Origin of the sequence: Kitasatospora sp. NPDC052896 (genome assembly GCF_044547075.1) — a bacterium.
GTDB lineage: Bacteria > Actinomycetota > Actinomycetes > Streptomycetales > Streptomycetaceae > Kitasatospora.
The window spans coordinates 1-114,717 of sequence record NZ_JBITZU010000019.1; the positions used below are offsets into that span (position 1 = coordinate 1).

Annotated in this window: 96 protein-coding genes, 2 pseudogenes and 1 riboswitch (1 of these 99 only partly in view); of the genes and pseudogenes, 54 read left to right on the plus strand and 44 right to left on the minus strand. The window is 73.1% G+C overall.

The genetic code is table 11. The features are described from left to right. From ACIGXM_RS27850 to ACIGXM_RS27875, 6 genes are all read left to right on the plus strand, one after another. On the plus strand, positions 1–2,980 hold a 2,980-nt coding region (locus tag ACIGXM_RS27850; RefSeq protein WP_396565533.1), incomplete at its 5' end, for a type I polyketide synthase. A 49-nt stretch (positions 2,981–3,029) separates the two neighbouring features. Next, positions 3,030–9,167: a type I polyketide synthase gene (locus tag ACIGXM_RS27855; RefSeq protein WP_396565535.1), complete on the plus strand. Its 6,138-nt coding sequence runs from the start codon at positions 3,030–3,032 to the stop codon at positions 9,165–9,167. Next, the gene (locus tag ACIGXM_RS27860) at positions 9,164–10,036 is read left to right on the plus strand and encodes a 3-hydroxyacyl-CoA dehydrogenase family protein (RefSeq protein ID WP_396565537.1); all 873 of its coding nucleotides are present in this window, start codon (positions 9,164–9,166) and stop codon (positions 10,034–10,036) included. Before ACIGXM_RS27855 ends, ACIGXM_RS27860 begins: the two co-directional genes overlap by 4 nt. Continuing rightward, positions 10,033–10,335 (plus strand): acyl carrier protein, encoded by a 303-nt coding sequence (locus tag ACIGXM_RS27865; protein ID WP_396565539.1) that lies wholly within the window; start codon positions 10,033–10,035, stop codon positions 10,333–10,335. Before ACIGXM_RS27860 ends, ACIGXM_RS27865 begins: the two co-directional genes overlap by 4 nt. After that, complete coding sequence (locus ACIGXM_RS27870; protein WP_396565541.1) at positions 10,328–11,449, plus strand: acyl-CoA dehydrogenase family protein; 1,122 nt, start codon at positions 10,328–10,330, stop codon at positions 11,447–11,449. Before ACIGXM_RS27865 ends, ACIGXM_RS27870 begins: the two co-directional genes overlap by 8 nt. Further along, on the plus strand, positions 11,446–12,516 hold the full coding sequence (locus tag ACIGXM_RS27875; protein ID WP_396565543.1) for an HAD-IIIC family phosphatase: 1,071 nt from the start codon (positions 11,446–11,448) through the stop codon (positions 12,514–12,516). The genes ACIGXM_RS27870 and ACIGXM_RS27875 overlap by 4 nt, the downstream gene beginning before the upstream one ends. Before the next feature lie 51 nt (positions 12,517–12,567). Here ACIGXM_RS27875 and ACIGXM_RS27880 read toward each other — a convergent pair whose 3' ends face one another. Both ACIGXM_RS27880 and ACIGXM_RS27885 read right to left on the minus strand, forming a co-directional pair. Further along, the gene (locus tag ACIGXM_RS27880) at positions 12,568–13,233 is read right to left on the minus strand and encodes an O-methyltransferase (protein WP_396565545.1); all 666 of its coding nucleotides are present in this window, start codon (positions 13,231–13,233) and stop codon (positions 12,568–12,570) included. Between the two features lie 24 nt (positions 13,234–13,257). Further along, the gene (locus ACIGXM_RS27885) at positions 13,258–15,117 is read right to left on the minus strand and encodes a BTAD domain-containing putative transcriptional regulator (RefSeq protein ID WP_396565547.1); all 1,860 of its coding nucleotides are present in this window, start codon (positions 15,115–15,117) and stop codon (positions 13,258–13,260) included. 401 nt (positions 15,118–15,518) lie between these two features. Between ACIGXM_RS27885 and ACIGXM_RS27890 the strand changes: the two genes are divergently transcribed. After that, on the plus strand, positions 15,519–16,274 hold the full coding sequence (locus ACIGXM_RS27890; protein WP_396565549.1) for a thioesterase II family protein: 756 nt from the start codon (positions 15,519–15,521) through the stop codon (positions 16,272–16,274). An 11-nt stretch (positions 16,275–16,285) separates the two neighbouring features. Here the strand turns inward: ACIGXM_RS27890 and ACIGXM_RS27895 are convergent, their stop codons facing one another. The 6 genes from ACIGXM_RS27895 to ACIGXM_RS27920 all read right to left on the minus strand — a co-directional run bounded on the left by ACIGXM_RS27895 (position 16,286) and on the right by ACIGXM_RS27920 (position 23,660). Next, positions 16,286–17,704 (minus strand): aldehyde dehydrogenase family protein, encoded by a 1,419-nt coding sequence (locus ACIGXM_RS27895; protein ID WP_396565551.1) that lies wholly within the window; start codon positions 17,702–17,704, stop codon positions 16,286–16,288. 121 nt (positions 17,705–17,825) lie between these two features. Further along, positions 17,826–18,593, minus strand: a complete 768-nt coding sequence (locus ACIGXM_RS27900; RefSeq protein WP_396565553.1) for a 3-oxoacyl-ACP reductase — start codon at positions 18,591–18,593, stop codon at positions 17,826–17,828. A 3-nt stretch (positions 18,594–18,596) separates the two neighbouring features. Further along, on the minus strand, positions 18,597–19,988 hold the full coding sequence (locus tag ACIGXM_RS27905) for an aldehyde dehydrogenase family protein (protein WP_396565555.1): 1,392 nt from the start codon (positions 19,986–19,988) through the stop codon (positions 18,597–18,599). Then, the gene (locus tag ACIGXM_RS27910; protein ID WP_396565557.1) at positions 19,985–20,713 is read right to left on the minus strand and encodes a gamma-glutamyl-gamma-aminobutyrate hydrolase family protein; all 729 of its coding nucleotides are present in this window, start codon (positions 20,711–20,713) and stop codon (positions 19,985–19,987) included. Before ACIGXM_RS27910 ends, ACIGXM_RS27905 begins: the two co-directional genes overlap by 4 nt. Further along, positions 20,710–22,068, minus strand: coding sequence for a glutamine synthetase family protein (locus tag ACIGXM_RS27915; RefSeq protein ID WP_396565559.1), 1,359 nt, complete (start codon positions 22,066–22,068; stop codon positions 20,710–20,712). The genes ACIGXM_RS27910 and ACIGXM_RS27915 overlap by 4 nt, the downstream gene beginning before the upstream one ends. Continuing rightward, complete coding sequence (locus ACIGXM_RS27920) at positions 22,068–23,660, minus strand: amino acid permease (RefSeq protein ID WP_396565561.1); 1,593 nt, start codon at positions 23,658–23,660, stop codon at positions 22,068–22,070. The genes ACIGXM_RS27915 and ACIGXM_RS27920 overlap by 1 nt, the downstream gene beginning before the upstream one ends. A gap of 221 nt (positions 23,661–23,881) precedes the next feature. On the opposite strand from ACIGXM_RS27920, the gene ACIGXM_RS27925 reads away from it, so the two are divergent. The 4 genes from ACIGXM_RS27925 to ACIGXM_RS27940 all read left to right on the plus strand — a co-directional run bounded on the left by ACIGXM_RS27925 (position 23,882) and on the right by ACIGXM_RS27940 (position 27,546). Beyond that, positions 23,882–24,628, plus strand: a complete 747-nt coding sequence (locus ACIGXM_RS27925) for a FadR/GntR family transcriptional regulator (RefSeq protein WP_396565563.1) — start codon at positions 23,882–23,884, stop codon at positions 24,626–24,628. A 166-nt stretch (positions 24,629–24,794) separates the two neighbouring features. Beyond that, positions 24,795–25,304 (plus strand): DUF4232 domain-containing protein, encoded by a 510-nt coding sequence (locus tag ACIGXM_RS27930; RefSeq protein WP_396565565.1) that lies wholly within the window; start codon positions 24,795–24,797, stop codon positions 25,302–25,304. Positions 25,305–25,306: 2 nt separating this feature from the next. Next, positions 25,307–26,263: an NAD(P)-dependent alcohol dehydrogenase gene (locus ACIGXM_RS27935; protein ID WP_396565567.1), complete on the plus strand. Its 957-nt coding sequence runs from the start codon at positions 25,307–25,309 to the stop codon at positions 26,261–26,263. A gap of 176 nt (positions 26,264–26,439) precedes the next feature. Beyond that, positions 26,440–27,546: an NAD(P)-dependent oxidoreductase gene (locus tag ACIGXM_RS27940; protein WP_396565569.1), complete on the plus strand. Its 1,107-nt coding sequence runs from the start codon at positions 26,440–26,442 to the stop codon at positions 27,544–27,546. Here ACIGXM_RS27940 and ACIGXM_RS27945 read toward each other — a convergent pair. Further along, a complete protein-coding gene (locus ACIGXM_RS27945; protein WP_396565571.1) occupies positions 27,512–30,055 on the minus strand; it encodes a glycoside hydrolase family 2 protein in 2,544 nt (847 codons plus the stop codon). The two genes, ACIGXM_RS27940 and ACIGXM_RS27945, sit on opposite strands and share 35 nt — an antisense overlap. Positions 30,056–30,182: 127 nt before the next feature. Next, positions 30,183–31,079 (minus strand): LysR family transcriptional regulator, encoded by an 897-nt coding sequence (locus ACIGXM_RS27950; RefSeq protein ID WP_396565573.1) that lies wholly within the window; start codon positions 31,077–31,079, stop codon positions 30,183–30,185. A 134-nt stretch (positions 31,080–31,213) separates the two neighbouring features. On the opposite strand from ACIGXM_RS27950, the gene ACIGXM_RS27955 reads away from it, so the two are divergent. The 6 genes from ACIGXM_RS27955 (at position 31,214) to ACIGXM_RS27980 (ending at position 36,740) form a co-directional block, all read left to right on the plus strand. Further along, the gene (locus ACIGXM_RS27955; RefSeq protein WP_396565575.1) at positions 31,214–33,256 is read left to right on the plus strand and encodes an FAD-dependent oxidoreductase; all 2,043 of its coding nucleotides are present in this window, start codon (positions 31,214–31,216) and stop codon (positions 33,254–33,256) included. 148 nt (positions 33,257–33,404) lie between these two features. Then, positions 33,405–33,935 carry a PadR family transcriptional regulator gene (locus ACIGXM_RS27960; RefSeq protein WP_396565577.1) on the plus strand — a complete coding sequence of 177 codons (531 nt, stop codon included), beginning with the start codon at positions 33,405–33,407 and terminating at the stop codon, positions 33,933–33,935. Between the two features lie 55 nt (positions 33,936–33,990). Further along, positions 33,991–34,167: riboswitch (M-box (ykoK) riboswitch) on the plus strand. A gap of 270 nt (positions 34,168–34,437) precedes the next feature. Continuing rightward, the gene (locus tag ACIGXM_RS27965; protein WP_396565579.1) at positions 34,438–34,854 is read left to right on the plus strand and encodes a hypothetical protein; all 417 of its coding nucleotides are present in this window, start codon (positions 34,438–34,440) and stop codon (positions 34,852–34,854) included. A 462-nt stretch (positions 34,855–35,316) separates the two neighbouring features. Continuing rightward, entirely contained in the window at positions 35,317–35,586 is a 270-nt protein-coding gene (locus ACIGXM_RS27970; RefSeq protein ID WP_396565581.1) for a hypothetical protein, read from the plus strand. Positions 35,587–35,632: 46 nt separating this feature from the next. Continuing rightward, the gene (locus ACIGXM_RS27975) at positions 35,633–36,082 is read left to right on the plus strand and encodes a winged helix-turn-helix domain-containing protein (RefSeq protein WP_396565583.1); all 450 of its coding nucleotides are present in this window, start codon (positions 35,633–35,635) and stop codon (positions 36,080–36,082) included. Between the two features lie 109 nt (positions 36,083–36,191). Next, positions 36,192–36,740, plus strand: coding sequence for a hypothetical protein (locus tag ACIGXM_RS27980; RefSeq protein ID WP_396565584.1), 549 nt, complete (start codon positions 36,192–36,194; stop codon positions 36,738–36,740). Here the strand turns inward: ACIGXM_RS27980 and ACIGXM_RS27985 are convergent. After that, positions 36,661–37,896, minus strand: a complete 1,236-nt coding sequence (locus ACIGXM_RS27985) for a saccharopine dehydrogenase family protein (protein ID WP_396565586.1) — start codon at positions 37,894–37,896, stop codon at positions 36,661–36,663. The genes ACIGXM_RS27980 and ACIGXM_RS27985 overlap by 80 nt on opposite strands. 156 nt (positions 37,897–38,052) lie before the next feature. Between ACIGXM_RS27985 and ACIGXM_RS27990 the strand changes: the two genes are divergently transcribed. Beyond that, positions 38,053–39,633, plus strand: a complete 1,581-nt coding sequence (locus ACIGXM_RS27990; RefSeq protein WP_396565587.1) for a serine/threonine-protein kinase — start codon at positions 38,053–38,055, stop codon at positions 39,631–39,633. A gap of 178 nt (positions 39,634–39,811) precedes the next feature. Here the strand turns inward: ACIGXM_RS27990 and ACIGXM_RS27995 are convergent, their stop codons facing one another. Continuing rightward, positions 39,812–41,206: a DHA2 family efflux MFS transporter permease subunit gene (locus ACIGXM_RS27995; RefSeq protein WP_396565589.1), complete on the minus strand. Its 1,395-nt coding sequence runs from the start codon at positions 41,204–41,206 to the stop codon at positions 39,812–39,814. A 174-nt stretch (positions 41,207–41,380) separates the two neighbouring features. Next, complete coding sequence (locus ACIGXM_RS28000) at positions 41,381–42,427, minus strand: PHP domain-containing protein (RefSeq protein ID WP_396565591.1); 1,047 nt, start codon at positions 42,425–42,427, stop codon at positions 41,381–41,383. Between the two features lie 162 nt (positions 42,428–42,589). Here ACIGXM_RS28000 and ligD (ACIGXM_RS28005) point away from each other — a divergent pair, with 162 nt between their 5' ends. Both ligD (ACIGXM_RS28005) and ACIGXM_RS28010 read left to right on the plus strand, forming a co-directional pair. Beyond that, positions 42,590–43,492: a non-homologous end-joining DNA ligase gene (gene ligD, locus ACIGXM_RS28005; RefSeq protein ID WP_396565592.1), complete on the plus strand. Its 903-nt coding sequence runs from the start codon at positions 42,590–42,592 to the stop codon at positions 43,490–43,492. 123 nt (positions 43,493–43,615) lie between these two features. Beyond that, on the plus strand, positions 43,616–43,837 hold the full coding sequence (locus tag ACIGXM_RS28010; protein ID WP_396565594.1) for a hypothetical protein: 222 nt from the start codon (positions 43,616–43,618) through the stop codon (positions 43,835–43,837). Positions 43,838–43,847: 10 nt separating this feature from the next. On the opposite strand, the gene ACIGXM_RS28015 is transcribed toward ACIGXM_RS28010, so the two are convergent. After that, on the minus strand, positions 43,848–44,918 hold the full coding sequence (locus tag ACIGXM_RS28015; RefSeq protein ID WP_396565596.1) for a Ku protein: 1,071 nt from the start codon (positions 44,916–44,918) through the stop codon (positions 43,848–43,850). 239 nt (positions 44,919–45,157) lie between these two features. On the opposite strand from ACIGXM_RS28015, the gene ligD (ACIGXM_RS28020) reads away from it, so the two are divergent. Next, complete coding sequence (gene ligD, locus ACIGXM_RS28020) at positions 45,158–46,138, plus strand: non-homologous end-joining DNA ligase (RefSeq protein ID WP_396565598.1); 981 nt, start codon at positions 45,158–45,160, stop codon at positions 46,136–46,138. 136 nt (positions 46,139–46,274) lie between these two features. On the opposite strand, the gene ACIGXM_RS28025 is transcribed toward ligD (ACIGXM_RS28020), so the two are convergent. Beyond that, a complete protein-coding gene (locus ACIGXM_RS28025) occupies positions 46,275–47,111 on the minus strand; it encodes a (2Fe-2S)-binding protein (RefSeq protein ID WP_396565600.1) in 837 nt (278 codons plus the stop codon). 290 nt (positions 47,112–47,401) lie between these two features. Here ACIGXM_RS28025 and ACIGXM_RS28030 point away from each other — a divergent pair, with 290 nt between their 5' ends. From ACIGXM_RS28030 to ACIGXM_RS28050, 5 genes are all read left to right on the plus strand, one after another. Next, positions 47,402–48,640, plus strand: a complete 1,239-nt coding sequence (locus ACIGXM_RS28030; RefSeq protein ID WP_396565602.1) for an acetyl-CoA carboxylase biotin carboxylase subunit family protein — start codon at positions 47,402–47,404, stop codon at positions 48,638–48,640. Continuing rightward, on the plus strand, positions 48,637–50,349 hold the full coding sequence (locus ACIGXM_RS28035) for an IucA/IucC family protein (RefSeq protein WP_396565604.1): 1,713 nt from the start codon (positions 48,637–48,639) through the stop codon (positions 50,347–50,349). The genes ACIGXM_RS28030 and ACIGXM_RS28035 overlap by 4 nt, the downstream gene beginning before the upstream one ends. A 70-nt stretch (positions 50,350–50,419) precedes the next feature. Beyond that, complete coding sequence (locus ACIGXM_RS28040) at positions 50,420–52,234, plus strand: IucA/IucC family protein (protein WP_396565606.1); 1,815 nt, start codon at positions 50,420–50,422, stop codon at positions 52,232–52,234. Further along, positions 52,231–53,457 carry an alanine racemase gene (locus tag ACIGXM_RS28045; RefSeq protein ID WP_396565608.1) on the plus strand — a complete coding sequence of 409 codons (1,227 nt, stop codon included), beginning with the start codon at positions 52,231–52,233 and terminating at the stop codon, positions 53,455–53,457. Before ACIGXM_RS28040 ends, ACIGXM_RS28045 begins: the two co-directional genes overlap by 4 nt. A gap of 79 nt (positions 53,458–53,536) precedes the next feature. Next, positions 53,537–53,887 carry a VOC family protein gene (locus tag ACIGXM_RS28050; RefSeq protein WP_396565610.1) on the plus strand — a complete coding sequence of 117 codons (351 nt, stop codon included), beginning with the start codon at positions 53,537–53,539 and terminating at the stop codon, positions 53,885–53,887. A 3-nt stretch (positions 53,888–53,890) separates the two neighbouring features. Here the strand turns inward: ACIGXM_RS28050 and ACIGXM_RS28055 are convergent, their stop codons facing one another. From ACIGXM_RS28055 to ACIGXM_RS28070, 4 genes are all read right to left on the minus strand, one after another. Next, a complete protein-coding gene (locus ACIGXM_RS28055; protein WP_396565612.1) occupies positions 53,891–55,150 on the minus strand; it encodes an acyl-CoA thioesterase/BAAT N-terminal domain-containing protein in 1,260 nt (419 codons plus the stop codon). A 151-nt stretch (positions 55,151–55,301) separates the two neighbouring features. Further along, entirely contained in the window at positions 55,302–56,570 is a 1,269-nt protein-coding gene (locus ACIGXM_RS28060) for a sugar ABC transporter permease (protein ID WP_396565751.1), read from the minus strand. 56 nt (positions 56,571–56,626) lie between these two features. Then, complete coding sequence (locus tag ACIGXM_RS28065; protein WP_396565614.1) at positions 56,627–57,415, minus strand: ATP-binding cassette domain-containing protein; 789 nt, start codon at positions 57,413–57,415, stop codon at positions 56,627–56,629. A 39-nt stretch (positions 57,416–57,454) separates the two neighbouring features. After that, positions 57,455–58,549, minus strand: a complete 1,095-nt coding sequence (locus ACIGXM_RS28070; protein ID WP_396565616.1) for a sugar ABC transporter substrate-binding protein — start codon at positions 58,547–58,549, stop codon at positions 57,455–57,457. Between the two features lie 231 nt (positions 58,550–58,780). Here ACIGXM_RS28070 and ACIGXM_RS28075 point away from each other — a divergent pair. Beyond that, positions 58,781–58,912 (plus strand): annotated as a pseudogene (locus ACIGXM_RS28075) (SpoIIE family protein phosphatase); the annotation flags it as partial. Positions 58,913–58,928: 16 nt separating this feature from the next. On the opposite strand, the gene ACIGXM_RS28080 reads toward ACIGXM_RS28075, so the two are convergent. Then, positions 58,929–59,444: a histidine kinase gene (locus ACIGXM_RS28080; protein WP_396565617.1), complete on the minus strand. Its 516-nt coding sequence runs from the start codon at positions 59,442–59,444 to the stop codon at positions 58,929–58,931. Positions 59,445–59,635: 191 nt separating this feature from the next. Here ACIGXM_RS28080 and ACIGXM_RS28085 point away from each other — a divergent pair, with 191 nt between their 5' ends. Further along, complete coding sequence (locus ACIGXM_RS28085; RefSeq protein WP_396565619.1) at positions 59,636–60,412, plus strand: class I SAM-dependent methyltransferase; 777 nt, start codon at positions 59,636–59,638, stop codon at positions 60,410–60,412. A 101-nt stretch (positions 60,413–60,513) separates the two neighbouring features. After that, complete coding sequence (gene lnt / locus ACIGXM_RS28090; RefSeq protein ID WP_396565621.1) at positions 60,514–62,076, plus strand: apolipoprotein N-acyltransferase; 1,563 nt, start codon at positions 60,514–60,516, stop codon at positions 62,074–62,076. 2 nt (positions 62,077–62,078) lie between these two features. Here lnt and ligD (ACIGXM_RS28095) read toward each other — a convergent pair whose 3' ends face one another. Continuing rightward, positions 62,079–63,086, minus strand: coding sequence for a non-homologous end-joining DNA ligase (gene ligD / locus ACIGXM_RS28095; protein ID WP_396565623.1), 1,008 nt, complete (start codon positions 63,084–63,086; stop codon positions 62,079–62,081). A 73-nt stretch (positions 63,087–63,159) separates the two neighbouring features. Between ligD (ACIGXM_RS28095) and ACIGXM_RS28100 the strand changes: the two genes are divergently transcribed. From ACIGXM_RS28100 to ACIGXM_RS28125, 6 genes are all read left to right on the plus strand, one after another. Beyond that, positions 63,160–64,239, plus strand: a complete 1,080-nt coding sequence (locus tag ACIGXM_RS28100) for an ATP-dependent DNA ligase (protein WP_396565625.1) — start codon at positions 63,160–63,162, stop codon at positions 64,237–64,239. Between the two features lie 98 nt (positions 64,240–64,337). Continuing rightward, the gene (locus tag ACIGXM_RS28105; protein WP_396565627.1) at positions 64,338–64,559 is read left to right on the plus strand and encodes a DUF3040 domain-containing protein; all 222 of its coding nucleotides are present in this window, start codon (positions 64,338–64,340) and stop codon (positions 64,557–64,559) included. A gap of 162 nt (positions 64,560–64,721) precedes the next feature. Next, positions 64,722–65,228 carry a hemerythrin domain-containing protein gene (locus ACIGXM_RS28110; RefSeq protein ID WP_396565629.1) on the plus strand — a complete coding sequence of 169 codons (507 nt, stop codon included), beginning with the start codon at positions 64,722–64,724 and terminating at the stop codon, positions 65,226–65,228. A 20-nt stretch (positions 65,229–65,248) separates the two neighbouring features. Then, on the plus strand, positions 65,249–65,548 hold the full coding sequence (locus ACIGXM_RS28115) for a DUF6158 family protein (protein WP_396565631.1): 300 nt from the start codon (positions 65,249–65,251) through the stop codon (positions 65,546–65,548). Positions 65,549–65,559: 11 nt separating this feature from the next. After that, entirely contained in the window at positions 65,560–66,183 is a 624-nt protein-coding gene (locus tag ACIGXM_RS28120; protein WP_396565633.1) for a TIGR03086 family metal-binding protein, read from the plus strand. 229 nt (positions 66,184–66,412) lie between these two features. After that, positions 66,413–67,297 (plus strand): hypothetical protein, encoded by an 885-nt coding sequence (locus ACIGXM_RS28125; RefSeq protein WP_396565635.1) that lies wholly within the window; start codon positions 66,413–66,415, stop codon positions 67,295–67,297. Positions 67,298–68,026: 729 nt separating this feature from the next. On the opposite strand, the gene ACIGXM_RS28130 is transcribed toward ACIGXM_RS28125, so the two are convergent. Both ACIGXM_RS28130 and ACIGXM_RS28135 read right to left on the minus strand, forming a co-directional pair. Beyond that, a complete protein-coding gene (locus ACIGXM_RS28130) occupies positions 68,027–68,362 on the minus strand; it encodes a hypothetical protein (RefSeq protein ID WP_396565637.1) in 336 nt (111 codons plus the stop codon). A 179-nt stretch (positions 68,363–68,541) separates the two neighbouring features. Next, complete coding sequence (locus ACIGXM_RS28135; protein ID WP_396565639.1) at positions 68,542–69,768, minus strand: helix-turn-helix domain-containing protein; 1,227 nt, start codon at positions 69,766–69,768, stop codon at positions 68,542–68,544. Between the two features lie 104 nt (positions 69,769–69,872). On the opposite strand from ACIGXM_RS28135, the pseudogene ACIGXM_RS28140 reads away from it, so the two are divergent. Beyond that, positions 69,873–70,442 (plus strand): annotated as a pseudogene (locus ACIGXM_RS28140) (site-specific integrase); the annotation flags it as partial. Positions 70,443–70,715: 273 nt separating this feature from the next. Here ACIGXM_RS28140 and ACIGXM_RS28145 read toward each other — a convergent pair. The 5 genes from ACIGXM_RS28145 to ACIGXM_RS28165 form a co-directional block, all read right to left on the minus strand. Beyond that, on the minus strand, positions 70,716–71,105 hold the full coding sequence (locus tag ACIGXM_RS28145; RefSeq protein WP_396565641.1) for a hypothetical protein: 390 nt from the start codon (positions 71,103–71,105) through the stop codon (positions 70,716–70,718). 5 nt (positions 71,106–71,110) lie between these two features. Beyond that, positions 71,111–71,419 (minus strand): hypothetical protein, encoded by a 309-nt coding sequence (locus ACIGXM_RS28150; RefSeq protein WP_396565643.1) that lies wholly within the window; start codon positions 71,417–71,419, stop codon positions 71,111–71,113. 196 nt (positions 71,420–71,615) lie between these two features. Further along, positions 71,616–71,867, minus strand: coding sequence for a hypothetical protein (locus ACIGXM_RS28155; RefSeq protein WP_396565644.1), 252 nt, complete (start codon positions 71,865–71,867; stop codon positions 71,616–71,618). Further along, positions 71,867–72,214, minus strand: coding sequence for a hypothetical protein (locus ACIGXM_RS28160; protein ID WP_396565646.1), 348 nt, complete (start codon positions 72,212–72,214; stop codon positions 71,867–71,869). The genes ACIGXM_RS28155 and ACIGXM_RS28160 overlap by 1 nt, the downstream gene beginning before the upstream one ends. Positions 72,215–72,408: 194 nt before the next feature. Continuing rightward, positions 72,409–73,656: a helix-turn-helix domain-containing protein gene (locus ACIGXM_RS28165; protein WP_396565648.1), complete on the minus strand. Its 1,248-nt coding sequence runs from the start codon at positions 73,654–73,656 to the stop codon at positions 72,409–72,411. A gap of 591 nt (positions 73,657–74,247) precedes the next feature. Here ACIGXM_RS28165 and ACIGXM_RS28170 point away from each other — a divergent pair. Next, positions 74,248–74,427 (plus strand): hypothetical protein, encoded by a 180-nt coding sequence (locus tag ACIGXM_RS28170; protein ID WP_396565650.1) that lies wholly within the window; start codon positions 74,248–74,250, stop codon positions 74,425–74,427. Between the two features lie 598 nt (positions 74,428–75,025). Here the strand turns inward: ACIGXM_RS28170 and ACIGXM_RS28175 are convergent. Next, a complete protein-coding gene (locus ACIGXM_RS28175; RefSeq protein ID WP_396565651.1) occupies positions 75,026–81,553 on the minus strand; it encodes a polymorphic toxin-type HINT domain-containing protein in 6,528 nt (2,175 codons plus the stop codon). Position 81,554: 1 nt separating this feature from the next. Between ACIGXM_RS28175 and ACIGXM_RS28180 the strand changes: the two genes are divergently transcribed. From ACIGXM_RS28180 to ACIGXM_RS28190, 3 genes are all read left to right on the plus strand, one after another. Next, positions 81,555–81,797 carry a hypothetical protein gene (locus tag ACIGXM_RS28180; protein ID WP_396565653.1) on the plus strand — a complete coding sequence of 81 codons (243 nt, stop codon included), beginning with the start codon at positions 81,555–81,557 and terminating at the stop codon, positions 81,795–81,797. Between the two features lie 398 nt (positions 81,798–82,195). Further along, positions 82,196–82,327, plus strand: coding sequence for a hypothetical protein (locus ACIGXM_RS28185; protein ID WP_396565655.1), 132 nt, complete (start codon positions 82,196–82,198; stop codon positions 82,325–82,327). Between the two features lie 196 nt (positions 82,328–82,523). Then, entirely contained in the window at positions 82,524–88,013 is a 5,490-nt protein-coding gene (locus ACIGXM_RS28190) for a LamG-like jellyroll fold domain-containing protein (RefSeq protein WP_396565657.1), read from the plus strand. A 125-nt stretch (positions 88,014–88,138) separates the two neighbouring features. On the opposite strand, the gene ACIGXM_RS28195 is transcribed toward ACIGXM_RS28190, so the two are convergent. Genes ACIGXM_RS28195 through ACIGXM_RS28210 form a run of 4 tightly spaced genes read right to left on the minus strand, consistent with a single transcriptional unit; the run spans position 88,139 to position 88,886 of the window. Next, entirely contained in the window at positions 88,139–88,363 is a 225-nt protein-coding gene (locus ACIGXM_RS28195) for a DUF2277 domain-containing protein (protein WP_396565659.1), read from the minus strand. Positions 88,364–88,392: 29 nt separating this feature from the next. Beyond that, complete coding sequence (locus tag ACIGXM_RS28200) at positions 88,393–88,497, minus strand: bifunctional ornithine acetyltransferase/N-acetylglutamate synthase (protein WP_396565660.1); 105 nt, start codon at positions 88,495–88,497, stop codon at positions 88,393–88,395. Further along, a complete protein-coding gene (locus ACIGXM_RS28205) occupies positions 88,491–88,697 on the minus strand; it encodes a hypothetical protein (protein ID WP_396565662.1) in 207 nt (68 codons plus the stop codon). The genes ACIGXM_RS28200 and ACIGXM_RS28205 overlap by 7 nt, the downstream gene beginning before the upstream one ends. Positions 88,698–88,709: 12 nt before the next feature. Continuing rightward, a complete protein-coding gene (locus ACIGXM_RS28210) occupies positions 88,710–88,886 on the minus strand; it encodes a hypothetical protein (protein WP_396565664.1) in 177 nt (58 codons plus the stop codon). A gap of 101 nt (positions 88,887–88,987) precedes the next feature. Here ACIGXM_RS28210 and ACIGXM_RS28215 point away from each other — a divergent pair, with 101 nt between their 5' ends. From ACIGXM_RS28215 to ACIGXM_RS28225, 3 genes are all read left to right on the plus strand, one after another. Continuing rightward, complete coding sequence (locus ACIGXM_RS28215; RefSeq protein ID WP_396565666.1) at positions 88,988–90,538, plus strand: ATP-dependent DNA ligase; 1,551 nt, start codon at positions 88,988–88,990, stop codon at positions 90,536–90,538. 53 nt (positions 90,539–90,591) lie between these two features. After that, positions 90,592–91,239 (plus strand): NAD(P)-dependent oxidoreductase, encoded by a 648-nt coding sequence (locus ACIGXM_RS28220; protein WP_396565668.1) that lies wholly within the window; start codon positions 90,592–90,594, stop codon positions 91,237–91,239. 116 nt (positions 91,240–91,355) lie between these two features. Continuing rightward, positions 91,356–91,934: a MarR family winged helix-turn-helix transcriptional regulator gene (locus ACIGXM_RS28225; protein WP_396565670.1), complete on the plus strand. Its 579-nt coding sequence runs from the start codon at positions 91,356–91,358 to the stop codon at positions 91,932–91,934. Between the two features lie 16 nt (positions 91,935–91,950). Here ACIGXM_RS28225 and ACIGXM_RS28230 read toward each other — a convergent pair whose 3' ends face one another. Then, positions 91,951–92,646 (minus strand): hypothetical protein, encoded by a 696-nt coding sequence (locus tag ACIGXM_RS28230; RefSeq protein WP_396565672.1) that lies wholly within the window; start codon positions 92,644–92,646, stop codon positions 91,951–91,953. Beyond that, positions 92,633–93,727 (minus strand): ArsR/SmtB family transcription factor, encoded by a 1,095-nt coding sequence (locus ACIGXM_RS28235; RefSeq protein WP_396565673.1) that lies wholly within the window; start codon positions 93,725–93,727, stop codon positions 92,633–92,635. The genes ACIGXM_RS28230 and ACIGXM_RS28235 overlap by 14 nt, the downstream gene beginning before the upstream one ends. Before the next feature lie 406 nt (positions 93,728–94,133). Here ACIGXM_RS28235 and ACIGXM_RS28240 point away from each other — a divergent pair, with 406 nt between their 5' ends. Next, positions 94,134–94,427 (plus strand): dsRBD fold-containing protein, encoded by a 294-nt coding sequence (locus tag ACIGXM_RS28240; protein WP_396565675.1) that lies wholly within the window; start codon positions 94,134–94,136, stop codon positions 94,425–94,427. Between the two features lie 14 nt (positions 94,428–94,441). Here the strand turns inward: ACIGXM_RS28240 and ACIGXM_RS28245 are convergent, their stop codons facing one another. Next, the gene (locus ACIGXM_RS28245) at positions 94,442–96,088 is read right to left on the minus strand and encodes a SpoIIE family protein phosphatase (RefSeq protein WP_396565677.1); all 1,647 of its coding nucleotides are present in this window, start codon (positions 96,086–96,088) and stop codon (positions 94,442–94,444) included. 229 nt (positions 96,089–96,317) lie between these two features. Between ACIGXM_RS28245 and ACIGXM_RS28250 the strand changes: the two genes are divergently transcribed. Further along, entirely contained in the window at positions 96,318–96,803 is a 486-nt protein-coding gene (locus ACIGXM_RS28250) for an NUDIX domain-containing protein (protein WP_396565679.1), read from the plus strand. 53 nt (positions 96,804–96,856) lie between these two features. Continuing rightward, on the plus strand, positions 96,857–98,380 hold the full coding sequence (locus ACIGXM_RS28255; protein ID WP_396565681.1) for an MFS transporter: 1,524 nt from the start codon (positions 96,857–96,859) through the stop codon (positions 98,378–98,380). Positions 98,381–98,390: 10 nt separating this feature from the next. On the opposite strand, the gene purB is transcribed toward ACIGXM_RS28255, so the two are convergent. The 4 genes from purB to ACIGXM_RS28275 all read right to left on the minus strand — a co-directional run bounded on the left by purB (position 98,391) and on the right by ACIGXM_RS28275 (position 101,570). Next, a complete protein-coding gene (purB, locus tag ACIGXM_RS28260; protein WP_396565683.1) occupies positions 98,391–99,821 on the minus strand; it encodes an adenylosuccinate lyase in 1,431 nt (476 codons plus the stop codon). A gap of 51 nt (positions 99,822–99,872) precedes the next feature. Next, positions 99,873–100,316, minus strand: coding sequence for a MarR family winged helix-turn-helix transcriptional regulator (locus tag ACIGXM_RS28265; RefSeq protein ID WP_396565685.1), 444 nt, complete (start codon positions 100,314–100,316; stop codon positions 99,873–99,875). Positions 100,317–100,404: 88 nt separating this feature from the next. Next, positions 100,405–100,788, minus strand: a complete 384-nt coding sequence (locus ACIGXM_RS28270) for a DUF3037 domain-containing protein (protein ID WP_396565687.1) — start codon at positions 100,786–100,788, stop codon at positions 100,405–100,407. Beyond that, complete coding sequence (locus ACIGXM_RS28275; protein ID WP_396565689.1) at positions 100,785–101,570, minus strand: HipA family kinase; 786 nt, start codon at positions 101,568–101,570, stop codon at positions 100,785–100,787. Before ACIGXM_RS28275 ends, ACIGXM_RS28270 begins: the two co-directional genes overlap by 4 nt. Positions 101,571–101,695: 125 nt before the next feature. On the opposite strand from ACIGXM_RS28275, the gene ACIGXM_RS28280 reads away from it, so the two are divergent. After that, complete coding sequence (locus ACIGXM_RS28280) at positions 101,696–103,057, plus strand: NAD(P)/FAD-dependent oxidoreductase (RefSeq protein WP_396565691.1); 1,362 nt, start codon at positions 101,696–101,698, stop codon at positions 103,055–103,057. A gap of 46 nt (positions 103,058–103,103) precedes the next feature. On the opposite strand, the gene ACIGXM_RS28285 is transcribed toward ACIGXM_RS28280, so the two are convergent. After that, positions 103,104–104,273, minus strand: a complete 1,170-nt coding sequence (locus tag ACIGXM_RS28285; protein WP_396565693.1) for a GDSL-type esterase/lipase family protein — start codon at positions 104,271–104,273, stop codon at positions 103,104–103,106. Positions 104,274–104,521: 248 nt separating this feature from the next. Then, positions 104,522–105,874 carry an aminotransferase class I/II-fold pyridoxal phosphate-dependent enzyme gene (locus ACIGXM_RS28290; protein WP_396565695.1) on the minus strand — a complete coding sequence of 451 codons (1,353 nt, stop codon included), beginning with the start codon at positions 105,872–105,874 and terminating at the stop codon, positions 104,522–104,524. Between the two features lie 35 nt (positions 105,875–105,909). Here ACIGXM_RS28290 and ACIGXM_RS28295 point away from each other — a divergent pair, with 35 nt between their 5' ends. The 6 genes from ACIGXM_RS28295 (at position 105,910) to ACIGXM_RS28320 (ending at position 111,757) form a co-directional block, all read left to right on the plus strand. Next, entirely contained in the window at positions 105,910–106,605 is a 696-nt protein-coding gene (locus ACIGXM_RS28295) for a pyridoxamine 5'-phosphate oxidase family protein (protein WP_396565697.1), read from the plus strand. Further along, positions 106,599–107,228 (plus strand): FMN-binding negative transcriptional regulator, encoded by a 630-nt coding sequence (locus ACIGXM_RS28300; protein WP_396565699.1) that lies wholly within the window; start codon positions 106,599–106,601, stop codon positions 107,226–107,228. The genes ACIGXM_RS28295 and ACIGXM_RS28300 overlap by 7 nt, the downstream gene beginning before the upstream one ends. 123 nt (positions 107,229–107,351) lie before the next feature. After that, positions 107,352–108,764 (plus strand): sugar porter family MFS transporter, encoded by a 1,413-nt coding sequence (locus ACIGXM_RS28305; protein ID WP_396565701.1) that lies wholly within the window; start codon positions 107,352–107,354, stop codon positions 108,762–108,764. A gap of 164 nt (positions 108,765–108,928) precedes the next feature. Further along, positions 108,929–109,645, plus strand: a complete 717-nt coding sequence (locus tag ACIGXM_RS28310; protein ID WP_396565703.1) for a dienelactone hydrolase family protein — start codon at positions 108,929–108,931, stop codon at positions 109,643–109,645. 73 nt (positions 109,646–109,718) lie between these two features. Then, positions 109,719–111,008, plus strand: coding sequence for an MFS transporter (locus tag ACIGXM_RS28315; RefSeq protein WP_396565705.1), 1,290 nt, complete (start codon positions 109,719–109,721; stop codon positions 111,006–111,008). A 137-nt stretch (positions 111,009–111,145) separates the two neighbouring features. After that, positions 111,146–111,757, plus strand: coding sequence for a DUF4190 domain-containing protein (locus tag ACIGXM_RS28320; protein ID WP_396565707.1), 612 nt, complete (start codon positions 111,146–111,148; stop codon positions 111,755–111,757). Between the two features lie 142 nt (positions 111,758–111,899). On the opposite strand, the gene ACIGXM_RS28325 is transcribed toward ACIGXM_RS28320, so the two are convergent. Beyond that, complete coding sequence (locus tag ACIGXM_RS28325; protein ID WP_396565753.1) at positions 111,900–112,598, minus strand: pyridoxamine 5'-phosphate oxidase family protein; 699 nt, start codon at positions 112,596–112,598, stop codon at positions 111,900–111,902. 149 nt (positions 112,599–112,747) lie between these two features. After that, entirely contained in the window at positions 112,748–113,914 is a 1,167-nt protein-coding gene (locus ACIGXM_RS28330) for a globin domain-containing protein (RefSeq protein WP_396565709.1), read from the minus strand. Positions 113,915–114,638: 724 nt separating this feature from the next. Between ACIGXM_RS28330 and ACIGXM_RS28335 the strand changes: the two genes are divergently transcribed. Then, positions 114,639–114,717: the 5' end (the start) of a ricin-type beta-trefoil lectin domain protein gene (locus ACIGXM_RS28335; protein WP_396565711.1), read on the plus strand. The gene runs 1,283 nt beyond the window's last position; only the first 79 of its 1,362 coding nucleotides appear in the window; the start codon lies at positions 114,639–114,641; its stop codon lies off the right edge, out of view.

A 114,717-nucleotide genomic window follows, 5' to 3' on the forward strand; every position in this document is an offset into this window, starting at 1 on the left:
CCCCACCCTCCGCCGCGACACCAACAACCACCACCGCTTCCTCCACTCCCTCGCCCACGCCTGGACCAACGGCCACCCCGTCAACTGGACCACCGTCCTCGGCGAAGGCCCCCGAGCCGCCACGCCCACCTACCCGTTCCAGCGACGCACCTACTGGGCGCAGCCGAGGCCGGCGACCGGCGGCGACGTGCGCACGGCGGGCCTGGAGAGCACCGGACACCCGCTGGTCGGCGCCGCCGTCCAGATCGCCGACACCGGCGAAACCCTCCTCAGCGGACGCATCTCCCTGCACACCCACCCCTGGCTCGCCGACCACACCATCACCGACACCCCCCTCCTCCCCGGCACCGCCTTCCTCGAACTCGCCCTCCGCGCAGCCGACGAAACCCACACCACCCACCTCGAAGAACTCACCCTCCACACCCCCCTCACCCTCCCCAACCCCACCCCCCACCACCTCCAAATCCGCATCACCACCCCCGACCCCACCCACCGCCGCACCCTCACCATCTCCTCCCGCCCCGAACACGCCACCCACGACCACACCGACGACTGGACCCTCCACGCCACCGGCGTCCTGGCCCCCGCGCCCGCCACCGGCGAGCCGGAGCCGGACCCGGAGGTCTGGCCGCCGGCCGGCGCGGTGCCGGTGCCGGTCGAGGGGCTGTACGAGCGCTTCGAGTCGTTCGGGTACGGGTACGGGCCGGCGTTCCGGGGGCTGACCGCGGCCTGGCGGCGCGGTGACGAGGTGTTCACCGAGGTCCGGCTGCCCCAGGACCAGCACGGCGCGGCGGCCGCGTTCGGCCTGCACCCGGCGCTGCTGGACGCCGCGCTGCACGGATTGTGGCTGGTGCCGAAGGACGGCGCCGACCAGCGGGAGGAGCCCGGCATGGCCCGGCTGCCGTTCTCCTGGAACGGCGTGCGGCTGCATGCGTCCGGCGCCACCGTGCTGCGGGTCCGGCTGAGTTACGACGCTACGGGATCGGTGGCGATCACGGTGGCGGATCCGACCGGTCGCCCGGTCGCCTCGGTGGAGTCCCTGGTGATCCGCCCGGTCGAGGTGGCCGCCCTGCGCGAGGCCCGCCCGGGGGCGACCGACTCGCTCTTCCAACTGGACTGGCAGGCTCTGCCCTTGGCACCGCGGGCCGAACCGGGCAAGCCCCTCCCGCCGACCGCACCCTGCTGGCCCACGATCGGACTGGGTGATCCGCTGCCCCCGGCCAGCGCCGCGCCCGCAGGCGTGCTCGTCCGCTGCGCACCCACCGGCTCCGCCCCGGGCGGTGTGCGGGCCGCGCTGGCCGACGCGCTGCGACTGCTCCAGGCGTGGCTGGCGGACGAGGACCGCACCGGCGCGACACTCGTCCTCGCCACCCACGCGGCCGTCGCGGTCGACGCGTCCGAAGGCGTCGCCGACCTCGCCGCCGCCGCCGTGCGCGGCCTGGTGCGTTCGGCGCAGTCCGAGCACCCCGACCGCTTCGTGCTGGTCGACACCGACGACCCGGCCGCCCTCCCCGCGCTGCTGCCGTCGCTCCTGCCGGTGGCGTGCGCCGCCCGCGAGCCCCAACTCGCCATCCGCCGCGGCACGGTACTCGTCGCCCGGCTCACCCGGGTACCGGCCGCCGAGGCAGGCCCGTTCACGCCCCCCGAGGGCGGCACCGTGCTGGTCACCGGTGCCGGCGGGGTGCTCGGTTCGCTGGTCGCCCGGCACCTGGTGACCGCGCACGGCGTGCGCCACCTCCTGCTGACCGGCCGGCGCGGCACCGAGGACCCGGCGGCGGTGGCACTGGCCGCCGAACTCTCCGAGCTGGGCGCCGAGGCCACCGTGGCCGCCTGCGACCTCGCCGACCGCACCGCGGTGGAGCGGCTGCTGGCCGGCGTCCCGGCCGAGCACCCACTGACCGCGGTCGTCCACTCGGCCGGCGTGCTGGACGACGGGATCGTCGAGTCGCTGACGCCGGAGCGACTCGACCCGGTGCTCCGACCGAAGGTGGACGCGGCGCTGCACCTGCACGAGTTGACGGAGCATCAGAATCTCACCGCCTTCGTGCTGTTCTCCTCGGCCTCCGGCACCGTCGGCAGTGCCGGCCAGGGCAGCTACGCGGCCGCCAACGCCTTCCTGGACGCCCTGGCCCAGCAGCGCCGCGCCGCCGGGCTGGCCGGCCAGTCGCTGGCCTGGGGGCTGTGGGAGCCGCGCAGCGCGCTGACCGGCCGGCTGGGCGCGACCGACCTGCGCCGGCTCGACCGGGGCGGTGTCGCGGCGATCTCCGCCGAGGAGGGGCTGGCCCTGTTCGACACCGCGCTGGCCTCACCGCGGGCGCTGCTGCTGCCGGTCAAGCTGGATCTGGCCAAGCTGCGGGCGGGGACCGGCGAGGCCGGCGTCCCGGCGCTCTTCCGCCGGTTGGTGCGCGCGTTGCCACGTCGGATCGCCGCCGGGGCCGAGGCCGCCGAGGCGGACTCCCTGCAGCGCCGGCTGGCCGCGCTGGGCGGCGAGGAGCGGCTGGCCGTGCTGGTCGAGCTGGTCCGGGCCAGGGTCGCCGAGGTGCTGGGCCACGACGGCCCGCAGGCGGTCGACCCGGAACGCGCCTTCAAGGAGGTCGGGTTCGACTCGTTGATGTCGGTCGAGCTGCGCAACCGGCTGACCGCGGCCTGCGGCCTGCGGCTACCCGCCACGCTGGTCTTCGACCACCCGAGCCCGGTCGCGGTGGCCGAGTACCTGGCCGATCGGCTGGTCCCCACCGGGTCGGCGCAGGTCACGCCGGGCACGCCGGCCACCCGCCCGGAGCCGGAGATCAGCCGGCTGCTGGCCACCATCCCGATCGAACGGCTGCGCTCCGCCGGCCTGTTGGACGGCCTGCTCGCCCTGGCCGACCCGACCGCGGTCCAGCAGCCGGTCACCGAGCACCCCGGCCAGGGCGCGGCGATCCGTGCCATGGGCGTCGAGGACCTGGTCCGGCTGGCCCTGGACGGCGACCATGCCTGACACCCGACCGACGGCCACCCCGCCCGAGCCCGAGAGGGGACGGAGCACCATGCACACCGACCAGGTGGTCGAGGCCCTGCGCACCTCGCTGCTGGCCAACGAGCGGCTGCGCGAGGAGAACCGGCGGCTGACCGAACGGTCCGGCGAGCCGATCGCGATCGTCGCGATGGCCTGCCGCTACCCGGGCGGGGTGCGCAGCCCCGAGGACCTGTGGGAGCTGTTGCTCGCCGAGCGGGACGCGGTCTCCGACTTCCCCACCGACCGCGGCTGGGACGTCGAGGGACTGTACGACCCCGACCCGGACGCGCCCGGCACCCTCTACACCCGTCAGGGCGGATTCCTGCACGACGCCGCCGAGTTCGACCCGGGCTTCTTCGGCATCTCGCCACGCGAGGCCCTCGCCATGGACCCGCAACAGCGGCTGCTCCTGGAGACCTCCTGGGAGGCGATCGAGCGGGCCGGCATCGACCCGGCCACGCTGCGCGGCAGCGCCACCGGCGTCTACGCGGGCGTGATGTACAACGAGTACGCGGCCCGGCTGAGCCGGATCCCGGCCGAGCTGGAGGGCTTCCTCGGCACCGGCAGCGTGCCGAGCATCGCCTCCGGGCGGGTGGCCTACACGCTGGGTCTGGAAGGCCCGGCGGTGACCCTGGACACCGCCTGCTCCTCCTCGCTGGTGGCGATCCACCTGGCCTGCCAGGCACTGCGGGCGGGCGAGATCGGCCTGGCGCTGGCGGGCGGGGTGACGGTGATGTCCACACCGGGCCTGTACGTCGGGTTCAGCCGCCAACGCGGACTGGCCCCGGACGGCCGTTGCAAGTCCTTCTCGGACGCGGCGGACGGCGCCGGGTTCGGCGAGGGCGTCGGGCTGCTGCTCCTGGAGCGACTGAGTGACGCCCGGCGGCACGGGCACCCGGTGCATGCCCTGGTCCGTGGCTCCGCCGTCAACCAGGACGGCGCCTCCAACGGCATCGCCGCGCCCAACGGCCCGGCCCAACAGCGGGTCATCCAGGCCGCGTTGGCCGACGCCGGGCTGAGCCCCGCCGAGGTGGACGCGGTCGAGGCGCACGGCACCGGCACCCGGCTCGGCGACCCGATCGAAGCCCAGGCACTGCTCGCGACCTACGGCCAGAACCGTGAACGTCCCCTGCTGTTGGGCTCGTTGAAGTCCAACCTGACCCACACCCAGGCCGCCGCCGGCGTCGGCGGGGTGATCAGGACGGTGCTGGCGATGGCGCACGGCCGGTTGCCGCGCAGCCTGCACCTGGACCACCCCTCCACCCAGGTCGACTGGACCGAGGGCGCGGTGGAGCTACTGACCGAGGCCCGTGACTGGCCGGAGACCGGCCGCCCGCGCCGCGCCGGCGTCTCGTCCTTCGGGGCCAGCGGCACCAACGCCCACCTGGTGCTGGAGGCGGTACCGGCGACGACCCACGAGCCGGAGTCCGAACCCGGCCCGACGAGTTGGCCGCTCTCCGCCAGGTCGCCCGCCGCTCTGCGCGCCCAGGCCGCCCGACTGCACGAACAGTTGGCCGGCGACGCCGTCGGCGGTCCCGGCCCACGTGCCGTCGCGCGGGCGCTGGCGCTGGGCCGCAGCGCCTTCGCCGAGCGGGCGGTGCTGGTCGGGGACGGCCGGGACGAGCTGCTGGGCGCCCTCGCCGCGCTCGCCGAGGACCGTCCCGACGTCCGGGTGATCCGGGGCAGCGCACCGCGGGGCGGCCGGCGGCCGGTCTTCGTCTTCCCCGGCCTGGGCGCCCAGTGGCCCGGCATGGCGGCCGAACTCCTCGACACCTCACCGGTGTTCGCCGAGCGGATGGCCGCCTGTGAGAAGGCACTGGCGGAGTACCTGGACTGGTCGCCGATCGACCTGCTGCGCAGTGGCGACCCGCTGGACCGGGTGGACGTGCTGCAACCGGTGCTCTTCTCGGTGATGGTCTCGCTGGCCGAGGTCTGGCTGGCGCACGGGGTGCGGCCGGCCGCGGTGATCGGCCACAGCCAGGGCGAGGTGGCGGCGGCCTGCGTGGCCGGTCTGCTGTCGCTGGCGGACGCGGCCAGGGTGGTGGCGCTGCGCAGTCGGGCGCTGGCCGGCACCAGCGGCGGCAGCGCGATGGCCACCGTGCTGCTCACCCCTGACGAGCTGGCCGAGCGGCTGGCCGGGCGGCACGGGTCGGTGTCGGTCGCCGCGGTCAACGGCCCGCGGGTGGCGGTGGTCGCCGGGGACGCTGCCGGGGTCGCCGCCCTGCTCGCCGAACTGGCCGAGGAGGGCGTGCTGGCCTGGCCGATGCCGGTCGAGTACGCCTCGCACTCGGCCGCCGTGGACGGCCTGCGCGGGGAACTGCGCGCCGCGCTGGCCGGCATCTCGCCCGGCGCGGGCACGATCCCGATGATCTCCACGGTGGGCGTCGGCCCGGTCGACGCGCGTGACCTGACACCCGACTACTGGTTCCGCAACCTGCGCGGGACCGTCCACTTCCACCCGGCGATCCAGCAGTTGCTGGCCGCCGGGCACCGGACCTTCCTGGAGGTCAGCCCGCACCCCACGCTCACCTTCGGGATCGAGGACACGGTTGCGGACGCCGGGGCCGGCGAGGCGGTGGTGCTCGGCACCCTGCGGCGCGAGGACGGCGGCGCCCGGCGGCTGCTGGTCGCGCTCGGCGAGGCACACGTCCACGGGCTGGCCGTGGACTGGCGGCCGCTGGTCGCCGACGCGCCCGCCGGGCCGGTCACCCTGCCGAGCTACCCGTTCCAGCGGCAGCGCTACTGGCTGGACGCGCCCCCGGCCGGTGGCGACGTCGCCTCCGCCGGGCAGACCGCGCTCGGGCACCCGCTGCTGACCGCGCTGGTCGAGCTGCCGGAGTCGGGCGGGCTGGTCTGCACCGGGCGGCTCTCGCTGGCCACCCACCCGTGGCTGGCCGATCACGCCGTCTCCGGGACCGTGCTGCTGCCCGGGGCGGCGTTCCTGGAGCTGGTGGCCACCGCCGGCGCCCGGGTCGGCAGTCCGCGGGTGGAGGAGCTGACCCTGGCCGCGCCGCTGCTGCTCGGACCGGACGACGGCGTGCAGCTGCGGCTCACCGTGCGCGGGCCGGACGAAGCCGGCCGGCGCGGTGTCGAGTTGCACTCCCGTGCGGAGGGCGGCGGCCCGTGGCGCGAGCACGCGAGCGGCCTGCTCGGCCCGGCCCCGGAGAGCACCTCGACCGGCCCCGCCGCGCCGGAGGCCTGGCCGCCCGCCGGCGCGGAGCCGGTCCCGGTCGCCGACTGCTACGCGGGCTTCGAGGCCCGCGGCATCGGCTACGGCCCGGCGTTCCGGGGCCTGCGGGCGGCCTGGCGGCGTGGCCCGGAGGTTTTCGCCGAGGTCGCGCTGCCCGACCAGGTCACCCCGGAGCCCGGCTTCACCCTCCACCCGGCGCTGCTGGACGCCGCGTTGCAGACCGTCGGACTGCGCATCCCGGACGGACGGACGGCGGCGGGCGGCGTGCCGCTGCCGTTCTGCTGGCAGCGGGTCACCCTCGGCCCGGCCACCGACTCCGTGCTACGTGTGCGGCTGCGTCAGGCCGGCCAGGACGGCGGGGACGGCGGGGACACGGTGACGGTCCGGATCACCGACCAGGCCGACCGCCCGGTGGCCGAGATCGGCGCACTGGCCATGCGCACCGCCGCGTTCGACTCGCTGCGCACGCCCGACCAGTCGCTCTTCGAGCTGAGCTGGACCCGGCTGCCCGCCCCGGCCGGCCCACCGCCCGGCACCGTGCCCGAGGTGCTGTCGCTGACCGACCCGCCACCGGACTCCGGCGCCGAACCCACCGCGCGCGTGCTCGCCACCGTCGGCGCGGTGCTGACCGCCCTCCAGGACCGGCTCGCCGACCCACGGACCGACCAGGCGCCGCTGGTGGTGGTCACCAGCGGCGCGGTCGACCTCGGCGACCAGCCGGTGGACCTGGCCGCCGCGGCCGTCTGGGGTCTGCTGCGCGCCGCCCAGCTGGAACACCCCGGCCGGTTCGTGCTCCTGGACACCGACGACCCCGCGGACAGCACCCTCGCGTCGTCCGCCCTGCTCACCGGGGAGCCCCAACTCGCGGTCCGCGAGGGCGTCCTGTACGCGCCACGGCTCACCAGGCCGACGGTCGACGGAAGTTCGATCCAGCCGGCCTTCGACCCCGAGGGCACCGTGCTGCTCACCGGCGGCGGTGGCACGTTGGCCGGGCTGGTGGCCCGCCATCTGGTCGCCCGGCACGGCGTGCGACACCTGCTGCTACTCGGCCGGCGCGGCCCGGACACCCCCGGGATCGCCGACCTGGTGGCCGAGCTCACCGCCGCCGGTGCCCAGCCGACCGTCGTCTCCGCCGACGTGACGGATCGTCGGCAGATCGCCCGGGTGCTGGCCGGGATCCCGGCTCGGCACCCGCTGCGTGCCGTACTGCACACCGCCGCCGTGCTGGACGACGGGGTGCTGGAGTCGCTCACCCCCGAGCGGCTGGCCACCGTGCTGCGTCCCAAGGTCGACGGCGGCTGGCTGCTGCACGAACTCACCGCGGACGCCGAGCTGACCGCCTTCGTGGTCTTCTCCTCGGCCGCCGGCGTCTTCGGCAGCCCGGGCCAGGGCTCCTACGCGGCGGCCAACGCCTGCCTGGACGCCCTGGTGGCGCTGCGCCGACGGGAGGGGCGGCCGGCCACCTCGCTGGCCTGGGGACTGTGGGAGCAGCGCAGCGAACTGACCGGCACGCTGGACGAGGCCGACCTGCGCCGGCTCGCCCGTGGCGGCGCGCGGGCACTCTCCACGGGCGAGGCGCTGGCCCTGTTCGACACCGCGCTCGGCTCGGACACCGGCGCCCTGGTCCCGATCCGGCTGGACCTGACCGCCCCGACCGGCGGGCCGGTGCCGCACCTGCTGCGCGCGCTGGTCCGCCCACCGTCCCGGCCGGCCGGGACACCTGCCGGGCGACCCGGCGACGACGCCGCCGGGCGCGAGGTGCTGCGGCGGCGCCTGGCCGCCGCCGCGGACCCGCGGCAACGGGCGGCCGTGCTGCTGGAGCTGGTCCGGCAGCAGGCGGCCCAGGTGCTCGGCCACCCCGACCCGACCGGTGTGCCGGCGGACACCGCCTTCCTGGCGCAGGGCTTCGACTCGCTGACCGCGGTCGAGCTGCGCAACCGGCTGGCCGCCGCCACCGGCCTGCGGCTGCGGCCGACGCTGGTCTTCGAGAGCGGCACCCCGGCCCGACTGGCGGACCGGCTGCTGACCGATCTGGTCGAACTCGCCGACGCCTCCCCCGAGTTCGCCGCGCCCAGCGGTGGCGCCGGCCCGGTCGGCACGCTGTTCCGGCAGGCCTGCGAACAGGGCCGGATCGACACCGGAATCCGGCTGCTCGGCCTGGCCGCCGCGCTGCGGCCGACGCTCGGTCCCGAACCGTCGGGCACCACGGCCGGCCCCGCGCTCCTCCACCTGGTCGAGCCCCCGGACGGCCGCGCCGACCGACCGCTGCTGGTCTGCTTCGGCTCGATCGTCGCCCTCGGCGGCGCCCACCAGTACGCCCGGTTCGGCGCGCTCTTCCACGGCCGCTACGGCGTCAGCGCCCTCGACGCGCCGGGCTTCGCACCCGGCGAGCCGCTGCCGGACCAACTGTCCACCCTGGTCGACCTGCAGGCCCGGACGGTCCGGGCCGGTGCCGGCGACCGGCCGCTGATCCTGCTCGGTTCCTCCTCCGGCGGCACCCTCGCGCACGCGGCCGCCGCCAGGCTGGAGCGGCTCGGCACCCCGGCGGCGGCCGTCGTGCTGCTGGACACCTACCTCTCGGGCGACCAGGCGATGACGCAGTTCGACGACGTCCTGGTGGGCGGGATGTTCGAGCGCGAGGACCGGGCCGCACCACTGGACGACACCCGGCTCACCGCGATGGGCCGCTACTTCCAGCTGCTGGACGACTGGCGGCCACCGTCCATCGCGGCCCCGGTGCTGCTGGTGCGGGCCTCCCGCCCGCTGGCCGAGCCGGCGCCTGACAGCACGGTCGACTGGCGGGCCTCCTGGCCCGGCGCGCACACCGTCGTCGACGTCCCCGGCGACCACTGGTCACTGATGGAGGAACACGTGGAGACCACCGGAGCGGCCGTGCGGGACTGGCTGACCGCCGTCCTGGGTGAGGCCGATCACGAGAACCCGCGCGACACCGGGCGGGAGAAGGGGAAGGGCGCATGAGCACCACAGCACGACCGGCCGAGCGGCTGGTCATCCTGGGGGCGGGGGTGATGGGCACCGGCATCGGCACCCTGGCGCTGGGCCACGGCGTCCCCGTCACGCTGGTCGACACCGACCCGGACCAGCTGGTCCGGGCCGAGGCCGGGATCGCCCAGGGCCTGCGGCTGGCCCAGCTGATGGGCCGGCTGCCGGCCGGCGTGGCGCCCGGAGAGCTGCACACCACGGGCTCGTCGGAAGCCCTGGCCGAAGCCCGGGCGGTGATCGAGGCGGTCACCGAGAACGCCACGCTGAAGACCGAGCTGCTGGCCGAGGTCTCGGCCGCGGTGCGCCCCGGAACGCCGCTGATCTCCAACACCTCGTCGATCCCGATCGACGAACTGGCCGACGCGGTCGCCCGCCCGGCCGACCTGCTCGGCACCCACTTCATGAACCCGCCGAGCCTGATCCGGACCGTGGAGGTGATCCGCGGTGCCCGGACCGGGGAGGCCACGATGACCGCCACCCGGAACCTGCTGGGCGAACTCGGCCGGCAGACCGTGGTGGTGGCCGACGCGCCGGGCTTCGTCACCAGCCGGGTGCTGCACCCGATGATCAACACCGCGGCCCGGGTGGTCCAGGCCGGCACCGCGAGCGTCGAGGCGGTGGACGAGCTGATGCAGGGCTGCCTGGGCCATCCCACCGGCCCGCTGCGCACCGCCGACCTGATCGGCATCGACAACCTGGTCGACTCGCTCCAGGTGCTCTGGGAGCGCACCGGGGACGAGAGTTGCCGCCCCTGCGACCTGCTGCTGGCGAAGGTCCGCGAGGGCAGGCTCGGCCGCAAGAGCGGCGCGGGCTTCTACAGCTACCACGAGGAGAGCAAGCGATGAGCACCACCCGCACCGAGGGAATCGCCCAGCCGGTCGACGGCACGCAGCACGTCCGCCAGGAGATCCTGCGCTTCCTGGAGGCCCGCACCCGGACCGCCTGGCTGCCCGACACCGACCTGTTCAAGGAGGGCGGCCAGTCCTCGCTCTTCGCCATGGAGCTGGTGGTGCACCTGGAGAAGTCGTTCGGGATCAGCATCCGCGGCACCGACCTGCGGATGGACAACTTCCGCACCGTCACCGTGATGACCGCCATGGTCGACCGGCTCCGGCAGCAGGCCGCCGGGGGTCAGGATGGCTGACCGCCTCGCGACCGCGCTGGCCACCGTCCGATCGGCGGTCGGTGACCAGGCCGAGCGCTGGGACCTGACCGGCCTGATCCCGCGGCCGCTGCTGCGCGAACTCGGCTCGGCCGGGTTGCTCTGCGGGCAGGTGGCCGAAACCCTCGGCGGGCTCGGCCTGAACAGCCTGGAGAACGGCGAACTCACCGCCGGAACAGGTGAGTTGTGCAGCTCGCTACGGAGCGTGCAGACCTCGCAGGGGATGGCCGCCTGGACGATCACCCGGTTCGGGCTGCCGGAGCAGCTGCGCGCCTGGCTGCCCCGGCTCACCGGCGGGGAGCTGGCGGCGGTCGGTTTCAGCGAGCCCGGCGCCGGCAGCGACCTGGCGGCGATGGTCACCACCATCCGGCGGGACGGCGACCAGCTGCTGGTGGACGGCCGGAAGAAGTGGATGACCGCCGCCCGCTACGCCGACCTGCTGGTGGTCTTCGGTCGCCACGAGGACGGCGCCGCGGCCGTGGTGGTCCCCGCCGACGCGCCGGGCGTCCGGATCCAGCCCATCAGCGATCCGCTGGGCTGCCGGGCCGCCGGCCACTGCGACGTCGAACTGGAGGCCGTGCGGCTGCCGGCCGGCAACCTGCTCGGCGGGGCGGCGCTGCCACTGCCGTTGCTGGTCACCACCGCGCTGGCGTACGGGCGGATGTCGGTGGCCTGGGGCTGCGTCGGCATCCTGCGGGCCTGCCTGACGGCCGCCACCCGGCACGCCGCGACCCGGCAGCAGTTCGGCGTACCGATCAGCCAACACCAGCTGACAGCTGGCCACTTGGCCGACCTGCTGGTGGCCGAGCAGCTCGCCACCCGGGTCTGCGAGCACGCCTCGCACTGCTGGGACGCCGGCTCGGCCGACCAGGTGATCGCCACCGTGCTGGCCAAGCAGGTCGGCGCGGAGCAGGCCGCCCGGGCCGCCGCGACCGCCGTCCAGGTGTTGGCCTCGGCGGGCGCCCAGGACGGCGCGGTGGTGGCGCGCGCCTACCGTGACGCCAAGCTGATGGAGATCATCGAGGGCAGCAGTGAGCTGTGCCGGCTGCTGCTGGCCGAGCACGCCCTGGCCACGCACGGGAGGGGGGAACGGTGACCGCGACGACCGTCAAGTGCCTGGTCTGGGACCTGGACGGGACGCTCTGGCAGGGCACCCTGCTGGAGGACGCCGAGGTGACACTGCCGGAGGAGATCCGCAAGGTCGTCATCGAGCTGGACGCCCGGGGCATCCTGCAGTCGGTGGCCAGCAAGAACGACCACGAGCCGGCCTGGGCGCGGCTGGAACAGCTCGGCATCGCCGAGTACTTCGTACTGCCGCGGATCGGCTGGGGCACCAAGTCGGAGTCGGTGCGGGCGATCGCCGAGCAGCTCAACTTCGCCCCGGGGACGATCGCGTTCATCGACGACCGGCCGGCCGAACGGGCCGAGGTGAACCACCACCTGCCCGATGTGCGCTGCTACCCGGCCGAGCAGGCCGCCGCACTGCCGGACCTGCCCGAGTTCACCCCGGCCACCCGCACCGCCGACTCCCGCCGGCGGCGCGAGATGTACCAGGCGGGCTTCCGGCGGGAGGCCGAACGGGCCGCGTCCACCGCCCCCGACGCGGACTTCCTGCGCTCGCTGGAGCTGGTGCTGCGGATCGACCGGGCCAGCCCGGAGGACATCTCGCGGGTGGAGGAACTCACCCTGCGGACCAGCCAGATGAACGCGACCGGCGTGCACTACTCGGACCGGCGGTTGCGCGAGCTGCGGGCCGACCCCGGGCACGAGGTGCTGGTGGCGAGCATGGCCGACCGGTTCGGGCCGCACGGTGCGGTGGGCGTGCTGCTGGTGGAACGGCGGACCGGCAGCTGGCACCTGAAGCTGCTCGCCACCTCCTGCCGGGTGGTCAGTTACGGCGCCGGGTCGACCATCCTGGACTGGCTGGTCGACCAGGCGGCCCGGGCCGGCGTCCATCTGACCGCCGACTTCCGGGCCACCGAGCGGAACCGGATGATGGAGATCGCCTACCGGTTCGCCGGGTTCGAGGAGTCGGCGTCGGCGGACTGCGGCTGCGCCGCGGCGCCGCCGGGGGACGTCCAGGTGCTGCACCTGGTGCCGGGCCGGCGGACACCGTCGCCCACGGTGCGACTGCTCGCGCCCGACCTCGCCACCCCGCCGTGACGGCCCCGGGCGGCAACCCGGTCGGGTTGCCGCCCGCCACCCGCCCGATCGCTACGGCCGCTTGCGGACCAAGGTGATCCCGTCGGCCATCGCCAGCAGCGAGATCTCCACCCGCTCGTCGGCGTGCAGCGCGGCGTTCAACTCCCGGACGCCCACCGTGTCGGGGTCCTGCCGGTCCGGATCGGCCACCCGCCCGAAGAACAGCGTGTTGTCCACCACGAGCAGCCCGCCCGGCCGCAGCAGGGCCAGCGAATCCTCGTAGTAGCGACGGTAGTTGGCCTTGTCCGCATCGATGAAGACGAAGTCGAAGGAGTCCGGTCCGCGTTCGGCGGCCAGCTTGCCGAGAGTCTCCACGGCATCCCCGATCCGCAGCTCGATCCGGTCCGCCACCCCGGCCCGCTCCCAGTAGCCGGCGCCGATGGCGGGCCACCGGTCGGTGATGTCACAGGTCACCAACTCACCGCCAGGGGGCAGGGATTGAGCCATACAGAGAGTGCTGTAGCCGGTGAAGGTGCCGATCTCCAGGATCGACCGGGCGCCGGTGAGCCGGACCAGCAGGGCCAGCAGCTGGCCCTCCTCGGCCATCACCTGCATCGCCTCGCCGGCCGGCAGCTCGGCGGTCTCCCGGCGCAGCTCGGCGAGCAGCGGTTCGTCCCGGAGCGAGACCTCCCGGATGTAGTCGAGCAGTTCCTCGGTGGCAACCACCTGCTGGGCCATGGGACTCCTCACCTATCGTCGTATTCATGCCAACTCTGGGACGGCGCTGGACGCCGGCGCGCCCTCGGCCCGCTCCACCAGCGCACGCAGTACCCGCTCCCGCTGCTCCGGCGGGTCCTCCACCTCGGCCCGCTCCCGCGCGTAGGCCCGGGAGAGGTGGTCGAGGTGGTAGCGCCCGTTCCCCCGGGCGTGCAGCAGGTGCGCGTCGGCGAGCGCCTCCAGCACGGCCTCGGCCTCCTCCACCGCGCAGTCCAGCAGCACCGCCAGCAGACCGGCGTCGACGTCCTCCGCGCCCACCACGCCGAGCAGCCGCAGCGCCGCCGCCGGGTCGGGCAGACCCGAGGCCAGGTGCGCGGCCTCCCGCAGGCCGCGGTAGCCGACCTCCAGGCTGCCGCGCACCCCCAGGTCGCCGATCCGCAGCTCGTCCAGCAGCCGCGGCGAGCCGGCCAGCCGCCGGGCCAGCCGCTCCAGGTTCCAGTGCGGGCGTCCCAGGTGCCGGGCCCCGACGATGCGCACCGCCAGCGGCAGGCCGGAGCAGCGCCGGACCACCGCCCGGGCCGCGCCCGGCTCGGCCGCCACCCGCTGACAGCCGACGATCGAGCCGAGCAGGTCCAGCGAGGCGGCCTCGTCCAGCGCGGCGAGCGTCACGGTGTGCGCGCCGTCCAGGTCGGCCAGCCGGTCCCGGCTGGTCACGATCAGCCGGCTGGCCCGGCAGCCGGGGACCAGCGGGCGGACCTGCGCCGCGTTGCGGGCGTCGTCCAGCACCACCAGGACCCGGCGGTCGGCGGTGAGCGAGCGGTAGAGCAGGGCGGCCTGCTCCTGGGTCGGCGGCACCTCGCCCTCGGGCACGCCGAGGTCCACCAGGAACCGGCCGAGCACCTCGACCGGCTCGACCGGGCGGTCCCGCCCACCCAGGTCGGCGTAGAGCTGCCCGTAGCCGAAGCGCTCCCGCACGGCGTGCGCGACGTGCAGCGCCAGCGCGCTCTTGCCGATGCCGCCGGCACCCGTGATCACCGTGGCCGCGGCGGCCCCACCCGGCAGCACCTCGGCCGTGAGCCGCTCGGTCAGCTCGGCCTCCTCGGCCGCCCGGCCGACCAACACCGGTATGCCAGCCGGGAGTTGGGCCGGACGATGCCAACGCCGCTCGGTGCGGGCCGACGGCCGGCCCGCCACCACGGCTCTCGGGCCGGCGGCCGGTGGGAGGTCGTCGGCGGCCAGGATCCGCCGCTGCATCTCGCGCAGCTCGCTGCCCGGTTCGGTTCCCAGCTGCTCGATCAGCGCGGCTCTGGTCGACTGGAACTGCGCCAGCGCCTCGGACTGCCGCCCGGCCCGGAACAGCGCGAGCATCAACCGGCTCACCAGCGCCTCGCGCAGTGGGCTCTCCCGGACCTCCCGCCAGAGCTCGGGCAGGATCTCGGCGTGCCGGCCCAGCGCGAGGTCGGCGTCCAGCCGCGACTCCAGCGTCCGCAACCGCAGTTCGTGCAGGTAGCGGCCCTCCACGTCGCGCAGGGTCCGGGACGGGATGTCCACCAGCGGGTCACCGCGCCACAGCGCCAGGGCGGCGGCGTACTCCGCCGAGGCCCGTTCCAGCTCGCCCGCCCGGACGTGGGCGCCGGCCCGGCCGCGGTGCGCGATGAACCGGCCGAGGTCGGTCTCGTCCTCCGCCAACTCGATGAGATAGCCGGGTGCTTGGGTCCGGATCCGGCCGCCGGCCTCCGCGCCGAGCACCTGTCGGAGCCTCATCACGTAGGTACGGACCGTGGCGGCGGCGCTCGGCGGCGAGCCACCGTCCCAGACCGCCGCCGCGATCCGGTCGATCGAGACCACCCGGGTGGCGTTGACCAACAGGAGCGCGAGGACCACCCGTTGACGCGGGGCGGACACCACACGCTCCCGCTCGTTGACCTGGACGGAGAGTGGACCGAGCATCCTGAATTGCACGAGCGGCCTCGATTCGTGGCGCGGGAGACGGCGCCGGCCAGAGACAGCGACGACCACGATCCCCCCGGGTCGCGCGTCGGTGTCGACGGCGGTAACAGATATGAATGTAGGGGTGACTCCTTCCGCATAACAACCGTTTCCCGATATGGCCGGAGACAGGTCGTCAAAACGAGCCATTTTTCACGAACCGTCAGAAGTGGGTTTGTGACACCCGGACAGTAGCCAAACCTGACAAGTCCCTCTCCTGCCCGTGACGACCACACCCCTTGCCCCGCGGGCCCGTTGAGCCGGCCGGTCGGCGGCCGGGGCCGCACCCTCCCCGACCCGAAGGGACCTTTTCCGCCATGACGATCTCCGCCGCCCACGACAGCCTCTGGTGCCGCCGCTTCGCGCCCTCCCCCGGCGCCGCCCGTCGCCTGGTCTGCTTCCCGCACGCCGGCGGGTCCGCGGTGTACTTCCGGCCGGTGGCCACCGCGTTGAGCCCACGGGTCGAGGTGATCGCCGTGCAGTATCCGGGCCGTCAGGACCGGCGCCTGGAACCCGGCATCGACGACATCGGGCGGCTGGCCGACCGCGTCGTTTCGGCGCTCGCCCCTTGGCGCGACACGCCGTTGGACCTCTTCGGCCACAGCATGGGCGCCCTGGTCGCGTTCGAGGTCGCGCTGCGCCTGGAACGCGACGGGCGCCCGCCCGCCCGGCTGTTCGTCAGCGGCCGCACCGCGCCGACCGCCCCCGCACGGCTCCCGGTCGACCCCACCGACGCCGAACTCATCGCCGACATAAGGTCGTTGAACGGCACCGGCGCCGAGATGCTGGCGGACGACGAGCTGCTGGAGATGATCCTCCCCGCCGTCCGCAACGACTACCGCGCGGTGACCAACTACCGCGGCAACCCCGGCGCCGTGCTGTCCTGCCCGATCACCGCCCTACTCGGCGACCGCGACCCCCGCGCGACCGTCGACGAGACCCGCGACTGGCAGGCCCACACCACCGCCGGCTTCGACCTCAGGCTCTTCCCCGGTGGCCACTTCTACCTCACCGACCGCGCTCCCGACGTGATCGCCCTGCTCCGCCACCGCCTCGCCACACCGCGTCCCTGAGGCCCGGCGGATCAGAACTGCAACGACTTCGGCTGCAGGTACTCGGCCAGGCCGTGCCGCCCGAGTTCACGGCCCACGCCCGAGGCCTTGTAGCCGCCGAACGGGGCCAGCGGGTTGTAGCGGCCGCCGTTGATGTCGACCTGGCCGGTGTCCATCCGGCGGGCGAAGGCGACGGCGGTCTCCCGGTCGGCCGCCCAGACCCCGCCGGCCAGGCCGTAGACCGTCCCGTTGGCGATCTCCAGGGCGTGCTCCTCGTCGTGGTAGGCGAGGATCGACAGCACCGGGCCGAAGATCTCCTCCTGGGCGACCGTCATCTCCGGGGTGACGTCGGCCAGCACGGTCGGCCGCACGTAGTAGCCGAGCGACCGCCCGGCCGGCGCCTCCGGGCCGCCCACGACGATCCGGGCGCCCTGCTCGACCGCCGAGCGCAGGTAGCCGCGCACCCGCTCGCGCTGCTTGGCGCTGACCACCGGGCCGAGCCGGGTCTGCGGGTCGGCCGGGTCGCCGGGCACGTACTTGTCGGCGGCCTCGACGGCCAGTCGCACGGCCTCCTGGTAGTCGTCCCGGTGGACCAGCAGCCGGGTCCAGGCGGAGCAGGTCTGGCCGGCGTTGGCCATCACGTTGGCCAGGTTGACGTTGACCGCGCGGGCCAGGTCCGCGCCGGGCAGCACCACGTTGGCGGACTTGCCGCCGAGTTCCAGGGCGACCCGCTTGATGCCGCGCCCGGCGGTCTCCGCGATCGCCCGGCCGACCGCGGTGGAGCCGGTGAAGGAGACCAGATCGACCTCCGGGTGCTCGGCGAGCGCCGCGCCGGCGACCTCGCCGACGCCGGTGACCAGGTTGAACACCCCCACCGGGAAGCCGGCCGTGTGCATCGCCCGGGCGAAGAGCCGGGCGGTCAGCGGGGTGTCCTCGGCCGGCTTCAGCACCACCGGGCAGCCGGCCGCCAGCGCCGGGACGACCTTGGCCACGATCTGGTGCAGCGGGTAGTTCCACGGCGTGATCGCACCGACCACGCCCGCCGGCTCGGCGAGCACGGTGGAGTTCTTGACCTGCTCGACGAACGGGTACTCGGCCAGGATCGGCAGGTAGGAGCGGGCGACGGTGATCGGCAGCCCGGCCTGCACGGTGGTGGCGAAGGAGATCGGGCTGCCCAGCTCGGCGCTGATGGTCCCGGCGATCTCGGTCCGCGCGGCCTCCAGTTCCTCGCAGAGCCGGGTCAGCAGGACGAGCCGCTGCTCGCGGGTGGTGGCGCCCCAGGCGCGGGCGGCGGCTCGGGCGGCCCGGACGGCGGCGTCGACGTCCGCGGCCGTACCGGCGGGGACGGTGGCGATCACCTCCTCGGTGGCCGGGTTGACCACCTCCAGCACGCCGTCGCCGAGCGAGGGACGCCAGGCGCCGTCGATGTACTGGTCCGCATGCTGCTGCACGAGCTGGTCCTCTCCTCGCGGTGCGGCGGCCGCCCGGACACCGTCGTCGGGGCCGGCCCGCCGGGGTCGACTACCGCCGCCAGTCAACTCCGGCGGGCGCCGGCCCCGCAACACCGACCCGCTACTGCGGGGTGACGTACGCCCCGGAGATCCCGCCGTCCACCAGGAAGGTGTTGGCGGTCATGAACGAGGAGTCGTCGCTGGCCAGGAACGCCACCGCGGCGGCGATCTCGGACGGCTCGGCGAACCGGCCGAGCGGGATGTGCACCAGCCGGCGGGCCGCCCGCTCCGGGTCCTTGGCGAACAGCTCCTGCAGCAGCGGGGTGTTGACCGGCCCCGGGCAGAGCGCGTTCACCCGGACGCCGTCCCGGGCGAACTGCACGCCCAGCTCGCGCGACATCGCCAGCACGCCGCCCTTGGAGGCGCTGTAGGAGATCTGCGAGGTGGCGGCGCCCATCACCGCGACGAACGAGGCGGTGTTGATGATCGAGCCCTTGCCCTGCCGCCGCATGTGCGGGATCGCGTACTTGCAGCAGAGGTAGACGCTGGTGAGGTTGACGTCCTGCACCCGCTTCCACGCCTCCAGCTCGGTGGTCAGGATGGAGTCGTCCTCGGGCGGCGAGATGCCGGCGTTGTTGAAGGCGATGTCGAGGCTGCCGTACTCGGCCACCGCGGTCTCGTACATGGCCTCCACCTGGTCCTTGTCGGTGACGTCGGCCTGCACGAAGAGGCCGCCGACCTCGTTCGCGGCCGCCTTGCCGGACCGCTCGTCGAGGTCGACGCAGACCACCTTGGCGCCCTCGGACGCGAAGCGCCGCGCGGTGGCCAGTCCGATGCCGCTGCCCGCGCCGGTGATGACGGCCACCCGGCCGTCGAGACGGTTGGTCATTGCTCAATCCTCCGTGGAGATGAAGACGTTCTTGGTTTCGGTGAAGGCGGCCAGCGCGTCCGGGCCGAGTTCGCGGCCCAGGCCGGACTGCTTGAACCCGCCGAACGGGGTCGAGTAGCGCACCGAGGAGTGCGAGTTGACGGACAGGTTGCCGGCCTCGACGCCGCGCGCCACCCGCAGCGCCCGGCCCACGTCGCGGGTCCAGATCGAGCCGGAGAGGCCGTACTCGGTGTGGTTGGCGATCCGCAGCGCGTCCTGCTCGTCGCCGAACGGCACCACGGTCACCACCGGGCCGAAGACCTCCTCGGTGAAGACCCGGGCACCCTGGTCGACCGGCGCCAGCACGGTCGGCGGGAACCAGAAGCCCTTTCCGCCAGGAGCCGTCCCCTGCACGGCTACTGACAGATCGTCGGTCAGGAACCCGGCCACCCGCTCGCGGTGCGCGGCCGAGATCAGCGGACCCATCTCGGTGCTCTCGTCCCACGGGTCGCCGACCCGCACACCGAGCACGGCCGGTTCCAGCAGCGCCATGAACTCGTCGTAGACCGACTCCTGGACCAGGATCCGGGAGCGGGCGCAGCAGTCCTGCCCGGCGTTGTCGAAGACCGCGTACGGCGCGGTGGCCGCCGCCCTGGCCAGGTCGGCGTCGGCGAAGACGATGTTGGCACTCTTGCCGCCGAGTTCCAGGGTGACCGGCTTGACCCGCTCGGCGCAGCCCGCCGCGATCTCCTTGCCGACCCGGGTCGAGCCGGTGAAGACCACCTTGCGCACGTCGGGGTGGGTGACCAGGCGCCGGCCGACCACCGGGCCGCGCCCGGGCAGCACCTGCAGCACGCCCTCGGGCAGGCCGGCGCGCAGCGCGAGCTCGGCCAGGCGCAACGCGGTGAGCGGGGTGTACTCGGCGGGCTTGACGATCACCGTGTTGCCGGCCGCGAGCGCCGGAGCCAGGCCCCAGGCCGCCACCGGCAGCGGGAAGTTCCACGGCACGATCACGCCGACCACGCCGAGTGGTTCCTGGAAGGTGACGTCCAGGCCGCCGGCCACCGGGATCTGCCGGCCGAACAGCCGCTCGGGGGCGGCCGCGTAGTACTCGACGACGTCCCGGGCGTTGCCCGCCTCCCATCGGGCGTTGCCGATGGTGTGGCCGGCGTTGGCGACCTCGAGGCCGGCCAGGTGCTCGCGGTCGGCGTCGATCTCGGCGGCGAAGGCGCGCAGCAGGCGGGCCCGGTCGGCGGGGGTGACCCGCCGCCACTGCTCGAAGGCGGCCTTGGCGCGGGCGATCGCGGCGTCGGTCTCGGCCGGGCCGGCCAGCGGCACGGTCTGCAGCACCTCCTCGGTGGCCGGGTTGACCACCTCGAAGAGTTCGGGCCCGGCATCAACCAGCTGGTCGGTCACTGGACTGGCTCCTTGACTGCCGCCGCTCGGGCGGCGGTGACGAAGGCTTCGAAGAGCCTGGGATCGGCGGAATCGGCCTCGGGGTGCCACTGCACGCCGAGGACGAAGCGGGCGTCGGGGAGTTCGACGGCCTCCACGGTGCCGTCGCCGGCACGGGCGGCGGGGCGCAGGCCGGTGCCGAGCCGGCCGATCGCCTGGTGGTGGTAACAGCGCACCTCGGCCGTCGTGCCGAGGATGCCGGCCAGCCGGGTGCCGGCCCGGACGGAGACCCGCTGGTCGAGGTACTGGGCCCGGCCCGCGCGGTGGGTGCGGCCCTCGCCGAGCAGGTCGGGCAGGTGCTGCACCAGGTCACCGCCGAGCGCGACGTTGAGCACCTGCATGCCGCGACAGACCCCGAGCAGTGGGAGGTCGCGGTCGAGCGCGCCCCGCAGCAGCTCGAACTCCCACGCGTCGCGCTTCCGTTGGGGCGCGTCGTTGCTGGGGTGCGGGCTGGCGCCGTAGCGGTCGGGGGCGATGTCGGCGCCGCCGGCGAGCAGCAGGCCGTCCAGCCGTTCCAGCAGCCCGCCGTTGACGGTGGTCTGCGGCGGCAGCAGCACGGGCACCCCGCCGGCCGCCTCGACCGCGGCGACGTAGCTCTGCGGAACCAGCGCGGCCGGTTGGCGCCAGACGCCCCAGGCGGCCTCGTCCAGGTAGCTGGTGATCCCCACCAGCGGTCCGGCGGTCACAGCCGCTCGAATCCGCGCCGGCGCTCCCAGTCGGTCACCGCCGCGTCGAAGGCGGCGAGTTCGACCCGTGCGGCGTGCGTGTAGTGGCGCACCACGTCCTTGCCGAAGGCGGTGGCGGCGGCCTCGCTGGCCTCGAAGGCGGTGGCGGCCTCGCGCAGTGTGGCGGGTACCCGAGGAGCGTCGGAGGTGTAGGCGTTCCCGGTCAACTCCGGTTCCAGTTCCAGCTCCTGCTCGATGCCGTGCAGTCCGGCGGCGATCAGCGCGGCGACCGCCAGGTACGGGTTGACGTCGCCGCCGGGCACCCGGTTCTCGAAGCGCAGCGAGGAGCCGTGGCCGACCACCCGCAGCGCGCAGGTGCGGTTGTCGCGTCCCCAGGCGATCGCGGTGGGCGCGAAGCTGCCGGCCTGGTAGCGCTTGTAGGAGTTCACCGTGGGGGCCAGCAGCAGCGCGAAGTCCGCCAGGCAGGCGAGTTGGCCGGCCAGGAAGTGCTCCATCACCCGGGAGAAGCCGTGCTCGCGGTCGCCGGCCATCACCGGGTCGCCGTCCGCGTCGCGCAGGCTCAGGTGGATGTGACAGGAGTTGCCCTCGCGCTCGTTGTACTTCGCCATGAAGGTGAGGCTGACCCCCTCCTGGGCGGCGATCTCCTTGGCGCCGGTCTTGTAGACCGTGTGGTCGTCGCAGGTCTCCAGCGCGGTGCGGTACTTGAAGGCGATCTCGTGCTGGCCGAGGTTGCACTCGCCCTTGGCGGACTCGACGGTGAGCCCGGCACCGGCCATCTCGTTGCGGATCCGGCGCAGCAGCGGCTCGATCCGCCCGGTGCCGAGGATCGAGTAGTCCACGTTGTACTGGTTGACCGGGGTGAGCCGCTGGTAGTCCTTGTCCCAGGCCTGCTCGTAGCTGTCCCGGAACACGATGAACTCCAACTCCGTTCCGGCGTAGGCCTGCCAGCCGTGTTCGGCGAGCCGTTCCAGCTGGCGACGGAGGATCTGCCGGGGCGAGACGGCGACCGGACTACCGTCCTGCCGGGTGAGGTCGCACTGGACCATGGCGGTGGCCGGGTGCCAGGGGACCAGCCGCAGCGTGTCCAGGTCAGGGCGGAACACCAGGTCGCCGTAGCCGCTGTCCCAGGAGGAGAGTTCGTAGCCGTCCACGGTGTTCATGTCGATGTCGACGGCGAGCAGGTAGTCGCAGCCCTCGGCGGCGTGTGGCACCACGTCGGTGAGGAAGTAGTCGGCGGCCAGCCGCTTGCCCTGCAACCGGCCCTGCATGTCGGTCATGGCGAGCACGACGGTGTCGATGCCGCCGTCGGCGACCCGGGCGCGCAGCTCGTCGAGGGTGAGCCGGGGGTTGCCCATCAGATCTGCACCTCACGTTCGTCGGCGGGGAGTTGGGTGAGCGTCCCGGTCGCGGCCGGCTCGTCGGCCGGCCCGGTCACCCGCGGTCCGGTGAACCAGCGCCGGGCTGAGAGCAGCCACCACAGACCGGCGAAGCCGAGCACCACGGCGACCGCGACGCTGGTGTAGTTGAAGCTCTTGACGGTGATCGGGCTGACCGTGGGCAGCATGAACAGGACGGTGATCAGCACGGTCCAGGCGACCGCGGCGATGCCGATCGGGCGGCTCCAGCGGCCCAGGTTCCACGGCCCGACCGGGAACGCCTCGCCCTGCCGCAGCCGGAGGAACACCGGGATCACGTAGGCGATGTAGAGGCCGATCACCGAGACCGAGGTGACGGCCGCGTAGGCGGTGGAGTTCCACAGTGCGGGCAGGCCGAGCAGGAAGGCACCGGCGGCGGCGAACCAGACCGCGTTGGTCGGGGTCTGGGTGCGCGGGTCGATCCGGTGCCAGAGCCGGGAGCCCGGCAGCGCGCCGTCCCGCGAAAAGGCGTAGATCATCCGTGAGTTGGCGGTGACCGAGGCCATCCCGCAGAAGAACTGGGCACCGATCACGATCAGCAGCAGCAGTTCGGCGCCACGGGTGCCGAGCGCGTCCAGGAAGATCTGCGCGGGCGGCACACCGGTCGAACTGTTCAGCGCGCCGTCGTAGTTCTGGATCGCGAAGGTGATGCCGAGCAGCAGGATCCAGCCGGCCACCAGCGAGACCAGGATCGAGTTGACGATGCCGCGCGGGCCGGAGCGGGCCGCGTCCTGGGTCTCCTCGGTCATGTGGGCCGAGGCGTCGTAGCCGGTCAGGGTGTACTGGGCGAGCAGCAGGCCGAGCAGCGCGACGTAGAACGAGCTGTGGAAGCCGGTGTCGTTGACGAAGTGGCCGAACACGAAGGCGGCGGAGGCGTGGTGGGACGGCACCAGGAGCAGCGCGCCGACGATGATCAGCACGCCGAAGACGTGCCACCAGACGCTGACGTTGTTGAGCACGGCCACCAGCCGCACGCCGCGGGTGTTCAGCAGCCCGTGGACCAGCAGCAGCACCGCGAATATCTCCACGGTGTGCGCGGGGGTGGCGGCGAAGCCGAACTGCATCTCCAGCAGCGCGTTGGCGAAGGTCGCGGCGCCGTAGTCGACGCCGGCGGTGACGGCGACCTGGCCGAGGAAGTTGAACCAACCGGTGAACCAGCTCCACGCCGGGCCACGGGAGGGGGCGAGCTTGGCCGCCCAGTAGTACAGGCCGCCCGCGGTCGGGTAGCTGGAGCAGATCTCGGCCATCGCGAGGCCGACGCAGAGCGTCATCAGGCCGACCACCGGCCAGCCCCAGGTGATCAGCGCCGGGCCACCGGTGCTCATGCCGAAGCCGTAGAGGGTGAGACAGCCGGAGAGGATCGAGACGATCGAGAAGGAGACGGCGAAGTTGGAGAAGCCCGACATCGAGCGGGCCAGTTCCTGGGTGTAGCCGAGTTCGCGCAGCCGTTGCTCGTCGGAGGAGAGCACCGGTGAATCCGAGACAGGAGCGGGTGGGTGGTCCGGCGGGAGTACCGGCTGTTCAGCAGACATGCGCACCCCTTGGGGGTTCGGTGGGGGATCCGAAACATGCGCCCACGACACTGTGGTTTCTCAATGGCCCAGAAGCAGACCTTTGACGTAGTGCGCATGTTTCCCCCTGCGCCGCCACCGCGTCAAGAAGGCCCGCCCGGCTTCCCGACCGCCTTGCCCCGATCGTGACCAAGCGGACCACGGACCGCGGCGAACGGTCCGCACCTGGGTACGATTCCGGGGTGGACCAGGCAGCGGAAAGCGATCTGCGGATGGACTGGCAGGGCGGCGCGATCTTCCGCCCCGTCCGGACCGGCAACGCCTTCGAGGAGACGGTCGAGCGGCTCCTGGAGGCCATCAAGCTCGGCGTCTTCGCCTACGGCGACCGGCTGCCGGCCGAGCGCGAGCTGGCCGCCCGGCTCAACATCAGCCGCGAGACGCTGCGCGAGGCGATCCGCTCGCTCCAGCAGGCCGGCTGCGTGGAGTCGCGGCGCGGTCGCTACGGCGGCACCTTCGTCACCTACCGGTTGCCACCGCCCGACCTCGGCGAGCTGCGCCGGGTGGTGGCCGACATGGGCCTGGAGCTGGAGGACGCGCTCACCTACCGGATGGTGCTGGAGACCGGCGCCTCCGAGCAGGCCGCCCGACGCGACCTGACGGAGGATCAGCGCGCCTATCTGGCCCGGCGGTTGTCCGACCTGGAGGACGCCACGCCGGAGCAGTACCGGCAGCTCGACTCGCGCTTCCACCTGGCGATCGCCGAGCTGACCGGCTCGCACTCGCTGGCGGCCGGGGTCGCCGAGTGCCGGATGCGGCTGAACGACCTGCTCAACGCGATCCCGATGCTGGAACGCAACATCGACCACGCCTCGGAGCAGCACCGCGCGATGGTGGAGGCGATCCTGACCGGCGACGTCGCCGCCGCCCGCCGCTCCACCGAGGAGCACCTGGCCGCCACCGCGGCCCTGCTGCGCGGCTTCCTCGGTTGACGCCCACCCACCACCCGGCCGAGCCACCGCACCACCCCGGCCCACCGGCGCCGGCGCGGCCGTCCCCAGCCACGCTGTCGACGCCCCGCAACCGCGCGGCCACGGCGCGCGTCCTCATCGGTACGACGATGTTCCACCGGCTCTCTTCGGCAAGGAGTAGCAGACCGTGACCATCTCCCTTCGGCGCACAGTCGCCCTCGGCGCGGCGGGCGTGTTCGCCCTCGCCGGCACCGCCATCACCGCGACCCAGGCCCAGGCCGCCCCGGCCGCACCGCGCACCTGCCAGGTCTCCGACCTGTACGTGTCCGCGGGGACCGCCAGCCCCGGCGCGGGACAGCTCTACGTCACCGTCGTGTTCACCAACACCAGCACCACCGCCTGCGCGCTGCGCGGCTACCCCGGTGCCTCGCTGGTCGGCGTCGACCACGCCGAGGTCGCACCGCCGGCCACCCGCACCGGCGAGCCGGTGAGCACCGTGACGATCAACCCCGGCTCCTCGGCCAGCGCGCTCCTGCACACCACCAACGGGCCGATCGGTGGCCCGTGCAGCGCCGCCAGCACGTACCTACGGATCTACCCGCCGGCCTCCTACCAGGCGGTCCTGATCCCCTACACCCTGGAGGCCTGCAGCAACGTGTTCACGGTCTCCCCGGTGCACGCCGGCACCCAGGGCTGAGCATGCGTGCGGCGCTGTACGACCGCTACGGCCCTCCGGAGGTGCTGTACCAGGGCACGGTACCGAAGCCGGTCGCCGGACCCGGCGAGGTGCTGGTCCGGGTCCACGCCGCCAGCGTGAACAGCGCCGAACTCGCCGGGCGGGCCGGGAGGCTGCGCCCGCTGACGGCCGCGGCCGGGTGGGGTTTCCCCAAGCGCGCGGGGATGGACTTCACCGGCGAGGTCGCCGCCCTCGGCTCCCCGCGGTCCGGCCTCAGGACCGGCGACCGGGTCTGGGGAGTGCTGCCGCGGACCTTCGGCAGCGCGGCCGAGTTCGTGGCCGTGCGGCCCCGGCAGCTGGCCTTCGCGCCGCCCGGACTGGATCCGGTCCGGGCGGCGGCGCTGCCCGGGGTCGGCACGACGGCGATCACCGCACTGCGGGACCAGGCCCGCCTCGCCGCGGGCGAACGGCTGCTGGTGCGCGGCGCGAGCGGCGGTGTCGGCAGCGTCGCCGTCCAGCTCGGACGGGCGTGCGGCGCCCGGGTCACCGCCCTCGCCGGGGCCGGCAACCTCGACCTGGTACGGGACCTCGGCGCCGACGAAGCCTTCGACTACGCGACCACCGGCGCGGCCGACCTCGGCCCGTTCGACGTCGTCCTCGACACGGTGGGCACCGACTTCGCCGCCTACCGCCGGCTGCTGGCGCCGGGCGGACGGATGGTGTCGATCACCTTCGACCACCGGCACCCGGTCGCCTCGCTCGGCTACCTGCTCGCGTCCGCCGCCTTCGGTCCGCGCCGGGTACGGTTCTTCAGCGGTCACCCCACCCACCAACTCCTGGTTGATCTGGCTCAGTTGGTGCAGGAAGGCGCGATCCGTCCGGTGGTCGACACGGTGTACCCGCTCGCCGACATCGCCCGGGCCCACCGTGCCCTGGAGGCCGGCGGGGTCCGTGGGAAGATCGTCGTCGCGGTCGGCTGAGCCCCGGCCCGCGAGCCCGTCGCGGGCCGCCAGCCGTGCGGTGACCGGCCCGCCCCACCCACCACCGACGGCCCACCCGGCGCGCACCCCGCCGACCGCCGCACCGCACACGCTGGCATGATCGACCCGACCGGCCCCGGGGACGCGCCCCGGGCGGGAGTGGACGGGGGACGACCGTGGCGGACGACGAGCGGCACCGGGTGCTGGTGATCGACGCGGCGCCGGACGAACTACTGCCGCTGGAGATCGACCGCCTGCTCGAACTCGGCCTCGACGTGACGCTCAACCTCTGGCGCGTGGCCGACCCCGCGGCGGCGCGCCGTCGCTACGCCGGCCGCCTCGGCTTCGTCGAGGTGGACGGCTTCGACCAGGCCGCCGTGGCCGAGGCGGTGGTAGCCGGCGGCGGGCACGACGCCGTGAAGACCCGGGTGAACGTGCCGCTGGGTGAACCGCTCTTCCGGGCCGGGACGGCCGCCGGGCTGGCCCGTCCGCTGCGGGTGGTGGCACAGGCCGGTGCCGGCACCAACCACGTCGACCTGGCGGCGGCCAGCCACTACGGGATCCGGGTGACCCACACCCCTGGCTCCAACGCCGACGCGGTGGCCGAGTTCGCGCTGGCCCAACTGCTCACGTTGAGCCGGAATCTGGCGGTTCACAACAGCCACTCGCACCGCGGGGTGTGGCGCGGGGCACCGGCCGGGCAGCCCCGGCAGCTGGCCGAACTGACGCTGGGGGTGGTGGGGTTCGGGCTGATCGGCCGGGCGCTGGCCCGGCGGGCCCGCGCGCTGGGCATGCCGGTGCTGGCGCACGGCCCCCGGCTGACCGAGCGGCAGGCCGCCGCGCACGACGTGCGTCGCGCCGCCTCCCTGCCCGAACTCCTCGCCGGCAGCGACGTGGTCTCGCTGCACACCCCGCTGACCGCGCGGACCCGAGGGCTGATCGGCGAGCGCGAACTCGCCCTGCTGCGCCCCGGCGCGCTGCTGCTGAACACCGCGCGCGGCGGGATCGTGGACGAGGCGGCACTGGCCCGGGCGCTGCGCGACCCCGACCACCCGCTGGCGGGTGCCGCGCTGGACACCTTCGCCGACGAGCACCACGCCTTCGCCTCACCGCTGTTCGGCATCGAGGCCGCACTGCTCACCCCGCACATCGCCGGCATGACCCGGCGGGCGATGACCGAGGCGGCCCTGCGCAGCGCGCAGTACCTCGCGGCCCTGCTGGCCGGCTCGGACCACGAGGTACCACTGGCTAACACACCGTCGAGCGCACCCGGTTCACGCTGAACAGCGCCGCCGCCAGCCGCTCGGGCGTGAGCGCGGCCCGTTCCGCGCGATCCAGGCCGCGGACCGTGAACACCGCGCTCTCGCCGGGCAACAGGGTCAGCAGCCCGCGGTCGACCACCGCCCGCGGGCCGAGCCGGTCGGCCTGCACCAGCAGGTCGCGGACCAGGGTCCGGGCGGTGAAGCGCAGTCGGACCTCACCCTCGGCCGTGGCGGGCAGCAGCGTGAGCTCGCCGCGACCCGGCGGGTAGCCGAACTCCCGGTCCGGGCAGCCGAGTCGGATGTCCCGCAGACCGTCCATGCCGTCCGTCTCCGTGTCGACGCAGAGCAGCTCCCCGGTCGGGTCGGCGAAGGCGGTCAGCCACTCGGGCAGCGGCAGCACGGCGACCGTGCGGGCCGGTGCGACGACGCTCAACAGCTCCTCGGCCACCATGCCGCCGTCCGCCCGCAACCGCCGCACCCGGGCGGCGCACGACCACGGCTCGGCCGACTGGTTGTCGATGGCCAACACGGTCAGCCCGTCCCGCTGTTGGAAGGTGAGCAGCCGGTCCGCGTAGAGCCGGCGCAGCTCGTGGAGGAGCGGCTTGGGGCGACCGTCACCGTCCACGGCGGCCCAGGAGGTCACCGGCCAGCAGTCGTTGAGCTGCCAGAGCACGGTGCCCGCGCAGCGCGGCCAGTGCGAGCGCCAGTGGGCGATCCCGGTGGCGACGGCGCGGGCCTGGTTGAGCTGGGTGAGGTAGTGCCATTCGTCGAAGGTGGCGGCTGGCGCGAAGTGCCGCTCCAGGCCGCGCGCCAGCTTGGCGTTGCCGTCGGTGGCCTTCTGGTGGTGCAGCATGCCGGGCGAGTCGGCGGCCGGCGGGTCATCGCTCAGGGCCCGCCGGAGGGTGGCGTACGCGGGCGGCGCCTGCCAGCCGAACTCGGCGACGAAGCGCGGCACTTGACCGAGGTAGTCGGTGTAGTCGCGACCGTTCCAGACCTCCCAGGAGTGATGGGTCCCGTGCGCCGGGTCGTTGGGGTGGTGCGCCCAGGAACCGGACCACGGACTGCCCGCCCAGTACGGCCGGGTCGGGTCGAGTTCCGCGGTGATCCGCGGCAGCAGACCGAGGTAGTAGCCCTCGCCCCAGCTGTCACCGGCCAGTCGGGGTTCCCACTGCCAGTCCCGGAAGCCCCAGAGGTTCTCGTTGTTGCCGTTCCAGAGCACCAGGCTCGGGTGCGGGGCGAGCCGGACCACGTTCTCCCGGGCCTCGGCCGCCACCTCGCCGCGCAGCGGCTGCTCCTCGGGGTAGGCGGCGCAGGCGAACGGGAAGTCCTGCCAGACCAGCAGGCCCAACTCGTCACAGGCGTCGTAGAACTCCTCGCTCTCGTAGATGCCGCCACCCCAGACCCGGACCAGGTTCACCCCCGCCTCGGCGGCCTGCCGCAGCCGGTGGCGGTAGCGCTCGCGGGTGACCCGGGAGGGGAAGACGTCGTCGGGGATCCAGTTGACCCCGCGGGCGAACAGCCGTTCGCCGTTGAGCAACAGGGTGAAGGCGGTGCCGTGCGGATCGGCGGAGGTGTCCAGCCGGACGGTCCGGAAGCCGATCCTGCGCCGCCAACTGTCCAGCGGGGTGGCGTCGACGGCGTCGGAGAGGACGATCTCGCAGTCGTACAGCGGCTGTTCGCCGTAGCCGCGCGGCCACCAGAGGTCGGGGCGCGGGACGGTCACGGCGACCGTGGTGGCGAGCGCGCCGGACGCGACGGCGGCCTCCTGGACCACCTCCTCCCGGGCCGTCCCGCCGACCCGGATCCGGACCGCCAGCGGCCGGGCGGCGCCGGCGGGGGTGCGTTCCAGGTCGAGGTGCAGCTCGACCCGGCCCGTGCCGTCGGCGTCGACGGTGACCAGCGGGCGGACCCGGGCCAGCCGCGCCGTGCTCCAGTGCTCCAGCCGGGCCGGGCGCCAGATCCCGGCGGTGACCAGGGTCGGCCCCCAGTCCCAGCCGAAGGCGCAGGCCATCTTGCGGATGTGGTTGAACGGCTCGGGGTAGGCGTTGGGGCGGTCGCCGAGCTGGGCGCGGACGGCTTCGGCCTCGGCGTGGGCGGAGCCGAGACGGACGGTGAGCGCGGCGGGGTCCGGCTCCCGGGCGGGTTCGGCGAGCAGGCCGGTCACGTCGAAGCGGTAGCCGCGGTGCATGTTGCGGGTGCTGCCGAGCCGCTGGCCGCGCAGGGTGATCTCGGCGACCGTGTCCAGGCCGTCGAAGACCAGGTCGGTGCGCTCGAACCCGACCGCAGGGGCGGGCAGCACGGTGTCGTAGCGCCAGTCGGCCCGGCCCACCCAGGCGACGTCGAGCTCGTTGCGGTCCAGGAAGGGATCGGGGATCAGACCGGCGGCGAGGAGATCCGTGTGCACGCACCCGGGCACCTCGGCGGGGACCAGCTGCCCGGCCCGCAGCCCGGGCGGAGCCTGCGCGGGGAGCCGATCCGCGGCGGCCGGGCCCAGCGTCCAGCCCTGGTCCAGCGGAGTGATCTGCTTCAACCCTGCCTCCCTCGAAGCGATTTGGCCCGCTCCCCCGCGCGCAGCGTACCGCTCCCCGGGCGGAGGCGCCCGGGGCCGGACGCGGGCGCGGACCCGGATGCCGGACGCCGGGGAGCGGAGCGAGGGGTCAGGCGGACACCTCCGGAAGGGCGGCCCGAGCGTGCGCCACCAGCGCGCGGGTCGCGGGGCCCGGGTGCCCGTCCGCCCGCCAGGCCAGGGCCAGCCGCCCGCGTAGTGACGCCCCCGCGACCTGGAGGACGCGCAGCTCCGGCTGGTAGGAGCGGGCCAGCAGCTCGGGCAGCACGGCGACCCCCAGACCTCGGCAGGCCAACCGGGCCAGCGCGTTCGGATCGGCGGCCTGGAACGCGATCCGCGGCCGGAACCCCGCCGCCGCGCAGGCCTCCTCCACCGTGGCGCGCAGCCCGGTGCCGTGCGGCAGGCTCATCAGCGGCCGGTCGGCCAGCTCGGCGAGCCGGACGGCGGCCCGGCCGGCCAGCGGATCGTCCGGACCGACACCCACGACGAGTGCCTCGTCGACCACCACCTGGTGGGCCAGGCCGGCCGGCGGTGCGGCGAGCGGAGCGACGATCGCCAGGTCGAGCGCGCCGACCGCCAGCGCCTGGAGCAGGCGTTCGGAGGTGTCCTCGGTCAGGCCGATCTCCACGGCCGGGTGGTCCAGGTGGAAGCCGGCCAGCAGTCCGGCCAGGTCGATGGACGGGCCGAACGAGGTCACCATGCCGACCGTGATCCGTCCGCGCACCAGCCCCGCGAACTCGTCGACCACCTGCCGCGCGCCGTCCACCGCGGCCAGCGCGGCCCGCGCGTACGGCAGGACGGCGGCGCCGACCTCGGTGGGCCGCACCGCGCGGCCCGACCGGTCCAACAGCTCCTGCCCCAACTCCCGTTCCAACAGCCGGATCTGCGCGCTCACCCCGGGCTGGGCGACATGCAGCCGGGCCGCGGCCCGGGTGAAGTTCGCCTCTTCGGCGACGGTGACGAAGTAGCGCAGCTGACGCAGTTCCATAACCAGCCATTCTAGAAGCACACCGATCCATCCAACGAGCGCATAGTTGCCCCGCCTGCCTTTATGCACCTAGTTGCACAATCCCCAGCACTGGTCTAGAAAGTCCTCGACGAGTCCGTGCGAGGAGGCCCTGGATGAGCGCGTACCCCCACCTGCTGAGCCCGTTGGACCTCGGCTTCACCACGCTGCCCAACCGGGTGGTGATGGGCTCGATGCACGTCGGGCTGGAGGAGGCCCCGGGCGGCTTCGAGCGACTGGCCGAGTTCTACGCCACCCGCGCCCGGGGCGGCGTCGGCCTGATGGTGACCGGCGGGATCTCGCCCAACGAGCAGGGTCGCCCGTGGGCCGGCGGCGCCAAGCTGACCACCGAGGCCGAGGCCGAGCAGCACCGCGTGGTGACCACCGCCGTGCACCGCGAGGGCAGCCGGATCGCCCTCCAACTGCTGCACTTCGGCCGCTACGCGCACCACCGCGACCTGGTCGCGCCGAGCCCGCTGCAGGCGCCGATCAGCCCGTTCACCCCGCGCGCGCTGGCCGACGAGGAGGTGGAACAGACCATCGAGGACTTCGTCCGGGCCGCCCGGCTGGCCCGCGCGGCCGGCTACGACGGCGTCGAGATCATGGGCTCCGAGGGCTACCTGATCAACGAGTTCATCGCCGCCGCCACCAACCACCGCGAGGACCGCTGGGGCGGCGAGTACCGCGACCGGATCCGGTTCCCGGTCGAGATCGTCCGCCGGGTGCGCGCCGCGCTCGGCCCGGAGTTCATCCTGATCTACCGGCTCTCCATGCTGGACCTGGTGCCCGGCGGCTCCTCGCTCACCGAAGTGGTCACCCTGGCCCGGGAGATCGAGGCGGCCGGCGCCACCGTCATCAACACCGGGATCGGCTGGCACGAAGCCCGGATCCCCACCATCGCCACCTCCGTGCCGCGCGGCGCCTTCGCCTGGGTGACCAAGCAGCTGATGGGCGCGGTCGGGATCCCGCTGATCACCAGCAACCGGATCAACACCCCCGAACTGGCCGAGCAGTTGCTCGCCGACGGTTGCGCGGACCTGGTCTCGCTGGCCCGCCCGCTGCTGGCCGACCCGGAGTTCGTCGCCAAGGCCCGCCACGGGAAGCCCGAGTCGATCAACACCTGCATCGGCTGCAACCAGGCCTGCCTGGACCACACCTTCAGCGGCCAGCTCACCTCCTGCCTGGTCAACCCGCGGGCCTGCCACGAGACCGAGTTGGTGCTCGCACCGACCAAGCGCCGCAAGCGGATCGGCGTGGTGGGCGCCGGCCCGGCCGGGCTCGCCTTCGCCACCGCGGCGGCCGAACGCGGGCACCGGGTCACGCTCTTCGACAGCGCCGAGCGGATCGGCGGGCAGCTCAACATCGCCCGACGGGTGCCCGGCAAGGAGGAGTTCGACGAGACAATCCGCTACTACCGCAACCAACTCGACACCCTCGGCGTCGAGTTGGAGCTCGGCTCGACGGTCACCGCCGACCGGCTCGCCGCGGCCGACTTCGACGAGATCGTGCTCGCCACCGGGGTCACCCCGCGTGTCCCCGAACTGCCGGGCGTCGACCACCCGAGCGTGCTTGGCTACCTCGACGTACTGCGGGACGGTGCGCCGGTCGGCGAGCGGGTGGCGATCATCGGCGCGGGCGGCATCGGCTTCGACGTCGCGGAGTTCCTCACCGACCAGACCGAGCAGACCGGCCAGCCGACCACCGCGGCCGACCGGGACCCACAGGCCTTCTACCGCCAGTGGGGCATCGACCCCGAGTACCGCGCGCCCGGCGGCCTGCGCCGGCCCGAGCGGCCCGCCCCGCCGCGCGCCGTCCACCTGCTGCAGCGCAAGGCCGGCAAGGTCGGTGCCGGTCTCGGCCGGACCACCGGCTGGATCCACCGCACCGAGCTCAAACACCGCGGGGTCACCATGATCGCCGGCGCCACCTACCACCGCGTCGACGACGAGGGCCTGCACCTGACCGTCGACGGCGAGCGTCGCACCCTCGCGGTGGACACCGTCGTGCTCTGCACCGGCCAGGAGCCACGGCGCGACCTGTACCAGGCGCTGCGCGCCCGGGGCCTCGATGCGCACCTGATCGGCGGCGCGGACGAGGCCGCCGAACTCGACGCCAAGCGGGCGATCCGCCAGGGCACCGAGCTGGCCGCCATCATCTGACCGGCCCGTCCCACCCGAGGCAGGCCCTAGGTGTTCTGAGCCGTGAGGGTCAGAACACCTAGGCTTCCCCCAGCACCCGCGCGCGGGACGGGCCGGCGGTCCGCTCCGCGCGCCCGCCGCCCGTACCGCACCGGAGGCTTGGCCGACCATGTCGCTACCGCACGCGATCCTCACCGCCCTGCTCGAAAAGCCGTCCTCCGGGCTGGAGTTGACCCGTCGGTTCGACAAGTCCATCGGGTTCTTCTGGTCCGCCACGCACCAGCAGATCTACCGCGAACTGGGCAAGCTGGAACAGGCCGGGCTGATCCGCGCGCTCCCGCAGACCACCCCCACCCGGGGGCAGCGGAAGGAGTACGAGGTGCTGCCGGCCGGCCGGGCCGAGCTGGCCACCTGGGTGGCCGAGCCCGCCGAGCCGAAGGAGATCCGCGACGCCCTGCTGGTCCGGCTGCGGGCGGCGGCGGTGGTCGGCACGGACGGCCTGGTCGACGAGCTGCGCCGGCACCTCGCCCTGCACCGAACGCGACTGGCCGAGTACGCGGAGATCGAGCGGCGCGACTTCCCGGCCGAGCGGTCGGCCGAGGAGAACCGGCTGCACCACCTGGTGCTGCGCGGCGGAATCCGGCTGGAGACCTTCTGGATCGACTGGCTCACCGAGGTGCTCGCCGAACTGGACACCTGACGCCCGACGGCTGACGCCGGTCGCCCGAAGGGTCTATAGTTGCCAACGTTTGCAGGAGGCACCTCGTTCGGTGAGGCGTCTTCACGGACACAGGCCACTGACCCGACGACGTCGAGAGACGCCCAGGTTCAGGACAGATCTTCCCGAATTAAGGGTTGATCCCAAGTGGCTTCCCACCTTCGGGAGGGATCACGCCGTGGAGTGCCAAAGCTCTGACGAGTTGGGGTGAACCAGCAGTTTCGTGCTGGTCCGCTCCTTGCCGCGTACGAGGCGAGAACCGCCCCGACCGGAAGGAGGCGAGCGTCATGGACAACGGTCCGAGTACTGGAAGTAGTCCGAGTAGTCCGGGCGCACCGGCCCCTCTCCGGTTCGGTGACCGCCCGTATCCGCCCGCCTCCGGCCCGCGCTGACCCGCTCCCGGCCTGCCCGCCCCGCTCCCGGGGCCGCCACACCGGGTTTCCGCGTGCCGTCCAACGGCCTTGCCCGCCTTGGAGGTTCCGCCATGACCATGGTCGCCCTGCCGCACGTCCTCGGCCGCCCGGAGACCGCCCGCCGGCACTCCGGCGGACGCCTGCTCCGCGCGATCCGCAGCTACCGGCGCCCCGCCGCCGCACCGGCTGCCCGGACCGCCCCGGTCGTCCCCGTTCTCCTCACGGCACCCGCCGTGCGCGGGTCGCTGCGGCTCACCCTGCACGACGGCACGCCGCGCCGCTACCTGCTGGACGCCCGCGACTTCGCCGCCACCACCTCGCCCGACGTCGCCTACGACGCCCGGGTGCACACCGCCTACCTGCTGGCCATGCAGGGACACCGCGCGCCCTGGCTGGCCCAGCACCTGGACCTGCCGTCGACCGCGGCCCACGCCATCGCCGAGCGGGCGGCCCGGTCCGGCACCGGACAGCCGGCTCCGGACGCCTGACGCCCTGCCCCCGGCGTCCGCGACAACCCCGCGTTCACGTCACGTCAGGGTTCCGTCAAGGGCGCGGACACCGAGCCGGACCGGACTATGCTGGCTTGGGTTTGGTCCACCAACTGCGGGATCGATCGATCTCAAACACCTTCCGACTCAGCCGAGTTGGAGCACACCACCCGGGGCGACCGGCCGTTTCGAGCCGGCCCACGCCCTGCCACAGCCGAGACGGGCAGACCGTCGCGAACACCGGGAGGAGGCGAGCGCCCATGGATCCCAGTACCCATAGTCCGGGCCGCCCGCGGCCCGGACTCCGAGCGGCCCGGTCCGCCCGCGACACGCGCTGACGAGGTCCGTCACGCGCCACCGTGTCGGGGCCGCCGGGGCCGTGCGCAGCGCCCTCACACCCGTCACCCGCACGTGCCGTGCCGCATTCGGCCCGCACGCCATCCGTCCGGAGGTCACCCGGTCATGTCCGTCTTCACCGCGTTCCACCACCCGATCGCCCGCCCGGCCAGCGCACCGCAGCACCGCCCGCTGCGCGACATGCTCGCCCGGGTCATCGAGCGGCTGGCCGACAGCCCGCTGGACAGCCCGGTCATCCAGGCCATCGCCGCCCAGGCACCCACGCCGAGCGGGGCGACGGTCCGGCGCGCCGGAGCGCCGCGCGCGCACTGGCGGACCGTGCCCGGCCCGGACGGCTCGCCGCGACTGGAAGCCGCCTGGTGGTCGGAGAACTGACGTCACGTCAGTCGAGCGAAAGCCGCCCGCACGCGACAAAGGAGCAATGATGCCTCTGTGCTACCCCCGGATCGCCCGGATCCACCACGACTGCTCGGTGGCCCTGCCCGCGACCGGGCCGGCCGCGCCCAGCCCGGCGCCGCGCCCCGTCAGCCCTCCCGCCGAGCCCGGCCCGAGCCGTCTGCAACCGCTGGCCGCGCTGGTCATCGACGACGGCCAGCGCACCGCCGTGCTGGAGGGCCGCCGACTGGATCTCACCTACATGGAGTTCGAACTGCTCACCCACCTGGCGGCCCATCCACTCCAAGTCCTGACTCGGCGTCAACTCATGTCGAGCGTCTGGGGGCAGGGCGTTCCGACCGACACCCGCACGGTGAACACGCACGTCGCGCGGCTGCGCCGGAAGCTCGGACCGGCCTACCGCTCGGTGATCACGACGGTCCGCCAGGTGGGCTACAAGTTCGACCCGGAGGCCGTGACCGCCGCGGCCGGCTGACCACGCGGGCGGCACACTCCGGTCACCCGGCGCGAGCTGTCGGACACCAGGTGTGGCCTTCCCGGTCGGTCCGCCCCGGCGGCACCATGGAGAAGGTAAGGAGGCGGCCATGCGCGCACTTCCCCACCCCGAGTCCCGCGAGGGCACCGTCGTGCTCGGCGTGCTCACCCTGCTGGCCATGGAGATCGTGGCACTCGGGCTGACCCCGGTGCCGGCTCGACCCGCCGTCGGCGGGGTGCTGCTCGCGGTCGCCGCGCTCGGCCTGGCCCTCGGCGCGATCGCCCTGGTCGTCCACGCGCACCGGCGCCGGCAGGCCGGAACGATCCCGCCGCCCGCGCCGGCCGAGCCGGACGACGAGCCGTTCGCACCCGAGGCGCTGGACGGGTTCCCGCTGGAGGCCGTCCGCCGGTTCCTGCCGGACCCGGCGGCGCCCGTCCCGGAGAGCCTGCACACCGCCTGGGTGCTCGCCACCCACGGTCACGACGCCGACTGGCTCGCACACCACCTCGACCTGCCGGCCGGAGTCAGCGGTGTGCTGGTGGCGGCCGCCCGGCAGCACCAGGGCCTGGGGGGCGCCGTCAACCCCGCACCGCCGAAGGCCGGTCGAGGCCCGGCGCCCGGCCCGGCGGAGTCCTGGGTGGCCCGTCCAGCACAGTGAACCGCAGCCCCGCCGCGGTCAGCCGGTCGATCAGCGCGCTCCCCATCGCCACCGCGGTGGTCACCTGGCCGGCGGTCGGCGGCAGTTCGTCGAAGGCCAGGCAGAGCGCCGACTCGGCGAGCATCTTGGCCGTCTCGGTGTAGCCCGGGTCGCCGCCGGAGACCTCGGTGAACACCCGCCGCCCACCGCTCTCCCCGACGAACCGCACGGTGAACCAGGACCGCGCCCGCCGCGCCGCCGCGGGGCCGTCACCCGGCTTCCGCAGGCCCTCCAACATCCTTCGGAGTGCGGGGAGTTGGGCGGCGCCGACGAGCAGCGCGAGTCCCGCGGTGCCGAGCAGCGCGACCGGCAGCCGCTTGACCGCCGCGTAGTGGCGGTAACCGAAGTCGGGCCCGTAGCCGGGCAGCGCCGCCGCCGATCGGCCGACCACCTGCGGATCGATGGTGGGCAGCGGCCAGGCCCAGGCGCGGGCCTCGGCGGACCAGCCCGGCCGGTCCGCCGAGGTGCGGATCCGCCGCCCGGCCGGCCGGGGGTCGGCGGCCCGTCGGGCCCGGGCGATCCGCGCGGCGGCCCGCGGGCGGGAGACGGCGGTCAGCGCGGAGGCGAAGGTGCCGCCCGAGAAGGTGCCACCGGCCCGCACGAAGCCGCGCACCCGGACCGGCACGTCGGCGGGCAGCAGGCCGACGGTGAAGAGCACGCCCAGATCGTGCGGGATCGAGTCGAACCCGCAGGAGTGCACCAGCCGGGCGCCGGTCTCCACCGCGCGCTGGTGGTGCAGCAGGTACATCCGGTCCACGAACTCGGGCTCGCCGGTCAGGTCGAGGTAGTCAGTGCCGGCCTCGGCGCAGGCGGCCACCAACGGCTCGCCGTAACGCAGGTAGGGACCGACGGTGGAGGCCACCACCCGGGCCGAGGCCGCGACCTCGCGCAGCGCGGCCCGGTCCGTCGCGTCGGCGCGGAGCAACGGGAGGTCGGCGCAGCGCGGTTCGATCGCCGCCAGCCGTTCGCGCAGCGCCGTCAGCTTGGCCGGGTCACGGCCCGCGAGCGCCCAGCGGCACTCGGCCGGCGCGTTGCGGGCCAGGTATTCGGCGGTCAGGCCGCCGGTGAAGCCACTCGCGCCGAAGAGCACGAGGTCGTACGGGCGCTCGGCAGACATGGTGGTCCCTACTGGCCGGTAGTCGGAGGCGGCCCCACGCTAGGGAGCGGGCGGACGCGGTGTCAACGTCCGGAGCCACCCGATCCGATCGTCAGACCACCCCCTCGGCCGCTACCGTCTGCCGTGGGAAGAGCGCGACAACGGAGCGGGTGGGGCATGGAGTTTCTGCGACCGGAGGACCCTCGGCAACTCGGCGGGTACCGGCTGCTCCGCCGGCTCGGCGCCGGTGGCATGGGCCAGGTCTACCTGGGACGCACGCCCGGCGGCCGGACCGTCGCGGTGAAGACGGTGCACCGCGAGTACGCCACCGACCAGGAGTTCCGTGCCCGCTTCCGGCAGGAGGTCGCGGCGGCTCGCCGGGTCGGCGGGCGGTGGACCGCTCCGGTGCTGGACGCCGACACCGAGAGCGACCACCCCTGGGTCGCCACCGGCTACGTCGCCGGCCCCTCACTGGGCAGCGCCGTACGGGAGTTCGGGCCACTGCCGACGGCGGCGGCCCGTTCGCTCGGCATCGGACTGGCCGAGGCCCTCGGTGCGGTGCACCGGCTCGGGCTGGTGCACCGGGACGTCAAGCCGTCCAACGTGCTGCTGGCGCTGGACGGGCCACGGCTGATCGACTTCGGCATCACCCGGGCGCTGGACGCGGCGACCGCGCTCACCCGCTCGGGCTTCGTGGTCGGTTCGCCCGGCTACCTCTCCCCCGAGCAGGCCCAGGGACTGGCCGCCGGCCCGCCCAGCGACGTCTTCTCGCTCGGCGCCGTGCTCGCGTTCGCGGCGAGCGGCACCCCGCCGTTCGGGGAGGGGGTGAGCGCGCCGGTGCTGCTCTACCGGGTGCTGCACGAGGCCCCGGAGCTCGGCGAACTCGACGAGGAGCTGCGGGTGTTGGTGCTGGCCTGCCTGGCCAAGCAGCCGGCCGACCGGCCGACCCCGGACGAGCTGCGCGCCCTGCTCGCCGGCGGCGGGCAGGCACTGCCGGCCCCGGGCGCCGAGGACTGGCTGCCGCCGGCCGTCGCGGCGTCGGTGGCACGGCTCGCGGTGGAGCTGCTGGACCTCGACGGGGCGGGCGAGGACGCGCCCGCGGCCGCGCCGGCGACGGAGGTCGGCGGGCCCTCGACCGGAACGGGCGCAACCGGCGGCACGGCCGGCGCCGGCGCCCCGACCGGCCGGTTCGGCCCGCCGCCGACCGCCTGGACGCCCGCCGAACCGACGAGCCACCCGGGACCGGTCCCTCCGGCCGCCCCCGCTCCCCTCCCCGGCTGGACCGCGCCGACTCCCGCCGCCCCTCCCGCCGCTCCGGCCCGGCCCCGGCGCGGCTGGGCGCTGGCGGCGGTCGCGGCCGCCCTGGCCGCCGCGGTGGCGGGCGCCGCCGTCTGGCTCTCCAACGGCAACGGCGGCACCCACTCCGGCCCGATCGCGGCGGCGTTCCTCGGTAGCTGGCGCGGCGCCCTGACCAGCTCGGCCTTCCCGACCCCCGTCGGCTTCCAGATCACCATCGTCCAGGGGCGACCCGGCTCCGAGGTCGGCGCCATCCGCAACAGCGCCGGAGACACCTACTGCGACAGCAGCGCGCTCCTGACCACCGCCGGGGCCGGCCGGTTGGTCCTGACCACCGCCCAGGGCAGCGCGAGCAACGGCTGCACCCCCGACTCCGACCCGCAGGTCTACACCGTCAACAGCAACGGCAGCCTCCACCTGACGATCAGCGGCTACTCCGGCGACCTCACCAGGGAGGGCTGACCACCGCGCAGCGCGAAGGACGCCCGCTGCCACCACCTGGTGCCGTCGTGCGCCCTGTCGTGCCGCTCGGCGCCCTCCTCCCGGGCGGTGCGGCCGTCCGACCGCGGTGCCGGCAGGTGGGCGGCAGGACGCGCGGGTGCCGGTGCGGTGATCCTTGCCTCCGGTGACGGGTGCCCGGCTACCTGCCGGAGCGGCTCCGCCCGCTGGCCGGGCCGTTACCGTCGGGGAGGAACGACGCCGGCGCCGCCGCCAGGGCGATCAGGCCCAGCGTCACCCAGAACGCCGCGTGGAAGCCCGCCACCGCGCCACCCCGGTCGGTGCAGCGCTGGAGCACCACCGCCACCGCCGCGGTGCCGGCCGCGCCGCCCACCTGCTGGCCGATGGCGTTGGCCGTGGTCGCCGCCGGGACCCGGGCCACGGGCAACGAGTGGTAGAGCGTCTTCATGGTCGGCGCGACCGCGAAGGCCAGCCCGACGCCGCGGACGAAGAGCGCACCGAGCAGGAGCGCCCCGGACCGCGACAGGTGCGCCGATCCGGACCCGACCAGGGCGAACGGAACCGTGCCGAGCGCGACCAGCAGCAACCCCGCCAACACCATCGTCCGCGCCCGCGCGGCGGCGACGTCGACCAGCCGGCCGACCAGCAGCACCGCGACCAGCGAGCCCAGCCCCTGCGGCGCCAGCACCAGCCCGGCGTCCAGGGCGCCGCCACCACCTGCCTGCTGGTAGAAGAGCGGCACCAGGAAGGCCGCCGCGAAGAGCCCCGCGTTGGCGAGGAAGCCCAGCGCGGCCGAGGCGGCGAAGGCCCGGTCGCGGAACAGGCTCAGCTCCACGACCCCGGGCGCCGACGAACGGGACGCCCGAGCCGCGTAACCGCCCAGGAGCGCGACGCCCAGCAGCAGCGCGGGCCCGACCTCGGGCGCCGTCACCGCGCGCCCCTCGCCCAGGCCGCTCAGACCGAAGAGCAGCCCGGTGATCCCGCCGCTCACGCAGAGCAGCCCCAGGACGTCGAGCCGACCGACGTCCGCGGCACGCGACCGCGGGATGAAGAGTGCGGAGAGCACCATCGCCGCCAGCAGGATCGGGACGTTGAGCAGGAACACCCACCGCCAGGACAGCCCCGCGAGGACGGCACCCCCGGCCACCGGACCGACGATCGGCGCCACCGATACCGGGACGGCCATCAGGGCCGTCATCCGCCCCAACCGCTCCCGACCGGCCACCTCCATGACGATCACTCGGGAGAGCGGGAAGAGTCCGCCGGCCCCGATCCCCTGCACCACGCGGAAGAGCACCAGGCTCCCCAGCGACCAGGCCGACCCGCACAGCACCGACCCGACGAGGAAGACCCCGAGCGACCCCAGCCAGGCCGAGGTCGCGCCGAACCGCCGGGCCGCCCAGCCGGTGGCGGGGATGACCGCCGCCAGCGCCAGCAGGTAGCCGGTGGTCACCCACTGGGTGTCCGCGAGGTCGGCGGCGAAGGCACCCGCGAGGGTGTGCACGGCCACCCCGACCACCGTGCTGTCCAGCAACGCGACGAACCCGCCGAGCACCAGGATCAGCGCGATGCGCACCGACGAGCGGTCAAGGCCGCGCGGGCCGTCGTCCGGGCCGCTCGACGTGGATATCCGTGCTCCGTCTCGGGATGACGTCAGCTCAGGCACCAGTTCCCCCTCCCTCACCCATTTACCTAGGACCTCTAGGTGTTTGCCTAATATACATAGTCAGCGGACGTCGGGTGACGGCATTCACCGCGGCCGGCGGCCCGTGCGGGTCCAGGTCAGCAGCTGCGCCGCCGTCCAGGTGGTGATCACCCGGGTGGGTGGGACGCCGGCCGCCGCGGCACGGGCGCAGCCGAAGGGCTGCCAGGCGAGCTGGCCCGGCGCGTGCGCGTCGGTGTCCAACGCGAAGAGGCAGCCGGCCTGTTCGGCCAGGCGCAGCAGGCGCATCGGCGGATCGAGCCGCTCGGGGCGGCTGTTGATCTCCACCGCGGTCCGGTGTTCGGCACACGCGGCGAAGACCTCCACCGCGTCGAAGACCGACTCCGGCCGCTCCTTGCCCGCACCGCGCGGGTTGTCCGGGCGCGCCGCGACCAGCCGGCCGGTGCAGTGACCGAGCACGTCCACCAGGGGGTTGGCCACCGCCGCCAGCAGCCGCCGGGTCATCGCCGGTGCCGGCATCCGCAGTTGGGAGTGGACCGAGGCCACCACCACGTCCAGTTCGGCCAGCAGGTCGTCCTCCTGGTCGAGCGAGCCGTCGTCGAGGATGTCGCACTCGATGCCGGTGAGCAGTCGGAACGGCGCCAGCCGGTTGTTCAACTCGGCTACCACGCCGAGCTGTTCACGCAGCCGCTCGGGGCTCAGGCCGCGTGCGACGGTCAGCCGTGGCGAGTGGTCGGTCAACACCGCCCATTCGTGGCCGAGTTCACGCGCGGTCCGGGCCATCAGCTCGATCGGGCTACCGCCGTCCGACCAGTCGGAGTGCAGGTGGCAGTCCCCGCGCAGCGCCGCGTACAACCGCTCGGCCGGCGCGTCCAGTTCCAGCACCGGGACGGCCGCCCGCTCCTCCAGCTCGGCGAGGTAGTCGGGGGTCCGGCCGGCGAGGGCCTCGACGACCACGGTCGCGGTGACCGGGCCGAGACCGGGCAGCGCGGCCAGGCCGGCCGTGGTGCGCGGCAGCTCGCCGCGCGAGCGCAGCGCGTCGGCCGCCGTGCGGAAGGCCCGCACCCGGTACGTCGAGGCGTGCTCCCGCTCCAGCAGGAAGGCGATCCGCTCCAGCGCGGCGATCGGGTCCATCGGCTCATCCCCTCGGGACCGCCCCGGTCCGGCGCGGCGTCCCGGGACGCGTGCCCCTGGCCGGTTCGCCCGAATCGGGCCGTCCGGGTGAACGGCGCGAAGGCTCCCGCCGCGCGCACGCTCCGGCGTGCACGCGAGCGGTTCACGCCGTGCGATGGAGGCATGCCGGATCCGGACCCCACCGCGACCGTCGCCGAGCTGGAGGGCCGACGGCTGCGGCTGACCCATCTCGACCGCGTCGTGTACCCCGCCGCGGGCTTCACCAAGGCCGCCGTGCTGCGCTACTACACCCAGGTCGGCGCGACGATGCTGCCGCATCTGCGGGACCGGCCGGCCAGCTTCCTGCGGCTGCCGGAGGGCGTGGACGGCGAGCGGTTCTGGGCCAAACGGGTGCCGCCGGGAGCTCCGCGCTGGGTGTCCGGGCTGGAGGTGACGCACGGCGCCGAGACCATGCGGCAGACCGTGGTCGGCGACCTGCCCACGCTGGTCTGGGCGGCCAACCTGGGCTGCCTGGAGATCCACGTGCCGCAGTGGCGCACCCGCCCGGAGACGCACGACCGGCTGATCATCGACCTCGACCCGGGCGAGGGCGCCGACGTGCTGGACTGCTGCGAGGTCGCGCTGCTGGCCCGGGAGCTGCTGACCGCCGACGGGCTGACCGCGTGGCCGAAGACCACCGGCAGCAAGGGGTTGCACCTGACCGTGTCGCTGGTCGAGACCTCCGCCGAACAGGTGAACGACTACGCCCGGCAGCTGGCCCGCCGGCTCCGGACGGCCCGGCCGGCGCTGGTGGTGGACCGGATGGCCAAGCACCTGCGGCCGCGCCGGGTCTTCGTCGACTGGTCGCAGAACAGCAGCGCCAAGACCACGATCGCGGCGTACTCACTGCGGGCCCGGCCACAGCCGACCGTCTCCACGCCGCTGACCTGGGCCGAGGTCGAGTCCTGCGAGCGGGCCGAGCAGCTGGTCTTCAGCGCCGACCAGGTGGCCGCCCGGGTCGCGGCCGGCGGCGACCCGCACCGCTCGCTCACCGAGCCCGCCGGCGCCTGCCGACTGCCCGGGTGAACGGCCGCGCCCGGCTCGGCCGGCCCACTCGGTTCGCCCGGTCCGTCCGGGGTAGGCGGCTGAACGGGGGAACGCGCCGCTCGCCCGCCGAGCCCACCGCCGCGCTTGATCCGGAGGTCCGTGATGAGCATCCCCGTCCCGCTCGACCCCGACGTCCGACCGCCGATGCCCGAGCCGCTGCCGGTGCCGCCGCCACCCGGCCCCGACCCGTTCCCCGGACCCGGTCCCGACCCGTTCCCCGGACCCGGCCCTGACCCGTTCCCCGGGCCGGACCCCGCGCCGGAACCGCAGCCGGAGCCGGACCCCGCGCCCGAACCGCAGCCGGACCCCGACTCCGCCCGCTGACCCGCGCGACTCAGGACACCGCGTGCAGCCGCCGGGGCTTGCCGGCGGCAGCGCCCAGGGCCTGTCGCAGCTCGTCGCGGCTCATCGTGGAGCGGCCCGGGATCCCCTGCTCGGTCGCCAGCCGGTACAGCTCGGTCTTGCTCATCGCGGCCAGGTCGGGCGCCTTGGCCGCCCTCGTGCCCTTGGCCCCGGCCTGCTTCTCCGCCGCCGGTCCGGCGGCCTTCCGGCTCCGGCCCCGGCCCCGGCCCTTGGCGCGCTCCCCCTGCTCCCCCTGCTCCGCCGCGACCGCGCCGTCGCCGCCCGCGCCCGCCTCCTGGAGGCTCCGCTCCAGCACCGCCATCAGGTCGACCACGTTGGTGCTCTCCGGCGCCGGCCGGGCCACCACGACCTCCTTGCCCTCCAGCTTCGCCTCCACCAGTTCGCGCACCTGCTCGGTGAAGGTGTCGTGGTACTCCTGCGGATCCCAGTCCGCGCTCAGCGCCTCGATCAGCTGCCGGGCCGCCGCCAGCTCCTTCTCGCGCACCTCGCCGTCCTCGGGCAGGTTGTCGACCTCCCGGTGCGGGTCACGGACCTCGTCCGCGTAGTGCATGGTCTGCAGCACCAGCACGTCGCCCTCCACCCGGACCGCCGCCAGGTACTGCTTGCCCCGCATCACGAAGGTGGCCAGGCCGCCCCGGTTGGTCTCGCTCAGCGCCCGGTGCAACAGCCGGTACACCCGGGCGTACTCCTTGCCGCGCGGCCCGAGGTAGTAGGTCCGGTCGAAGTAGATCGGGTCGATCTCGGCGAGGTCGACGAAGCCGCTGATGTCGATCGCCCTGGAACGGCCGGGCGAGATCTGCTCCAGCTCCTCGGGCTCGACCACCACGTACTCGCCGTCGGCCAGTTCGAAGCCCTTGACGATGTCGGAGTAGCCGACCTCCTTGCCGGTGCGCTCGTTCACCCGCTGGTTGCGGACCCGGTCGGAGGTGCCGCGTTGCAGTTGCCGGAAGTGCACCGAGTGGTCCTCGGTGGCGGAGTAGAGCGCCACCGGGACGGTGACCAGTCCGAAGCTCAGCGTGCCGGTCCAGATCGGCCTGGCCATCGGCGCCACCTCCTCGACCTGCGCGGAACCACCGCCCGGTCGGTTTCCCGTTCTTCGTGTCGGAATCCGTGTCTCGATCTCCCGAGACGGCACCCCTCCGCGGCGACCGCGCGCGGTCGCGCACCGGCCGGCCCTTCGGCCGACCCGACCCCTCCATGGTGCGCTTCCCACCACACGGCCGCAGGGCGGCCTCGGACGGAGAATGGGAGGCACGGGTTCGCCGTCGAAAGGGGCCCGTGATGACCCGGCCCGCCACCCCGGCGCACGTCCCGGCCCCGGTGCCGACCGCACTGCACCCGATGCTGGCCACCGCCAGCGACCGGCGCGTGTTCGACGCCGACTGGCTGCTGGAACGCAAGCTGGACGGCATCCGCGCGCTCGGCTACCGCGACGGCGACCGGGTCCGGCTGGTCTCGCGCACCGGCAGGCCGTTGGACGCCGGCTTCCCGGAACTGGTCGCCGCACTCGCCCGCCAGCCCGTGCGGCACTTCGTGGTGGACGGCGAGATCGTCGCACTCGCCGAGGGCGCCACCAGCTTCGAACGGCTGCAACGCCGGATGCAGCTGAGCGACCCGGTCCGGGCCCTCGCGACCGGGGTCGAGGTCACCTACTTCCTCTTCGACCTGCTGCACCTGGAGGGTTACGACACCACCGGCCTGCCGCTCCGCGACCGCAAGCAACTCCTCGCCCGGGCCGTGCGGTTCGAGGATCCGCTGCGCTTCACCGAGCACCGGACCGGCAACGGCCCGGCCCCACTCGACCAGGCCTGCGCGGACGGCTGGGAGGGCCTGATCGCCAAGCGCGCGGACAGCCGCTACGTGCGGCACCGCTCGCCCGCCTGGCTCAAGCTGAAGTGCACCAGCGGCCAGGAGCTGGTGGTCGGCGGCTTCACCAACCCCTCCGGCAGCCGGATCGGCTTCGGCGCCCTGCTGTTGGGCCACTACCAGGACGGCCGGCTGCGCTACGCGGGCAAGGTCGGCACCGGATTCGACGCCGCCCTGCTCCGCCGGTTGCGCCCGGTGCTCGACCGGCTGGAGCAACCCGGAGCGCCGTTCGCCGACCCCGTCGCCGAACCGGGAGCCCACTGGGTCCGCCCCGAGCTGGTGGTGGAGGTCGCCTTCACCGCGTGGACCCGGGACGGCCGGCTGCGCCACCCCCGCTTCCGCGGCCTGCGCCCCGACAAGGAGCCCCGCGAGGTGGTCCGGGAGACCGGGGGTTAACTTCGTGACGCGGGAGTTCGCCGACCCGGGCGCCCGGCCGTCACCGGAGTCGAAGTCCGGGGTCCGGGGTCTGGGGTCTGGGGTCCGGCCGGGGTGATCCCGCGCGTGGTCGGCCGGCCGGCACCGTGCCGTGGCCTCAGCTGCCCGCCGCTTCCAGCCGGCGGACCCGCTCGGCGTCGGTGGTGCGCGGGCAGGTGAGGCAGGCGTCGGCGGGGCGGATGGCGTAGTAGAGGCAGCAGCCCAGGCGGGTGCGGGTGAGGTGGGTGCCACCGCGGGTGCCTGGCAGGCGGCGGAAGTCGGCGGCGCCGGGGAACGGCGGGGTGCCGCCGGGCAGGACGGCGGTGGCGGCGGCGACCGCCCGTTCCTCCTCCCCGCGCATCCTGCCCAGGTACCAGAGGGCGGAGGCCAGGTCGTCCGCCACCATCCCCCACAGCGCCCGTGGTCCGCGGCACAGCACGGGGCGGAAGGCGGCCAGCAGCGGTTCGGCCGACTCGGCCACGGCAGAGCGCAGTTCGGCCTGGAGCGCGGCCTCGCCGGGGAGCACCCGGACGCCTGGGCGGCCGGCCGCCGGGTCGTCGGGCAGGCAGGCGAAGCCGCTGGGACGGACGGCGAGGGCGCCGGTCGCCGGGTCGGTCCGGAGCAGTTCCGGACGCAGTCGTGGGACCCGGCGCTCCAGGTACCAGGGGCCACCGGCCAGCACTCCGAGCGACCACAGGTAGTGGTGCAGCAGTCGCGAGGCGGCCACCGGGAGCGGTGGTTCGCAACCGTGTGCGACTCGGATCCGGTCCGCCTCGCCGGCGATCGCCCGGCCGACCTGCTCGGCCGACCCGATCAGCGGCAGCCAGCCCGCCGGGGCGGTCGGCCGAGCGGCCGTCAGCACCGTGACGTCCAGCGCGGGCGCGCAGTCGGCGACCCGTCGCCAGGAGTCGGCGAGCAGCCCCGCGGCCACGGGCAGTACCGGCGAGTCGAGCATGCGTCACACTCCGGAGTTTATAAGGTGAGCCTCACCTTACATGCCGTCAGATACCAGAGGGGCACCAGAGAAGCTCCGACTCATCCCTTCGGTCGCCGAAAATCCCGGATCGGCCGAACTTTCCAGCTTCCGGCTTGACTTGCTTAGGTTTGCCTAACCTAAGATCCCGTCTCGTGCTGAGAACCGCTCCGTCGGCCGCTCCGCCCCGGGCGCCGCGTGCCCCCGGGTCAGGCCGCCCCTGGCCGTCGCCACCGTCGCCGACGATCTCAGCCCGACCAGATGAGGAATCCATGCGGCTCTACCTGCTCGCGCTCAACCCGACGGACTCGGTCACCGAGGGCTTCCTGCCCGCCGCCGCGACCCTCGGCCTCGACGTCACCGTGCTGACCCACGACACTCCGGCACACCGTGCGGCCTACGCCGAACGCCCTGACCTGCCAGCCGAGTTGGAGGTTCTGGAGTGCGACGTCCGGGACTTCCACGAGGTGGTCGGGCTGATCTCCCGGCACCACACCCCCATCGCGGTGTTCAGCAACAGCGACCACCTGCAGACCCAGGCCGCCCTGGCCGCCGAGTACTTCGGCCTGCCCGGCAAGGACTGGCGGGCCACCCTGCGGGCCAAGAACAAGGCCGAGCTGCGCCGCCACCTGGCCGCCGCCGGCCTGGACACCGTGTGGGCGGCCGAGCTCCCCGCCGGACAGGATCCGGCAGAGCTGAGCGGGATCCCGTTCCCGGTCGTGCTCAAGCCGCGCGAGGGCGTGGCCAGCGAGGACGTCGTGCTGGTCGCGGACGAGGCCGAACTGGCCGCGCGCTGCCGGGAGATCAGGCACCGCCGGCCCGGTGCGACACTGCTGGTCGAGGAGTTCCTCGAGGGCCGGCTGCACACCCTGGAGACGCTGGGCGACGGCCGCACCCGCCACGTGCTCGGCGGCTTCCGCACCCAGCTCTCGCCGCCACCGGACTTCGTCGAGGTGGCGCTGGAGTACGTCCCGGACCATCCGCAGCCGGTGCTGGAGCAACTGCTCGGCCAGCTGGACGCGTTGGGGGTCGCTCTGGGCGCCTGCCACACCGAGTTCGTGCTCCAGCCGGACGGCCGGGCCAGGATCATCGAGGTCAACTACCGTGCCATCGGCGACCAGTGCGACCTGCTGCTGGCGCAGGTGCTGGAACTCCCCTACTTCGAGCTGGTGCTGGCCACCCACCTGGGTCGCCCACTCCCCGCCGACCTCGGCGCCCGCCGCGACCTGCGGGCCCGCCACCGGGCGGTCTGCGCCGACCGGGCCGGCCGGCTCACCGCCGCGCCCGATCCGTACGACGACGGTCCCTACGGCCGGGGTCGCCACGACGGCGGGGCGGACGGCGTCCGACTCCGCTACCGTCCGCTGCGCGCGCTCGGCGAGCGGCACGAGCACTACCGCACCAACCGGGACTACCTGGGCCTGGTCTGGGCCGTCGGGCCGGGCCAGGAGGCCGTCGACCGCGCGGTGGCCGGCTTCCTCGCCGCCAACCGCTGGGAGATCACCCCGTGAGCGCCGCAGCCGAGTTGACGCTGCGGGTGCTCAGCGCGCTGCTGCGCGAGGACGTGTCCGGGTTGCGGACGCACGGCACGACGGTCGAGCGCGCCGACGGGCGCTGGCTGTACCGGGCCGGGACGGCCGGCCTCGCACTGCCGGTGGCGGACGACGGATTCCAGTGCGAACTGGCGGCCAGGCTACCGCTGCTGGAGGTCGCCGGGGTGCCGCTGACCGAGCTGGACGCCATCCTCGCCGCACTGCGGCAGGCCGCCGATCCCGCGGACCGGCCCGGGTACGACGCCTTCGCCGAGGAGTGCCGGCAGACGCTGGCGACCATGCTCCTGCACGAATCCGAACAGCCAGCCGTGCTGGCCGAGTTGGCCGCCCGCTACGGTGCCGACCCGGCCGACTGGACCGGCCCGCTGGGCAGTCTCGCCCTGGACAGCCTGGCCGCCTTCCTGGACCACCCGGTCTACCCCACCGCGCGTGGCCGGTCAGGTCTCGACGAGCGACAACTACGTTTCTACGCGCCTGAGTTCCATCCATCCTTCGAGCTGCGCTGGCTACTCGTACCGGCTGCGGCGCTGACCGTGCACGGCACCGGCCCGCGGCCCGCCTGGTGGCCCACCCCGGCCCGACTGGGGTGCACCAGCCCGGCCCACGCCATCCCGGTGCACCCACTGTCGGTGGGCGAGCCACTGGACCGGGCGCTACGCGAGAGCGGCCTGGCCGACCACGCGGTGCTCGCCGAGCGGCCGTACCTGACGGTCGTCCCGACCCTGTCGATGCGCACGGTCGCGGTGGTCGCCGATCCGGCCTGGCACCTCAAGCTGCCGCTGGCCACCGCCACCCTGGGCCGTCTCAACCGACGGACCATCAAGCCCGGCACGCTGCGCGACGGCGCGGCCGGCCAGCGGCTGCTGGCCGCCGTGCTGGACCACGAGCCGCGCTTCCGCGAGCGCGTGCTGCTGGCCGACGAGCAGCACTACGCGCACGCCGGGCACGAGCTGCTGGCCGTGCTGCTCCGCCGCTACCCGAGTGGACCCGGCGGACCGGACGGCGCGCTGACCGTCCCGCTGGCCGCGCTGCTCGCCGTGGCCCCCGGCGGCCGGCTGGTCATCGACCACCTGGCCGACCGGTTCTACGGCGGCGACCCGGTCGCCCTCTACGACGCCCTGCTCACCCTGCTGCTGGACTGGCAGACCACGCTCTTCGGCTACGGCATCGCGTTGGAGTCGCACCAGCAGAACACCTCACTGCTGCTCGACACGCCCGGCGGCCACACCCGGTTGCGGCTGCTCCACAAGGACAACGACGGCCCGCGACTGCGCACCGCCCGGCTCGCCGCGAAACTCGGCCGGTTCGCCCCGCGTCCGGCCGAGTTCGACGACGCGCGGATCCTCGCCGAGGACGACCGGGCGCTCACCGACCTGTTCACCACCATCACCGGCCACCTCTGCACCGCCGCCCTGGCGTTCGGTCTGGCCGCACACGGCCGGGCCCCGCGCGACCAGCTGCTCGGGCTGCTCCGCGAGCGGCTCACCGAGTCGATCGACCGGCTCGGCGCCGAGGGCGCCCCGCTGCGCGCCGCCCTGCTGGCGGCCGACCGGCTGCCGGTGAAGGCGATGGTCAGCGCCGGCACCCTGTTCAGCAAGGTGCGCTCGGGCGCGGCCGACATCAACAAGCACTACACCGACGGGCCCAACTACCTGGTGGGCACGTGAAGACCACCATCATGCCGACCGTCGGGCCGCTCGTCCCTCGTCCTCTTCCCCGCCCCCGCAGGAGCCGCTGATGCCCGCCGTCCCACCGCCTCCACCGCCCGTCCCGGCGCCCCGGCCGCCCACCCGGACGTCCGCCGAACTGCCGGACGCGGAGCAGGTGGTGGCGCACACCCTGGTCAACTGCCTGCTGCGGGAGGTTTCCGGCCCCGAACACCAGACCGCGGTCAGCGACGGTCGGCTGCTGCTCCGGCTGCCCCGCTGCGGCGTGCTGCTGCGGGTCGCGCTGCGCCGCGGCTCGCTGCTCGGCGCGCACCGGTTCAGCGGCCCGGTGGAAGTCGAACAGGCGGACGGTTGGGTCGAGTTGGACTGGCTCACGCTGGCCGGACAGGTCCGGCGGGAACTCACCCTGCGGACCGGCGGTGACAACGAGGAGTTCCTCGACCAGCTGGTCTCCAGCCACCGGGTCGTCCGCGCCGCACTGCGCGACCGCCCGGCACCCGGTGCGGACCGCTACCTGGAGTCCGAGCAGGCGCTGCTCTTCGGCCACCGGTTCCACCCCGCGCCCAAGTCCCGTTCGGTGGAGGGCGACCAGGACGGGCAGCAGTGGTCCGCGTACGCGCCGGAGGCCCGGGCGGCCTTCCCGCTGCGCTATCTCGCCGTGCGCGAGGACCTGTTGGCCGAGCAGACCACCGACCCGGCCGCCACCGCGCTGCTCGACGGGCTGCTCGACCCGGTGCGCGGCGGACCGGGCGACGGAGTCCGCGAAGTCCCCTCCGGCTACCGGCTGTTGCCCGCGCACCCGTGGCAGTACCAGCTCCTCGCGGACCACCCGCTGCTGCGGGCCGCCCTAGCCCGCCACGACGTGCTCGATCTGGGCACCGGCGGCCCGGAGTTCGCCGCCACCGCCTCGGTCCGCACCCTGCGCGGCGCCGGCGCCTTCCTCAAGTTCAGCCTGAACGTGCGGATCACCAACTGCCTGCGGAAGAACGCCGTGTACGAGCTGATCGGCGCGGTCGAACTGACCCGCCGGCTGGAACCGGCGCTGGCCGACCTCGCCGAGCGCTTCCCGGGAGCCGCGGTGCTGCGCGAACCGGCCTACCGGTCGCTGGCGTTGCCCGGCCCGGACGGCACCCCGGAGCTCGCCCTCCTCGAGGGCTTCGGCCTGATCGTCCGCGAGGACCTGGACGCCCGGCTGCGCCCCGGCGTCACCCCGCTGCTCGCCGCCGCGGTCGCCGACGAGTACCCGACCAGCTCCGCCCAGATCTCCAGGTTGCTGCCCGACGCCGGCCCGGGCGAGCTGCTCGCCTGGTGGGCGGCCTACCTGCGGCTGCTACTGCCGCCCGTGCTGGCGGCCTACTTCGACCACGGCGTGGTGCTGGAGCCGCACCTGCAGAACGTGCTGATCGGGGTGGACCCGACCGGCCACCCGGCCCAGGTGCTCTTCCGCGACCTGGAGGGCACCAAGCTGCTCCCCGAACGCAACGCCGCGCTGCTGGCCGGGCTGCCGCCCGAGGTGAGCGGCCCGATCAGCTACGACGCCCAGCGCGGCTGGGACCGGGTGGTCTACTGCCTGCTGGTGAACCACGTCGCCGAGTTGCTGGCCGCGCTGGCCGACCGGGTGCCGTCGCTGGAGGCCGAACTCTGGGCGCTGGTCCGCGCCACGCTGGCCGACTACGCCGCCGAGCGCGGCTGCCCGCCACGGCTCGGCGCCCTGCTGGCGGGCGCGCCGCTGCCGGCCAAGGCCAACCTGCTGACCCGTTGGGAGCGCAAGGCCGACCGCGCGGCCGGGTACGTCCGGCTGCCCTCCCCACTGGCGGAGGAGGTGCTGGCCCAGGCCGCCCGCACTCCCGCGTCCACCCCCGCCCTGGCCCGGAGCACCCGATGAGCGCCTCCGCGACGAGCACCTCCGCCGACCCCACCCCGGCCGTGCTGGCCCGGCTCGCCGACCTCGCCCCCGACCAACTCCCCGCCTACCTCTACGACCTCCCCGCGCTGCGCCGGCACGCCGCCGCCGTCCGGGCCGCGCTGCCCGAGCGGGTCGAGCTGTACTACGCCGCCAAGGCCAACCCCGAGCCCGCCCTGCTGACCGCCCTGCGCGACCTGGTGGACGGCTACGAGGTCTCCTCCGGCGGCGAGTTGGCGCACGTCCGAGCAGCCGCACCGGGCGCCGCACTGGCCTTCGGCGGCCCGGGCAAGACCCCGGCCGAGCTGGCCGCCGCGCTGCGCGCCGGGGTGCACCGCTGGCACCTGGAGAGCGTCCAGGAACTGCGCCAACTGGCCGCGCTCACCGCCGCCGCCCCGGGAGCCACGGTCGACGTCCTGCTCCGGGTCAACCCGCCGCTCGCCACCGGCCTGCCGGACTCCGCCGCGCTGGCGATGGGCGGCCGGCCGACCCCGTTCGGGCTGGACCCACGGGCGACCGAGGAGTGCCTGCGGCTGCTGGCCCGCCCGGAGGCCGCCCGGCTGCGGCTGCGCGGCCTGCACGCCCACCTGGCCAGCGGCCTGGCCCCGGCCGAGCACCTGGCGATCGCCGAACAGGTGCTCGACTGGTCGGCCGCGCTGGCCGCCCGGCACCGGCTGGAACTCACCGAGGTCAACCTGGGCGGCGGCATGGCGGTGGACTACACCGCCCCGGCCGCCCGCTTCGACTGGGCGGCGCTCGGCACCGGCCTGCGCCACCTGCTGGCTCGCCATCCGGGCCTGCGACTGCGGATCGAACCGGGCCGGGCGCTGACCGCGTACTGCGGCTGGTACGCCACCGAGGTGCTGGACGTCAGGCGGAGTCACGGCGAGCAGTTCGCCGTCCTCCGTGGCGGCACCCACCACCTGCGCACCCCCGCCACCCGCGGCCACTCCCAGCCGTTCGACGTCCTCCCGGTCCCCGCCTGGCCGCACCCCTGGCCCCGCCCGACCGCCACCGCCGCCCCGATCACTCTGGCCGGCCAACTCTGCACGCCCAAGGACGTCCTGGCCCACCACGCGACCGCCCCCGGCCTGCGAGCCGGTGACCGGGTGGTCTTCCAGCTCGCCGGCGCCTACGCCTGGAACATCTCCCACCACGAGTTCCTGCTGCACCCCCGCCCGACCTTCCACGTCCTCGACGAGTAAGGCTGATCCGGCGGCCCCCGGTCGGCCGGTCCGAGCGTGGCTGGGCCGCGCGCGGCCGGACCGCACCTACCCTGGCCGCATGATCACTGGCACCCACGTCATCATCCACAGCGCCGCCCCCGAAGCCGACCGGGACTTCTTCCGTGACGTCCTGGAGTACCCGCACGTCGACGCCGGCGGCGGCTGGCTGATCTTCAAGCTGCCGCCGGCCGAACTCGGGGTGCATCCCGCGGAAGGGCCGGGAACCCAGGAGCTCTATCTGATGTGTACCGACATCGCGGCAACCATGGAGCAACTGGCCGCCAAGGGGGTGGAGTTCACCCACCCGGTGAGCGACGAGCGGTGGGGGCGGGTGACCCGGCTGCGGCTGCCGGGCGGCGGCGAAGTCGGCCTGTACGAGCCGCGCCATCCGCTGGCAACGGAGTTGTAGTCGTCAGCCGCTCAACGATCCCAGCAGCGACAGCACCTGGGGCCACCCGTCGGCGCGGGCCCCGGCGTTGGCCGCGGGACTGCCGCCGAGGTCGGTGACCACACCGGTGAGCGGGTCGGTGAGCCGGATGCCGCCCGGCTGGTACGGGAAGGTGCCGACCTGGTGGCCGGCCTGCGGATAGACCAGCGTCTTGTGCGGGTAGGCGTGGCCGGCCGCGTCCAGGGCGGCGGTCACCGCCTGGGCGGCCGATGCCGCGGGCCAGAGCGGGTCCTGGCCGCCGGCCAGGGTGAGCACCGGCCCGTTGACCCGGTCCACCGGGATCGGGCCGCTCGGGACCGGTCGACCCGCCAGCGTCCAGGCCGCGCCGGGTCCGTGGAACGCCACACCGACCCGGTCGGCCGGCGCGTAGAGGACCGCGCCGTGCACCAGGTCCGGGTAGTCCTGGGCCAGTTGCAGGGCCGCCTCGCTGCCCCGCGCGTAGCCGAGGACGGCCAGGTGGGCCGGGTCCGTGCCGGGCTGGCCGGCCAGCAGCTGGGCGGCGGCGCGGAAGTACTCCAAGGGGACGTCGGTCAGCGTGCCGGGCAACCCGGCCTGGCCGGGGTAGGCCACCGAGAGGGCCGGGTAGCCGCGGGTGGCGAGCAGCGCCGCGGTCGGGCCCAGCGCCTCGTCCTCCGTGGTGCCGCCGATCAGCAGCACGGGCGGGTGCCGGGGCGTGCCGGGCGCGGGCAGGTACAGTTCGCCGGCCACACCGCCCAGGCGCGGCTGCAGCACCTGGCGGGTGACGCCGGGGCCCTGGCCCACCCGGGTCAGGGTGCGCACCGCCGTCCGCCGGCCGCTCGCGGCCACCGCGAGCCAGACGTCGTAGCCGCGGTCGGCCCGCGGTCGCGGGACGAAGACGGCCTGCCCCGAGTCGCCGCTCGAGGGGACCATCGACCAGAACAGGCCCATGCCGTCCGGCCGCTGGTAACTGCCGTTGAGCGGCCGGGCGGTGTCCAGCGCCACCGTCCCGGAGCGGTCGGCGCGGTACTCGGCGCCGGACTGCCAGGTGACGTTCTCGGCGTCCACCGCCTCGGCCGCCACCGAGATCCGCTCGTTCGGCGACAGCCCGGTGATCCGCAGGTGGGCCGACTCGTCCAGCGGCGCGCTCGCCTGGTCCGTCCGGATCACCGGCGCCGCCCGCGGCACCTCGCCGCAGCCGGCGGCGGTCGCGGTCAGCACGACCACCAGCGCCGCCGAGCCTGCCCACCGGCGGAACCGCCGCACGGCATCCCCCCACCATCGAATCGCCGGATCGGGCCCGGTCCCCGCCTGGTCATTCCACGGCCGCGTGATCGACGCGCCGCTCCGGATCCTACGCCGTGCACGTCCGACCAGCCCAGTTCTCACCGAAAGCGGACCGGGTACACCGGGAAGGCTACGCCCGACCCGCCGCCCGCTGGGTGCGGCGGGCCAGTGAGTCGATCACCACGGCGGCCAGCAGCACGGCACCCGTGATCATGAACTGGATGGCGTTGCTGAGCCCCTCGATGTTCATCCCGGACTGGATCGAGCCGATCACCAGCGCGCCGAGCAGCGCCGACCAGGTCCTGCCGTGGCCGCCGAACAGGCTGGTGCCGCCGATCACCGCCGCCGCGATGGCGTTCATCAGCAGGTTGCCGCCGCCCGAGGTCTGGCTGGCCGACTGGATCTGCGCGGCCAGGAAGAGCCCGCCGACCGCCGCCATGGTGGAGGCGATCACGAAGACCGAGACCCGGATCCCGGCCACGCCGATGCCGGCTCGCCGGGCCCCCTCGATGTTGCCGCCGAGCGCGAACACCCGCCGACCGTAGGAGGTGCGGCGGAGCAGGAAGTCCAGCAGCACGATGAGGACCAGGAAGACCAGCAGTGCCAGCGGCAGTCCCTTGTACTGGTTGAGCGTGTACGCCGCGGAGAACGCCACCACCGCCAACAGCACCGTGCGCAGCGCGATGTCGCTCATCGGCCGGAACGGCACACCCGCGCGGCGGCGGCGCTCGGCGTCGTACACCGAGGCACCGAGGAAGAGCAGCACGCCGGCCAGCGCGAGCCCGTACGCCGCGATCACCTGCGGATAGACGGTGGTGTAGAGCCGCGACACGACGTCGTGCCCGGAGAGGTTCACCGTGCCGCTGGCGCCCAGCAGTTGCAACATCAGGCCGTTCCAGGCCAGGTTGCCGGCCAGGGTGACGACGAAGGCCGGCACCCCGACCCGGGCGAAGAAGAGGCCCTGCACCAGCCCGACCAGCGCCCCACCGGCCAGCGCCGCGGCCAGCGCGGCCCACTGGTTCACCCCGTGCGTCACGTTCAGCACCGCGAAGATCGCCGCGCACAGGCCGCTGACCGAGCCGACCGACAGGTCGATCTCACCCAGCAGCAGCACGAAGACCACCCCGAGGGCGATCATCCCGGTGCCGACGATCTGCTGCGAGAGGTTGGAGAGGTTCTGCGCGGACAGGAAGGTGCCGTCCAGGCTGCCGAACACCACCCAGATCACCACCAGCGCCGCCACCACCGGCACCGAACCGAGTTCGCCGCTGCTCAACCGGCGTCTGAACTCGCCGAGGTAGCCGGCCACCCCCTGGTCGCGGACGATCAGCCGCGGATCGACCGCCGGCGTGGCCTCGGCCGCGACCGGGACGGTGGTGTTGACGCCGCCCCTGGGCATGGTGTCCTCGGGCAGCGGACCGCGCCGGAAGCCGCCGTCCTGCGGGGTGTCGCCGTTCACGAGGTCCCTTCCTGGTCACGGGCCTGTCGGCGGGTCACGGCGTTGTCCGTGGCCCCGGTGATGGCCGAGATGATCTGCTCCTGGCTGGTCCGTCGGCGGTCGAAGAGGCCGTTGTTGCGGCCCAGCCGCAGCACCGCGATCCGGTCCGCGACGGCCATCACGTCGGCCATGTTGTGGCTGATCAGCACGACCCCGAGGCCGCGCTCGCGAAGCCGCTCCACCAGGTCCAGCACCTGCGCGGTCTGCTCCACGCCGAGCGCGGCGGTCGGCTCGTCCAGCACCACCACGCTGGGCGCGCCGATCAGCGAGCGGGCGATCGCGACGGTCTGCCGCTGGCCGCCGGAGAGCGAGGCGATCGGGATCCGCACGCTGGGGATCCGGATCGCGAGCGTGTCCAGCAGCTCTCGCGAGCGCTTCTCCATCTCGACCTCGTCGAGCACCCCGAGGCGCCGCAACTCCCGTCCCAGGAAGAGGTTCCCGACCACGTCCAGGTTGTCGCAGAGCGCGAGGTCCTGGTAGACGGTCGCGATGCCGAGCTGCTGGGCGTCCTGCGGCCGGTGGATGACGACCGGGCGGCCCCGCCACTCGATCACGCCCTCGTCCGGCTGGTTGACCCCGGCGATCGCCTTCACCAGGGTGGACTTGCCGGCGCCGTTGTCGCCGACCAGGGCGAGCACCTGGCCGGCCGCGACCTCCAACTCGATTCCGGTGAGCGCCTGGACGGCACCGAACCGCTTGGAGATCCCGCGCAGGGCCAGCACCGGGACCACCGCCGTGTCCGTCACCGGGCCACCTCCCTCTCGTCTCCGCGCCTGCCGCGTCGGTTACCTGAACCCGGCCGCGCCGCACGCCGACGCGTAGTCCGGGGTGCAGATCCGGGCCACCGGGTAGAGACCGTCGGCGACCACGGTCGACCTGATGTTGTCCCTGGTCAGCACGGTCGGCGGGACCAGCACCGAAGGCACCGTCTGCCCGCTGCCGTTGGTCTGGGCGGTCGGCGCCAGCGCGGCGGGCAGCGGCTGGTGCCGGGCCAGCGCGACGGCCATCTCGGCGGCCACCTCGGCCTCCGGACGGTACGGCTTGTAGATCGACATGGTCTGGGTGCCGGCCAGGATCCTCTGCACGGCGTCGAGTTGGGCGTCCTGGCCGGTCAGCGGAACGCTCAGGTCGGCCGCCCGCAGCGCGGTGGCGATGCCGGCGGCCATCCCGTCGTTCGCGGCGTAGACCCCGACCACGGTGGCCGGGCCCAGCGCGGTGATCGCCGCGGCCGCCTCCTGGTTGGCGTTGTTCGGGTCCCAGTCCGGGGTGTCGTACTCCCGGGCGACGGTGAGCCGGCCGTTGATCGCCTGGTGCGCGCCCTGCTTGTACTGGGCGGCGTTGGGGTCGGTCGGCGAGCCATTGATCATGATGATCCGGCCACCGGGGGCGCGGTCGCCGACCGCGGCCACCAGCGCCTCGCCCTGCAGCCGGCCGACCCTGACGTTGTCGAACGACACGTAGGAGTCCACCGGGCCCTGCGCCAGCCGGTCGTAGGCGACCACCCTGACGCCCGCGTCGTGCGCCTTCCGCACCGAGGACTCGACCGCCCGGGCGTCCACCGCGTCCAGGATCAGCACCTGGTCACCCTTGGTCAGCGCGGTGTCGACCTGGGTCTGCTGCTGGGTGGCGTTCTGGTTCGCGTTGTAGTAGTCGAGCTGCGCGCCGGGCGCCAACGCCCGGATCGCGGCCTCGATCAGCGGCCGGTCGAACTGCTCGTAGCGGGTGGTCTTGCTCTCCGGCAGCAGCAGCCCGATCCGCACCGTGCCGCCCGCGGCGCGCGCGCTCCCGCCGGCCTGCCGGGCGTAGCCGCAGGCGGCCGTGACCAGCAGGAGGCTGAGCACCGTGGCCGCGACCGCGGCGCGCGCGAGACCGAGCTTCACCAGGCACCTCGTCTCCGGGTCGGGGGCTCTGCGGATCGGGCCCCCGGACTCTCGAGTCTCGGCAGGCGCTTCGGCCGGCGCTATCGGTGATCGGCCGAACGGGCCGGTGGCCGGCGTCCGACCCCCGGCGGCCGCACCGCTTCGATGGGATGATCGGGGCAAGGACCGGCGCCCTCCGGCACCCCGCCCCCGATCCCGCCGTGGCGCCCGCCCCACCGAGCCCTGGAACGGGTGGCGACCTGCCTGCTCGCGCTGGTGGACCCGGCCACCGGCCGCTGCTCGTTCGCCAACCCGGGCCACCTGCCACCGCTGCAACTCCGGCCCGGGCGGACCGGGCGGCTGCTGGAGCTGCCGGTCGACCCGTCGCTGGGCGCGGGCGTCAGTCCTTCACCTGCTCCTCGCGGATCGCGTCCTCGGCCGCCGCCTCGGCCAGCCGGACCTCGGCGGCCACCTCGGCGGCCGGGCGGCGGACCAGCCGGCCGCCGTGCCGCGCGGCCAGCTCGTCGGCCGGCCCGGGATCGTGCTCGTGCAGCTCGACGACCAGCAGCGAGCCGCTCTCCACCAGGCCACTGCTGTAGACGGTGAGGGTCTCGGCGGCGTCCTGGAAGTGCTTGAGCTCGGCCGCGCCGCCCAGCGCGGTGCCCGCCGTCCAGCCGAGGAAGGCCCCGAGCGGACCGCCGAGCAGGCCGACCAGCCCACCCAGGATCCCGCCGGCCACGGTCGGCGTGCCGGCACCGCGGACCCAGCTCTCGGGGACGTCCAGCAGGCCCTCGGCGGAACGCCGCAGCAGCGCGGCCTGGCGCGCTCCGGGCAGCTCCTTCGCCTCCTGGTAGGCGGCGTGCGCCGCCGCCTGGTCCGCGAAGGTGACGAACAGCATCGCGTGGGTGTCCGACATCGCACTGCCTCCCGACGACGGGCCCGGCGGCCCACCCTCCACGGTAGGTCCGCTCCCCCGAGGCGGGCGCCAGGGCGGCACCCGTCCGAATGAAGTAAGTGGCAGAAGACCACTTGGCCTATTACTGATTCGCGACTAGAGTCATGCGTAAGAGGTGAAGTCCGGCTCATCTATTACTCGGAGGGACTCCCATGACCACCACCACCGATGCCGGCGTCGCCGAACGCCCTTACTGGGACGGCTGGCAGCGCAGCTGGGACCGCCAGCAGGAGTGGTACCTGCCGGAGCGCGAGGAGCGCTTCCGGGTGATGCTCGACGTGGTCGAGGCGGTCGCCGGCCCGGCGCCCCGGGTGCTGGACCTGGCCTGCGGAACCGGCAGCATCACCGAGCGGCTGCTGGCCCGGCTGCCCGGCGCGACCAGCGTCGGGGTGGACCTCGACCCGGCGCTGCTGGCCATCGCCGCCGGCCACTTCCGCGACGAGCCACGGCTCACCCTGGTCACCACCGACCTCACCGACCCGGACTGGGCCGCCGCGCTGCCCGCCGGCCCGTTCGACGCCGTGGTCACCGCCACCGCGCTGCACTGGCTGAGGACCGACGACCTGCTGCGGCTCTACCGCGACCTGGCCGGGCTGGTGCGGCCCGGCGGCGTCTTCCTCAACGCCGACCACGCGCCCACCCCGAACACCCCCCTGCTGAACGCCGCCGAGCGGGCCCTGCGACGCCGGCGGCAGGAGCGGGACCGGGCCGAGTCCGTGCTCAGCTGGGAGGAGTGGTGGCAGGCGGCCGCCGCCGACCCCCGACTCGCCGAGGCCGTCGCCGCCCGCAACGTCATCTACGGCTCGCACGCGGACGGCGAGAGCCACTCCGCGGAGTGGCACACCGCCCGGCTGACCGAGGCGGGCTTCGCCGAGGCCGGGATCGCCTGGCGGTCCGTCCCGGACGCCCTGGTCGCCGCCATCCGCTGACCGAACCACCAGGCGCGCCGGAGACCTGACGCGCCGTCAGCCAGGGCATGTCGCCGCACGCACTCTCGCGTCGACACGCCGTCGGGGCGGAGAATCGGATCATGTCGCTCCGAGCCGCGTTCTCCGACCCCGTCCGGTACGGCTCGCTGGCCGCCGGCATGCTGCCCGTGCTCGCCTTCCCGGCCCCCGACCTGGAGGCGCTGGCCTGGGTGGCGCTGGTGCCCGGACTGCTCGTCATGCAGCGGGCGCCGCACGCCCGGGAGGCCGCGGTGCGGGGCTGGTGGTTCGGCGCGGGCTTCGTGCTGGCCGCGATGTACTGGCTGCTGCCGACCGTCGGTCCCGGGCTGCTGCTGATCGCCGCGCTGTTCGGCGCGTTGCAGGGCGGGGTGGGCCTGGCGGTCTGGGCGCTGCTCGGGCCCCCGCTGACGGCGCGCCGGGCGCTGGCCGCGCTGCTGGTGGTGCCCGCCGCCTGGGTGGTCGCCGAGTACGCCCGGTCCTGGCAGGCGCTGGGCGGGCCGTGGGCGCTGCTCGGCGCCACCCAGTGGCGGCACCCGGTGGTGCTCGCACTGGCCTCGGTGGGCGGCGTCTGGCTGGTGAGCGGCGCGGTGGTAGCGGTCAACACCGGGCTGGCGGTCGTGCTGCTCGCCGACCGCGGCCAGGTCCGCGCGCTGGGCGCGGGCGCCACCGCGCTGGTGCTGCTGAGCGGCCCGACGCTGTTCGCGCTGGAGTCCGCGCCGGCCACCGAGCGGTATGCCACCGTCGCCCTGGTGCAGCCCGGTGTGCTGCCGGACGGCGCCACCAGGCTGGACGCCTCGGCGCGGATCACCGCCGCCCTGACCGGTCACCACCCGGACCTGGTCGTCTGGGGCGAGAGCAGCGTCACCACCGACCTCAGCCGTGACCCGGCCACCCTGGGTCGGCTCCGCGCACTGGCCGCACAGACCGGCGCCGCCCTGCTGGTCAACGAGGACGCCCGGAAGGCCGACGGCCACATCTCCAAGGACGCCGTGCTGATCGGGCCGGACGGCATCGAGGCCCGCTACGCCAAGATGCGGCTGGTCCCGTTCGGCGAGTACATCCCGCTGCGGCCGCTGCTCGGCTGGCTCTCCGCGATCAGCAGGGCGGCCGGCGAGAACCGCGCCCCCGGCCGCTCCTTCCACCTGCTGCGCCCGGCCGACCGGGCCGGGCAGCCACTCCCGATCGGGGCACTGATCTGCTTCGAGTCGGCCTTCCCCGACATGAGCCGGACCGCCGCCGACCAGGGCGCCCAGCTGCTCGTCTACCAGTCCGCCACCTCCAGCTTCCAGGACACCTGGGCGCCCGAGCAGCACGCCTCGCTGGCCGCGCTGCGCGCCGTGGAGAGCGGACGGCCGGCCGTCCAGGCGGCGCTCACCGGCGTGTCGGTCGCCTTCGACCCGCAGGGCCGCCAACTCGCCCGGCTGGGCACCGGGCAGACCGGCGCGGTCACCCTGCGGCTCGCCCTGCCCGGGCCGGAGAGCCGCACCTGGTACGACCGGATCGGCGACCTGGTGCCCCGCACCGCCGTGCTGGTCCTGCTGCTCGCCGTCGCGTACGAACTCGCCGACCCGGACCGGCGCCGGCGGTTCCGCCGCCCGGCCGCGACGGTACCCACCGACGGTCGGATCGCCACCGCCGCGCGCTGAGCTCAGTCCCTGCGCGCCCGGCTGGGCTGGACCCGGCGCGGCTCACCCGGCGCCTTCGGGTGGTCCGGCGGGTACGGCAACTCGCCGAGTCCCTCCTCCCGGTGCTGCCGCTCGGCCAGCTCCAGCACCGGCTCCAGGCCGAACGCGTGCCCGTCCAGCTCGGCGAACGGATCCCCCAGCTCGGCGAGCCGGGCCGGCACCGTGCGCAGCGTGAAGTCGCGCGGGTGGGCGTCGGCCAGCTCCGCCCAGCCCAGCGGCGTGGAGACGGTGGCCTCCGGGCGGGCCCGCAGCGAGTAGGCGGAGGCGATGGTGCGGTCCCGGGCCATCTGGTTGTAGTCGACGAAGATCTTCGAGCCGCGCTCCTCCTTCCACCAGGCGGTGGTCACCCGCTCGGGCATCCGCCGCTCCAGCGCCCGGCCCAGCGCGATCGCGCAGCCGCGCACCTCGGCGAAGGTCCAGCGCGGCTCGATCGGCACGTAGACGTGCAGGCCGCGCCCGCCGGAGGTCTTCGGCCAGCCGCGCAGCCCGTACTCGGCCAGCACCTCGCGCAGCTCGTACGCGGCCCGGACCGCGTCGGCGAAGTCGGTGCCGGGCTGCGGGTCGAGGTCCAGGCGCAGCTCGTCGGGGTGATCGGGGTCGGCGCGGCGAACCGGCCAGGGGTGGAAGGTCAGGCAGCCCAGGTTCACCGCCCAGAGCACGGCGGCGGGCTCGGTCGGGCAGATCTCGTCGGCGAACCGGCCGCTGGGGAAGGCGATCCGGGCGGTGGGCAGCCAGTCGGGCGTGTTCTTCGGCGCGCGCTTCTGGTAGAAGAACTCGCCCCCGACCCCGTCCGGGAACCGCTGCAGGGTGGTCGGCCGGTCGCGCAGCCCGCGCAACGCCGCGTCCGCGACGGCCAGGTAGTACTCGGCGACGTCGCCCTTGGTGTAGCCGGGCCCGGGATAGTAGACCTTGCCGGGGTTGGAGAGCCGGACCGCCCGCTCGCCGACCCGCAGTTCCACCGCTTCAGCCATGGCTCCACGCTAGGGCGGCGGCTGCGGCGCCGCCCGGCGGGCAGCCGGCCGCCGAGCGGCCCACCATCGAGGCATGGACCTTCCGCTGATGCCACCGATCGAGCCGATGCTGGCCAAGGCGGTGGCCGAGATCCCGGCGGGGATGCAGTACGAGGCGAAGTGGGACGGCTTCCGCGCCCTGGTGTTCCGCGACGGCGAGGAGGTGGAGATCGCCAGCCGCACCACCAAGCCGCTCACCCGCTACTTCCCCGAACTGGTCGCCGCCTGCCGTGCCGAGCTGCCGGAACGCTGTGTGCTGGACGGCGAGATCGTGGTGGCGCACGACGGGCGGTTGCACTTCGAGGAGCTGCAGGAGCGGATCCATCCGGCCGCCTCCCGGGTGCGCACGCTGGCCGAGCGCACCCCCGCCTCGTTCGTCGCCTTCGATCTGCTGGCGCTCGGCGCGCGCTCGTTGGCCGACGAGCCTCTGGCGGCGCGGCGCGCCGCGTTGGTCGAGGCGCTCGGGCCGGCCCGGGCGCCGGTGTTCACCGCCCCCGCCACCACCGACCGCGCGCTGGCCCTGGAGTGGTTCGACCGCTTCGAGGGCGCCGGGCTGGACGGCGTCGTCGCCAAACCGCTGGACGCGCCGTACCGGCCGGGCGTGCGCTCGATGTTCAAGGTCAAGCACGGCCGGACCGCCGACTGCGTGGTGGCCGGCTACCGCGAGCACAAGGACGGCCAGGGCGTCGGCTCGCTGCTGCTGGGCCTGCACGACGCGGCGGGCACGCTGCAGCACGTCGGGGTCTGTGCCTCGTTCACCGCGGCCCGCCGGCGCGAGCTGGCCACCGAGCTGGCGCCGCTGCGGATGGCCGACCCGGCCGGCCATCCCTGGGCCGCCTGGACCGAGGAGGCCGCCCATCAGGAGGGTCGGCTGCCCGGCGCGCCGAGCCGGTGGAGCGGTGGCAAGGATCCGCAGTGGATTCCGCTCCGCCCTGAACGAGTGTGCGAGGTCGCGTACGATCACATGGAAGGAACCCGGTTCCGGCACACCACCCGGTTCCAGCGCTGGCGGCCGGACCGGGAGCCCGCCGGCTGCGGCTACGGCCAGCTGGTGGAGCCGGTCCGCTACGACCTCACGCAGCTCCTCGACGACCGACTGTCACCGGACCGCTGATCGAACCCGCGGCCGATCAGCGCCGTACTGACCCGTGGGGGGCCGGCCGGTCCCGACGACCGCCCGGCCGCCGACCGGAACGGAGGCAGGTGAGGACGATGGTCCTCTCGTGGCAGGAGGAGCGGGAGAGCCGCCGGATCGAAGCCCGGCTGACCGCCGAGGACCCGGCCCTGGCCCGCAGGTTCGCCCAGTGGCAGCGAAGCCGTGAGCGGGTGGCCGAAGCCGCCGCGCTGGCCGCCGGCCACCAACCGCGAGGCAGCGCGACCCGGCTGCGCCGGCTCTGGCGGGAGCTGCTGCACGGGCGCGGGCCGATCCCCTAGCCAGGCCGATCCGCTGACCGGGCCGATCCCCCGGCCAGCCCGTCCAGTGGGCCGTGCCCAGCCGGTCCCGTCCCCTGGACAGCTCTGTCCGACCGCCCGCACGGGGCCGTCGTTTGGCACCATCGGTCATGGGGACACCCGGAGCCGGGAAGGTGAGAGCGGATGTCCAGCGACGCGATCGTGCTGCTCAAGGAGGAGCACAAGGAGATCCGGCAGCTGTTCCGGGCCTACCGGGCCACCACCGAGCACGACCATGCGGCCAGGGGTGAGCTGGCGGAGGAGATCGTGCACGCGGTCACCGTCTACACCTACGTCGAGGACGAGGTGGTCTACCCGCGGGTCGGCGCGCTGCTGCCGGAACTGGAGCCGGAGATCCGGCAGGGCGGCCAGGAGCACCAGCTCGCCGACCTGCTCTGCACGGAGATCACCGGACTGGCCCCGGCCTCGGAGGAGTTCGACGCCAAGGTCGGCGTCCTGATCGAGACCGTCGAGCGGCACATCGAACGGGAGGAGCGGGACTGGTTCCCGCGGGTGCGGGCCGGGGTCGGCCGCAAGGACCTGCAGGAGATCGGCACCCGGCTGCTCGCGGTCCGCGAGACCGCCCCCCGCCCGCACCCCGGGCCGGTTTCCGACCCCGCCACCGGGGCACCGGAGAGTCAGGGGCGCTGAGCACCGAAGTGGAGACCGCCATGGAATTCCCGGACACCCCGCCCACCGCGCCCGACGGCGCCGAACCGCACGAGGGCGTCGCCGCCTCCGGCCTGCAGGGTGAGCGGCTGCTGCACGAGCTGGAGCAACTGCACCGGACCAGGCACGAGACCTTCCTGTACGGCTCCGACGACGCCCTGCGCCACCACACCGAGCGCACCGCCGAGCTGGAGGCGGAGTACCTGCGGCGCTTCCCGAACCGGCTGGTCACCGCCGGGCGCACCCGGTCCGGCGCGCGGGCCCGCGAGGTGGCGGCCCGGGCCGAGGCCACTCCGAGCTGAGGCGGCGTCCGATGCGCGACGACAGCGAGCGCGGGCGGACGGTGCTGCGACTGCACGCCGAGGCGCTGGCCTCGTTCGGGCGCCGGGTGCACGGGGTCGCGTGCAACCAGTGGGTGGCCGGCACGCCCTGCCGGGCCTGGTCGGTCCGCAACCTGGTCGACCATCTGACCACCGAGCAGCTCTGGGCGCCCGAGCTGTTGGCCGGTCGGACCATCGCCGAGGTGGGCTCCCGGTTCGACGGTGACGTGCTGGGCGAGGACCCGGTCGCCGCCTGGACCGCCGCGGCCGCCGCCGCCCGGGCCGCGTTCAACGCGCCGGGCGCGCTGGACCGGACCGTCCAGCTCTCGTACGGGGTGACCAGCGCGCTCGACTACTGCGCGGAGATGACCATCGACGCCGCCGTGCACACCTGGGACCTCGCCCGGGCCAGCGGCGGGGACGCCCATCTGGCACCCGAGCTGGTGGAGTTCGCGCTCGACCGGCTGGTGCCGCACACGGCCGAGCTGGAGGCGAGCGGTCTGTTCGACCCGCCGCTGGAGACCTCGCCGGACGCCGACCCGCTGACCCGACTGCTCGCGCTGCTCGGACGCCGCGCGGGCGGCCGGCCGGCCCTCGATCCGGAGCAGACCGGCTGACGTCCGGCCAGGGGGACGCTCGGCTCACGAACCGGGCCGGATGAGGATGGATCAGCTCACCACCAGGGGGACGCCGTCGTGCGCCGACCCGGTCGGCGGGTGGCCCGGTCGAGTCGTGTACCCTCACCGCTCTCGATGCGGTCGGACCCCCGATTCCGGGCATTCCGGCCCGGTGGCAGACCACGTCGGGGTACATCGTGCACCACCATTTCCCTAGGAGCCTTCCCTCGTGCACCGACCCCTCCGCCGGGCCCTCCCGGCACTGGCCGTGGCCGGCATAGCCCTGGCCACCTCGCTCGTCACCGCCGGCACCGCCCAGGCTCACGTCGCCGGTGGCGGCTGCGACTCGCTGGGCATCAGGTACTCCGTCGACGGCGGCCAGACCTGGACCAGCTCCGACGTCATGGCCCAGCCCTACCCCAGCCTCGTCGTCAAGCTCGTGGGCCAGGCCCAGGACGGCTGCGACTACAACGTGTCGCTGGCCTCCTACAGCACCCAGGGCGCCACCTGGGCGAAGTCGGGCGTGCAGACCTTCCTGGGTTGGGCGACCGCCACGCTCAACAAGAAGCACCCCCAGGCGACCCTGGACATCAGCAAGTTCATCCCGCCGTGCTTCGGTCAGACCGACCTCTACAACGGCAAGACCGAGTTCGACGGTGTGCACGGGCCGCTGCCGCTCTTCCCGAACCAGCCGTACCCGACCGGCCTGATCTCCCACTGGAACGGCGGCCAGAAGTGCGACACCCCGCCGGTGTCCCCGCCGCCCACGGGCACCGGTTCGGCCTCGCCCTCCCCCTCGACGAGCACCACGCCGCCCACGGGCACCGGTTCGGCCTCGCCCTCCCCCTCGACGAGCACCGGGACCGGTACGCCGAGCCCCTCGTCGTCGTCCCCGGCCGCCGCCGTGCCGACCACGCCCACCGACACCAGCGGCCCGACCGGCACCCCGTCGGTCGCGCCGGTCTCCACCACCCCGGCCAGCAGCGGTAGCAGCCTGGCCTTCACCGGCACCGACGGCACCGCGCTGACCGAGGTCGGGGCGGGCGGCGCCGCGCTGCTCGCCCTCGGCGCCGGCGCCGTGGTCGCCAGCCGCCGCCGCGCCAACCGCGGCTGACCCACCAGCAGCACCCGCCGCCCGTGGCCGGTCCGCACTCCGGACCGACCGCGGGCGGCAGCCTTTCACCGCCGGGCCGCCGCGCACCTTATTCCCAGCCTTGGAAGGAGCGGCTCACATGCGTCGGGGCAAGGGTCGATCGGCGCAAGCCGATACGGGGTGCCCGGGGAAAAGTGCACTGCCTCCATAGCTGCATCCTCCAGAGAGTCTTCCGCCTCAAATGCGCCGCCCGGCCCGCGCCCGAACACTGAGCCCCGCCGTGGAGCGTCAGTGTTGGGCCACCCTGCCGACGGCGAGCCCGTCGGCCCTCTCCGTCAGTACCGACCCGGAGACGCGGCTCGGATGCTGGCCGATCCCGCTTTCCCGGGCTGGCCCCATCGTCGGCCTGCTGCCAGGCCATCACCGGGCCCTGCCCGGCCCTTCCTCGCTTTTGCGCGCGCAGTTGGCCGGGCCGTCGTGTGGTGGGGCGTAGACAGGAAGCGCGGGGCGGCTCGGCCTGCGGGCGCGCGCGGCCCGCGCAGGCGGGCTGCCTTGAACCCGTAAGGAAAGTTTCGACGCACTCCACCAACGGGCCGCGTCTTGCTGAGCTACTGAACCGGCGAGCCCACCAGCGGTGTTCACTTGACTGGCTGTGTCCGCGCTGGACTGTGGCACGGCCGGTGGCTGAGAGGCCCGCTCCCTGCGCCCCGAGGCGGGAGCCTTGTGCGCGGGCGGAGAAGCCGGGCTGAGCTATCGGGCGCTCACTTCGCTGGCCACGATGATCCGGCCGCCGGCCTTCCGCACGGACCGGCTGACTCGGGCCTTCTCGTCGGGCAGGACGGAGAGCATCTCGCCGGTAGGGACGATGATGGTGTCGGCATCGCCGTCGAGGAGCATCTGCAGCGCGTAGGTGAGTCCTCGGCGCTGGTCGGGTTCGGTGGCGCCCTCGTCGTCGTGGATCACGCCCGCGAGGTGCAGGCCCGAGTCGCGGGCGATCCGCTCGCACATCGCCTGCCGGGTGACCACGGGCTCGTCCTTGGCGGTGCACAGGTAGACGACGGCGGTGGGCTTCGCGGGCTTGGTCATCTCTTCGTCCCATCTCAGTTCGGCTCGGCGCGGCACCGTCGGTGACGCTGTGTCGGTCCGTGCCGTTCGTTCGGTTACTGAGATCGTCGGGCGTCCGGTTCGGGTGGCCCAGGAACGTGCGGGGTCAGTTCGCCCACCAGCCAATGTTGATCTGATACGTAGTGTCTCTGCCGGGCTGGTCAGAGTTCGACGGCGAGGAAGTCGGCGAGTTCGACGAGTTGTGGGGACAGGCCGCGCTTGCGGCGGTTGACGAGGGTGGTGGCGATGTCGCGGGCGTATCGCTGGTAGCGCAGCCATTCGGGGGCGGCCTGCTTGATGCCCATCAGGATCTCGGTGGCCGGCGCGTGGTCGCGCTGTTCGGTGTGGGCGGCGGCGAGGTCGAGCAGGTGGCGGTTGCGGTTGTTGGAGGTGGAACGGGCGGGTGCGGTGACCTGTGCGGAGAGTTGGAGGGCCTTGCCGTACTCGCGCAGGATCATGGCGTTCTCGACCTCCTTCATGGCGACCGTGTTGGGGCCGAAGGTCGTCCAGTACTCGTGGTAGTCGATCGCGTCCCGGCCGACCAGGACGGCTGCGGCCTTGGCCTGCCGGATCATCTCGTCCGCCTCCGGGGTGCGGTTGTTGCGCACGGCCGCCGCCGATCCTCGCAGCAGCAGCCAGCCCCAGGTTCCGAGGTGGCTGGCGGTGGAGTGCCGGAAGGACGGCTCGATGGCGTCCGCCGTGGCGACGGCCACGTCTTCGGCCTCGTCGAAGCGGCGCTGCCGCAGTAGCAGCCAGCACAACGAGACCACCGCGGACGCCCCGAGGACCTGGTTGCCGCTCCGTTCAGCCAAGTCGATGGCCCGGTTCAGCGCCTGGTACGCGAGATCGTCATGCCGAAGGTGGATCAGCGTGGACCCCGCCAGCTGGTACGCCTGCGCCTGCACCTCCAATGCGGCCAACCAGGCATCACCCTCCGCCAGTTCAGCGACCTGGGCGGCCTCGGTCAGCACGCTCGGCAGAGATCCCAGCGTGGCAGCGTAATCGTCACCCTGGTAGAGGCGGTTGCCTTCGCGCACCGACGCGCGGACCCCGGTGATGGTCGGGGCATCGTGAGCGTCATCGGCATGGGCCACTCGGCCAAGGCCTCGGGCGGGTGTGATCACCCGACGGATCGCCAGAATCCCAGCCGGGTCGACCTCCGGGGCAACCGGTGCCTCGATCGGGCCGGTCTGCATCAGATCCGTCGTCTTCACGCCCAACGCCTGGGCGAGCTGGCGCAACGTGCCCATGCGGGCGCTCTCGCGGTCGTTGCGCTCCAGCTTCCGGATGGTTGCCACCGACACCCCGGACGCCTCAGCGAGCTGCTCCTGCGTCATGCCCCGGTGTCGGCGCAACCGCCCGATCCGGTCACCGATGCTCTCCGCCATGGCCACCCCCGCACCTGCGTCTTCGTTCCTTGCCAACGGTACGCCGCCCGCCAAGACCCCGGTGTGAACAGCGAGCGACCGTAACCGACCGGGTGATCGTGCTCGGCGAACTCCTTGGCCTCCGCTGGGAAGACCTCGACCTGGCCGGCGGAACCGCCAGCATCCGCCGCACCCTCCAGCGCACCAACACCGGCGGCCTGACCGCCCTGCCGACCAAGACCCAGAGTTCGGAACGGCGGATCGCGCTGCCCACGCCGTGCCTGCGATCCCTCGAACAACACCGCGACCAGCAGCGCCAAGAACGCGAAACTGCAGGCAACGGTTGGAAGGACAGTGGCTACGTCTTCACCCGGCCCAACGGCGCCCCCATCGAAGGGGCCACGCTCACCCGGCACTTCACCGCCCTGCTCCGCCGGGCCAGGCTCCGCCGCATCCGCTTCCACGACCTCCGGCACTCGGCGGCGACCCTCCTCCTGGAACAGGGCGTCGAACTCGTCGTCATCAAGGAACTGTTGGGCCATGCCCACATCGGCGTGACCGCCACGGTGTACGCCCACGTCCGCCTCCGCCTCCAGCGCGACGCCATCGACCTCCTCGGCAAGGCCCTCCGTGCCCCTGCCTCCCGACCCGACGACAGCGACGAACCACCGCTTTGTGCAGCATCCGTCCGCTGACGTTGCCGTCAACTACTGCCGTCAGACACCCGAGAGGCCCCACCGGAGAACCATTCCGGTGGGGCCTCTCGGGTCTTTTATGGGGCCATTAGTTGAGCATCTGAGCCCTATGGAAGGAACCGCACATATCCTGATATGTCGATGCAGAATCCTTTCCCCAGTGAGCGGCATCGTCGGGCGTCAACAGGCCAATGTTCCATCTGCGAGAAACGGAGAACTTTGCCGACTCAAGCCGCAGTTGCTCTGCCAGATTTTGACCCTCGACAGAGCCCACTACTCCTTGGAAATCATCGAAATCCCGCCCAGTGCGAGGGAGAACATCCGGACAAGCACCTTCCGAACATCCGGGTCTCGATCGACCCGCTCCAGCGATTCAAACCTCGCCGGATCAATATCGATCGTAGCAACTCCACCAGCATCCCCACCATCTACGGTCGAGAACAGCAGGAGGCAGCGGTAGGCCCGCACGGCCCCTCCTCGTTCCTCGCGCATCATCGACTGGAGAACGACGGCTTCGTCCTTGACCTGACTGCGGAGTGCGTCCACGGAGGTCCACCGAGTCGCCCAGCCACGGCCCTCCGCCTCCTGCTGGATCTCAAGCAGCGCATCGAAACTGATCTGACACACGCGGAAGTCAGGGTCAGTTGAATGAATCATAGACATCAGCACTACTCCCCACCGAGGACGTCAATACGGATTTGCTCGTTCGGGTCGATACGCCCGTCTTTGACCCTTGTTTGAATTTCATCCCAGCGGTGATGACCGCCAAGAATCGTCCCGTCGCGCGAGACGAGAATTCCATCTCCCGGCTCGGCTTCATTGACTCCATCCAGAAGTTCTTGCTCACTCAGGTACTCGTGATACCACTGCGATGCAGGATCCCGAGTTTTCTGCCCCTCGGTGTACTTGCCGAGATCACCAGCCTTCTCGTGACGCGGTGAAATATTAAGATCGCATCCCGGACCGGTATTGTGCACGAGTACAGGCGTGGTCCCGGCTAGCACATAGTACGTGTGCTACGCGACCCCTCTCCACCTGCTTTTTCGCAGGTCAACGGTGGTTTGACGGTCCATCGGTGTCCGTGGATGTGCGCTGGAGTCCGTGGTTGTTGCCGTCGCCGCTGCCGTCAGATGTGTAGACCAATCGCCCTCGCTGACGGCGGCGCGCGTGATCCTACTGCCAAGCTCCGGGCTCGGCGCGGACGATGGTGCGAGTGGTCTGCTCGTACGACTGATGGCCGGTCTGCGCACAGTGGCCGGCGATCCAGCGGGTGAGTTCCTCAGGGGTGTGCATCTCGCCGGACGCGGCAGCGCAGTTCCGTTCTTCGCCGGTGACGCAGAGCGCCTCGAAGGTCGGCAGCGCCATGGGGTCGGTCACGGTGGTCACGTGGTACTCGCGGAAGCGGTAGCGGGTGGCCTTACCCATCAGCTTTCCTCCCGTCCGCGAAGGGGGCTGGCGTTCGCGGGTTCACCCTCCTCGGCCACCTCCTCCTGCGGCGCCGGGATGCGCTCTCCGCGCGACTGGGCGACCCTGAGCGCGTCCGACAGGGCCTCGGTCAGCCGGCAGGCGAGCCAGCGGTATTCGATGGCCGACTGCGCCTTGGCTCCGGGGGCCAGGATGCCCCGGGCGTACTCCAGCAGCTCCTGGCCCATGCCGAGCTGCACGGTCTCGATGCCGTCGGCGAGCGTCGAGATGTAGCCCTTGCCGTCGGTGCTCAGGTAGCAGGGGCGTCCGTCCTCGGTGGTCCATGGCAGCAGGCGGGGTCCCGCCATGCCCGATGCCGCTTCGTGCAACTCCCTGCGACGCAAACGGTCCGCGTCGCTCCTCGGCATGCCCACAGTGGATCTCCGGCCTCGGTCGCTGGAACAGGACACGGCGACCGTAACGATCTGACTACGCGTCAATCCACGGACCCAGTAGGGCAGATCGCAACGCAAGGTCCGCGAACTGCCACGCTGCGTAGCAGCTATCCGACGACGCCCAGGTAGCCGGCCATCTCGCGCATGTCGCTGGTCAGGGTGCGCTTACGCTTGCTCAGGATCTCCTGCATGGTCTCGGCCGCCGAGTTCTGGTGCCTCAGCCACTCGGGGGCGGCTTCACGAGCGCGGATCAGCTCGTCCATCGCCGCCGAAAGGTCTCCGGTTCGCGTGTGGGCGCGCGCCATGTCCAGGGTGAAGCGGTTCCCGTCGTTCGTGCTGGGCCTGCCCAGTCGCTTCCACGCCCTCGGTGACAGCTCGACCTCTTCACCCGCCTTGCGCACCACCGCGCGGGCGTCCCCGACGACCATGGAGTCTTCGAGTGCCTTGATGGCGGCGGTCACCGGTCCGAAGACGGACCAGTGCCGGGAGACGTTGCGGTGCGCCGTGCCGACGGCGGTTGCCGCCACCCGCGCTGCCCTGCGGTACTCCTTGGCCTCGTCCGGGCGGTTGTTGCGTGCCGCCGCAGCTGCGGCCTCCATGGCCAGACCGCCCCACACCGCGTAGTGGTCGGGCTCGGCGCCGGTGATCTTCGGCTCCACCACAACCATGCTCTGGGCGGCGATCCGCTCCGCCTCCTCCAGCCGGCCTTGCCGCACCAGCAGCCAGCACATGCAGCCGACCCCGGAGCCGGCCGCGAGCAGGTCCCCGCCCTCCCGGGCGTCCGCGATGGCTCCTCGCAGGGCCGTGTAGGCAATGTCGTACTGCCTCACCTGCGTGAGGTAGGTGCCGGCCAGGCGCAACGCCTCGGCTCGGGCGAGCAGGGCTTGTTGGTGCTCTTCGCCGCTGTCGTAGTGGGCGACGGCCCGCGCGGCGTCCCGCAACAGGCCGGGCAGTTGGGCGGCAACGCTCTTGTAGCTGTCGGAGAAGTACAGCACCCGCGCGTCTCGAACCGTTCGGGCGTAGGCGCGCAGGTTCGGTTCCTCGCCCACGGCCTGGGTGTCCTGGTCCACGAGCCCCACCGCCGGGGTGAGTGCGGCGCGAAGCTGGATGAGGTTGAGCCGGTTCGGCTCCTCCGCCCGTCCCACGGGCTCCGGCGCGTCGGACGCGACGAGTGCCGCCGTGGGGATGCCCAGGGCGCGGGCCAGAGCGTGAAGCGTCTCCATGCGGACCGTTCCGCCTTGCTCGACCTTCCGGACGGTCGCCGGGGACAGGCCCGCTGCGTGGGCGAGTTCCTCCTGGCTCATTCCGGCGCGGCGCCGGTACTTCCGTACGTTGTCCGCGAGTTCCATCGTCATCTGCTCACCACCTCCAGCGCCACGGTACGCCTGGTGGGCGAACTGACCGGGCTCTCTGGGCAGATACCCACCCGGGACGGTGACCCACCGCCACGCGCAGCGCCGGGCACGCGGTTGACTGGAACGGCGCTGCGCCGGAGCCTCCGGCAGGTTGCGGGCCTGAGCGGGACGGGTCCCTCGTCGGTCGGGCGGCTTCGCCGGACCAGGGTTCTCCGGGGGCCGCCAAGGCTCACCCGGTGACGCTTGCGCTCGGCCTTGGCGGCCCCCGGGGGTTCCTGGTACGCCTCCGGGGACCGGCCGGCGAGGGGCACGACCCGCGACCCGCGACCATTCACCACGACGGTGCCGCGCCAGTGCTCGGCCCCCGGGCCCCTCGGAGGGAGGGCCTGGGGTGAGGTAGAGCCATGTTGACCACGACCGCTCTCGCTGGTGTTGCGCGCCCGGACGGGCGGGGGTGCCGCTGAGCGGGGCGGAGACAGGAGCGGGCGGCGGCCCCGCCGGGCCGGAGCGCGCGCGGCCCGCGACAGCGGGCCGCCTTGATCCAGTAAAGAAACTCTGAACAGCTCCGGCCCTGCCGGTCTCGCCACCACCATGAGCGGGCTGGCACACGCGCACATCGGCGTCACCGCGGCGGTGTACGCACACGTCCGGCTCCGCCTCCAGCGCAACGCCATCGACCTACTTGGTCGCGCGCTGCGCAACCCCTCCGAGACCACCGCCGAGTCCGACGACGGTGACGACCCGCCAGGTTGTGCAGCATCCGTCCGCTGACGTTGCCGTCAACTACTGCCGTCAGACATCCCTGAGGCCCCACCGGATTTGCTCCGACGGGGCCTCTTTCACTGCTGTTCACCAGTCAAATGTGAGAAAATTCGCACCCGCGCCGAATTTCCCTCAAGGAATGGAAGATGAGGCGCATTCCGACTGCCAGTCCAATCTTTGTCGAGGACTAGTGAGACCTCAAGCCTGGGTCGCCAGATCGGAATGTCACAACTCTCGCCAGAGAATCAAATCGCGATCTATTAATCCGTCCTCTTTAGAGGACCAAATCGAGACGGAGTCATGGCATTTCCGTCATCTTCATGCCATTGGCAGTGCGTCGCATAGACGTACCCAGCGCCGTCATTGACAATGAACCATTTCCCTGGAGCCCCGGCAGGGATATCCACGCCCGGAGGGGAGAAATCTTCATCGACATGGATCTCAAGACGCTCAACCTTGGCGGACATGTGCAAGAAGCGAACATTGGAGAAGAGGACATCCACGCGGGTCGGAGACTCATCAGTCAAGCTTCGCATCAGCAGCTGATGGTAGCTGACCGCGTAGTGCCACATGCGAAATGGGCGTTCCCACTTGACTACAAGCGCCACTATGAACCTCCCAGATACTTGGACCCTGCAAGAACTTCACTGGTGACGTCAACGCCCCCCATATAGAACGTTAGCCTGCTTGGCTCAAGGTTCCCAAATCGATAACCACGCTCCAGGATCGCCATTTCCCTCTGCGTCGTATACCAGTTATCTCCCTGCCCCTGCTTGACGGCGTCGTCGAATAGCTCAGCGTTGGTAGCGCCAGTCTTTCCGCTAGTCATCTTGAAGCCATCAAGACGCACGTGAATTTGGGTCTCCGGATGGTAATTTGCGACATCGCCGACGTTGGCTAGTGCGCCATCGCGGGTCTCTCCCATGAAGTGGGTGTATCCGTTGTCGTTGGCAAAATCCTCCAGCCCGTGATCTTCAGTCCCTAGGGCCACATTTGGAATGTTGGTGTTGCAATTGTGCACCAGGACCGGCGTGGTGCCTGCGAGTACATAGTACGTGTGCACTTGCGCAACCGTGAGGTTGTACATGTCCGCGACGCCCGGGCGGGTCCGGATGCCCTGGACGGTGGCCTGCTCGCCCTTGGGCGAGGCCAGGGCGTGGCCGGCGGTGAGTTGGCCGGCAGGTACCCAGGTGTGGGTGGTGTCGTCCCAGAAGGGGTGGTTGGAGGTGGTGTGGACGGTTTCGGTGGTGCCGTTCTTCAGCTTGAGCTCGAGGTCGACGAGGTCGTCGTCGTGGTTGATCCAGGTATCGGTGACCGTGCGAGCGCCGGTGTCGTGACCGTTGGTGGGGTCGGCCGCTTCCACCTGGTCGCCAGGGATGAGGTCATCGATCGGCTTGCCCGACCCGTTGGCCATCAGGACTTTGGTGTCGGGTGTGAAGCTACAGGCACCGGAGGTTCCTGTCCCGGCATCGCTGGCCGCGTCGTCGCCGAACTCAGCTATGAGCGCGTCGATGTCGGCGACGTCGGCGGCGTCAGTGACGGGGTCGGCGCCGCCTTGCAAGGCGTCGACACCGGTCAGAACCACCGACCCGAAGACGAGACCACCAGTCTTGACTACCTTCGGCGTGCGGCCGGTTAGAGCCTTGGGAGTGCCTGAGCAGTTGACCCCGAATCGTGAGCAGGTGGCTCCGTTGAAGGACGGCTTGCTGCTCTTGCCACTGCTGGACCTGTGGCTGGTGGGCGTGAACACGCCGTGGCGTACTTCGCCGGCGTCGGGGTTGTCAGGGTCCTCGGGGCCGGTGTCGACGTAGCGGGTGGGGTTGCTGGGGCTGCTGCCAGTGCCACCGATGGGGGTTCCGATACCGCAGAGGTCGGCGGGGCATTGGCCGGTGGGGTCGGATTCGGTGACGGGGTCGTTGCCGGCGTAGTCGTAGCCGTTGGTCTGGGTGGGGTCGGTGGTTTCGAGGATTGGGTCGGGGCTGAGGAAGCGTCCGGAGGTGGGGTCGTAGAGGCGGGCGCCGAGGGTTTCGAGGTTGGTGGTGGTGTCGTTGTGGCCGCCGACGTAGCCGGTGTCGCCGGGCCAGGTGGTCGGTGTGGTGCCTCGGGTTTGGCCGAAGGGGAGGTACTGGCGGCGGGTGACGGCTTGGGTGGTGGAGTTGATGGTGAGCTGGTCGGTGCCTTGGCGGTCGGGGGCGAGGTAGTCGACGGTGCCGGTGCTGGTGCGGGCGGCGATGGCCTGGCCGTTGATGGTGTAGTAGCGGGTGCCGCTGACGGTCTGGCTGGTGGTGTTGAGGGCGAGTTGGGCATCACCGGCGTAGAGGGTGGTGGTGCCGGGGTCGCGGCGCAGGAGTTGGTTGCCGTCGGCGTCGTAGACGTAGCTGGTGGTGCCGGCGGTGGTGGTGTCGGTGGCGAGTTTGTCCTGGTCGGTCCAGGTGAGGGTCTGGTTGCCGAGGGTGCCGCCGTTGATGGCGGTGGTGTTGCCGGAGGCGTCGTAGGTGTAGGAGGCTGTGTTGGCGGCTGCGTTGGGGCCGGTGGCGGTGGTGCTGGTGAGGGTGTGGGGTTGGTCGGTGGTGGAGCCGGCGGTGGGGTACTGGTAGCTGGTGGTGGTGTCGTTGGTGGTGTTGCCGGTGGTGTCGTGGTCGGTCTGGGTGGTGCGGTTGCCGGCCGCGTCGTAGGTCCAGGACTGCCAGTACGGTGCGACGGGTCCGCCGACGGTGCCGCTGTTACCGGGAGCCGGCGTGGCGGTGCAGTTGTCGGTGGCGGTCCAGGCCTGCTGGATGCGGGTGGCGTAGTCGTACTGGTAGCACTGGGTGTCGACGGTGGTGTCGGCGTTCTGCTTGTCGGTGGTGGAGGTCAGCAGGCCGGCGCCCTTGGAGACGGTGCTGTTGCCGTAGGCGTAGTTGAGGTCGTCGATGGTGCCGGAGACGGTGGAGGCGCTGGTCTGGATGTCGGTGATGTTGCGGGTCTGGGGGTCGTAGGTGTAGGTGGACCAGACCTCACCGGTGGAGGTGCCGAAGGTGTACTGCAGGGGTTGGCCGTACTCGCTGTAGCCGACGGCGTTGACGTAGTCCCAGGAGGCGCCTCCGTTGGAGGTCAGGGAGGTGGGTTCGCCGAACTGGTCGTAGCCGTAGGCGATGTTCTCGGCGGGCAGGCCGCCTTCGGCGGGGTCGCCCTGGTTGGTGAGGTTGCCGGTGAGGCTGTAGCCGTAGCTGGTGACGTAGCCGGAGGTGGGGACCAGGGCGGTGCCCTCGCCGGTGAGGGTCATCCGGGTGGCGGCGGGCTTGGCGAGGTTGTTGTAGGCCAGGACCGTGGTGGTGTAGGTGTCACCGGCCGAGTACGACGTGGTGGAGGTCGGCAGGCCCTTCTTCACCGTGTCGTAGGTCCAGGCGGCGAGCTTGTTGGTCGAGGAGAGGGTCTGGGTGCTGGTGGTGTCGTAGGTAGCGGTCTTGCGGCCGTCGAGGTCGTAGGCGGTCGTGGTCTGACTGCCGCGCGGGTCGGTGGAGCTGATCAGCTGACCGGCGGCGTCGTAGCTGCTCTGGGTGTGGCCGGTGTCGGGGTCGTAGGCGTCGGTCTGCTGGCCGAGAAGGTTGTAGTTCCAGGACCAGGAGTTGCCGGCCGGGTCGGTCTCGGTGGCCTGCTTGCCGGCCGGGGTGTAGGTGTACTTGGTGTCGGTGTAGTCGGAGGCGGGGTCGTTGACGTAGTCGGTCGGGACGCCGGACTTGTACTGGATGAGGTCGGTCTGCTGTCCGCGGGCGTCGGTCACCGTGGTGGTGGCGGTCTGGCCTGCCGGGGGGACGGTGGTGGTGAAGTTGCCGCCGTAGCTGGTGGTGGTCTGCCAGGTCTGGGTGCCGAGCGCGTAGGCGATGCTGGCGGTCCTGCGGCCCGCGGCGTCGTAGCTGTAGCCGGTTTCGGAGGGGACCTGGCCGACCTGGGCCTGTACGTAACTGGTCGAGACGGCTGATGAGTTGTAGTAGGGGTCGGTGGTCTCGGACTGCCAGCCGTCGGTGTCGTACATCGTGTCGCTGATGGTCCGGCCACCGTCCACGGTCTGCGTCTGGGTCTCGCGGGCCCGCAGCATCGCGTCGTAGAGGGTTTCGCTCTGGCGGTAGCTGGTGTCGTCGTTGAGGGTGTAGGTGTCGACGACGGAGGGGCCGGTGTTGGAGACTGTGTAGGTGTACTTGAGGTTCGGCGGATTCGGCGCGGCCTGGCCGGGTTCGTAGACGGTGGTGAGGCGGCCGAGGGCGTCGTACTGCTCGGTGGTGACGTAGGCGGCCGGGTCGGTCTTGGTGAGCGGCAGGTCGCGCAGCGGGTCGTAGGACGTGGTGGTGGTGTGGCTCATCGGGTCGGTGACCGCGATGCTGGTGGGTTCGGCGCCGGTGGCCGGCGTGTAGGTGGTGGTGGTCTTGCGGTTCAGCGCGTCCAAGGCGGCGGTGGGGCGACCGTACTGGTCGATCGTGGTGGTCTGCTCGGTCGTGTAGACCGGGGTCGAGCCGTTGTAGGAGGTCACCTTCTGGGTCATCGTCGGGTCGCCGACGGTGGGGGCAGCGCCGAGGGTGGTGGAGGAGTCGTAGAACGTGAGGTCGTCGCTCACCGCGTTGGCGGGGAGGGTCGGTGTGGTGGAGCAGTTGACCGAGACGGTCCTGGACTCGGCGGGCTTGTCGAGGATCCAGGCGGAGGTGTTGTCCGCGTAGCTGGCGGTGGTGCACAGGTCGTCGGCGGTGGTGGAGGTGTCGCCCTGGTCGTTGGTCGCGGTGACCCGGCCGTAGGCGTCGTGCGTGTAGTCGGTCTCGGTGGTGCGAGTCGCTCCGGAGGCCAGCGGGGTGTAGACCTTGGTGTCCGCCGTGCCGGTCAGGAACGCCTGCTGGGACGGCAGCCCGCCGGTCAGCGCGTGGGTCGCGGTCGCCGACGAGGTCCACGGATCGGTGATCGTGTCCGTGACGATCGCCGAGCCGTTGAGCACCTGTGTCTCGTACGTCTGGCCGGCGAACTGGTTGGAGTCCGTCACCGCAGGATCACCACGGGAGTCCGACACAGTCGCGGTACGAGTCCCCGAGTTGGGCAGGGTGTCGCCGTTCATGCCCTGGAAGTAGGTGTACTGGGTCTTGGTGACCGGATCCGGGGCGGTACCGGTCGAGACGATCATCCCCTGGTAGCCGCGCCACTGGTCCCAGCTCCGCTCGTTGCTGGCGGTCAGTGGGTCGTCGTCGTAGTGCCAGGCGGGTGTGCCGACCGGGGTGTAGCTGGTGACGATGGTGTCGTTGGCCGAACCGCCGGTCGGGTCCTGCTCGGTGACGTGGGTGACGATGAACTTGTTGAACCAGTCCAGCATCGGCGAGTTCTGCCCGGTGGGGGTCCAGTAGTCCGGGAAGCAGAGCGAGGTGTTCTGCGAAGCGTCCGACGGGGTCCCGCTCGCGCACGCGGGAGCCGAGTAGTTGACCGTGATGGTCTCACCGGTCTCGGTGGTGATCCCGGTGAGGCGCTGACGGGTGATCGGCGGGTAACCATTCGTGACGTTCACGCGGTTGGACAGCGGAGTTCCGGTGAAGGTCACCGCCGGCAGGCTGATCGCACTGCTGGAACCACCCGCCGAGGTGTCCTGACCGGTGTGGGTGATCGAACTCAGCCACAGTGAAGGCGTGGTGGAGTCCCCGGTCGCCGGGAACGAGTAGGTCAGCGCCCAGGAGTCGACGTTGGTCTCGGTGCTCCCGACCAGCGCCTGCGTCTGGATACCCGTCAGCATGTACTCCGACCAGAACGACGGCGCTGTCATCTGGCAAGTCACGCCACTCGCGCAGTTCAGGTCGTAGGGGATGTCCGGCCAGCTCGACGCCGTCGAACTGTTCAAGGTCGAGGTGGCGCAGCCGGTCGGTGAGGTGTTGCAGCGCCCGTTGACGGTGAACAAGACCTGGCCGGCAGGCTGGGTCGAGTAGACCTGGCCGGCCCGCTGACCGTACTGGATCTTCGAGAGATAGCCGCCACGGGTGTAGAGAGCGGTGGCGGTGGTACCGAGGTCGGCTGCGTAGTAGTTCTGCTCGGTGTTGTAGAAGTAGGAGACCGCGTCGGAGTGAGTGTCCACGACGTAGTCGAGGTTCCACCGATAGGCCTGCTGGCACCAGGAGTTCGCGAACGTCGCGTTGTAGCACGGCTGCCCGGATGCGGTCGCGTAGACCGGCTCGGTCCACACCGAGTTCGTCGTCGCATCACCCGACGCGAACCCCGGCAGCTGGTTCAACCCGAAGTAGTACTGCGTGCCATCGGTCGTGGTGACCCGGAAGTACTCACCGTTCTGCGCACCGTTCGAGGCACCCGTGAGGTACTCGATCCGGTCGTTGGAGTCGTCCTGGGCGCGGTAGGTGCCGGTGGCGTCGTCCTTGACCAACGTCGTGGTGGAGCCGTTGAAGGACAACGTCAGCGTGTTGTTGTTCGACCAGCAGTTGTCCGAGGTCTGGGTCGGACCGGCCGGGTTCTGGCTGCACGAGGCGTAGGACCGCTCGATGAACGACTGCGGCAACTGCCAGCCGTCACCCACCTCGGAGGCCTGGTTGTTGGTGGAGGACGTCAGCCCGTCCTGGGATTGCGAATCGTAGGACAGCCCGAGGTCGGGGGTCAGCCCGCCCGGCACCGAGGGGGTCGGCAACGGGTAGGACCAGTCGAACGAGTCCGCAGCACCACCGGCCTGCCAGGAGCCCGACGGTTTCAGGCTGGTGGCCGTGAAGTCACCACCACCACCGCCCGCACTGGAGGACGAGGTAGCGGTCGCCGCCAGCACCATCGGCGCCGCCGTGGGCACGGCGGCGAACTCACTCGCCGCAGCCGCCATCGGCGCGGACTTGCCTGCGCCCTGCGTGGCCGGCGGGACCGTGACATCCGCCTCCAACGTCTTGTTCTTGACGTCGTTGTGGAAACCGACCGGCGTCTCCGTCCGGCACGCGGCCACAGTAGGCGTCGTCAACGCACAGGCGGGAAGCTGCACCAGACCCAGCCGCGAGCCCCAGTCACCACCGAAGGCGTTCTGGAACTGGCTGTACGACAGTGAGACGTGCGCCGGACCAGCGGCACCGGAAGCGTCATCGCGCTGCACGGACAGCAGCACGCCGTTCACGCCCGCCGCCGAAGCGGCCTGACGAGGCGCCACCGTGACACGCACGTCCGAGGGCGTGGATGCCGCCGCAGCCGTCATCGCGGACGGCGACAGCGGAGCACCCTGCGGACGCCCCGCCGCCGGGGCGATCCACACCGGCAATGACCCGGCCTGCGCCCTGGCCGGCGCCTGTCCGCCAGCCTTCGAACCGAAGGGGGTCAGGACCGCGTCCGAACTCCCCGACGGCCAGGCGGCCTTCGGCGCCTTCCACTGCGGCATCGCCTTCGGCTGCTGGTAGTGGCCCTTGACGGCCGTCACCGGGATCGACTTGTCGTGCACCACACCCGGCGCCGTGCGCCCGGTCGGCGTGGCCGCGAGTGCGACCGGCGCAGCAGACAGCGCCCCGGCAACAAGCGCACCCGCCGCCACCGCGACGGTCGTGGTACGCACGGCCCTTGTGCGGGATATTCGCACTCTGCTGGCCCAACTTTTCAGACCTATACCGAACGCCACCATGCCCCACCCCTCCACCCGAATGATCGGCCTGCCGATCGCGGCCGGACGGTATCAGAGAAGTCACCTCCATGAAAATAGATATCCAGAATTCAAGGGGCCTCGACCGAATCGGACATAGACGATGTGACGACCATTGACACCCAAAGCCGGACGGCATGTCAGAAGCCCTACATAGCAGTCATGACCGCACTCCTGCAGGGCAAATCAGGCCAGACCCGCTGCACTTGGCCAGCCTTGCCCGGTGATCACCGACGCCGTATCGTCGCGATTTACGGCACCACCGGGCAGCACTCAAAAATCATTGCGCAATGATCCAGCAAAGAGGAAAAATATGCCCAGCAAAAGTTCCATGAGAAATAGGCATCGGATAGTCGGGAGAAAATCAGCGACATTTCTGACGCTGGGGATCATCGCCTCCAGCGTGCTCGGTGTCGCGCCGGTTGCCATGGCCTCGTCCCCCGCGTCCCAGGGTTCTCCCGCGGGGGCCAAGGCGGCTACGCCACGTCCGGTGGCTGCGCCACCGACACCGGCGCAGCCGAAGAACCTGACGCCGATGCAGGGCGGTGAGGGGTCGACGGTTGCCGAGCAGGAGGCGATGGCCGCGGCTGCGGCTCAGGCTCATGCCGCTGGTAGGCCGGTGGTGGTGGATGCGCTGACCACCGAGACGCAGCAGGTGGTGGCGCAGCCCAAGGGTGGGTTCGCGCTGACGGGTAATCCGGAGCCGGTGCGGACGAAGATGTCCGGTTCCTGGCGGCCGGTTGACACCTCACTGCGCAGGAATGGGAACGGTGGTCTGTCGCCGGTGGCGACCGCGTACGGGTCGGTCAGCTTCTCGGATGGTGGCAACGGGCCGTTGGTGGTGACCAGTTCGGGCGACAGCCGGTACTCGGTGTCCTGGCCGGGTGCGCTGCCCGTTCCCGCGGTGAGCGGGAACAGTGCGACGTACGCCGAGGTGCTCCCGGGTGCGGACCTGGTGCTGTCGGCGACCGCGAGTGGTGGCTTCAGTGACGTGCTGGTGGTGAAGAACGCGCAGGCGGCGAAGAACCCGGCGCTGGCGTCGCTGAAGCTGGCCACCCAGATGGTGGGCGGTAAGGTCGCCGACTCCAAGGCGCAGGGCGGTGTTTCGATCACCGGTGGTGCAGGCGGCGCGGTGCTCGAGTCGGGTACCCCGGTGATGTGGGACTCCAACACCACGCCCCTTCCCGGCAGTGCTTCGCCAAGTTCCAGGTCAGCCAAGGCCGGCGCGGAGGTCACCCCGGACGCCTCGGATGCGGCGCATCCCGGTGTCGCGGCCCGGATCGCGCTGGTCGGTGCGAAGGCGAGCGCTACCTCTCTCACCCTCACTCCCGACGCGAAGTTCCTCACCGATCCGTCGACGGTGTTCCCCGCCTTCATCGACCCGACCTTCAACTGGCACCCGGCTTCCTCGAATTCGCCCGCGTTCGACGAGGTGAAGCAGGGCTCGCCGTGCAACGGCGTCTCGCTCTACGACAACACCGGCTCGGCCGGTGACGGCGGTCAGCTCGGTGTCGGTGTCAACGGCTGGAGCAGTTGCCAGGGCATCATGCGCACCTACTACCAGTGGCAGCTGCCGACCTTGATCTGGGGCGCGGACATCCAGTCGGCCACGGTCGACGCCACCAAGGTCTACTCCGCCTCCTGCGGCACCACGCAGACCGTCAACCTGCACTGGGCCGGCGGCATCGGGTCCGGCACCAGCTGGAACAACCAACCCGGCTACGGCGGCAGCATCTCCAGCGCCAACTTCGGCCCCGCCTGCAACGGCTCGGTCAGCAACGGCCTGAGCGTCACCGGACCGATCACCCAAGCCGCCTCCGGCCACTGGGGCCAGTTCACCGCCGCCCTCACCGACGACAACGACGAGGCTTCCCACAGCGACCTCGGGTTCTCCCGCTTCTCCGACAACCCGACCCTGCAGATCTTCTACAACCAGCACCCCAACACCCCCGGCACCAGCGACCTGTCCGCCGTCACCGGCGCCGACAACGCGGGCTGTGCCACCACCACCCCCTACCCCCTCATCGGCAAGACCATCGCCTCCAACACCCCGGTCCTGCGCGCCCACGTCTCCGACCCGGACGGCGACGCGTTGCAGGCCAGCTTCAAGTACTGGGTGGACGGCTCCTCCACCAGCGCGACCGGCCAGTCCGGTGACAACCAGGCCAACGGCAGCACCGCCACCTACTCGCTGCCGTCCTCGTTCATCTCCTCGCTCAGCAACGGGCAGTCCGTGGACTGGCAGGTCCAGGTGACCGACGGCGAGGCCTGGTCCGGCTGGTCCCCGACCTGTCACTTCTCCGCCGAACCCAACGGCCCCAACAACCCCACCACGCAGCCCAACACCACCTACCCCAGCACCGACACCCCCGGCGCACCGACCGGTGCGGCGGCGGGCACCAGCGCGCCGTTCACCATCGACGGGTCCACCGACGGAAGCGGCGCCCCCGCCACGAAGATCATCTACGGCCTGGACCAGCAGCCCGCCACCAGCAACACCCCCGCCAACCAGACCGCCACCGTCACCGGCTCCGCCGTGAGCGCCCCGGTCGGCCGCTGGCAGATGAACGAGGGCAACGGCAACACCAGCACCGACTCCAGCGGCAACGGCCACACCGTCACCTACCAGGGTGGCGCCAGCTGGAACAACGACCCCACCCGCGGCACCACCGTCGCCTTCGACGGCTCCACCGGCTACGGCGCCACCACCGCACCCGTCCTCACCACCAACACCAGCTTCACCGTGTCCGCCTGGGTCAAACCGTCGAGCCTCGCCAACGGCTTCGCCCTCGTCTCCCAGTCGGGCAGCAACTCCTCCAACTTCCAGATCTACTACTCCAGCTGGGCACACGCCTGGGCCTTCGGCCTCAACTCCGCCGACGTCACCACCAACAGCCTCACCGCCATCTACGGCCCCACCACCGGCGTCAACAGCCCGACCGTCGGCAACTGGGCCAACGTGCTCGGCGTCTACAACGCCGCCACCCAGCAGATGCAGCTCTACGTCAACGGCACCCTCGCCGCCAGCGGCTCCTTCACCGCCACCCCCTGGAACGCCACCGGTGACCTGCAGATCGGGCGCAGCATCTCCTCGGGCAGCTACACCAGCTACGCCAACAGCCTGATCAGCGACATCCAGACCTACCCCCGCGCACTGACCGCGGCCGAGGTCAACACCGTCGGTGCCTCCGCCGCCGTCAACATCACCCCGCCGTCACCGGGCCCGCACACGCTGTGGACCGCCGCGGTCGACGCCGCCGGGGACCTCTCCGCGATGAGCGCCTACCACTTCCTGGCCGCCGCGCACGCCAACACCACCTGCGCCAGCCTCGCGGCCTGCTTCGACAACACCGCGATCAGCCCCGACTCCAACATGGGCCTCGGCGCGGCGGACGGGAACGCCAGCTTCTCCGCCACCGACCTGACCAACGCCGGCTGGAACCCGGGCGGCACGGTCACCATCGACGGCGCGACCTTCACCCTCCCCACCTTCGGCAACGGAAAGAACGACAACGTCCTGGCCGCCAACCAGACCATCACCATGAACCCGCAGGCACCCGCCAGCAGCGGCAGCGCACTGATGTTCCTGGCAACCTCCACCAACACCAACCTCGCCGACCCCGGCTCGGTCACCAACGCCGCCGCCCCCTACGTCCCCACCGGCACCGCCGTCTCGGGCACCTACTGCTTCGACTCCACCAACCCGTCCGCCTACTGCCCCGCCAAGGGCACCATCACCTACACCGACGGCACCACGCAGTACTACTACCTGCTCACCCCGGACTGGATCACCGGCCCCGCCTCACTGGCCGCCGTCGGCCTCACCCACTGGAACAAGCCCTCCGGCCAGATCTCCAACGCCGCCGAGAGCCCCAAGATCTACCCCTTCTCCGTCCCGCTGACCCCCGGCAAGACCATCGCCTCAGTCACCCTTCCCGACGTGAGCAGCCAGCCGACCACCCAGGGCCTGCACATCTTCGGCCTCTCCACCCGCAACACCACCACCGGCACCGCCGAAACCAACGGCACCACCACACCCGCCCCCAACGGCCAGACCTGGACCGGCGCCTGGGGCAGCCCGACCGAGGGCGTCTACAGCATCGGTCAGACCAACGGAAACCAGACCGTCCGCATCGAGCTCCAGCCCTCCATCTCCGGAAACACCCTGCGTATCAAGCTCGACGACGCGCTGGCCACCAACCCCCTGGTGATCGCACACGCGACCGTCGCCGTCGCTTCCGCTTTTGACAACCCCGTCCCAAGTGGCACCACGACGGACCTGAAGTTCGGCGGCAACGCGGGCGTCACCGTCCCTCAAGGGGGCATGGTGTACAGCGACCCACTGGCGTTCACCGTCAGCGCGAACCAGTACCTGCTGGTCTCCTTCGACTTCACCAACCCGATGTCCTACATGCCGATGAACCCCTGGTCCAACAGCGCGTTCTCATTCCTGTCCCCACCCGGTTCCGGCGATCACAGTGCCGACACCAGCAACACCGCCTTCACCGGCACAGGTGCCGTGTGGAGTGCTTCCTACACGGAATTCCTCACAGACCTGGACGTCACCACCAACAGCATCCCCACCCAGGCGGTCCTCGGCGACGGCATGATCGACCCGGGCCAGCCCGGCACCACCCCGGTCAATGCCACCACTGCCGACCACCTCGCCGCCGACCTTGCCAGCGCCGAGCCCTCCGTGCCCAATCCCTACGGCACCGTCGACGAGGGAATCGAGGCCAACCAGATCATGAAGGACTATCCGGAGAGCACGAACCTCGGCACCGGCGGTCCCTCTGCCCTGTCCCGAATCGATCGCGACATCCTTGACCAACCCGGCCTGAACACCGTCGTCCTCGACGAGGGCCTCGAAGACGTCCTCAACGGACAAACCTCCGACAACCTCACCAGCAACGGCTACACGCAGCTGCTGACCTACTTTCAGGCCTCGGACATCAACGTCATAGCCGTCGGACTGACACCCTGCGACGGCTACGCCGGCGACAAGGCGACCGGCAGCGGCACCAACGACCCCTGCACCAGCACCGTCGACAAGTACCGCACCACCGTCAACCAGTGGCTGAGCGGCGGCTACCCCCTGAACATGGGTCCCTGGAGCACCCCCGCGCTCAGCTACATCGACTCTGACCAGACTCTGGGCATCCCCGACACCACCAACGGCGAGATCAAACTCAATCCGAGCGCAGCCGTCTCCACCGACCAGGTCAACCTGACCACCGACGGCTACGCTGCCCTCGCCTCCGCCATGCTCGGAGCGCAGGACACCTGGCCACTCGACGACGGGAACTCCAGCACCACCGCGGCGGACACTGCTTCCAGCACCGGCAACGCCTATCTGGCCGCCAACCCCGCCGTGGGCCAGAACCCCGCCACCCTCAACGGCGGCGCGACCTGGACCACCGATCCGACAAGGGGCACTGTCCTCAACCCCAACGGCACCAGCGGCTACGCTGCCACCAGCGGCCCCGTCGTCAACACCACTGGCAGCTTCACAGTCTCCGCCTGGGTCAACTTCAGCTCCACGCCGACCGCCAACGCCACGGTGCTCGCCCAGAACGGCACCCAGGGCTCCAGCTTCTCCCTCCAGTACAACGCATCACAGAAGGAATGGTGCCTCGACTTCACCAGCAGTGACACCGCGAACGCGACCACGGTCGGGACGCCCGCCTGCATGGCGATGGCCAATGACTTCATACCGGGCTACTGGAGCAACATCGTGATCAGCTACAACGCCAGTGACCAGACCGCGAAGCTCTACCCCGACGGCTGTTCCATGTACCCCCTTCAGTTCAATGTCACACCCTGGGCAGCCAGTGGAAGCTTCACCATCGGCTCGGGCCTGGTCAACGGCGCCCAGACCGGTTTCTTCCCTGGCACGGTCAGCGACGTCCAAGTCTGGAACTACGCTCTGAGTGACCCCCAGGTCTTCGCCGTCGCTGCTCAGGTCACCCCCATCCACTGACCGATCCGCAGGCCGAACGACCGCGCCTGCCAGTGTGGCCCTGCTTTCCGACACCACAGTCGGGAAGCAGGGCCACCGGCTTCTTCGGGCTGCGGAGCGGAGGCACAGCGGTTGGGTGCGGCGTATCACCGCCGGACCGCGGGCGCGCCGCGCACTTCCAGGTCGGCCAGCAGTTCCCGGGTTGCCTCGGCGACCGCCAGTACCGCCCGGTCGAAGACCAGCCGGTTGTGCGCGGCGGGCGCCCGGAACCCGGACACCTTGCGCACGTACTGCAGGGCCGCCGCCTGGATGTCGGAGTCGGTGACTTCGGGTGTCACCGGCGGGCGGAGGGTCTTGATGCTGCGACACATACCACCAGTCTGCGCCCGTGGGCGGCCGGTCACGTGGTGTAGCCGGAGTTCAGCTCGACGTACCCGGGGGTCAGGTCGCAGCCGTAGACGGTGAATTCCGCGTCGCCGAGGCCGAGGTCGACCCCGATCAGCACCTCCGGGCCGGACAGGTGGCCGCGAAGTCGGCCTCGCCGAGCGGCCGGTCGAGTGCCGCCAATCCGGCCCGGATCTGGTCCATCGGATAGCGGCGGCCGATCACCTCGGTCGAACCGATCAACAGTTGCTCCGGCGCCACCCCGGCCGGCTCAGCGGCCAGCCGGCGGACCTCCTCGGCGTTGCGGGAGATCGCCACCATGCCACGGGCGTCCTACCGGCCGGCTGAGGCCCGGCTCAACCGGACGCTGGGCCCGGCCCACCGCGACCTGGTGAAGACAGCGGCCGACACCGCCGGCACCTCGGAGACCACCAGCGCGAAGTCGTCGGCGCCGCCCTCCTTGAGTCCCAGGTTGGCGGTCCGGGACCGGAAGCCCTTGGGCAGGTCCATGACCCTCCCGCCTCTGCATAGGTATGCTATTTTAGGAATATAAATGTACTGCACCGCAGTAGCCGGCTGCGCCGCCGGGGGTCGCGGGCGACCATGGAGGCATGCTGCTGGCCGAGGTCGCCCGGACGTCCCGCGAGGTCGCCGCCGCGTCCGCGCGCTCGCGGAAGACCGCGCTGCTGGCCGAGCTGTTCCGGGCCACCGAGCCCGACCAGGCGCCGACGGTGACCACCTACCTGGCCGGACGGCTGCCGCAGCGGCGGATCGGGGTCGGCTGGAGCCTGCTGGCCGAGCCGGTGCCGCCGGCGGCGACCGCCTCGCTGACCGTCCAGCAGGCCCACCGGGCGCTGGACCGGATCGCGGCGGCGGCCGGGCCGGGCTCGGTGGCCGAGCGCCGCCGACTGCTGCGCGATCTGCTGGCCGCCGCCACCGCCGAGGAGCAGGAGTTCCTGATCCGGCTGATCGGCGGCGAGGTCCGCCAGGGCGCGCTGGACGCGCTGGCGGTGGACGGCCTGGCGGCGGCCGGCGGCGCCCGGGCCGAGGACGTCCGGCGCGCGGTGATGCTCGGCGGCTCGCTCGGCGCGGTGGCCCGGGCGCTGCTCGCCGACGGCCCGGCCGCGCTGGCGACGTTCCGGCTGACGGTGGGCCGGCCGGTGCTGCCGATGCTGGCCCACACCGCGGCCGACGTCGCCGAGGCGGTGGACCGGCTCGGTCCGTGCGCGGTCGAGGAGAAACTGGACGGCATCCGGATCCAGGTGCACCGCAGCGGCGCGACCGTCCGCGTCTACACCCGCACGCTGGACGAGATCACCGACCGGCTGCCCGAAGTGGTGGCCGTGACGGCCGACTTGGCGCTGGCCGAGGCCGTGCTGGACGGTGAGGTGATCGCACTGGACGCGGCCGGCCGACCGCGCCCGTTCCAGCAGACCGCGGGCCGGGTCGGCTCGCACCGGGACGCGCTCGGCCCGCACGCCGCGCTGCCGCTCTCCCCGGTCTTCTTCGACCTGTTGGCGTTGGACGGCGAGGACCTGCTGGACCGGCCCACCGCGGCGCGGCACGCCGAGCTGGCCCGGGTGGTCCCGGCGCCACTGCGGGTCCGCCGGTTCGTGGTCGACGACCCGGGCGACGCCCGACTGCGCGCGGGCGCGGACGAGTTCACCGAGCAGACGCTGGCCCGCGGGCACGAGGGGGTGGTGGTCAAGGCGCTCGACGCGCCCTACACGGCCGGCCGGCGCGGCACCGCCTGGCTGAAGGTCAAGCCCGTGCACACGCTGGACCTGGTGGTGCTGGCCGCCGAGTGGGGACACGGCCGCCGGGCCGGCCGGCTCTCCAACCTCCACCTCGGCGCGCGTCGCCCGGACGGCGGCTTCGCGATGCTCGGCAAGACCTTCAAGGGCCTGACCGACGCCCTGCTCGACTGGCAGACCGAGCGGCTCGCCGGGCTGGCCGTGGACCGCCCCGCCTGGGGTGTCACCGTGCGACCCGAACTGGTGGTGGAGGTGGCCTTCGACGGCGTGCAGCGCTCCAGCCGCTACCCCGCGGGCGTGACGCTGCGCTTCGCCCGGGTGCTGCGTTACCGCGAGGACAAGCCGGCGACCGAGGCGGACACGGTCGAGGCGGTCCGAGAACTTCTTCCCCGCAACGGAAATATCTGACAACACAGGTACTGTTTGCTCAGATGACCGACCCACTCAGGAGGAGTTGTCCCATGTCGAAGATCGCTGTGTTCGGTGCGAACGGCAGCATCGGAAGCCGGATCGTCCGCGAGGCGCTGAGCCGCGGGCACCAGGTGACCGCGGTCGTCCGCGACCCGGCCAAGGTCACCGAGCGGCACCCGGCGCTCACCGTCGTCGCCGGCGACGTGCTCGACCCGGCGTCCGTGGCCGCCGCCGCCAAGGGCCAGGACGTGCTGGTCAGCGCGGTCGGCGGGGGCGACGGCCCGGGCCACCTCGCCACCATCGAGCCCGCCGCCAGGTCGCTGGTGGCCGGTCTGCGCCAGCTGGGTGCCGAGGCGCCCCGGCTGATCGCGATCGGCGGCGCCGGCTCGCTGCGCACCCCGGACGGCACGAAGGTCTGGGACACCCCCGGCCTGCCCGACTGGCTGCTGCAGATCATGCACGCGCACGGCGACGCGCTCGACTTCTACCGCACGGTGAGCGACGTCCGCTGGACCAACCTCAGCCCCGCCGGGACGATCGAGCCCGGCGAGCGCACCGGCCACTACCGCACCGCGCTGGAGGACCTGGTCGCCACCGCCGACGGCAGCCGGATCTCGACCGAGGACTACGCGGTCGCGCTGGTCGACGAGATCGAGCAGCCGAAGCACGTCGGCGAACGGTTCACGGTCGGCTACTGAGCGGCCGGTCGCTGAGCCACCGCGGGGGCCGGTCGCGCCGGCCGGCCCCCGCACCGGCTGGACCGGATGGCCCGTGACCGGCGACGATGGGCCATCAGAACCGAGAGGCGCACCCCGTGACCGACCCCGACCAGCCGACCTGCCCCGCACTCACCGGCCCGTGCCCCGGACTGGCGGGCGACGGCGCTGCCCCGACCGCACCGCCGGCGACCACCACCGGCCCGCTCACCGCGGCCGCGGTCACCACCGACCCGCGGGTCCGGGCGATGGGCGTGCTGCTGACCACCTCCGCCCTGGTCGAACGGGTGCTGGGGGCCGCGATCCAGCAGGCGGCGGGGATCAGCCACTCGATGTTCGAGGTGCTGCTGATACTGGCCGACCAGCCCGGCGGAACCCCGATGAGCCGGCTCTCCGGCCCACTGGTGCTGACCAGCGGCGGCGCCACCCGACTGGTCGACCGGATGGTCGAGGCCGGGCTGGTGAGCCGGGCGCCGAGCCCGTCCGACCGGCGGGTGCAGCTGGTCAGCATGACCGAGCTGGGCGAGCGCACCCTGGTGGCCGCCGCCGCGGCGCACATCCGGGAGGCCGAGCGGCTGCTCTTCGCCGGGCTGCCGGCCACCGAGGCCGAGGCCGTCGTCAGCGGACTGGACGAGCTGGGCCGGCGCGCCCGGGCCGCCCTCCCGCCCCTCGGCTGAGCCGGCGCACAGCCGGTCAGGGCGCGGCCGTCCCCGGCCGGCCGTGCGCCGGACCGGACCAGCGCGGCGCCACCTCGGCCCACTCCGCCCCCCACAGCTCGCCGGCCCGGCGGTCCAGGGCCCGCTGCCGGAAGGCGTGCCCGACCAGCATCACCAGCGACGGCAGGACCAGCACCGCCAACCCCAGGCCGACCGCCCGGACGGCCAGCTCGTCGGAGCTCGGCGGCGGCGCGGTGAGCCGGCCCGCGCCCGTCAGCCAGAGCGGGACGGTGGTGCCGGCGTCGACCGGGTCGCGCAGGGTGACCCGCGCGCTGCCGGGTCGGCCGGCCGGGTCCGTCCAGCGCACCACGACCCGTTCCCCGGTGGCCCAGTGGCCGACCGGACCGCCCTGGTCCGCCGTCGGGCCGCCCGGCGCGTCGCCCAGCACCAGCGCGGCCACCCGCTGCAAGCGGCCCGCCCGGGTGGCGGCCGCAGCCGGCGCGGTGCGGATCCCGTCCACCGCGACCAGCACCGCGAGCGCGGCGGCTGCCGCCACCCCGAGCAACGCCAGCAGCGCCGCCCGGCTGCGCGCCCGGTCCAGTGGCCGACAGAGCGGCCCGCCCAGACCGACCGCCCACCCCAGCTGTCGCAGCCGCGCCCGGGTCCGCGCCCGGACCGGCCACCCCCGGCGGCTGCCCCCGGCTCCTCGGCCGGTCCGGTCACTCCTGAACATCGGTCAGCCCTCCCGTCCGTCCGGTCCGCCCCGCGGTCGCCGCCGTTGTGCTCAACGCCCCTGGCACCACCGGCCGTTCCTGAGCCGCGCGGTCGAGCAGCCGGTAGCCGAGGGGTGTGCAGGAGTGCCGGACCGCCCGGCCGACCCGGAGCGTGGTGATCAGGCCCGCCCGGCGCAGCACCCGGGCGTGCTCGGAGGCGGTGGCCAGGCCGACGCCCAGCTCGGCGGCCAGCTCACTGGTGGTCCGTTCCCTGGTGGTCCCGCGCAGGACGGCGGCCCGGGTCCGGCCGAGCAGGGCGGCCACCGGCTCGTCCTCGTCCTTTCCGGCCAGGGCCTCCTTTCCGGCCGGGGCCGCCCCCGGCGCCACCGGCAGGTGCGGCAACGGGGTCAGCGCCGGGTAGACGATCAGCGCGCCGATCCCGGGGTAGCGGCCCACCATCGGCCGTCCGGTCCAGTACGCCGACGGCAGCAGCACCACGCCGGCACCGTCCGGGCGGAGCTCCAGCTCCGTGCGGCTCGGGATCTCCAACGTGCCGCCGCTCCACCGGACGCCCGGGTACAGACCGGTGAGCATCGCACCCAACCCGCACTCGCGCTGCACCCCGGCGCGCCAGGCGACATCGGCGTCGAACCCGGCCCGCAGCCGGGACCAGCCCGCGCCGAGCAGCGCGGCGAAGGAGTTGCGCAGCGTCAACTCCAGGTACTGCCAGGCCTCCCGGTCCTGGTCGGCGAGGTGCCGGAGCAGCGTGGTGGGGGCCAGCCCGGCCGCGCAGATCCGCCGCAGCTCGGCCCGGACGAACTCGGCCGGGGCGGACCGGACTTGCTCGATCCCCTGGTCCAACTCCTCGCTGGGCGGGTCGAGGAAGAGCGGTCCGGCGCCGGTCGGCGGCACCAGCTGGAGCAGCGGCCGGACCGGACGCACCGCGTCACCGCCCAACGAGCGCCGCCAGCGGGCGAATCCGGGGTCCGGGTCGGGTCTCCGCAGCATCGCCACGGCCAGCCCCAGCTCCATCAGCGGTGCGGGTCCGGCCGCGAACCGGGTGCTCAACAGGTCCTCGGCAGTGAAGTGGATGCGCAACATGACGCCCTCCCCTCGTCCCCCCACACCGATCCTTTCGGCGACGGGCGAAACCCTCGTGCCGGGCCAACCCGCCGTTCGACCATAGCGAGTACATGACGTGTCCGTCAGCTATCACGCCGAGGAAGGGAGTTCGCGGCCCGCGCGGACGACGACGCCCTCCGCCACCGCGCTGTCACCGCGCGACCGGCGGCGGCGCGGTGCCGCGGGCGCCCCTGGACCGGGGCGCGGGACGTTCCACCAGGTCACAGCCCGGTACGGGGGTCCGGGCAGCGCCCGGGCGGACGGCCCGCGCCCCCGCCGCCCGCGCGGCGGCGACGGCGGGCACTGCGATACTTGGGGGAGGACGCCCGCCCGAACGGCCCACCGCGTAGGGCCCCGCCCGGGCGCCGGTCGAAGGAGGTTCGCGATGGCAGCGAAGACGGCTACCGCCCCCGAGGCCCGCACCAAGGAGTGGGCCCTGCGGCTGCACCTCGTCGAGGAGGGCGACCTGACCACCGTGGACGCCGTGCTCGACGCCGACGGCCGGCACCTGGAGACCCGGGCCGAGGCGCACCGCAACCCGCACGACCCGCCGGCGGCCGCGATCGGCGACGACCTGGCGGTCGGGCGGGCCCTGGTCGCGCTGGGTCACCAGCTGATCCGCACCGGCGAGATCGACGCCACCGCCGCCGACGGCGCCCGCCCGCGCGCCGACAGCTGAGGCTCCGGCCCCGGCTACGCCTCGTCGCCCTCCCGGTGCAGCAGCAGGAGCGCCGCGTCGTCCTCGGCGTCCAGCCGGTCGCCGAGCGTGTCCCGGACGTGGTCGGCCAGCGCCGGCAGCCGGTCCGGGCCATCGCGCAGCACCTCGGCGAGCCGGTCCAGCCCCTGGTCCAGGTCCTCGCCCGGCCGCTCGACCAGGCCGTCGGTGTAGAGCAGCAGGGTGGTACCCGGGGCGAGCCGGAAGCCGGTACGCGGATAGCACGCCGGCTGCCAGTCCGCGGGCAGGCCGAGCGGCGGTCCCACCGCCACCTCGACCCGCTCCACCGAGCCGTCCGGGTGCCGCACCAGCGGCGGCAGGTGACCGGCGCTGGCCGCCCGGACCGCACCGGTGGCCAGCGAGACCTGCGCGTAGAGGCAGGTCGCGAACCGGTCGGCGTGCAGGTCGGCGAGGAAGGCCGAGGCCCGGGCCAGCACGCCCTCACACTGATAGCCCTCGGCCACGTACGTGGTCATCGCGATCCGCAGCTGCCCCATGACGGCCGCCGCCTCGGTGTCGTGCCCCTGGACGTCGCCGATCGCCAGGCCTACCCCACCGTCGGCCAGCGGCACCGCGTCGTACCAGTCCCCGCCGATCCAGGTGCCGGCGCGGGCCGTGCGGTAGCGCACCGCGAGGGTCCCGCCGGTGACGGCCGGCAGCCGGCGCGGCAGCATCGCGCTCTGCAGGCCCGCCGCGATCTCCCGGGACTGGTCGACCAGCATCGCCCGTTGCAGCGACTGCGCGATGGCACTGGAGAGCGCGGTCAGCAGGGTGCGGTCCTCACTGCTGAAGCTCCGCTTGCCCTCGTACACCAGGGCGAGCGCGCCGACCGGGCGGCCCTGCGCGATCAGCGGCAGGAAGGCGGCGGCGGTGGCCCGGGTGCCGGTCAGCGCCGCGCGCATCCTCGGGTAGCGCCGCAGGAAGGACTCCAGCGAGGTGAAGAACATCGGCTCACCGGTCCGCACCGCGTCGTTGAGCGGCCACGACTCGCTCAGCCGGGCGCGCAGCGCGCGGACCTCGACGTTGGCCCGGCCCACCGCGCCGACCAGCCGGATCCGGCCCTGGTCGACCACGGCCACGCTGATCCCCTGCACGCCGAGCCGGCGCATGCTCTGGTCCCCGGCCAGCACCGCGACCACGTCGTCCACCGAGAGTGCGGCGGCCAGTTCGTCGGCCACCTCGCGCAGCGCGTCCTCCTGCCGCCGCCGGTCGTCCTCGGCCATCAGCCGCAGCGCCGAGTGGGCGAGTTCCTCGGTCGCGTCGCGGACAACGCCGACCACCCGGATGGCGTCCGGCCCGGGGTCGCGGACCAGCCGGCCCTGGGTGTGCGTCCAGCGCATCGAGCCGTCCCGGCGGCGGATCCGGAAGTAGCTGCTGTAGCTCTCGCCGCGGCCGGCCCGGATGTCCTCGACCAGTCGGGTGAGGCGGGCGACCTCCTCCTGCGGGATCCGCAGCGAGAGGCCCTCGGCGTGGCCGTCGAACTCGTCCTCGGTCAGGTCGAGGACCTCCAGACCGGTGGCGTCCAGGGTGAACCGCCCGGTGCCGGGGTCCCATTCGAAGCAGCCGGTGCCGGTGACGGTGAGCGCCTCGACCGGGTCCACGTGCGGGACGTGCTGCTCGGTCATCCGAACGCCCTCATGGGCCGAACGTACCGCTCCGACCGGTCCGCCGCCCGTCCGGCGGACCCCGGCCGGGCCCCCGCGGGCCGGGCCCCCGCGGGCCGGGCTCCCGACCGCCCGCCGTCCGCGCCGCTCCGCTTCCGTGCGCCCTGGTCGGCGGCTCCCACGTGCGGTTCGCTGGAGCTCCCGGGTGGGCAGCCCCGGGTGTGCACCCGAGTGCCGCAGGAGCCCCGCCATGCCGACCGAACAGCAGTGGCTCGCCGGACTGCCGACGGTGTACGTCGGCTGCGGCGTCCTGCTCACCGACCCAGGCGGCCTGGTACTGCTGGTGAAACCCGCCCGCCGGTCCTGGTGGCTGCTGCCGGGCGGGAGCATCGCGCCGGGCGAGACCCCCGAGCGGTGCGCGGCCCGCGAGGCCCGCGCGGGGACCGGGCTCACCGTGACCGCCGGGCGGCTGCTGGTGGTGCAGTGGCAGGCGCCGCTCCCCCGGCACGGCGCGCTGGCCCGGCCGGCCGTGGAGTTCCTCTTCGACGGCGGCACGGTGCCCGCCGACCTCCCGGCCGCGCTCCCGGCCGAGCAGTCGGCGGCGTCCGCGCTGGTGCCGCCGGACCAGGCCGCGGCACTGCTGCCGACCGCGGCGGCGGCCCGGCTCCGGCTGGGCCTCCAGGCCCGGCACGGCGGGACCACCGCCTACTGCACCACCGATCTGGGCTTCGGCTGAACCGGGCGGCGCGGTGCTTTCCACCGGGTGGTTCCGTCCCGCAGGATCACCCCGTGGAGACTGCCCCCGACACCCCCGCCCCCTCTCCCTCCCCCGGCCCCGAGCTCCGGCTGAGCAGTCGTCGGGGCCGTTGGGTGGTGCTGGCCAGCGCACTCGGCTCGGGCATGGCGATGCTCGACGGCACGGTGGTCAACGTCGCCCTGCCGCGGATCGGCGCCGACCTCGGCGCACCGCTGGCCGCCCTGCAGTGGACGGTCAACGCCTACCTGCTCACGCTGGCCGGCCTGATCCTGCTCGGCGGCTCGCTCGGCGACCGCTTCGGGCGGCGCCGGGTCTTCGTGCTCGGCGTCTGCTGGTTCGCCGGCGCCTCGGCGCTCTGCGCGCTGGCGCCCGGGATCGACGTGCTGATCGCCGCCCGCGCGCTGCAGGGCGTCGGCGGGGCGCTGCTGACGCCCGGCTCGCTCGCGTTGCTGCAGGCCACCTTCCATCCGGACGACCGGTCGGCGGCGGTCGGCGCCTGGTCGGGGCTGGGCGGGGTGGCCACCGCCGTCGCGCCGTTCCTCGGCGGTTGGCTGGTGGACGGCCCGGGCTGGCGCTGGATCTTCGTGCTCAACCTGCCGGTGGCCGTCGTGGTCGCGCTGGTGACGCTGCGTCACGTGCCGGAGAGCCGGGACGAGCGGGCCACCGGCCGGTTCGACGTGCGCGGCGCGGTGCTGGCCGCGCTCGCGCTGACCGGGGTGACCTACGCGCTGACCACGGCCGCCCAGGGCCCGCCGGCCGCGGTCTGGACGGCGGCGGTGCTCGGGCTGCTGCTCGCCGCGGCGTTCGTGGTCGCCGAGCACCGGCACCCGGATCCGATGCTGCCACTGGAGCTGTTCCGCTCCCGGCTGTTCAGCACGGTCAACCTGGCGACCCTGGGTATCTACGGCGCGTTCAGCGGGATCTTCTTCTTCCTGATGATCCAGCTACAGACGGTGGCGGGTTTCGCGCCGCTGACCGCCGGGGTGTCGCTGGCACCGCTCACCCTGCTGATGCTGGCCTTCTCGGCCCGGGCCGGCCGGCTGGCCACCCGGATCGGGCCCCGGCTGCCGCTCACCGTCGGACCGCTGCTCTGCGCGGGCGGGGCGCTGTTGATGCTGCGGATCGGGCCGGGCACCTCGTACTGGACGGACGTGCTGCCCGCCGTGCTGCTGCTCGGTTGCGGGATGGCCCTGCTGGTGGCGCCGCTGACGGCGACCGTGCTGGCGGCGGTGGACGTGCGGCGGGCCGGCATCGCCAGCGGGGTCAACAACGCCGCCGCCCGGGCGGCCGGGCTGCTCGCGGTGGCCGCGCTGCCGCTCTTCGCCGGTCTGAGCGGGGATCAGTACCGGCACCCCGCCGCGGTGGACGCGGCCTTCCACACCGCGATGCTGATCTGCGCCGGGCTGCTGGCCGGGGCCGGGCTGCTGGCACTGGCGACCGTGCCGGGGCGCGAGGCGGCCCGGGCGGCCGAACCCGACAGCACCTGGTACTGCTGCAGCACGGCTCCGCCGGTGGACCCCGGCCACTCGTGCTCGGGGTCCACCGGCGGGTCCTGACTCCGAGGGGTCAGAGGATGTCGCCCGGGGCGTACTTCGCGGCCTCCGGGTGCGCGGCCGCGACCGCCTCGATCCGCCGGACCAGCTCGGCCACCTGGGCCCCGGCCGCGCCGGTGAAGGAGAGCCGGTCGGCCAGCAGGGCGTCCAGCGCGGCCCGGTCGAGCGGGATCCGCTGGTCGGCGGCGAGCCGGTCGAGCAGCTCGTTCTGCCGGGCGCCGGCCCGCATCGCCAGCGCGGAGGCGACCGCGTGCTCCTTGATCACCTCGTGCCCGGCCTCCCGGCCGACGCCCGCCCGCACCGCGCCCATCAGCACCTTGGTGGTGGCCAGGAACGGCAGGTAGCGGTCCAGCTCGGCCTCGATCACGGCCGGGAAGGCGCCGAACTCGTCGAGGACGGTCAGGAAGGTCTCCAGCAGGCCGTCGAAGGCGAAGAAGGCGTCCGGCAGGGCCACCCGGCGGACCACCGAGCAGGAGACGTCGCCCTCGTTCCACTGGTCGCCGCCCAGCTCGGCGGTCATCGAGGCGTAGCCGCGCAGGATCACGGCCAGGCCGTTGACCCGCTCGCAGGACCGGGTGTTCATCTTGTGCGGCATCGCCGAAGAGCCGACCTGGCCCTCCTTGAAGCCCTCGGTCACCAGCTCGTGACCGGCCATCAGGCGGATGGTCTTGGCCAGGCTGGACGGCGCGGCGGAGAGCTGCACCAGCGCCGAGGTGACCTCGAAGTCCAGCGAGCGCGGGTAGACCTGGCCGACCGAGGTGAACACCTGCTCGAAGCCGAGGTGGCCGGCCACCCGGCGCTCCAGCTCGGCGAGCTTCCGGGCGTCGCCGCCGAGCAGGTCGAGCATGTCCTGGGCGGTGCCGACCGGGCCCTTGATGCCGCGCAGCGGGTAGCGGGCGATCAGCTCCTCCAGCCGGGCGAAGGCCACCAGCAGCTCGTCGGCGGTGGTCGCGAAGCGCTTGCCGAGGGTGGTGGCCTGGGCGGCGACGTTGTGCGAGCGGCCGGCCATCACCTGCTCGGCGTGCTGGGCGGCGAGCCGGCCGAGCCGGACCAGCACGGCTACCACGCGGTCCCGGACGTGCTCCAGCGACTGCCGGATCTGCAGCTGCTCGACGTTCTCGGTCAGGTCCCGGGAGGTCATCCCCTTGTGGATCTGCTCGTGGCCGGCGAGTTCGCTGAACTCCTCGATCCGGGCCTTGACGTCGTGCCGGGTGACCCGCTCGCGCCGGGCGATCGACTCCAGGTCGACCTGGTCGATCACCCGCTCGTAGTCGGCGACCGCGTTCTCGGGCACGTCGATCCCGAGATCCCGCTGGGCCTTGAGGACGGCGAGCCACAGGTGGCGTTCGAGAACGACCTTGTGCTCGGGGGACCACAGCTGGGCCAGGGTCGCCGAGGCGTACCGGGAGGCCAGGACATTGGGGATCTGGGGCTTCGCGCTCACGCTTCGCAAGCCTAACAGTCGAGGTCAGCCCGGGACGCGTCGGTCTCCGCCTCAGGCCGCCAGCAGCGGGAGCACCTGCCGGCACAGGTCGAGCAGCAGCCCGCGCTGCTCGTCGCCGAGCGACTCGAAGGCCCGGTGCGCCCGGACCATGTCGGCCCGGATCCGCTGCAGCACCTCGCTGCCCTCGTCGGTGATGGTCACGATCTTCACCCGGCGGTCGGCCTCGGCGGCCTCCCGGCGGGCCAGGCCGAGCGCCTCCAGCCGGTCGACGATGCCGGTGACGTTGGACGCGTCGCAGCCCAACTGCCCGGCCAGGGCCCGCATCGGCACCGGCTCCAGCACCACCCCGAGCGCCTTGGCCTGCGAGGAGCTCAGGCCGTGCCGGCCCGCGGCGGCGGCGAAGTCCTGGAAGTAGGCGGCACCGACGGCGGCCATCGCCTCCATGAGCTCGGCGGTGGTCACGGTGGGCGCGGCGGCAGTCGTCATCGGGGCCATGCGCCCAGGGTACGCGTGAAGCTTGAACCACTCCAGCTTTCACTATGGCAAGCGACTCCCGGCCGACCGCCCCACCGCAGCAGCCGCCCTACCGGACGAGCTGCTCGAAGAGCCTGGCCAGCTCGGCCACCGGGTCCGCGGTCAGCCCGGTGTGCACCGGCCCCGGCTGGAGCACGGCGCTGCGCGGGGCGGTCAGCCAGCGGAAGCGCTGCCCGGGGGAGTCCGCGGCCGCCGGGCCGGCCGCGGGACCGCCCGTGCAGACCTCCTCGACCCCGCGCAGCGCGCGGGCCAGGCCGGTCAGGTCCACCGCCGGGTCCAGCGCCAGCAGCTTGGCCTCCGGCAGCAGGGTGCGGACCCCGAGGTGGGCGCTCTGCCGGCAGTAGAGCAGCACCCCGACGTTGACGCACTCACCGCGCTCCACCCGGGGCACCGCGCGCAGCACGGCGTACTCGTAGTCGTACAGCTCGGTCATCGGGTCACCTCGTCGCAACCGGCGGGGACGGCGAACTCCGGGAGCCAGTCGCGCGGCCCCGCCAGCCGTGCCGCCAACCGCTCGACGTACGCGGCCCGGACCTCCTCCGGACCGGCGAACCCCGGCTCGTCGACCAGCAGTTCCCCAGGGATCGACGCGGCCGCCCCGGCCAGCAGCTCCACCGTGGCGCGCGGGGCCAACTCCCGGTCGGCGACCGCGAGATCGGGCGTGAACCGGGCCAGCGCGTGGTCGCTCGCGTCGTACCCCCGGCGGGCCCAGCCGGCCGCGCCCGCCCAGTGGTGGTGGAAGATCAGGCTGGCGCCGTGGTCGATGAGCCGCAGCCGGCCGCCCGCGACCAGCAGGTTGGGGTTGCGCCAGGAGCGGTCCACGTTGCCGATCAGCGCGTCGAACCAGACCACCCGCCCGGCCAGTTGGCGGTCCACCTCGAAGCAGAGCGGGTCGAAGTTGAGCGCGCCGCTGAGGAAGGCCAGGCCCACGTTGACCCCGCCGCTGGCCCGGATCTGCTCCTGGATCTGCTGTTCCGGCTCGCTGCGGGCCAGCACCGGGTCGAGCTCGATCCGCACCAGCTCGGGCACCGGCAGCCCGAGCGCCCGCCCCAGCTCGCCCGCCAGCACCTCGGCCACCAGCGCCTTGCGCCCCTGGGCCGCCCCGCTCCACTTGAGCGCGTAGAGCCGGTGGTCGTCGCCCTCCACCAGGCCCGGCATCGAGCCGCCCTCGCGCAGCGGCGTCACGTAACGAACAGCTGTCACCTCACGTAGCACGCGGCAACCCTACCCATCCGGGCGCCGCGCGGTGGCGGGCCCCCGGTCCACGTGCCATGGTTGCTGGGACGTGGGCCCGCACGCGGGTGCGCGCTGCCCGTTCCGTCCCACGGAAGGACGACATCATGGAACGACCCCGGATCCTGGTGGTGGGCGGCGGCTTCGCCGGGCTGGAGTGCGCCCGACGGCTGGAGCGCAAGCTCGCCCCGACCGAGGCGTGGATCACCCTGGTCACCCCGTTCAGCTACCAGCTCTACCTCCCGCTGCTGCCGCACGTCGCCGCCGGGGTGCTCACCCCGCAGTCGGTCGCGGTCTCGCTGCGCCGCTCGCTGTGCCGCACCGACGTCATCCCGGGCGGTGCGGTCGGCGTGGATCCGCGGGCCAAGGTCTGCGTGATCCGGAAGATCACCGACGAGGTGATCGCCGAGCGCTACGACTACCTGGTGATCGCCGCCGGCAGCATCACCCGGACCTTCGACATCCCCGGCCTCGACGACTACGCGCGCGGCATGAAGACCCTCGCCGAGGCCACCTACATCCGCGACCACGTGATCGCCCAGCTCGACCTCGCCTCGGCCAGCCTGGACGAGCAGGAGCGGGCCTCCCGGCTGCAGTTCGTGGTGGTCGGCGGCGGCTACGCGGGCACCGAGACCGCCGCCTGCCTGCAACGGCTGACCACGGCGGCGCTGGACCGCTACCCGCGGCTGGACCCCCGGCTGATCAAGTGGCACCTGATCGACATCGCCCCGAAGCTGATGCCCGAACTCGGCGAGCACCTCGGCACCACCGCGCTGAAGATCCTGCGCGACCGCGGCGTGGACGTCTCGCTGGGCGTCTCGGTGGCCGAGGTGAGCGCCGAGACGGTCAAGTTCACCGACGGCCGGGTGCTCCCCTGCCGCACGCTGATCTGGACCGCCGGGGTCACCGCCAGCCCGCTGATCGGCACTCTGGACGCCGAGACGGTCCGCGGCCGGATCGCGGTCACCGCCGAGATGCGGGTGCCGCAGTTCGACGGGGTCTTCGCGCTCGGCGACGTCGCCGCGGTGCCGGACCTCTCCAAGGGCGACGGTGCGGTCTGCCCGCCAACCGCCCAGCACGCCGCCCGGCAGGGCAAGCGGATGGCCGACAACCTGGTCGCCGCGCTGCGCAACCAGCCGTTGAAGCCCTACTTCCACCGGGACCTGGGCCTGGTGGTCGACCTCGGCGGCAAGGACGCGGTCTCCAAGCCGGCGCACGTGGAGATGACCGGGGTGCCCGCCCAGCTGGTCGCCCGCGGCTACCACCTGATGGCGATGCGGACCAACGTCGCCAAGACCCGGGTCGGCGTCAACTGGCTGATCAACGCGGCCGCCGGGGACGACTTCGTGCGCACCGGGTTCCTGGCCCGGCAGCCGGCCCGGCTGAGCGACCTCGAACACACCGGCGCCTACCTGAGCAAGGAAGAGATCCGCCAGTACACCCAGTCGCTGCGCGCCCAGTCCCCGTGACCCCCGTGCGGGGGTGCCGCTCCCGGCGGCACCCCCCCACGACGCGCTACTCGGCCGCCAGGTACATCCCGGAGGCGTCCTGGCCGGGCGTGTTGCGGCAGGCGAAGTTACCGGTCGGCTGAGCGTAGATCAGGGCCAGGCAGCGGCCCACCGCGAGCTGGCCGTAGTAGTTCGGGTGCAGCGACTCCTGCTCGGTGCCCTGGGTGGAGGTGCCGGCGTCCACGAAACGGGCCCACTCGGCGGTGGCGGCCGGCGGCAGGTTGCCGGGGGTGGCCATCTGGTCCGACGTGGAGCAGACCTCGTGGCCCTGCAGCATGTCGCGCAGATCCAGGAACTGCACGCCGCGATTGGCCGCGACCGCCGCCAGCTGGTTGGAGATCTCCGGCACCACGGTGTCGCGGGCCCAGTCCGAGTCCGCGTTCCAGAACGGGCAACCGCCGGTGGTCTCCCGGGTCCAGCCGCTCTCCGGGTAGCGGTTCTCCGAGCTGCGCGGGATCGGCGAGGGGTAGGACTGCAGCACGATCCGGTAGTCGCCGGCCGCGTAGCCGTCGGCGGTCATCACCGCGCGGATCTCGTCGATCGACTTGCCGACATCGGCCATCGCGGTGGCCATCTTGCCGTCGATGACGGACTGTTCGCTGCTGTTGCAGTAGGAGTCCCAGACCAGGTAGTCCTCGGCGCAGGTGGTGAGCACGTCACCGAAGCCGAGGTCGTTGCCGCCGATCGAGAGGGTGATCAGCTTGACGTCGTACTGGTTGGCGACGGTGGCGAGCTGGTCCGCCTGCGGGGCCTCGCCCTTGAGGCTCTGCCCGCCGTCGGCGGCCCGGAAGACGTTCGCGGTGGTGGCGCCGGAGCAGGCCAGGTTGATCTGCGCCTGGCCGATCGCCGCGGTGTTCACCTCGGCCGAGTCGGAACGGTCGCAGCCGCTCGCGTAGGTCGCGCCGTAGACCGTCGACGGGTCGTACGAACTGCCGTTCCAGGCACGGTCGGTGCCGTCCCGGCTGCCGCTGTTGTCGTCGCTGTTGCCCATCCAGCGACCGGCCTCGCCGGAGATGTAGCTGTCGCCCAGGGTGACGCTCGCGGTCGGACGCGAGTCGGCGTGCGCCGGGGCGGCCACCGCCAGCAGGGCGGTGGCGGAGAGCGGCAGGGTGAGCAGGGCAGCGATCAGCTGCCGGGGGCGGCGGACGAGTGTGGCGCCGCCAAGGCGTTCGGGCACGACGGAACTCCTGCGATCGGCAACTCCCCGATGTGGGGCGGGAAGTTGCTCCGAGTGAGGTGGGCCGCCGGCCGGTGGCGCGAGAAAATGTGACATGCGCGCGCTTGTTACCGCTAGGTATCGGCAGCACCATTCTCACTCTGTTACCGCACAGTTCAGTTGGCCGCAGGTGCCGTTCAGCGAGGCGCCCCCGTTCGGCGGCCGCACTTCGGGAGCCGCCGAACGGAGTCGCCGAACGGAGGCGCCGGTCAGACCGGTCGTGACCCCGATCCCGGGGCGCCGAGCACCGCGGCCAGGTCGGCGGCCAGCCGGTCCGCCTCCCCGGGGGCCATCGTCGCCACCGTCACCCGGATCCCGGGCGGCGACTCCTGGCGGAACCGGGCACCCGGCGCCACCGCCCAGCCGCGCTGCAGCAGCGCCACCACCGTCCCGGTCTCCTCCGGTACCGGCACCCAGACGTTCAACCCGCTCACCCCGTGCGCGGCGATCCCGCGCGCGGCCAGCGCGTCGAGCAGGGCGTCCCGGCGGACCCGGTAGGCGCCGGCCAGCTCGGCCACCGGCGCGGCGTCGGTGCGCCACAGCTCGGCGGCGGTGCGCTGCAGCAGGTGGCTGACCCAGCCGGTGTCCAGCCGCTGGCGGCCCAGCAGCCGGCCCACGGTGTCGCGGTCGCCGGTCAGCACGGCGAGCCGCAGGTCCGGGCCGAACGCCTTGGCCATCGAACGGACCACCACCCAGCGCTCGGTGACCGGCCGTCCGTCCGGGCCGGCGCAGACCGGGTGGAACGGCAGCGTGACGATGCCGTGCCCGTGGTCGTCCTCGATCAGCAGGGTGCCCGGGTGCTCGGCGAGGACGGCCCGCAGCCGCGCCGCGCGGTCCGCGGTGAGCGCGGCGCCGGTCGGGTTCTGCGCCCGGTTGGTGATGATCAGCGCGCGGGCGCCGGCCGCCAGCGCCGCGGCCACCGCGGCGGGCCGCGGTCCGGCGTCGTCCACCGCCACCGGCGCGATCCGCAGGCCGCGCGCGGGCAGCAGGTCGAGCAGGCTCCCCCAGCCCGGGTCCTCGGCGGCGACCAGGTCCCCGGGGCGCAGCTCGGAGGCGAGGATCCGGTCGATCGCGTCCAGCGTCCCGGCGGTGACGGCCGGGCTGCCGGAGGGCACCCCGTCGGCCCGGAACCCGGCCAAGGCCAGCGCCAGCAGCTCCGGGTCGGCCGCGGGGTGCCCGTACAGCACCGGGCCACGGTCGGCCGCGGCGGCGGCCACCGCCAGCGCGGGGGCCAGCGCCGGGAGCAGTGCCGGGTCGGGGTTGCCGTCCGCGAGGTCGCGGGCGTGCGGCGGGACCGGCACCTGCAGCCGGTCGCGCGGGGCGCCGGCCGGGCGGGGACGGATCCGGCTGCCCTTGCGCCCAGCGGTCTCGATCACCCCACGGTCGCGCAGCAGCCGGTAGGCGGCGGCCACCGTGTTGGGGTTGACCCCGAGCTCGATGGCCAGCTCGCGCAGCGGCGGCAGCGGCTGGCCCGGCCGCAGCTCCCCGTGGGCGAGCGCGCGTTCGACGTCGGCGGCGATCTCCGTAGCGCGCCGCCCCTGGATCCGATAGTCTCCTAGCACAAAAGAAATTATGCACTAGTACATAGGGGGATGTCATGTCGGCCGCCACGACCACCTCGGAAGAGACCGGTCAGTACGCCCGCACCCCGCGCACCACACCGACCCGCTACAAGGACCGGGCCAGCTGGGAGCGGGCCGAGATCCACGCCATCCTGGACACCGCCTGGGTCTGCCACCTGGGATTCGTCGTCGCCGGCGCCCCGGTGGTGCTGCCGACGATCTTCGCCCGGGTGGACGACCGGCTCTACGTGCACGGCTCCACCGGCAGCCGCCCGCTGCGCGGCGCCGGCACCGACCAGGGCCTGCCGGTCTGCCTCACCGTCACCCAGGTCGACGGGCTGGTACTCACCAAGTCGGCCTTCAACCACTCGGTCAACTTCCGATCCGTGGTGGCGCACGGCATCGCCCACCAGGTCACCGACCCGGACGAGCTGACGCTGGCCCTGAACGCCCTGGTCGACCACGCCGTGCCGGGGCGCTCGGCGGACTGCCGCCCGGCCAACCCGAAGGAGCTGGCCAAGACCGCGGTGATCCGGCTGGTGCTGGACGAGGTCTCGGCCAAGACCCGGGCCGACGGCGCCGACGACGACCCGGAGGACGCCGACCTGCCGCACTGGTCCGGCGTCGTCCCGTCCGCCACCGTCTACGGCGCCCCCGTCCCGCACCCCGGCAGCACCGCGCCGCTGCCCGGCTACCTGACGGACTTCCAGCCCGGCGGTGCGCCGTGCTGATCCGCTCCTGGGACGCCGGCACCGAAGCCGAGTGGCGCGAGTGGCTGGCCGGCCGCGACTTCGGCCTGCTGGCCGCCAACGGGCCGGCGGGCGGGGGCCCGGTCCTGGTCCCCACCCACTTCCTGCTGGACGCCGACCGCGGCGAGATCGTCCTCCACCTCGCCGCGGCCAACCCGCTGTTCGCCGCGATCCGGAGCGACCCGGCCGTCACCCTGGCGGTGACCGACGACTACGCCTTCGCGCCCGGCTACTGGCGGACCGGCACGCCGACCAGCCACTACGCCTCCGTCCACTTCCGCTGCCGCGCCGAGGTGGTCGAGGACCCGGCCGGCAAGGCGGAGATCCTCAACCGGCAGCTGGCGCACTTCCAGCCGGAGACCCCGCAGACCCGGGTCACCCCCGGCGCGGAGCCGTTCGGCCCCCAGCTGTCCGGCATCCGCGGGCTGCGGCTGACGATCCAGCAGGTCCGGGCCAAGTTCAAGTACGACGACAAGCTCCCGGCCGCCGAGCAGGCCGCCCAGGCCGACCGGCTGGCCGAGCGCGGAGCCCCCGGCGACCAGGGCACCCGGGAGCAGCTGCTGCGGCGCAACGCCCGGCGCACCGGCGGCTGCCCGGCCGACTGAGAGCGGCCGGCTGAGCCGGACGGGTCTCCCCCGTGGCGACTCCCGGCTCCGGTGCCGGAGTGCCGGGCGGTCGGCTGATCTGATGGTATGGACCATGCCCAGCCACCGCCCCGGGAGCCCGCCGTGACCACGACCACGCCGGCCGAGAGCGCCGCTGGCGCCCATCTCGGCCATGTCGTCTTCATCTCCGCCGCCGCGGCCATGGGTGGCTTCCTCTTCGGCTACGACAGCGCGGTCATCAACGGTGCCGTCACCGGGATCCAGCGGCACTTCCACGTCGGCAGCGCCGAGACCGCGTTCGTGGTCGCCATCGCCCTGCTCGGCTCGGCCGCCGGGGCGGTGGCGGCCGGCTGGCTGGCCGACCGCCTCGGCCGGGTCCGCACCATGCTGCTGGCCGCGGTGCTCTTCGCGATCAGCGGCGTCGGCTCGATGTTCCCGCCCAGCGTGCAGGTGCTCGGCTTCTGGCGGGTGCTCGGCGGAATCGCCATCGGGATCGCCTCGGTGATCGCGCCGACCTACATCGCCGAGGTCTCCCCGCCCGCCTACCGCGGCCGGCTGGCCTCGTTCCAGCAGATGGCGATCGTGCTCGGGATCACCGTCTCCCAGCTGGCCAACTACGCGCTGAACCAGGCGGCCGGCGGCGAGTCCACCAACCACCTGGCCGGTATCGACGCCTGGCGCTGGATGCTCGGCGTGGAGGCCGTGCCGGCGGTGATCTACGGACTGATGGCGCTGGCCATCCCGGAGTCCCCGCGCTTCCTGATCGCCGCCGGCCGCGAGGAGCGGGCCCGCGCGGTGCTGACCGAGGTCGAGGGCACCGGGGTGGACCTGGACGCCCGGGTGGCGGAGATCCGGGCCGTGCTGCACAGCGCCCACAAGCCTCAGCTGGGCGACCTGCGGGGCGGTCGGTTCGGGCTGCTGCCGATCGTCTGGATCGGTATCGGCGCCTCGGTCTTCCAGCAGTTCGTCGGCATCAACGTGATCTTCTACTACTCCTCGCTGCTCTGGCAGTCGGTCGGCATCAACGAGAGCAACTCGCTGCTGATCAGCCTCTCCACCTCGATCATCAACGTGATCGGCACGGTGGTCGCGATGCTGCTGGTGGACCGGATCGGCCGCAAGCCGCTGGCACTGGCCGGCTCGACCGGCATGGCGCTCGCGCTGGGCGCCGCGGCCTGGGCGTTCTCCTACCGGCACGGCGCCGACGGCCACGCCACCCTGCCCAGCCTGCAGGGCACCGTCGCCCTGGTGGCCGCGCACGTCTTCGTCTTCTGCTTCGCCTTCTCCTGGGGCGTGGTGGTCTGGGTGCTGCTCGGCGAGATGTTCCCCAACCGGATCCGCGCGGTGGCGCTCTCGGTGGCCGCCTCGGCGCAGTGGATCGCCAACTGGGCGGTCACCGTCTCCTTCCCCAGCCTCTCGAACTGGGACCTGTCGGCCGCCTACGTCATCTACGCCTGCTTCGCACTGCTCTCCATCCCGTTCGTGGCCTTCTGCATCAGGGAGACCCGCGGCCGGGCGCTGGAGGAGATGGGCTGACCGGGCCGCGCGACACGCCCGGCCGGAGCGGCGGCTGACGGTCGCTCACCTCCCCTCCGCATACCATCGTGCCCGCGGGCCGCCCCGGCCCGGGCCGCACCTGCCAGATCCTCTCGCGGCGTCGTCCCCGCCGCGCCCGCCCGCGGCCCACCTGGAGCAGCCCGATGGCCGATCCCGCCGCTGCCGGAGCCGGCACTGGCCGGCAGAACGTCACCTTCCCCAGCAACGGGAGTCAGGCCCACGGCTATCTGGCCCTCCCGCCGAGCGGCCGGGGACCGGGCCTGCTGGTGGTCCAGGAGTGGTGGGGGCTGACCGACCACATCGCGGGCATGGTCGACCGGTTCGCCGCCGAGGGGTTCCTGGCGCTGGCGCCCGACCTGTACGGCGGCGTCACCACGCACGACCGGGCCGAGGCCGCCGAGCTGCTCAAGCGGCTCCCGGTCGAGGGCGCGGTGCGCGACCTGCGCGGCGCCGTCGACTTCCTGCTGGGGCACTCGGCGCTGGTCGGCGACGCGATCGCGGTGGTCGGCTTCTGCATGGGCGGCGGCTTCGCGCTGCGGCTGGCCGCGCTGGAGGGCGACCGGGTGGCGGCCGTCGTCCCGTTCTACGGCCTGCCGCGGGAGCCCGGCTACGACTACCGCGGCCTGACCGCGCACGTGCTGGGCCACTTCGCCGAACACGACCACGGGCTGCCGCCGGAGACCGTGGACGAGGCGGCGATCCTGATCGGCGAGGCCACCGACCGGCGGCCGGAGATCCACTTCTACCCCGCCGGGCACGCCTTCATGAACGAGGAGAACCCGCTCGGCAGCTACGACCCGCTGCAGGCCGAGGTCGCCTGGCGCCGCACCCTGAGCTTCCTCCGCGGCCACCTCGGCTGACCCCGGACAGGGGGACGGCCGGTTACCGACCCGTACCGTGGACAGCCGACGATGCCACCGTCATAGTCGGCGAGTGCCGAACCGAACCGACGCCCCCGCCCGCCGTTTCGCCTGGGCGGGACGCAGCTACCTGATCCAGACCGGCGCGACCGTGGTCAGCGGCCTCGGCAACGCCGGCGCCCCGATCGCCACCGCCTTCGCGGTGCTGGCGATGGGCGGCGGTGCGACCGGGATCGGGTCCGTCATCGCGGCCCGGCTGCTGGCCACCGTGCTCTTCCTGCTGCTCGGCGGCGCGGTGGCGGACCGGCTGCCGCGGCACCGGGTGATGGTGGCGGCCAACGTCGGCAACGCGCTCTCCCAGGGCGTGCTGGCCGCGCTGGTGCTCTCCGGCTCGGCGCGGCTGTGGGAGGTGGTGCTGCTCTCCGCGGCGGGCGGGGTGGGCCAGGCCTTCTTCACCCCCGCGGCCGAGGGCGTGATCATGGAGTCGGTCGACCAGCGGCAGGCGCCGCGCGCCTTCGCGCTCTTCCGAACCGCGATGAACTCCTCGCAGATCGGCGGCGCGGCGCTCGGCGGGGCGATGGTGGCCGCGGTCGGACCGGGCTGGGTGCTGGCGCTGGACGCCTGCTGCTTCGCCGCGGCCGGCGCGCTGCGACTCCTGCTGCGGGCGCCGGCCCCGGCGGCACGGCCGGCCGGTCCCGGCCTGCTCGCCGAACTCCGGGACGGCTGGCGGGAGTTCGCCTCCAGGCGCTGGCTGTGGACGGTGGTGGTGCAGTACGGCGTGGTGAACACCTGCCTGATCGCCGCCGAGTCGGTGCTCGGGCCGATCGTCGCCGACCAGCGGCTCGGCGGCGCCCGGCCGTGGGGGCTGGCGAACGCCGCGATGGGCGTCGGGCTGGTGCTCAGCGGGCTGCTGCTGGTGCGCCGCCAGCCGCGCCGGATCCTGCTGGCCGGCAACGTCGGGATGCTGCTCTTCGCGCTGCCCGCCGCCGCGTTGGCGGCCGGCGCGCCCCTCCCGGTGCTGGCCTGGGCGATGTTCGCCTCCGGCACCGGCGGCACGCTCTTCGGCGTCAGCTGGATGATCGCCCTTCAGCAGGAGATCCCGGCCGCCAAGTTCTCCCGGGTCGCCGCGTACGACTGGTGCGGCTCGGTGGCACTGGCCCCGGTCGGCACGGCGCTGGCCGGGCCGCTGGCCGGCGGGCTGGGGCTGAGCGGCGCGCTCTGGGCCTGCGCCGGACTGATGACACTGCTCTCGCTGCTGGTGCTGGCCGTCCCCGAGGTCCGCCGGCTCACCCGTTCCCCGGCGATCGGCACGGTTGGCGAGGTCACCGCCACTCAGGCGGTCCCCGAGACCGCGACCGCCTGACGCCCCGACCGTCCCCGCTCGCATCGGACCTCCTGGCAGGGCCGGCCCCGACCGGCTCCGCCGGGTTCCGCTAGGGTCTCGCTCCGCGGTACCGCGCGGCGCGGACGACAAGCGTGACTACAAGGGGCAGGGCATCCATGGACCGGCGGGGCTCGTTCGCGACACTCGAACGGGCGGTGAGCGTCGCCGACGGCGGTGGTCCGCCCGCTGGCACCAATCGCTTCGCACGCTGGGCGCGCACCTGCGGCCTGCTGGCGCTGGTGCCGTTCGCCCTGGTCTTCGGGGTGATCGCCCTGGTGCAGGTGCGGCGCAGCGGGCAGCGGGGCAAGGGCCTGGCGATCACGGGCCTGGTCGCCGCGGTGGTGTGGCCCATGCTCTTCTACGACGTGGCCGACATGCTCAGCTCCCACGTGCAACGGAACCGGGACGGCGGGGTCTCCGAGACCCAGGTGGACAGCGTCTTCGACCTGCGGCCGGGGGACTGCTTCACGGTGCGCTCCAAGGACGCCGACGGCGGGATCCAGTGGGTCGCCCTCGTCCCCTGCGCCCAGGCGCACGACGGCAGGGTGTACGCGACGCCGGTGCTGACCTACAACGCGTCCCTCCCGTCCGACGCGGCGGCCAAGGCGGCCTGTGCGCAGGCCCTACCGGCCTCGACGCCCACCAACGCCTCGGTCGGTTACCTCTACCCGGACGCGCTCGACTACTCCCAGGGGCACGGCCGGGCGTCCTGCTTCACGGATTCCTGACAGCGGGTCGGTTGACCCGACCGGGACGGAGGCACGGTGACACGTGTTCCGGGCTGGAGTCGACACCCGGCCGCCCGAGGCCGGCGGAACCGGCACCGGGTCCGGGTCCGGTCGAGTGGGGCCGGTGGGCGCGCCAGTTCGCTCAGCCGTCCCGTCGCAGCACCTGCCGCCACCCCTGGCGCGCCACCGCCGCCGGTGGGCGCGCCCACGACGGGGTCGGTGCCGTCGGGACGACCGGAGGTGCGGGGACGGCCGGACGCGTGGGGAAGGCCGGGGCGCTCGGCGGCGGGTCGGTGACGGGGCCGGTGAAGTACTCGGCGTCCTTGGGCCGGTGGGCGAGTTGCCGGGCACCGCGGCTCGCCGGCTCCAGGTGCGGGATGTGCTTGGAGCAGTGGATGTAGGCCTCGTCGACCGAGATGTGGACCCACAGCTCGGTCCGGCGTCCCGGCGCGGTCTCGACCGGCAGGTGCGGGTAGGCGGTGCGCAGCGCGTCGTCGGGGCGCAGGTGGGCGGTGCCGTTGACGTGCAGGCCGATCCGGTCGCCGGTGAAGTCGAGGAAGAGCAGGCCGAGATGGGGATTCTCGGTGATGTTCCCGGCACTCGCCATGACACCGTTGCCGCGGTACTCGGGATAGGCCAGTGTGTGGTCGTCGAGGACGAGGACGAATCCGGGCGGGCCGGCCCGGAAGCTGGCGTCGCAGGCCCCCTCGGCGTCCGCGGTGGACAGGAAGACCATGGTCTGGCGGGCGATGAAGGCCTGCATCTGTGGTGTCAGGTGCGGGCGGACCTGGCGCTGGTAGAAGTCCGCGGCGCGCTCGGCGGTGCCGCGCAGTTGCTGCAGCCGGTGCTCGCCGGCCGAGCCGAAACGGGTGTCGGCGCGACCTTCGGGACGGGGCTGGTGAGCGTTGTCGAAGCCACCGTCGAGGCCGTTGTCGGAGCCGGTGCCGGCGTCGTCGTCAAGGCCCTCGGTGGAGCCGGAGGCGGGCTGGGTCACGAGGGGTCCACCAGATCGATCGAAACGAACGGGTCGTGGTGGATGCGCTCCAGTGGGATCCCACCGCGGCGCAGGATCCGCGCGGCGGCCACGATCATCGGGCCCGGTCCGGCGAGGTAGGCGTCGTGCCGCGGCCACGGCCCACAGCTGGCCAGGGCTTGGAGCAGTTGGTCGCCGCCACCCCTGCCGACCGACTGCTCGTCGGCGACGGCCGCCCGGATGGTGAGCCAGGGGTGGCGCCGCGACAGCTCGTACAGGTCGTCGAGCGCGTAGAGCTCCTCGAAGCTGCGGGCACCGACGAAGAGGTCGAGGGGCAGTTGCCGGCCGTCCAGGACGGCCTGTTCGATCAGCGCCCGGATCGGCGCGAGCCCGGTGCCGCCGGCCACGCACACCGCGCCCCGCTGCGACCCGCGGTCCAGCACCATGTCGCCCAGCGGGGCGCCGAGCCGCAGGACGTCACCGACCACGGCCCGGCGCACCAGGGCATTGCTGATCCGGCCGCCGGTGACCGCCCGGACCTGGAAGGTGATGCTCCCGTCCGGGCGCGCGGCGTTCGCCGGGGAGTAGTAGCGCCAGATCTTGGGCCACCAGGGCGTCTCCATGCCGACGAACTGCCCACCGGTGAACGGGTACGGCTGGTCCGTCCGCACGGTGATCTCCGCGAGGTCGGCGGAGCGGCGCAGGTGGCCGACGATGCGGGCCTGCCAGACCGCGGGCCGGTGCCGCGCGTCGTCGATGGCGGCCTGGTCCATGGTCCGCGCGGCGGCGTTGTAGGCCCGGGTCCAGGCGGCGGCGACCTCGTCGGTCCAGGCCGGGCCCGCGAAGTGCTCCAGGGTGGCGAGCAGGCACTCGCCGACCGCCGGGTAGTGGGCGCTCAGCGTGCCGAACTTGCGGTGGTCACGGCCCAGGTTGCCGCAGAAGGTCACCAGGTTCGCGGGATCGTCGACGAGTTCGACGATCAGCAGCAGGGCGCGCACCAGCCGGTCGTGCTGGACGTCCATCTGGGCCGGGAACAACTCGCGGACCTGCGGGTACCGGTCGAACAGCATGGCGTAGAAGAACCTTGGCAGGTCGGCCGCGTACGGCTCGACCGCGGCCACGCTCGCCCGGACCAGGTCGATCTCGCGCGCCGTCAACAGTTGGCCCGGTTCGGGCGACTCCACGGCCGGTGTCGTTGACCAGTCACCCTGTGGAGCCGGCTGAGTGGCGACGCCTCCGGTGGAGCGGTCGGCGCGGAACTTCACGGTACGGCTCTCCAGTCCAGTTCGTCACCCCCTGTGAACTGTGGTTACCCAGCATGGACCCGACAGATTCTGCCCAGTCACCCAGGCCGCGCCAAGCGGCATTCTGTGAAACCTGTGTGCGCATGGGTTTCTTGCCAGAACGGGAGGCACCTGGTACTGGTCCGTGGACTCGGCGTCGTCCCCCACTGATGTGCGAGGTCCTCGGATCCCCGCCGCGAGGGGGTGCTGTCCGAGGCCCCGTCGCCACTGTCGCTGACGGCCGCCCGCCCTGGGATGCGCCCCCGAAGTGGGAAGAATTGCGCAGAGAGTATGGAGGAGATCACGGTTCGGGCGATGCCGGGAGGGTGAACGCGTGCGTGACTCCGTGCCGGCCGCGGCGTCCCCACCCGCCGAAACAGCGCACAGGACACCGTCCTTGACGCGACACCGCCCGGGTCCCCCGCCCCGGGCGGCCGTTCACCCCAAGCATTGAACGGATCCGATATATTGACGTCTTGACAGGTTCAGGAGTTGAATTCTGGCCAGCCGAGCATCAGTTGGGGACGCCGGGGCGGCTTCCGGCCGGTTCGAACGGATCGCGGCCCGGCGTGTCCCCCGTCCGCTCCTCTCCCGGGGGGCGGCCACCGGACTCTGGGAGCCGCAGATGATCGACGCAACCCGCCTCTGGCATGCCGTCCGCCACCCAAGTCCGCGTTCCCGCCGCTGGCGCCGGCCGGCGCTGG

Coding starts and splice junctions, on each gene's coding strand:
- ACIGXM_RS27920 (WP_396565561.1), bottom strand. CDS start 23,660: ATGTCTGCTGAACAGCCGGTACTCCCGCCGGACCACCCACCCGCTCCT.
- ACIGXM_RS28115 (WP_396565631.1), top strand. CDS start 65,249: ATGGAATTCCCGGACACCCCGCCCACCGCGCCCGACGGCGCCGAACCG.
- ACIGXM_RS28310 (WP_396565703.1), top strand. CDS start 108,929: ATGGCCGATCCCGCCGCTGCCGGAGCCGGCACTGGCCGGCAGAACGTC.
- ACIGXM_RS27915 (WP_396565559.1), bottom strand. CDS start 22,068: ATGGGCAACCCCCGGCTCACCCTCGACGAGCTGCGCGCCCGGGTCGCC.
- ACIGXM_RS28060 (WP_396565751.1), bottom strand. CDS start 56,570: ATGCCCAGGGGCGGCGTCAACACCACCGTCCCGGTCGCGGCCGAGGCC.
- ACIGXM_RS28160 (WP_396565646.1), bottom strand. CDS start 72,214: ATGGCGGGACCCCGCCTGCTGCCATGGACCACCGAGGACGGACGCCCC.
- ACIGXM_RS27935 (WP_396565567.1), top strand. CDS start 25,307: ATGCGTGCGGCGCTGTACGACCGCTACGGCCCTCCGGAGGTGCTGTAC.
- ACIGXM_RS28105 (WP_396565627.1), top strand. CDS start 64,338: ATGGTCCTCTCGTGGCAGGAGGAGCGGGAGAGCCGCCGGATCGAAGCC.
- ACIGXM_RS27880 (WP_396565545.1), bottom strand. CDS start 13,233: ATGGCCCAGCAGGTGGTTGCCACCGAGGAACTGCTCGACTACATCCGG.
- ACIGXM_RS28040 (WP_396565606.1), top strand. CDS start 50,420: ATGCCCGCCGTCCCACCGCCTCCACCGCCCGTCCCGGCGCCCCGGCCG.
- ligD (WP_396565598.1), top strand. CDS start 45,158: ATGACCCGGCCCGCCACCCCGGCGCACGTCCCGGCCCCGGTGCCGACC.
- ACIGXM_RS28120 (WP_396565633.1), top strand. CDS start 65,560: ATGCGCGACGACAGCGAGCGCGGGCGGACGGTGCTGCGACTGCACGCC.
- ACIGXM_RS28230 (WP_396565672.1), bottom strand. CDS start 92,646: ATGTTCAGGAGTGACCGGACCGGCCGAGGAGCCGGGGGCAGCCGCCGG.
- ACIGXM_RS28270 (WP_396565687.1), bottom strand. CDS start 100,788: ATGACCGAGCTGTACGACTACGAGTACGCCGTGCTGCGCGCGGTGCCC.
- ACIGXM_RS28045 (WP_396565608.1), top strand. CDS start 52,231: ATGAGCGCCTCCGCGACGAGCACCTCCGCCGACCCCACCCCGGCCGTG.
- ligD (WP_396565592.1), top strand. CDS start 42,590: ATGCCGGATCCGGACCCCACCGCGACCGTCGCCGAGCTGGAGGGCCGA.
- ACIGXM_RS28155 (WP_396565644.1), bottom strand. CDS start 71,867: ATGGGTAAGGCCACCCGCTACCGCTTCCGCGAGTACCACGTGACCACC.
- ACIGXM_RS27955 (WP_396565575.1), top strand. CDS start 31,214: ATGAGCGCGTACCCCCACCTGCTGAGCCCGTTGGACCTCGGCTTCACC.
- ACIGXM_RS28110 (WP_396565629.1), top strand. CDS start 64,722: ATGTCCAGCGACGCGATCGTGCTGCTCAAGGAGGAGCACAAGGAGATC.
- ACIGXM_RS28250 (WP_396565679.1), top strand. CDS start 96,318: ATGCCGACCGAACAGCAGTGGCTCGCCGGACTGCCGACGGTGTACGTC.
- ACIGXM_RS28185 (WP_396565655.1), top strand. CDS start 82,196: ATGACCGCACTCCTGCAGGGCAAATCAGGCCAGACCCGCTGCACTTGG.
- lnt (WP_396565621.1), top strand. CDS start 60,514: ATGTCGCTCCGAGCCGCGTTCTCCGACCCCGTCCGGTACGGCTCGCTG.
- ACIGXM_RS28100 (WP_396565625.1), top strand. CDS start 63,160: ATGGACCTTCCGCTGATGCCACCGATCGAGCCGATGCTGGCCAAGGCG.
- ACIGXM_RS28240 (WP_396565675.1), top strand. CDS start 94,134: ATGGCAGCGAAGACGGCTACCGCCCCCGAGGCCCGCACCAAGGAGTGG.
- ACIGXM_RS27870 (WP_396565541.1), top strand. CDS start 10,328: ATGGCTGACCGCCTCGCGACCGCGCTGGCCACCGTCCGATCGGCGGTC.
- ACIGXM_RS27990 (WP_396565587.1), top strand. CDS start 38,053: ATGGAGTTTCTGCGACCGGAGGACCCTCGGCAACTCGGCGGGTACCGG.
- ACIGXM_RS27985 (WP_396565586.1), bottom strand. CDS start 37,896: ATGTCTGCCGAGCGCCCGTACGACCTCGTGCTCTTCGGCGCGAGTGGC.
- ACIGXM_RS27970 (WP_396565581.1), top strand. CDS start 35,317: ATGTCCGTCTTCACCGCGTTCCACCACCCGATCGCCCGCCCGGCCAGC.
- ACIGXM_RS28000 (WP_396565591.1), bottom strand. CDS start 42,427: ATGGACCCGATCGCCGCGCTGGAGCGGATCGCCTTCCTGCTGGAGCGG.
- ACIGXM_RS27980 (WP_396565584.1), top strand. CDS start 36,192: ATGCGCGCACTTCCCCACCCCGAGTCCCGCGAGGGCACCGTCGTGCTC.
- ACIGXM_RS28265 (WP_396565685.1), bottom strand. CDS start 100,316: ATGGCCCCGATGACGACTGCCGCCGCGCCCACCGTGACCACCGCCGAG.
- ACIGXM_RS28130 (WP_396565637.1), bottom strand. CDS start 68,362: ATGACCAAGCCCGCGAAGCCCACCGCCGTCGTCTACCTGTGCACCGCC.
- ACIGXM_RS28085 (WP_396565619.1), top strand. CDS start 59,636: ATGACCACCACCACCGATGCCGGCGTCGCCGAACGCCCTTACTGGGAC.
- ACIGXM_RS28205 (WP_396565662.1), bottom strand. CDS start 88,697: ATGGTGGCGATCTCCCGCAACGCCGAGGAGGTCCGCCGGCTGGCCGCT.
- ACIGXM_RS28245 (WP_396565677.1), bottom strand. CDS start 96,088: ATGACCGAGCAGCACGTCCCGCACGTGGACCCGGTCGAGGCGCTCACC.
- ACIGXM_RS28010 (WP_396565594.1), top strand. CDS start 43,616: ATGAGCATCCCCGTCCCGCTCGACCCCGACGTCCGACCGCCGATGCCC.
- ligD (WP_396565623.1), bottom strand. CDS start 63,086: ATGGCTGAAGCGGTGGAACTGCGGGTCGGCGAGCGGGCGGTCCGGCTC.
- ACIGXM_RS28280 (WP_396565691.1), top strand. CDS start 101,696: ATGGAACGACCCCGGATCCTGGTGGTGGGCGGCGGCTTCGCCGGGCTG.
- ACIGXM_RS28030 (WP_396565602.1), top strand. CDS start 47,402: ATGCGGCTCTACCTGCTCGCGCTCAACCCGACGGACTCGGTCACCGAG.
- ACIGXM_RS27975 (WP_396565583.1), top strand. CDS start 35,633: ATGATGCCTCTGTGCTACCCCCGGATCGCCCGGATCCACCACGACTGC.
- ACIGXM_RS28165 (WP_396565648.1), bottom strand. CDS start 73,656: ATGACGATGGAACTCGCGGACAACGTACGGAAGTACCGGCGCCGCGCC.
- ACIGXM_RS27965 (WP_396565579.1), top strand. CDS start 34,438: ATGACCATGGTCGCCCTGCCGCACGTCCTCGGCCGCCCGGAGACCGCC.
- ACIGXM_RS27855 (WP_396565535.1), top strand. CDS start 3,030: ATGCACACCGACCAGGTGGTCGAGGCCCTGCGCACCTCGCTGCTGGCC.
- ACIGXM_RS28145 (WP_396565641.1), bottom strand. CDS start 71,105: ATGTCTATGATTCATTCAACTGACCCTGACTTCCGCGTGTGTCAGATC.
- ACIGXM_RS27950 (WP_396565573.1), bottom strand. CDS start 31,079: ATGGAACTGCGTCAGCTGCGCTACTTCGTCACCGTCGCCGAAGAGGCG.
- ACIGXM_RS27865 (WP_396565539.1), top strand. CDS start 10,033: ATGAGCACCACCCGCACCGAGGGAATCGCCCAGCCGGTCGACGGCACG.
- ACIGXM_RS28210 (WP_396565664.1), bottom strand. CDS start 88,886: ATGGACCTGCCCAAGGGCTTCCGGTCCCGGACCGCCAACCTGGGACTC.
- ACIGXM_RS28295 (WP_396565697.1), top strand. CDS start 105,910: ATGTCGGCCGCCACGACCACCTCGGAAGAGACCGGTCAGTACGCCCGC.
- ACIGXM_RS28080 (WP_396565617.1), bottom strand. CDS start 59,444: ATGTCGGACACCCACGCGATGCTGTTCGTCACCTTCGCGGACCAGGCG.
- ACIGXM_RS28195 (WP_396565659.1), bottom strand. CDS start 88,363: ATGTGTCGCAGCATCAAGACCCTCCGCCCGCCGGTGACACCCGAAGTC.
- ACIGXM_RS27960 (WP_396565577.1), top strand. CDS start 33,405: ATGTCGCTACCGCACGCGATCCTCACCGCCCTGCTCGAAAAGCCGTCC.
- ACIGXM_RS27860 (WP_396565537.1), top strand. CDS start 9,164: ATGAGCACCACAGCACGACCGGCCGAGCGGCTGGTCATCCTGGGGGCG.
- ACIGXM_RS28015 (WP_396565596.1), bottom strand. CDS start 44,918: ATGGCCAGGCCGATCTGGACCGGCACGCTGAGCTTCGGACTGGTCACC.
- ACIGXM_RS28050 (WP_396565610.1), top strand. CDS start 53,537: ATGATCACTGGCACCCACGTCATCATCCACAGCGCCGCCCCCGAAGCC.
- ACIGXM_RS28025 (WP_396565600.1), bottom strand. CDS start 47,111: ATGCTCGACTCGCCGGTACTGCCCGTGGCCGCGGGGCTGCTCGCCGAC.
- ACIGXM_RS28170 (WP_396565650.1), top strand. CDS start 74,248: ATGAGCGGGCTGGCACACGCGCACATCGGCGTCACCGCGGCGGTGTAC.
- ACIGXM_RS28215 (WP_396565666.1), top strand. CDS start 88,988: ATGCTGCTGGCCGAGGTCGCCCGGACGTCCCGCGAGGTCGCCGCCGCG.
- ACIGXM_RS27900 (WP_396565553.1), bottom strand. CDS start 18,593: ATGACCAACCGTCTCGACGGCCGGGTGGCCGTCATCACCGGCGCGGGC.
- ACIGXM_RS28235 (WP_396565673.1), bottom strand. CDS start 93,727: ATGTTGCGCATCCACTTCACTGCCGAGGACCTGTTGAGCACCCGGTTC.
- ACIGXM_RS27890 (WP_396565549.1), top strand. CDS start 15,519: ATGACGATCTCCGCCGCCCACGACAGCCTCTGGTGCCGCCGCTTCGCG.
- ACIGXM_RS28220 (WP_396565668.1), top strand. CDS start 90,592: ATGTCGAAGATCGCTGTGTTCGGTGCGAACGGCAGCATCGGAAGCCGG.
- ACIGXM_RS28135 (WP_396565639.1), bottom strand. CDS start 69,768: ATGGCGGAGAGCATCGGTGACCGGATCGGGCGGTTGCGCCGACACCGG.
- ACIGXM_RS28320 (WP_396565707.1), top strand. CDS start 111,146: ATGGACCGGCGGGGCTCGTTCGCGACACTCGAACGGGCGGTGAGCGTC.